This is a genomic window from Pseudohongiella acticola, from assembly GCF_001758195.1.
In the GTDB taxonomy this organism is placed as follows: Bacteria; Pseudomonadota; Gammaproteobacteria; order Pseudomonadales; family Pseudohongiellaceae; genus Pseudohongiella; species Pseudohongiella acticola.
In genome coordinates, this window is record NZ_MASR01000001.1 from 1 (window position 1) to 115,343 (window position 115,343).

General features: G+C 54.8%; 93 protein-coding genes and 1 pseudogene (1 of these 94 running past the window's edge). 68 read left to right on the forward strand and 26 right to left on the reverse strand.

Going from position 1 to position 115,343, the window contains the following annotated elements; all coding sequences use genetic code 11:
• On the reverse strand, nt 1-950 hold a 950-nt coding region (locus PHACT_RS00005), incomplete at its 3' end, for a hypothetical protein (protein WP_139141390.1).
• 247 nt (nt 951-1,197) lie between these two features.
• Complete coding sequence (locus PHACT_RS16285) at nt 1,198-2,334, reverse strand: hypothetical protein (RefSeq protein WP_070115361.1); 1,137 nt, start codon at nt 2,332-2,334, stop codon at nt 1,198-1,200.
• Between the two features lie 251 nt (nt 2,335-2,585).
• On the opposite strand from PHACT_RS16285, the gene smc reads away from it, so the two are divergent.
• From smc to ligA, 3 genes are all read left to right on the forward strand, one after another.
• On the forward strand, nt 2,586-6,149 hold the full coding sequence (gene smc / locus PHACT_RS00015) for a chromosome segregation protein SMC (protein ID WP_070115362.1): 3,564 nt from the start codon (nt 2,586-2,588) through the stop codon (nt 6,147-6,149).
• 237 nt (nt 6,150-6,386) lie between these two features.
• Nucleotides 6,387-8,813, forward strand: a complete 2,427-nt coding sequence (gene zipA / locus PHACT_RS00020) for a cell division protein ZipA (RefSeq protein ID WP_070115363.1) — start codon at nt 6,387-6,389, stop codon at nt 8,811-8,813.
• 12 nt (nt 8,814-8,825) lie between these two features.
• On the forward strand, nt 8,826-10,985 hold the full coding sequence (gene ligA, locus PHACT_RS00025; protein WP_317622230.1) for an NAD-dependent DNA ligase LigA: 2,160 nt from the start codon (nt 8,826-8,828) through the stop codon (nt 10,983-10,985).
• 7 nt (nt 10,986-10,992) lie between these two features.
• Here ligA and PHACT_RS00030 read toward each other — a convergent pair whose 3' ends face one another.
• Both PHACT_RS00030 and PHACT_RS00035 read right to left on the reverse strand, forming a co-directional pair.
• Nucleotides 10,993-11,703: a transposase gene (locus tag PHACT_RS00030; protein ID WP_070115365.1), complete on the reverse strand. Its 711-nt coding sequence runs from the start codon at nt 11,701-11,703 to the stop codon at nt 10,993-10,995.
• Nucleotides 11,704-11,843: 140 nt separating this feature from the next.
• The gene (locus PHACT_RS00035; RefSeq protein WP_070115366.1) at nt 11,844-12,452 is read right to left on the reverse strand and encodes a transglycosylase SLT domain-containing protein; all 609 of its coding nucleotides are present in this window, start codon (nt 12,450-12,452) and stop codon (nt 11,844-11,846) included.
• A 112-nt stretch (nt 12,453-12,564) separates the two neighbouring features.
• Here PHACT_RS00035 and PHACT_RS00040 point away from each other — a divergent pair, with 112 nt between their 5' ends.
• From PHACT_RS00040 to PHACT_RS00180, 29 genes are all read left to right on the forward strand, one after another.
• Nucleotides 12,565-14,562 carry an acyltransferase family protein gene (locus PHACT_RS00040; protein WP_070115367.1) on the forward strand — a complete coding sequence of 666 codons (1,998 nt, stop codon included), beginning with the start codon at nt 12,565-12,567 and terminating at the stop codon, nt 14,560-14,562.
• Between the two features lie 132 nt (nt 14,563-14,694).
• Nucleotides 14,695-15,021, forward strand: a complete 327-nt coding sequence (locus PHACT_RS00045; RefSeq protein ID WP_070115368.1) for a MarR family EPS-associated transcriptional regulator — start codon at nt 14,695-14,697, stop codon at nt 15,019-15,021.
• Entirely contained in the window at nt 15,018-15,548 is a 531-nt protein-coding gene (rfaH, locus tag PHACT_RS00050; RefSeq protein ID WP_070115369.1) for a transcription/translation regulatory transformer protein RfaH, read from the forward strand. The genes PHACT_RS00045 and rfaH overlap by 4 nt, the downstream gene beginning before the upstream one ends.
• 215 nt (nt 15,549-15,763) lie before the next feature.
• Nucleotides 15,764-18,865: an SLBB domain-containing protein gene (locus PHACT_RS00055; protein WP_070115370.1), complete on the forward strand. Its 3,102-nt coding sequence runs from the start codon at nt 15,764-15,766 to the stop codon at nt 18,863-18,865.
• Entirely contained in the window at nt 18,865-19,851 is a 987-nt protein-coding gene (locus PHACT_RS00060; protein WP_070115371.1) for a Wzz/FepE/Etk N-terminal domain-containing protein, read from the forward strand. Before PHACT_RS00055 ends, PHACT_RS00060 begins: the two co-directional genes overlap by 1 nt.
• Nucleotides 19,852-19,856: 5 nt before the next feature.
• Entirely contained in the window at nt 19,857-20,849 is a 993-nt protein-coding gene (gene fcl, locus PHACT_RS00065) for a GDP-L-fucose synthase (RefSeq protein ID WP_083264207.1), read from the forward strand.
• Nucleotides 20,846-21,931 carry a GDP-mannose 4,6-dehydratase gene (gene gmd, locus PHACT_RS00070; RefSeq protein WP_070115373.1) on the forward strand — a complete coding sequence of 362 codons (1,086 nt, stop codon included), beginning with the start codon at nt 20,846-20,848 and terminating at the stop codon, nt 21,929-21,931. Before fcl ends, gmd begins: the two co-directional genes overlap by 4 nt.
• A 63-nt stretch (nt 21,932-21,994) precedes the next feature.
• Nucleotides 21,995-22,768, forward strand: a complete 774-nt coding sequence (gene rfbF, locus PHACT_RS00075; protein ID WP_070115374.1) for a glucose-1-phosphate cytidylyltransferase — start codon at nt 21,995-21,997, stop codon at nt 22,766-22,768.
• Complete coding sequence (gene rfbG, locus PHACT_RS00080; RefSeq protein WP_070115375.1) at nt 22,750-23,823, forward strand: CDP-glucose 4,6-dehydratase; 1,074 nt, start codon at nt 22,750-22,752, stop codon at nt 23,821-23,823. Before rfbF ends, rfbG begins: the two co-directional genes overlap by 19 nt.
• Nucleotides 23,820-24,380, forward strand: a complete 561-nt coding sequence (gene rfbC, locus PHACT_RS00085; protein WP_070115376.1) for a dTDP-4-dehydrorhamnose 3,5-epimerase — start codon at nt 23,820-23,822, stop codon at nt 24,378-24,380. Before rfbG ends, rfbC begins: the two co-directional genes overlap by 4 nt.
• Nucleotides 24,377-25,600, forward strand: coding sequence for a class I SAM-dependent methyltransferase (locus PHACT_RS00090; RefSeq protein ID WP_070115377.1), 1,224 nt, complete (start codon nt 24,377-24,379; stop codon nt 25,598-25,600). Before rfbC ends, PHACT_RS00090 begins: the two co-directional genes overlap by 4 nt.
• Complete coding sequence (locus tag PHACT_RS00095) at nt 25,597-26,427, forward strand: NAD-dependent epimerase/dehydratase family protein (RefSeq protein ID WP_070115378.1); 831 nt, start codon at nt 25,597-25,599, stop codon at nt 26,425-26,427. Before PHACT_RS00090 ends, PHACT_RS00095 begins: the two co-directional genes overlap by 4 nt.
• A gap of 173 nt (nt 26,428-26,600) precedes the next feature.
• Nucleotides 26,601-27,371: a cephalosporin hydroxylase family protein gene (locus PHACT_RS00100; protein ID WP_070115379.1), complete on the forward strand. Its 771-nt coding sequence runs from the start codon at nt 26,601-26,603 to the stop codon at nt 27,369-27,371.
• A gap of 72 nt (nt 27,372-27,443) precedes the next feature.
• A complete protein-coding gene (locus tag PHACT_RS00105; RefSeq protein ID WP_070115380.1) occupies nt 27,444-28,964 on the forward strand; it encodes a lipopolysaccharide biosynthesis protein in 1,521 nt (506 codons plus the stop codon).
• A complete protein-coding gene (locus PHACT_RS00110; protein ID WP_083264208.1) occupies nt 28,961-29,884 on the forward strand; it encodes a glycosyltransferase family 2 protein in 924 nt (307 codons plus the stop codon). The genes PHACT_RS00105 and PHACT_RS00110 overlap by 4 nt, the downstream gene beginning before the upstream one ends.
• Nucleotides 29,885-30,049: 165 nt before the next feature.
• Nucleotides 30,050-30,745, forward strand: a complete 696-nt coding sequence (locus PHACT_RS00115) for a class I SAM-dependent methyltransferase (RefSeq protein ID WP_139141391.1) — start codon at nt 30,050-30,052, stop codon at nt 30,743-30,745.
• Nucleotides 30,746-30,838: 93 nt separating this feature from the next.
• On the forward strand, nt 30,839-32,344 hold the full coding sequence (locus PHACT_RS00120) for a hypothetical protein (protein ID WP_070115382.1): 1,506 nt from the start codon (nt 30,839-30,841) through the stop codon (nt 32,342-32,344).
• A gap of 76 nt (nt 32,345-32,420) precedes the next feature.
• Entirely contained in the window at nt 32,421-33,308 is an 888-nt protein-coding gene (locus PHACT_RS00125) for an alpha-1,2-fucosyltransferase (RefSeq protein WP_070115383.1), read from the forward strand.
• Between the two features lie 58 nt (nt 33,309-33,366).
• Entirely contained in the window at nt 33,367-34,383 is a 1,017-nt protein-coding gene (locus PHACT_RS00130) for a CgeB family protein (RefSeq protein ID WP_070115384.1), read from the forward strand.
• A 2-nt stretch (nt 34,384-34,385) separates the two neighbouring features.
• Nucleotides 34,386-35,246 carry a methyltransferase domain-containing protein gene (locus PHACT_RS00135; protein WP_070115385.1) on the forward strand — a complete coding sequence of 287 codons (861 nt, stop codon included), beginning with the start codon at nt 34,386-34,388 and terminating at the stop codon, nt 35,244-35,246.
• Nucleotides 35,243-36,268 carry a glycosyltransferase family 2 protein gene (locus PHACT_RS00140; RefSeq protein WP_070115386.1) on the forward strand — a complete coding sequence of 342 codons (1,026 nt, stop codon included), beginning with the start codon at nt 35,243-35,245 and terminating at the stop codon, nt 36,266-36,268. The genes PHACT_RS00135 and PHACT_RS00140 overlap by 4 nt, the downstream gene beginning before the upstream one ends.
• Nucleotides 36,269-36,284: 16 nt before the next feature.
• Complete coding sequence (gene asnB / locus PHACT_RS00145; RefSeq protein ID WP_083264210.1) at nt 36,285-38,147, forward strand: asparagine synthase (glutamine-hydrolyzing); 1,863 nt, start codon at nt 36,285-36,287, stop codon at nt 38,145-38,147.
• A 37-nt stretch (nt 38,148-38,184) separates the two neighbouring features.
• Nucleotides 38,185-39,195 carry a UDP-glucose 4-epimerase GalE gene (galE, locus tag PHACT_RS00150; RefSeq protein ID WP_070115387.1) on the forward strand — a complete coding sequence of 337 codons (1,011 nt, stop codon included), beginning with the start codon at nt 38,185-38,187 and terminating at the stop codon, nt 39,193-39,195.
• A gap of 13 nt (nt 39,196-39,208) precedes the next feature.
• A complete protein-coding gene (locus PHACT_RS00155; protein ID WP_070115388.1) occupies nt 39,209-40,348 on the forward strand; it encodes a glycosyltransferase family 4 protein in 1,140 nt (379 codons plus the stop codon).
• A 10-nt stretch (nt 40,349-40,358) separates the two neighbouring features.
• The gene (locus PHACT_RS00160; RefSeq protein ID WP_070115389.1) at nt 40,359-41,387 is read left to right on the forward strand and encodes a polysaccharide biosynthesis protein; all 1,029 of its coding nucleotides are present in this window, start codon (nt 40,359-40,361) and stop codon (nt 41,385-41,387) included.
• A gap of 1 nt (nt 41,388) precedes the next feature.
• Complete coding sequence (gene wbjC / locus PHACT_RS00165) at nt 41,389-42,510, forward strand: UDP-2-acetamido-2,6-beta-L-arabino-hexul-4-ose reductase (RefSeq protein WP_070115390.1); 1,122 nt, start codon at nt 41,389-41,391, stop codon at nt 42,508-42,510.
• Complete coding sequence (gene wecB, locus PHACT_RS00170) at nt 42,497-43,627, forward strand: non-hydrolyzing UDP-N-acetylglucosamine 2-epimerase (protein WP_070115391.1); 1,131 nt, start codon at nt 42,497-42,499, stop codon at nt 43,625-43,627. Before wbjC ends, wecB begins: the two co-directional genes overlap by 14 nt.
• Before the next feature lie 11 nt (nt 43,628-43,638).
• Entirely contained in the window at nt 43,639-44,829 is a 1,191-nt protein-coding gene (locus PHACT_RS00175; RefSeq protein WP_070115392.1) for a glycosyltransferase family 4 protein, read from the forward strand.
• Nucleotides 44,826-45,323: a WbuC family cupin fold metalloprotein gene (locus PHACT_RS00180; protein WP_070115393.1), complete on the forward strand. Its 498-nt coding sequence runs from the start codon at nt 44,826-44,828 to the stop codon at nt 45,321-45,323. Before PHACT_RS00175 ends, PHACT_RS00180 begins: the two co-directional genes overlap by 4 nt.
• A 36-nt stretch (nt 45,324-45,359) precedes the next feature.
• Here the strand turns inward: PHACT_RS00180 and PHACT_RS00185 are convergent, their stop codons facing one another.
• Both PHACT_RS00185 and PHACT_RS00190 read right to left on the reverse strand, forming a co-directional pair.
• A complete protein-coding gene (locus PHACT_RS00185; RefSeq protein ID WP_083264212.1) occupies nt 45,360-46,361 on the reverse strand; it encodes an META domain-containing protein in 1,002 nt (333 codons plus the stop codon).
• A gap of 93 nt (nt 46,362-46,454) precedes the next feature.
• Nucleotides 46,455-47,006: a type 1 glutamine amidotransferase domain-containing protein gene (locus PHACT_RS00190; protein WP_070115394.1), complete on the reverse strand. Its 552-nt coding sequence runs from the start codon at nt 47,004-47,006 to the stop codon at nt 46,455-46,457.
• A gap of 250 nt (nt 47,007-47,256) precedes the next feature.
• Here PHACT_RS00190 and PHACT_RS00195 point away from each other — a divergent pair, with 250 nt between their 5' ends.
• Together PHACT_RS00195 and PHACT_RS00200 are read left to right on the forward strand one after the other, a co-directional pair.
• A complete protein-coding gene (locus PHACT_RS00195) occupies nt 47,257-47,958 on the forward strand; it encodes a hypothetical protein (RefSeq protein WP_070115395.1) in 702 nt (233 codons plus the stop codon).
• Between the two features lie 178 nt (nt 47,959-48,136).
• Nucleotides 48,137-49,453: a PQQ-dependent sugar dehydrogenase gene (locus PHACT_RS00200; RefSeq protein ID WP_070115396.1), complete on the forward strand. Its 1,317-nt coding sequence runs from the start codon at nt 48,137-48,139 to the stop codon at nt 49,451-49,453.
• Nucleotides 49,454-49,556: 103 nt separating this feature from the next.
• On the opposite strand, the gene PHACT_RS00205 is transcribed toward PHACT_RS00200, so the two are convergent.
• Together PHACT_RS00205 and PHACT_RS00210 are read right to left on the reverse strand one after the other, a co-directional pair.
• Complete coding sequence (locus tag PHACT_RS00205) at nt 49,557-50,465, reverse strand: AEC family transporter (RefSeq protein ID WP_070115397.1); 909 nt, start codon at nt 50,463-50,465, stop codon at nt 49,557-49,559.
• Nucleotides 50,466-50,474: 9 nt separating this feature from the next.
• Nucleotides 50,475-51,656 (reverse strand): phospholipase D-like domain-containing protein, encoded by a 1,182-nt coding sequence (locus tag PHACT_RS00210; protein WP_070115398.1) that lies wholly within the window; start codon nt 51,654-51,656, stop codon nt 50,475-50,477.
• A 124-nt stretch (nt 51,657-51,780) separates the two neighbouring features.
• On the opposite strand from PHACT_RS00210, the gene cysQ reads away from it, so the two are divergent.
• The gene (gene cysQ / locus PHACT_RS00215) at nt 51,781-52,563 is read left to right on the forward strand and encodes a 3'(2'),5'-bisphosphate nucleotidase CysQ (protein WP_070115399.1); all 783 of its coding nucleotides are present in this window, start codon (nt 51,781-51,783) and stop codon (nt 52,561-52,563) included.
• Between the two features lie 67 nt (nt 52,564-52,630).
• Here cysQ and cysC read toward each other — a convergent pair whose 3' ends face one another.
• From cysC to ylqF, 12 genes are all read right to left on the reverse strand, one after another.
• Complete coding sequence (cysC, locus tag PHACT_RS00220; protein WP_070115400.1) at nt 52,631-53,173, reverse strand: adenylyl-sulfate kinase; 543 nt, start codon at nt 53,171-53,173, stop codon at nt 52,631-52,633.
• A gap of 166 nt (nt 53,174-53,339) precedes the next feature.
• A complete protein-coding gene (locus PHACT_RS00225; protein WP_083264213.1) occupies nt 53,340-55,061 on the reverse strand; it encodes a cytochrome c peroxidase in 1,722 nt (573 codons plus the stop codon).
• The gene (locus tag PHACT_RS00230) at nt 55,036-55,629 is read right to left on the reverse strand and encodes a methylamine dehydrogenase light chain (protein WP_317622266.1); all 594 of its coding nucleotides are present in this window, start codon (nt 55,627-55,629) and stop codon (nt 55,036-55,038) included. The genes PHACT_RS00225 and PHACT_RS00230 overlap by 26 nt, the downstream gene beginning before the upstream one ends.
• A gap of 29 nt (nt 55,630-55,658) precedes the next feature.
• Nucleotides 55,659-56,282, reverse strand: a complete 624-nt coding sequence (gene mauD / locus PHACT_RS00235; RefSeq protein ID WP_070115401.1) for a methylamine dehydrogenase accessory protein MauD — start codon at nt 56,280-56,282, stop codon at nt 55,659-55,661.
• A gap of 3 nt (nt 56,283-56,285) precedes the next feature.
• Nucleotides 56,286-56,813, reverse strand: coding sequence for a MauE/DoxX family redox-associated membrane protein (locus tag PHACT_RS00240; RefSeq protein WP_083264215.1), 528 nt, complete (start codon nt 56,811-56,813; stop codon nt 56,286-56,288).
• Nucleotides 56,810-57,955: an amine dehydrogenase large subunit gene (locus PHACT_RS00245; RefSeq protein WP_245730519.1), complete on the reverse strand. Its 1,146-nt coding sequence runs from the start codon at nt 57,953-57,955 to the stop codon at nt 56,810-56,812. The genes PHACT_RS00240 and PHACT_RS00245 overlap by 4 nt, the downstream gene beginning before the upstream one ends.
• 359 nt (nt 57,956-58,314) lie before the next feature.
• Entirely contained in the window at nt 58,315-60,117 is a 1,803-nt protein-coding gene (locus PHACT_RS00250) for a tetratricopeptide repeat-containing sulfotransferase family protein (RefSeq protein WP_070115403.1), read from the reverse strand.
• Between the two features lie 33 nt (nt 60,118-60,150).
• Nucleotides 60,151-63,174, reverse strand: a complete 3,024-nt coding sequence (locus tag PHACT_RS00255) for a TonB-dependent receptor plug domain-containing protein (protein WP_070115404.1) — start codon at nt 63,172-63,174, stop codon at nt 60,151-60,153.
• A 668-nt stretch (nt 63,175-63,842) separates the two neighbouring features.
• Nucleotides 63,843-63,989: a hypothetical protein gene (locus PHACT_RS16290; RefSeq protein WP_169819355.1), complete on the reverse strand. Its 147-nt coding sequence runs from the start codon at nt 63,987-63,989 to the stop codon at nt 63,843-63,845.
• Between the two features lie 340 nt (nt 63,990-64,329).
• A complete protein-coding gene (locus PHACT_RS00260; protein WP_070115405.1) occupies nt 64,330-67,263 on the reverse strand; it encodes an insulinase family protein in 2,934 nt (977 codons plus the stop codon).
• 2 nt (nt 67,264-67,265) lie between these two features.
• Nucleotides 67,266-70,031, reverse strand: coding sequence for an RNA polymerase-associated protein RapA (rapA, locus tag PHACT_RS00265; RefSeq protein ID WP_070115406.1), 2,766 nt, complete (start codon nt 70,029-70,031; stop codon nt 67,266-67,268).
• Entirely contained in the window at nt 70,028-70,936 is a 909-nt protein-coding gene (ylqF, locus tag PHACT_RS00270) for a ribosome biogenesis GTPase YlqF (RefSeq protein WP_070115407.1), read from the reverse strand. Before ylqF ends, rapA begins: the two co-directional genes overlap by 4 nt.
• Before the next feature lie 150 nt (nt 70,937-71,086).
• On the opposite strand from ylqF, the gene PHACT_RS00275 reads away from it, so the two are divergent.
• Both PHACT_RS00275 and PHACT_RS00280 read left to right on the forward strand, forming a co-directional pair.
• On the forward strand, nt 71,087-71,404 hold the full coding sequence (locus PHACT_RS00275; protein ID WP_070115408.1) for a BolA family protein: 318 nt from the start codon (nt 71,087-71,089) through the stop codon (nt 71,402-71,404).
• 280 nt (nt 71,405-71,684) lie between these two features.
• A complete protein-coding gene (locus PHACT_RS00280) occupies nt 71,685-72,524 on the forward strand; it encodes a glucosaminidase domain-containing protein (RefSeq protein ID WP_083264217.1) in 840 nt (279 codons plus the stop codon).
• A 77-nt stretch (nt 72,525-72,601) separates the two neighbouring features.
• On the opposite strand, the gene PHACT_RS00285 is transcribed toward PHACT_RS00280, so the two are convergent.
• Nucleotides 72,602-73,711: a polysaccharide deacetylase family protein gene (locus tag PHACT_RS00285; RefSeq protein ID WP_083264218.1), complete on the reverse strand. Its 1,110-nt coding sequence runs from the start codon at nt 73,709-73,711 to the stop codon at nt 72,602-72,604.
• Nucleotides 73,712-74,148: 437 nt separating this feature from the next.
• Here PHACT_RS00285 and rpsB point away from each other — a divergent pair.
• The 29 genes and pseudogenes from rpsB to PHACT_RS00430 form a co-directional block, all read left to right on the forward strand.
• Nucleotides 74,149-74,916: pseudogene (rpsB, locus tag PHACT_RS00290) on the forward strand (30S ribosomal protein S2); the annotation flags it as partial.
• Nucleotides 74,917-75,122: 206 nt separating this feature from the next.
• On the forward strand, nt 75,123-75,992 hold the full coding sequence (gene tsf, locus PHACT_RS00295) for a translation elongation factor Ts (RefSeq protein ID WP_070115411.1): 870 nt from the start codon (nt 75,123-75,125) through the stop codon (nt 75,990-75,992).
• 109 nt (nt 75,993-76,101) lie between these two features.
• Nucleotides 76,102-76,860 (forward strand): UMP kinase, encoded by a 759-nt coding sequence (gene pyrH, locus PHACT_RS00300; protein WP_070115412.1) that lies wholly within the window; start codon nt 76,102-76,104, stop codon nt 76,858-76,860.
• A gap of 11 nt (nt 76,861-76,871) precedes the next feature.
• Entirely contained in the window at nt 76,872-77,429 is a 558-nt protein-coding gene (frr, locus tag PHACT_RS00305) for a ribosome recycling factor (protein ID WP_070115413.1), read from the forward strand.
• A 51-nt stretch (nt 77,430-77,480) separates the two neighbouring features.
• On the forward strand, nt 77,481-78,245 hold the full coding sequence (gene uppS / locus PHACT_RS00310; RefSeq protein ID WP_070115414.1) for a polyprenyl diphosphate synthase: 765 nt from the start codon (nt 77,481-77,483) through the stop codon (nt 78,243-78,245).
• On the forward strand, nt 78,238-79,143 hold the full coding sequence (locus tag PHACT_RS00315) for a phosphatidate cytidylyltransferase (RefSeq protein WP_070115415.1): 906 nt from the start codon (nt 78,238-78,240) through the stop codon (nt 79,141-79,143). Before uppS ends, PHACT_RS00315 begins: the two co-directional genes overlap by 8 nt.
• On the forward strand, nt 79,140-80,336 hold the full coding sequence (gene ispC / locus PHACT_RS00320; RefSeq protein WP_070115416.1) for a 1-deoxy-D-xylulose-5-phosphate reductoisomerase: 1,197 nt from the start codon (nt 79,140-79,142) through the stop codon (nt 80,334-80,336). The genes PHACT_RS00315 and ispC overlap by 4 nt, the downstream gene beginning before the upstream one ends.
• Nucleotides 80,337-80,338: 2 nt before the next feature.
• Nucleotides 80,339-81,724, forward strand: coding sequence for an RIP metalloprotease RseP (gene rseP, locus PHACT_RS00325; protein WP_070115417.1), 1,386 nt, complete (start codon nt 80,339-80,341; stop codon nt 81,722-81,724).
• Nucleotides 81,725-81,815: 91 nt separating this feature from the next.
• Nucleotides 81,816-84,545 carry an outer membrane protein assembly factor BamA gene (bamA, locus tag PHACT_RS00330; RefSeq protein ID WP_169819356.1) on the forward strand — a complete coding sequence of 910 codons (2,730 nt, stop codon included), beginning with the start codon at nt 81,816-81,818 and terminating at the stop codon, nt 84,543-84,545.
• A gap of 142 nt (nt 84,546-84,687) precedes the next feature.
• Nucleotides 84,688-85,191: an OmpH family outer membrane protein gene (locus PHACT_RS00335; RefSeq protein WP_169819357.1), complete on the forward strand. Its 504-nt coding sequence runs from the start codon at nt 84,688-84,690 to the stop codon at nt 85,189-85,191.
• 33 nt (nt 85,192-85,224) lie between these two features.
• Nucleotides 85,225-86,286, forward strand: coding sequence for a UDP-3-O-(3-hydroxymyristoyl)glucosamine N-acyltransferase (lpxD, locus tag PHACT_RS00340; RefSeq protein WP_245730521.1), 1,062 nt, complete (start codon nt 85,225-85,227; stop codon nt 86,284-86,286).
• A gap of 50 nt (nt 86,287-86,336) precedes the next feature.
• Nucleotides 86,337-86,780 (forward strand): 3-hydroxyacyl-ACP dehydratase FabZ, encoded by a 444-nt coding sequence (fabZ, locus tag PHACT_RS00345; RefSeq protein WP_211284375.1) that lies wholly within the window; start codon nt 86,337-86,339, stop codon nt 86,778-86,780.
• Complete coding sequence (gene lpxA / locus PHACT_RS00350) at nt 86,753-87,547, forward strand: acyl-ACP--UDP-N-acetylglucosamine O-acyltransferase (protein WP_317622231.1); 795 nt, start codon at nt 86,753-86,755, stop codon at nt 87,545-87,547. Before fabZ ends, lpxA begins: the two co-directional genes overlap by 28 nt.
• Nucleotides 87,547-88,716 (forward strand): lipid-A-disaccharide synthase, encoded by a 1,170-nt coding sequence (gene lpxB, locus PHACT_RS00355; protein ID WP_070115421.1) that lies wholly within the window; start codon nt 87,547-87,549, stop codon nt 88,714-88,716. Before lpxA ends, lpxB begins: the two co-directional genes overlap by 1 nt.
• Nucleotides 88,716-89,336 (forward strand): ribonuclease HII, encoded by a 621-nt coding sequence (gene rnhB / locus PHACT_RS00360; RefSeq protein ID WP_083264221.1) that lies wholly within the window; start codon nt 88,716-88,718, stop codon nt 89,334-89,336. The genes lpxB and rnhB overlap by 1 nt, the downstream gene beginning before the upstream one ends.
• Nucleotides 89,337-89,432: 96 nt before the next feature.
• Nucleotides 89,433-93,041 (forward strand): DNA polymerase III subunit alpha, encoded by a 3,609-nt coding sequence (gene dnaE / locus PHACT_RS00365; protein ID WP_070115422.1) that lies wholly within the window; start codon nt 89,433-89,435, stop codon nt 93,039-93,041.
• 61 nt (nt 93,042-93,102) lie between these two features.
• Nucleotides 93,103-94,056, forward strand: coding sequence for an acetyl-CoA carboxylase carboxyltransferase subunit alpha (locus PHACT_RS00370; RefSeq protein WP_070115423.1), 954 nt, complete (start codon nt 93,103-93,105; stop codon nt 94,054-94,056).
• 8 nt (nt 94,057-94,064) lie between these two features.
• Nucleotides 94,065-95,546, forward strand: coding sequence for a tRNA lysidine(34) synthetase TilS (gene tilS, locus PHACT_RS00375; protein ID WP_070115424.1), 1,482 nt, complete (start codon nt 94,065-94,067; stop codon nt 95,544-95,546).
• Between the two features lie 63 nt (nt 95,547-95,609).
• Entirely contained in the window at nt 95,610-97,244 is a 1,635-nt protein-coding gene (locus PHACT_RS00380; RefSeq protein WP_070115425.1) for a CTP synthase, read from the forward strand.
• Nucleotides 97,241-98,089 (forward strand): 3-deoxy-8-phosphooctulonate synthase, encoded by an 849-nt coding sequence (gene kdsA, locus PHACT_RS00385; protein WP_070115426.1) that lies wholly within the window; start codon nt 97,241-97,243, stop codon nt 98,087-98,089. Before PHACT_RS00380 ends, kdsA begins: the two co-directional genes overlap by 4 nt.
• A 103-nt stretch (nt 98,090-98,192) precedes the next feature.
• Nucleotides 98,193-99,488, forward strand: coding sequence for a phosphopyruvate hydratase (eno, locus tag PHACT_RS00390; RefSeq protein ID WP_070115427.1), 1,296 nt, complete (start codon nt 98,193-98,195; stop codon nt 99,486-99,488).
• Between the two features lie 11 nt (nt 99,489-99,499).
• Nucleotides 99,500-99,769, forward strand: a complete 270-nt coding sequence (gene ftsB, locus PHACT_RS00395) for a cell division protein FtsB (protein WP_070115428.1) — start codon at nt 99,500-99,502, stop codon at nt 99,767-99,769.
• A 4-nt stretch (nt 99,770-99,773) separates the two neighbouring features.
• Nucleotides 99,774-100,643: a 2-C-methyl-D-erythritol 4-phosphate cytidylyltransferase gene (ispD, locus tag PHACT_RS00400; protein ID WP_070115429.1), complete on the forward strand. Its 870-nt coding sequence runs from the start codon at nt 99,774-99,776 to the stop codon at nt 100,641-100,643.
• A 5-nt stretch (nt 100,644-100,648) separates the two neighbouring features.
• Entirely contained in the window at nt 100,649-101,128 is a 480-nt protein-coding gene (ispF, locus tag PHACT_RS00405; protein WP_070118030.1) for a 2-C-methyl-D-erythritol 2,4-cyclodiphosphate synthase, read from the forward strand.
• On the forward strand, nt 101,129-102,178 hold the full coding sequence (truD, locus tag PHACT_RS00410; protein ID WP_070115430.1) for a tRNA pseudouridine(13) synthase TruD: 1,050 nt from the start codon (nt 101,129-101,131) through the stop codon (nt 102,176-102,178).
• Nucleotides 102,179-102,285: 107 nt separating this feature from the next.
• Nucleotides 102,286-102,942, forward strand: a complete 657-nt coding sequence (locus tag PHACT_RS00415; protein ID WP_317622267.1) for a protein-L-isoaspartate(D-aspartate) O-methyltransferase — start codon at nt 102,286-102,288, stop codon at nt 102,940-102,942.
• The gene (locus tag PHACT_RS00420) at nt 102,942-103,805 is read left to right on the forward strand and encodes a DUF368 domain-containing protein (protein ID WP_070115432.1); all 864 of its coding nucleotides are present in this window, start codon (nt 102,942-102,944) and stop codon (nt 103,803-103,805) included. The genes PHACT_RS00415 and PHACT_RS00420 overlap by 1 nt, the downstream gene beginning before the upstream one ends.
• A 65-nt stretch (nt 103,806-103,870) precedes the next feature.
• Nucleotides 103,871-105,004 (forward strand): peptidoglycan DD-metalloendopeptidase family protein, encoded by a 1,134-nt coding sequence (locus PHACT_RS00425; protein WP_083264222.1) that lies wholly within the window; start codon nt 103,871-103,873, stop codon nt 105,002-105,004.
• A gap of 149 nt (nt 105,005-105,153) precedes the next feature.
• Entirely contained in the window at nt 105,154-106,017 is an 864-nt protein-coding gene (locus PHACT_RS00430; protein ID WP_070115433.1) for a sigma-70 family RNA polymerase sigma factor, read from the forward strand.
• Between the two features lie 31 nt (nt 106,018-106,048).
• Here PHACT_RS00430 and fdxA read toward each other — a convergent pair whose 3' ends face one another.
• The 5 genes from fdxA to PHACT_RS00455 all read right to left on the reverse strand — a co-directional run bounded on the left by fdxA (nt 106,049) and on the right by PHACT_RS00455 (nt 113,667).
• Entirely contained in the window at nt 106,049-106,381 is a 333-nt protein-coding gene (fdxA, locus tag PHACT_RS00435) for a ferredoxin FdxA (protein ID WP_070115434.1), read from the reverse strand.
• Nucleotides 106,382-106,537: 156 nt separating this feature from the next.
• On the reverse strand, nt 106,538-109,108 hold the full coding sequence (mutS, locus tag PHACT_RS00440; RefSeq protein ID WP_070118032.1) for a DNA mismatch repair protein MutS: 2,571 nt from the start codon (nt 109,106-109,108) through the stop codon (nt 106,538-106,540).
• Between the two features lie 194 nt (nt 109,109-109,302).
• Nucleotides 109,303-110,535 (reverse strand): sensor histidine kinase, encoded by a 1,233-nt coding sequence (locus PHACT_RS00445; protein WP_070115435.1) that lies wholly within the window; start codon nt 110,533-110,535, stop codon nt 109,303-109,305.
• Nucleotide 110,536: 1 nt separating this feature from the next.
• Nucleotides 110,537-111,211: a response regulator transcription factor gene (locus PHACT_RS00450; protein WP_070118033.1), complete on the reverse strand. Its 675-nt coding sequence runs from the start codon at nt 111,209-111,211 to the stop codon at nt 110,537-110,539.
• A 53-nt stretch (nt 111,212-111,264) separates the two neighbouring features.
• A complete protein-coding gene (locus PHACT_RS00455) occupies nt 111,265-113,667 on the reverse strand; it encodes a TonB-dependent receptor (protein ID WP_245730523.1) in 2,403 nt (800 codons plus the stop codon).
• Between the two features lie 171 nt (nt 113,668-113,838).
• On the opposite strand from PHACT_RS00455, the gene PHACT_RS00460 reads away from it, so the two are divergent.
• A complete protein-coding gene (locus PHACT_RS00460) occupies nt 113,839-114,390 on the forward strand; it encodes a CinA family protein (protein ID WP_070115436.1) in 552 nt (183 codons plus the stop codon).
• Nucleotides 114,391-114,486: 96 nt separating this feature from the next.
• On the forward strand, nt 114,487-115,343 hold the 5' portion of the coding sequence (recA, locus tag PHACT_RS00465; RefSeq protein ID WP_070115437.1) for a recombinase RecA. Its footprint extends 208 nt past the window's final position; only the first 857 of its 1,065 coding nucleotides appear in the window; its start codon is at nt 114,487-114,489; its stop codon lies beyond the right edge, outside the window.

The window sequence follows — 115,343 nt, forward strand, 5'->3', positions numbered from 1 at the left end:
GTTTCCAGTGAGCTGGCCGCCGTGTTCAGTGCGCTTTGTGCTTCTTCGGCCGTACCATTGACGATGGCGTTATTGGCTGCAGCGGCAGTGGTGCCGGTGCTTTCAACCGTTTCTGTGGCCACCTGGCCCGGAGGCGCGTCACCGCCACCGGCGCCGCTGCCGGCTGCTGCGGTAGTGAAGCGGCCATTGACGCGGTAGGAGCCTGCGCCAAAGTTTGCTTCCAGCTGATTGCCGTTCAGGTCAAAGACCGTATTGGGTGGCGTCGCTGCGGTGAACGAAGTAAAGGCACCGGTATCAATACCAAAGCGTGCTTTGGGTGCGCCAGTGGTTTCTTCAATAACGATGCTGTAATCGTACGTGTTGCCGCCGGTATTGAACTCACCCAGAATGTTGGTGAACAGTGAATCAGGCAGCAGGCCGTTGACCAGGTTGGAACCACTGAAGCTGATGCCGCCGCCGCTGATGGCGTAGGGGCCATTGGCATTGGTGTTGTTAAGTGTGGTGGTTGCGTTCAGTGAGCCGGCCCGTGCCAGCACGGTCAGGTTCTGAACCGGAATATCGCCAGTAACCGTGGTGCCGTTGACCGTCAAATTCAGTGTCGCAATGTAGGCCTCCAGGCGACGGTTAGTGCCGACCTCGGAGATGGAAACACCGACTTTAAAGGTATGCGTTTTGTTGGTCGCGCCGACTGAATTGCCCAGGGTGAAGGCAAAGTTGGGAATACCAAAGTTATCAGTCAACGGGATGTTGTTAATCGTGCCGACTGTGCCCGTTGCGTCTACCTGCGCCGAGGTGGAATACCCCGAGCCGTTACTGAGCGTAAATTGCCCCTGCGTGCCACTCGAGACAATGGTGAAATCATTTGCGTTGGCATAAACGCCAAATCCGGATATAACGCCCGCAATGACCACTTGGCTCAGGCGCGTCTTGTAACGGCTGGTATTTTTCATTAAGGATCCCTCTAAGAGCAGCTTTGTGTATATAAAATAATTAGTGATCAGCGTGTTGCGTCAATATCTTAATCTGGTTTAATCAGATAGGGGGTGTACAGTAACTCAGCCTTCAATGGCCATAGTCAGTACAATCAGTGCGTTAGGTCAAGAGTCTAGCACCGAAAGCACACACAGTTACAGTTGTATAGTCAATTTTTTTGCCTGAAAAATCATTATTAATGACAATTTTTGCGAATATGGATTCCTAGCGACGGTTGATCATTTCCGCCAGGGAAAAACGAATACCCAGTTTCAGCTCGGCATACCCGTATAGGGTCTCGGAAAAACTGCCGCTGAGTGGGTTGTTGTAATGGGGCATGATGCCAACAAATTGATTGGCAAACAGCTTGCCGCCGAGGCCCAGGTGTACCTGCGGTGTCAGCCACCAGTTAACGTTGGCGTAAAAGGCATGATTGACGGTTGCGGTGTTGCCCAGATCGGTACCACGGAGGAAGGACGGGATCAGGCTACTGTCGCTGCTGTTGATATCCTGCCGGCGGGCGTTGATGCGAATGTATTCATAACCGGCCTGCATCGGCAGTCGCGGCAGCACTTGCCAGTTCACGCTGGCCCCCATCAGCAGGTAGTTCTCTTCCAGGTCAAAGGTCTGCAGAAACTGGTCGCGCAGAAACTGCAGGTCAATTTCGGTGCTTGTGCCGGATGATGAGTCCGACTTGCCATAACCGGCCCAGGCACTGACGGCGATATTGGGGGTGATCGGATGCGTCAGAATCAGCCTTGCCCGCCAGCCGTCGTCGCGCAGTCGGTCCATGGCAAAGCGTTGAGGTGGCTCAAAGCGTATGTTTGTATTGGCGCTGAACTGGAAACTTTCCAGGAAACCATCAAAATCATCGCTGACATTCTCCACCTTCATGACTTCAAGCGCAGCGCTGGTCCAGGGTCGGGTCTGGTCAATGGAGGTGCTTTCAAAGAATACCCACTTGGCGCCCCAGTCGGTGCTGCGGGTGTTCAGTCCCTGGCTAAGGTCAAGGATACTGGCACTGACCGGTTCGCGAACTTTCAGGGTCAACTCCTGATCCTGTTGTCGGTAGAACAGTTCCAGGCCGCGACCAACGCCCAGCCTCAGTTCGCCACGCCAGCCGTCAAGGTCGCCACTGTTGTCGATCAACCGACTGTTACCGGCCAGTATCTTGTCGCGGAAATTGAATACGTCAATGCTGTCATCCACCAGCAGCAGGTTGCCGCTGAGCTCCAGTTCGCCGGCCCCCAGACTGTAGGCACTGGTGTGGCCGTTACCAATCCAGCCAAACGGCTGCTGCGCCTGAGCGGGGATCGCTGAAACAGCGGCAGCAGCAAGCACGAACACAGACAACAAACGCATGACAATCTCCCTGTTGGTAAGCGGCAAAAGCCTACCACGGCTAAAGGGGACGGAGGCAATACTTTTTCCTGATGGGACGCGCTTATGGGGACGGAGGATATACTTTTTGAAAAAAGTATATCCTCCGTCCCCATAAGCGTATCGTTCCGTCTCCATAAGCGGCATAAGCGGGTGTACGCTACCGGCAAAAATCAGCTACACTTCCGTCCTTTGGCAGAACATCAAACAATGGATCGTTGGCAGACCCCTAAATGCGTTTAAAAAGTATCAAACTGGCTGGCTTTAAATCCTTTGTGGATCCCACAACGGTCAATTTCCCCAGCAATCTGGCAGCGGTCGTCGGCCCCAATGGTTGCGGTAAATCCAACATCATCGATGCCGTGCGCTGGGTCATGGGCGAAAGCTCTGCCAAAAACCTGCGCGGCGAGAACATGACCGACGTTATTTTTAACGGCTCGGGCAATCGCAAACCGGTGGGTCAGGCCAGCATCGAACTGGTCTTCGATAACAGCGACAACCGCATCAAGGGCGAATACGCCAGCTTCGCGGAAATCTCCATCAAGCGTAAGGTCTCCCGCGACGGCACCAACATGTACATGTTAAACGGCACCAAGTGTCGTCGTCGTGACATTACCGATATTTTTCTGGGCACCGGTCTGGGCCCGCGCAGCTACTCAATCATCGAGCAGGGCATGGTTTCGCGCCTGATCGAGTCCAAGCCCGAAGAGCTGCGCATCTTCATTGAAGAAGCCGCCGGCATCTCCAAATACAAGGAGCGTCGCCGCGACACCGAGAATCGTATCAAGCGCACGCGCGAAAACATGGAGCGTCTCACCGACATCCGCGACGAGCTCACGCGTCAGTTGGCACATCTACATCGTCAGGCGCAGGCGGCGGAAAAATACAAAGAATACAAGGCACAGGAGCGTGATCTTAAAGCACAGTATGACGCTTTGCGATGGCGCGCGCTGGACACCGAAGTGCAGTCCAAGCAGGGCGTGATCAAAGAGCTGGAGCTGCAGATTGAATCCGTGGTCGCCGACCAGCGCGGCCTGGACGCCAGGCACGAAGAATTGCTGCTCAAGCACACGGATCTGAATGATGACCTCAGCGAAGTGCAGGGTCGCTACTACAGCCTGGGTGGCGATATCGCCCGTATTGAGCAGTCGATTGAGCACCACATCGAGCGCATGAAACAGCTGCGCCAGGATCTGGACGAGAACCAGCGCAGCTTTCAGCAGTCACAAAGTGAGGCTCAAGCCGACGTGCAAAAAATGGCGTCGCTGGAAGAAGAACTCACCGTTCTTGAGCCCGAACTGGAACTGGCCGAACACGCGCAGGAAGAGTCCGCCATCAAGCTGGAAGAATCTGAAGAACAGATGCAGCAATGGCAGCAGACCTGGGATGAGTTCAGCCAGCGTTCGGAAGAACCCCGGCAACTGGCCGAGGTTGAGCAGTCACGCATTCAGCAGCTGGAAAAAATTGTCGAGCGTGGGGTAGAGCGGCGCACCCGACTGCGAGAAGAGCGACAGGGCCTGGGCGAAAACCCGGAGCAGGATGCCATCGACGAGTTGTCCGTGCAGATCACCGCCATGGAAGATCAGCTCGACAGCAAGCAAACGCGCAATTCTGAGCTGGCCTCACAGATTGAACAGGAACGCGGCAAAGGCCAGCAACTGGGCAATGAGCTGGATCAGGCACGCAGCGAACTGCAGCGCCAGAAGGGCCAGTTTGCCTCGCTGGATGCGCTGCAGAAGTCAGCGCTGGGGCAGACCGACGACAAACTCAATCGCTGGCTGGCGGACAAGTCCCTGGATCAGGGCACACGCCTGGGCGAACGTATAAAGGTCGCAGCTGGCTGGGAGCCGGCCGTGGAAGCGGTGCTGGGCGATACCCTGCAAGCCGTGTGTGTGGATGCTCTGGATTCAGTGGCCGCAGCTCTGGCGGAATTGCCATCGGGCATGCTGTCGCTGCTGGAAACGGAAAAGAATGGGGACGCGACAAGTATGGGGACGGAGGAGATACTTTCTGAGAAAGTATCTCCTCCGTCCCCATACTTGTCGTCCCGATTAACTCCGCTCAGCGACAAAATTACCGCCGACTTTGATGTCAGCCCATTGCTGCAGGGCATCTATGTCGCCGAATCACTGGAGCAGGCACTGTCTGCGCGCAAAGCACTGACCGGTTCAGACTCTGTGGTCACGGCGCAGGGCCTGTGGCTGGGCCGCAACTGGATACGGGTGCGTAAATCCGTTGATGCCAGCGAAGGGTTGCTGGCCCGTAAAGGCGAAATGAGCCGTCTTGGCGAGCAGATGGAGATTTTGCAGGAACAGGCTGACGAGCTGCTGGAGAACCAGCAGGCCAGCCGCGATGCATTGCGCGATCTGGAAGCCGAACGTGAAAACGTGCAGCGCGAGATTGCCCAGGTCAGCCGTGAATACAGCGAGCTGAAATCCCGCCTCAGCGCCAAGATCATGAAGGAAGAACAGACCACCCAGCGCCGCCAGCGCCTGCAGCATGAGCTGGAAGAGCTGGAGAAGCAGCTGGAAGTGGAGCAGGAGAACATTGCCCGCTCGCGGGAAAATCTGCAGAACGCGCTGGACGCTATGGAGCAGGACATTGAGCGTCGCGAAACCCTGATGCAACAGCGCGACTCGCTGCGTGGCAGTCTCGATCAGATTCGTCAGCAGGCCCGTCACGACAAGGATCACAGCCACCAATTGAGTGTGCGTGAACAGTTGTTGCGCTCGCAGATCAACTCGCTGCGCGAAACCATGTCGCGCATGAACACTCAGGTACAGCGCGCCAAAGAACGTATCGAGTCCATCGAGAATCAGCTCAACGAGTCTGACATGCCTCTGGAAGGCAAGCGCACTGAACTGGAGACCCTGCTGCAGAACCGGCTGGAAGTGGAAGACAAAATGAATGCAGCGAAAAAGGCTGCCGACGAAAATGAACACCAGTTGCGCGCGCTGGAGCAGGAGCGGGCCGGTTTCGAACGCAAGGCAGGCGGGCTGCGTGAGCAGCTAATGGAAAATCGCCTGAAAACCGAAGGTGATCTGGTCAAGCGTGAAGCCCTGTCCGAGCAGCTGAAAGAGGCGCGCTACGATCTGGACACGGTGCTGGGCAATCTGCCTGACGACCTGACTCAGCAGAGCTGCGAAGATGAGCTGGAAGCCATCGGTAATCGTGTGCAGCGTCTTGGCGCCATCAACCTGGCGGCGATTGAAGAATACGAGCAGCAGTCCGAGCGCAAAGTGTATCTGGATGCCCAGAACGATGATCTGGACCGGGCGCTGGCCACTCTGGAAAACGCCATCCGCAAGATCGACCGGGAAACCCGTACCCGTTTCAAAGAGACCTTCGACAAGATCAATGCCGGCCTGCAGGAGCTGTTCCCCAAAGTCTTTGGCGGTGGTCATGCCTACCTGGACATGACTGGCGAAGACCTGCTCGACACCGGTGTTGCCATCATGGCGCGGCCTCCGGGCAAGCGCAACAGCACCATCCACTTGCTGTCAGGCGGCGAGAAGGCAATGACCGCGATCGCGCTGGTGTTCTCCATCTTCCGGCTCAACCCGTCACCGTTCTGTATGCTGGACGAGGTTGACGCGCCGCTTGATGATGCCAACGTAGGGCGTTATGGTCGACTGGTAAAAGAAATGTCCGACACCGTGCAGTTTGTGTTCATCACGCACAACAAACTCACCATGGAGATCGCCAATCAATTGCTGGGTGTCACCATGCATGAGCCGGGCGTCTCCCGTATTGTGGCAGTAGATATAGAAGAGGCCGCCGAACTGGCGGCGATGTGACCGCCAGGGATGGCGGAAATGCCGGTTTTGCAGGAGCAAAAACCGGCGAGACCGCCAGGGCCAGGAATTGCTCCTGCATTCCTGGCATTACCGCCTTCCATGGCGGGCAGATGGCGGAAATGCCGGTTTTGCAGGGAAGTATGGGGACGGAGGGAATACTTTTTGATCAGTGCTCAAAAAGTATTCCCTCCGTCCCCATACTTCGCCAACTATTAACTTGTTAGGAAACAGTAAACAATGGGTTTACGGGAACTGCTGATTCTTATACTGATTCTGGCTATCGTGGTCGTGGTACTGCGAGGCCTGTATGTGGCATTGCGTTCCCGTCGCGGGCAGATAAAGATCGCGCTGGAAAAGAATATTCCCGAATACGACCTGGACGAGCTGGAAATGCGCGAATTGCCCAACGGCGGCGCGCGTATGGTCGGCCGCTCCTTCGCCGAAGTGCAGCGTCAGAATTCCGCGCATGCGGCCAAAGCCAATGCAACCGCCAGCGGCAAACCGTCTACGCTGCGCCCCGGCGCCCGGGGCCTGAAAACCAATCTGTCCCGATCCGCCAGTCGCACAGCCCCGACAGCCGCGGCGGTGCAAAGCATCCCGGAGGCTGAAGAGACCGAGCATCACGACGATCCTCTGTTGATAGATGAAGGTCTCAATGCACAACAGGGCGTAACGCCTCAGCCCCGGCATGAAGATAACGACGATCCGGCCAGCTACGAACGTGAGCTGGTCGAAGATGAAACCCTCTTGTTTGACGAAGAACCCCTGGTCAACGTCGGCGACGGAAATTTTGACGAAGAAATGTTGTCAGAACCCGAAGAGATGGAAAAGACTTTAGCGACGGAAGAGCCCTCCGCGTATAAGGAGCCCTCAGCAGAGGAAGAGCCCTCAGCGAAGGAAGAGCCTTTAGCGAAGGAAGAGCCTTTAGCGGATAAAGAGCCCTCAGCGGATGAAGAGCCTTCAGCGGAAGAAGAGCCAGCCGACGCTGAAGAGACCTCTGAAGCGGTATTCAGTTTTGTCGCCGTCAAGGACATCGATGACACCGACGCTTTCGAAGAGCAGGATGAACTCGACACCCAAGACGAGCGCAATGACGGCTATCAACCCGATGCCATGGACGACGACGTCTATAACACCGATGTGGACGATGACAGCACAGATGGTGATGACGACAGCGCTTATGACAGTCCGAATGAAGGCCTGTATGACAGCCCGCACGATTCATTAGCCGATGTCAGTGTCGTCGACCGCCGTCCACGCAATGACGACGAACTGGACGACGTGCTGGACGAACTGCTGCAAAAATCCGTGGCACCGGAAACGCCAGCGCCGACCGTGCGGCAGGCCGGCGAATTGCCTGAGCCAGTGCTGACCTGGGACATGATGGCACAGGAGCCAGAATCCGAGCTCAAACCTGAACCAGAACCAGAACCAGAGCCAGTCCATTATGGCAATGATGATCCGCTGTTCGACTACACCGCCGGCGAAGACGAAACTGATGAACAAGACCGCACTCGGGATGAGGACCTGGATGAAAGCCCTGATGCTGATTCGGATGACAGCCCAGGCAACATAGAAACAACCCAAAACCCGAACACTGATTCGCAGTCCGACCCGCATTCGGTCGAGGATGATATGCCAGATTTTGATGATGAAACTATAGCCGATCCGAATCCACAGCCGGATGAACAGGATTCCTTTGCCGCACGCGGCAATGATGAGATAGACGTGCTGTTTGATGACGACGATCGCGAGCGCCGCATCGCCGCCCTGGAAGAGCAACAGGAGACCGCTTCCAAACGATTCATGTCCTGGGCCGGTGGTGCCTTCAGCCGGCTGGGAAGCAGCAAAACCCAGGCCGGTAGTAAAGAGGCCGTTGCTAAAACAGAAGTAGAGCCGGTCGCCGATGATGAGGCCGAACGAAACCGAAAAGCAGACAAGAAAGCCCGCAAGAAGCTGGCCAAGGCCGAAAAACGGCAGGCACGCGAACAGGCCGAGCAAAATGCGGCAGCACCCGTTGATGATGTCGAGGACTACTTTGACGACGATGATGGTGTGTCTGCGGTGCGTGAGCAGGAGAGACCTGGCGCTGCCGAAGGCAATACCAGCGCGCCACTCACTCAGAGTCAGCTTGATCTGGGCGACGCCAACAGCGATGAAGACGCCTACTATAACGAAGAAGAGCAGGGCGAAGGCCACGAACAGGAACCGCCGGGTTACAGTGAGGTGTTGGTGATCAATGTGATGGCGCGCCCGGGCACTGAAATGCACGGCGACGACCTGTTGCCAGTGTTGATGAGCAGTGGCCTGAAGTTTGGCGAGATGTCGATTTTTCATTACCATACAGACAAGGTCGGCGGCCGTAGAAACGGGCCAGTCATGTTCAGCGTTGCCAATGCGCTGAACCCGGGCACTTTTGATCTTAACCGGATCAGTGAATTTGCTACGCTGGGTGTCTGTTTCTTCATGACCCTGCCCAATGTGGTCAATAACATGGTGGCCTTTGAGCAGATGCTGGCAACCGCTCGCAAAGTACAAGGGGCGCTGGACGCAGAGCTGAAAGATGACAATCGCTCTGTGATGACGGCGCAGACGGTGGAACATTATCGCCAGCGTATCCGTGACTTCGAGTTACAGGAATTAAAAAACGCCCGCTCACGCTAAGCGCCCACCATCATGGCTGACATCCCTCAACAACCGGTGACGCAGGACCCCGCGATGAAAAAGAAGGTCATCGACGAAATGGCCAGCCTGCGTCGTCAGATCAACCACCACAATTCCCTCTACCACCAGTTCAGCGCGCCGGCGATACCGGACGTCGACTACGACAAACTGTTTGATCGTCTGGTCGAACTGGAAACCGCCTATCCGGATTTACTGACACCTGACTCCCCAACGCAGCGAGTTGGCGACAAACCTTTGTCCGGTTTCGCTCAGGTGAAGCATGACGTGCCGATGATGTCCCTGGCCAAGGTGTTTAATGACACCGATCTGGCAGATTTTGAGGCTCGCATTCTAAAGCGCCTGGAGATTGAGGACGAAGACGCCGCCCCGCCGGTTTACAGTTGTGAACCCAAGATCGACGGTGTGGCGGTCAGTCTGCTGTATGAACAGGGTCTTCTTGTGCGTGCGGCCACTCGCGGTGATGGCGTCACTGGTGAAGACATTACCCACAACGTTCGCACCATCGGCAGCATTCCGCTCCGGCTGGCGACAGATGAGACTCCAGATCGCCTGGAAGTGCGCGGCGAAATCTACATGACCCGGTCCGGCTTCGCCGCCATGAACACCGCCGCCGAAAACAGCGAAGATGGCCGAACCTTTGTTAATCCCCGCAACGCCGCTTCCGGTGCCCTGCGTCAACTGGATCCGCGCATCGCCGCCACCCGTCCACTGCGCTTTTTCACTTACTCTGCAGTTATCGGCGCAGTTATGGAGACGGAAAAGAATGGGGACGGAGGAGATACTTCCGCGGGCGAAAGTATCTCCTCCGTCCCCATTCTTTCCATTCCTGTCAGCCACAGCGGCATCCTGGAATTGCTCGGCCGTTGGGGCCTGCCCTTGAACCCCGAGCGCGCGGTAGTGTCCGGTTATCAGGCCTGCCTGGAATACGCCAGTCAGTTGCTGGGCAAACGCGACAAACTGGATTATGAAATTGACGGGGCAGTTATCAAGGTCGACGACCTACGCCTGCAAAACGAACTGGGCAGCAATGCGCGCACCCCGCGCTGGGCAATGGCTTACAAGTTTCCGGCGGAAGAGGCGTCGACTGTCGTGCGCGATGTCGAGTTCCAGGTCGGCCGCACCGGCACAATAACACCCGTGGCGCGGCTGGAGCCGGTGTTTGTCGGCGGGGTCACCGTCAGCAATGCCACTCTGCACAACATGGACGAGATTGAGCGGCTCGGGCTGCACATTGGTGATCGCGTCATTCTGCGCCGCGCCGGCGACGTCATTCCCAAGATCGTGTCAGTCATAGCAGGGGACGAAAACCAGCAGTCCGACTCTGTTGCTATAACCATGCTGCAAAACTGCCCGGCCTGTGACTCACCCGTGGAGAAAGACGGAGAGGTACTGTATCGCTGCACCGGTGGTCTTATCTGCCCGGCGCAGCGCAAAGAGTCATTGCGGCATTTCTGCTCACGCACCGCGCTGGATATTGAAGGCCTGGGTGAAAAACTGGTGGAGCAACTGGTAGATGCCGACATGGTCAGCACCGTGGCGGATGTGTTCACGTTAACCAAAGATGAATTGCTTAGCCTGGAGCGGATGGGTGACAAGTCAGCTGATAACCTGCTGACGGCGATTGAGAAAGCCAAAACCACCAGTTTGCCACGCCTGTTATATGGGCTTGGCATTCGCGAAGTTGGTGAGGCGACGGCGCTATCGCTGGCCACGCATTTCGGCAGTCTGGAGCAACTGATGGCGGCCGATACTGAGGCGCTGGTGCAGGTGTCTGATGTTGGTCCAATAATGGCAGAACACATCGCACACTTTTTTGCCAATCAGGAGAATGACAAGGTTATTGCCCAACTGCGCGAGCGCGGCGTGCAGTGGCCAGAGCATGAGGCGCAGACGGTCTCCGACGAGCTGGCCGGCGAAACCTGGGTGCTTACCGGCACGCTGGAAACCATGACCCGTGATGAAGCGCGCACCGCGCTGCAGGCACTGGGCGCCAAAGTGTCAGGCAGTGTATCGAAAAAAACCAGCGTAGTCGTAGCCGGACCCGGCGCCGGCTCCAAGCTCGACAAAGCCAATGAGCTGGGCGTCAAAGTCATCGATGAGCAGGGCCTCATCGACCTGCTAAAGAATGGGGACGGAGTGAATACTTTTTGATCATTGACTAAAAAATATTCACTCCGTCCCCATACTTTGTCTTGCGTGGTTGGCCGGGTCGCAGTCGACCAATTATTAGGCCATATTTTTTCTTTAGTACTTTCTTGTACCGGTTGTCGGCCACGGGCTGACAACAATGTGCAGCGCTGCGAATCAATGTCAATTGATGCTTACTGACAGGTTTATTAAATAGGCGGAGGTAAGCTTCACGCCGTGCCACAGCAGATTCACCCAGCGCGAGAAACTCTGTATGGGGTTGCATCCATCCGTCAGCACCGAGCGCATTTTCCTTGAAGCTCGACCACCTGTAGTGCTCGGGGTCTGTCACGATTGAGGCGCGCACTGGATTGAGTTCTATGTAGCGCTGGCAGGTCAGGAAATACCGCTGGGTCTGCACCAGACTGGCGCGATGACGTCCCTCCCACAGCGTGCCGGTGCGGTTATATTTTTGATTGATGTAGCGGGCATAATTGCTGCCAACAATACGGGTAACCCAGGAGACACCGTCATCGCGATACGGTGTCAGAAGAAAATGCACATGATTGCTCATCAAACAATACGCATGGACATGCACATCATAGATGCTGGCATTAATCCGCCACTGTTTGAGGTAAAAGGAATAGTCAGCATCTTGCAGAAAACAGCGCTGACGATTATTGCCGCGTTGAACAATGTGATATGGCATTCCCGCCACGTAGTGACGCGCACGTCTGGGCATAGCAAACTCCTTTTGCTAAGTGCATTTCTTCAAAGAGTATAGACAATGCGGCGCCGGTTTTTATGGGGACGGAGTGAATATTTTTTGATCATTGGCTAAAAAGTATTCACTCCGTCCCCATAAAACCGTCCCCATAAAAGCTACCAGCCCAGCACCCGGCGGATCCAGCTTTTGCTCAACTCGTTGCGGCACACAGCGTACTGTTGCTGGTAACGATTGGCGTGCTGCTGCACGCGCTCGGCGACCGGCATCAGCCAGGCTTTGTCGCGGTAGCTACCACGATTAAAGCCGGTATGGCCTTCGTGATAGGCAAGATATAGATTGCGGGCATCATCGCGCTGGATCTGGTTGCGGCGGTAACTGTGTTGGTTGTACCAACCGACAAAGTCCACTGCGTCACCAAAATTGCTGCGCCGAGCCAGCATATTGCCGGTTTCGCGCCGGTACTCATCCCAGGTCGTGTTTAGCGCCTGCGCATAACCACGCGCCGTTGAGGGGCGGGTCCACGGAATAAAACCCAGCAGGCGAGTGCGCTGCGGCCGGGCCCGCGCGTGAAAGCCCGACTCCTGATTGATGAAGGCCATGGTGACCGGCACCGGCACCCCCCAGCGTTCCTCAGTGCGCTCGGCGGCCCGATACCAGGACCGACGCTCCTCAAACATGTCGCAGACATTGCCAGGATTGGCCGGCCGCGTGCTCAGGCAGGCGGTGAGGGAAATCAACAATGCGGATGTCAGAAACAGTCTCATGCAGGTAGTATAACAACCCTTAAACATATGTTTATGGGGACGGAGGGAATACTTTTTGATCAGTGGTCAAAAAGTATTCCCTCCGTCCCCATTCTTGGCATCAGGGGCAGGGATGGCACCTTCAGCAGACACAGGTTTCAGATACGACATAAATGCGCTGCGCGCGCTGGCAGTGCTGCTGGTGCTGCTGTTTCACTTCCGGGTGCCCGGATTCAGCGGCGGCTTTATTGGCGTTGATGTGTTTTTTGTCATTTCTGGCTACCTGATGGCGGCGGTCATCGTCACCCGCCTGCAGGCGCAAACATTCGGGCTGGGGCGCTTTTATCTGGCCCGTGCCAAACGGATTGTGCCAGCAATGGCCGCGCTCATCTGCACATTGCTGGTGATTGGCTGGTGGTCGCTGCCGCAAAGCGATTACCGCGAACTGGCCTCCAACAGTGTCTACGCCCTGAGTTTTATCGCCAATATCCGCTTCCAGCGCGACGCCGGTTATTTTGCTCCGGCGTCCCACGACAACTGGCTGCTGCATACCTGGTCGCTGGCTGTGGAAGCACAGTTTTATCTGCTATTGCCGCTACTCATCCTGCTGGTCTGGCGATTCAGGCCCGGCCAACGCCCTCTGCTTTTGGTTATTGCCACCGCGCTGCTGATTTCCCTGGCGCGTTCAGCCTGGCTGGCATACAACAGCCCCGACAGCGCCTTCTTTCTGTTACAGAGCCGTGCCTGGCAACTTCTATCCGGCGCCGCCGTGTTTCTTTGCAGTCAGTACCGGTTTGTCAGCATCGCGCAACGATATCCGCGTCGAGTCAGCGCTCTGGGTCTGGTACTGATTCTGGGAACAGCCGTGACGGTGGATGCCGCCACAGTCTGGCCAGGACTCTTTGCCATCGCCCCAGTCGTCGGCACTGCGCTGATCCTGATGATTGCCCGACAATCGGCCTGGATGCAGCTTGCCCCACTGCATTATCTGGGGCTCAGCTCGTACTCCATTTATTTGTGGCACTGGCCCGTATTTGTCGCGCTGGCCTTCATCGGCATGGCCAATAATGTATTCGCCATCATCGTTGGTATGGCCGTTGCGATCGGACTCGGACTGTTCTCCTGGCGCCTGATTGAAAACCCCACGCGCAGCAGCACTAGACCAGGTCTGGTGCTTGCATTGATCATGCTGGGTACACTGACACCGGCGATATTGATCTATCAGCAACAGGGAATTCCCGGCCGACTGGCACCTGATGTGGAGATCGCCGCGGCCGAGGCGCAGAACTATGACAGCAGGCGAGGGCAGTGCCTGGCTCGCAACGGTTTCGATTTCCCCTGGTGTCAGTATGGCGGCGACGACATTCGGGCCATTGTGATCGGTGACAGCCACGCCGGCGCCATCTTCACTGCCGTTGCTCGCGCGGCGCAACTTGCAACCTCAGCAACTGATGTTGCGAACCCAAATGCCGGCGTCCGGGCCAGCGGATACAACAGCTGCGCAACCTTGCAGGACGGCAACAGCGTCAACAATACCGATGGCTGCCGCGCCTTTAATCAATTCCTGCGCGATCAAATGCAGACGTTGCCTGCTAGCATTCCCGTGATCATCGTCAACCGCAGCAGCGTCTACCCGCTGGGCAGCGCAGTAGCAGAGAACAGCGATTTCCGGCGACCACTGGTTTATTACCAACGGCCCCAGTCCCGACCCAGTGCACAGCTGACGGAACAATACAGCCAGGATCTAATTGCCACCGCCTGCCACTTTGCCGAGCAGAGGCCGGTCTATCTGCTGCGACCGATCCCGGAAATGCAGGTGGATGTACCACGCACCATGGCCCGCCGTCAGTTGCTCAATCGCCCCAGTGAGGTCAGTATCAGCCGTGCCGATTACCAGGAACGCCACGCCGCCGTCTGGCGAGCGCAGGATGTTGCCGTGCAGCAATGCGGCGTGCAGGTGTTGGACCCCACGCCCGCTCTGTGTGACAGCGAGCGCTGCTATGGCAGTGAAAACGGCCGGCCGCTGTATTACGACGAAGACCATCTGTCAGAATTCGGCAACAAGAAGCTGGTGCCTGTGTTTATGGGGATTTTGGGGGACGGTTATGGGGACGGAGGGAATACTTTTTGATCAATAGCGCAGAGACTGATCAAAAAGTATTCCCTCCGTCCCCATTCTCTATTGCCACCGGGGACCATGCGTTTTAGACTGTTCAGCAAATGAACGCTCTGTAATTGCAACTCAGCCGGCAGAATAAAAACAATGCTGACAGACGACGCCAGGTACCGGATCCTCAAAGCACTGCAGGCAAAGCCTGATATCAGTCAGCGCGAGCTGGCCCGTGAACTCGGCGTCAGTCTGGGCAAAGTCAACTATTGCCTGCAGGCGCTGATCGAAAAAGGCATGATCAAGGCGAAAAACTTCGGTAAAAGCAGCCAGAAGCAGCGCTACCTGTATGTGCTGACTCCCTCGGGCATGGAAGACAAAGCACGCACCACCTCCCAGTTCCTGAAGCGGAAAATCGCCGAGTACGACGCGTTGAAACTGGAAATAGAAGAAATACAAAAAGAGCTGGAGTCAACGGAATGAACCACAGCAATGCCGAGCAACACCTGCAAAAACAGAACAGCAAAGCCTGGTACCTGCTGCAATGCAAAGCCCGGCAGCAAAACCGCGCGCAAATGCACCTGGCCAACCAGGGTTTTGAGTTCTACGCCCCCGTGCACCGCGTCAAACGTGTACGCCGCGGCCAATATCAGACCAGCATTGAAGCCCTGTTCCCCGGTTATCTCTTTATCCAGCTGGACGACGACAGCGACTGGCGCGCACTGCATGCCACACGGGGTATCAGCCGGCTGGTCAGCTTCAACGGCCGTCCCCATCAGGTAACTCAGGATCTGATCGACGCGCTCCAAAACCGCTTTGTGCAGCAAATCGAGCCCGAAGCCCTGTACAAACCCGGACAACGCGTGGTCGTCACCGACGGCTGCTTCAAACACATTGAAGCCATCGTCAAGGCAGTGACATCCGACGACCGCATCATTGTGTTAATGAACATCCTGCACAGCCAGCAATCCGTGGCGATACCCGCCACCGCGCTGGCCCGGACAGGCTAGAGCGCGATTTATGGGGACGGAGGAGATACTTTTTGATCAAAAAGTATCTCCTCCGTCCCCATAAATCGCCATATATAGTCCACCAAGATGCCGCAGAAATGCACGGGTAGGGCGGTAGCGTGTCCGACCCCACATTTTCGGGCCAAATGGCGGGACAAATGGCTGAAAACTATGCAAAATAGACCCCTTTATAAAACACCAGAAAAAGCCACACTATGACTGATTACAAACATGGCCGTCTGGCCCGGTGGATACTACTGGCCCTGCTGACAGGTCTCGCGACACTAAGCGCCTCCACAGCCCTGGCACAGGGCGTCACGCTGACCCCGCAGCAAATCCAGCAGCTGCAAAACCTGTCCGAAGAAGAGCGCCGGCAGTTGATCGAACAACAGATGGGCAGTGGCAGCGTCAATCAGCAGCCCATCGACAATCCTCAGGTGGTGATGCCCAGAGATGCCAATGAAGGGCGCCCTCAGGTTAACCAGGGCCAGAATGCCCAGCGCTCCATGCAGTACCAACGTCAGCAACAAACGAGCCCGCAGCAAAATCAGCAGCCAGACCAGACTCAGCAATACCAGGGCCAGCAAAACCAGTATCAACAGAACCAGCAAGGCCAGTACCAACAAAATCAGTACCAACAAAATCAGGACCAGCAAAACCAGCAGCAAAACCAGATCTGGCAGAATCAGCGCCCCAATCAAGCGCAGCAAAATCCCAGCCAACAGGAATCCGAACTGCTGCTGGTCAACCCCTGGCCCCAGTTCCAGCAGCAGCCACGCGACCCATTACGAATCGAACAGCAGCGTCAGCGCTTTGAACAGCCACTGGAACCTTTTGGTTACGATCTGTTCGCCGGTACCCCGACCACCTTCGCACCAGCCACCAATATCCCCGTGCCCAGCACCTATATCGTCGGCCCCGGTGACACCGTCATCATGCAGCTGTACGGCCAGCGCAACGTCACCCACGAACTGGTGGTCAGCCGCGAAGGCCAGCTCATGTTCCCCGAAGTCGGCCCCGTTAATGTCAGCGGGCTCAGTTTCGAAGACATGCGCGCGCAACTGCAGAACATCGTCGCCAACCAGCTGATCGGACAAAATGCTTCCATCACTATGGGTCCACTGCGCTCCATCAACGTGTTTGTGCTTGGCGAAGCCTGGCGCCCCGGCTCCTACACCGTCAGCTCACTGAGCACCATGACCAATGCCCTGTTCGTCAGTGGCGGCGTCACCACCGTTGGCTCGCTGAGAAACATCCGCCTGATGCGCAGCGGCAACCTGGTCACCGAACTCGATCTGTACGACCTGCTGCTGCGCGGTGACACCAGTGGCGATGCCCGCCTGCAACCAGGTGATGTCATCTTTATTCCTCCGGTCGGCCGTACTGTCGGCATTGCCGGCGAAGTGCGCCGTCCGGCCATCTACGAACTCAAGGATGAAACCAGCGCCGCTGATATTCTGGCGCTGTCCGGTGGCCTCACGCCGACCGCATTCCCCGCCGCCTCCCGTATCGAACGCATCAATGAGCGCGGCGAACGCACGCTGATCGACGTCAATCTCAGCAATACCAACAATACGCCGCCACTGGCCGACGGTGACGTCATCCAGATCCACTCGGTCATGGATCAACTGGAAAGTGTGGTGCTGCTGGAAGGCCACGTGCAACGCCCCGGTGGTTTCCAGTGGCGTCAAGGTCTCCGGGTCAGTGATGTACTGCCCAGCGTTGGTGCCATGTTGCCCAATCCGGATCTGGAGTACGCGCTGATCGCGCGCGAAGTGCAGCCCACCCGTCGTATCGAACTGATCTACGTCAACCTGGGCGCCGCCATCAATAACCCCGGCTCTGCCGATGATCTGGTGCTGCAACCTCGCGACCAGCTGCATACTTTTGGTGCCAGCCAGAACCGCCAGGTGCAATTGCGCACGTTGCTGGACCGGCTGTACGAGCAGGCCAGTTTCGAGAATCCGCCACTGGTGGTCGAGGTCAGCGGTAACGTCCGTTTCCCCGGTGAATATCCGCTGGTACGGAACATGACCCTGGGCGCCGCCATCCGCTTTGCCGGCGGCCTGCAGGCCAACAGTGAACTGGAACACGTGCTGCTGGAGCGCCGCATTGACCAGCGTGGCAACATCACTGTTGAGCGCCATGGCCTGAACCCGCAAACCCTGAGCACCGAACAGTCAGTGACGCTACGCGAACTGGACGAGATCATCGTGTTGAACGCCAATGAGCCACGTGAAGAGCTGCTGGAAGACACGCTGGAACAACTGCGCACCCAGGCCACTACCGGACAACCGACACAGGTTGTCAGCGTCAATGGCCAGGTGCGCTTCCCCGGTGACTATCCGCTGACTCAAAACCTGACCGTGGATGCCCTGATTGACATGGCCGGCGGCCTGAATGAAAGCGCTGATGCGTCCACTGCCGAGATCACCCGCTTTGATGCCGACCCGGCCATTGGACGTGAAATCGCCCACGTGGAACTCGATCTGCAAACACCCGGACTGATAGGGCGCGGGTTTCAGTTATCACCCTTTGATCAGCTGGTCATTCGCCAGATGCCCAATTGGACAGAATACGAAACTGTGTATATCGGCGGCGAAGTGAACTCGCCCGGTACCTATTCCATCACCAAAAACGACACCATCAGTACGTTGCTGCAACGCGCCGGTGGCCTGACCAGCTACGCCGATCCGCGAGCCGCCATCTTCCTGCGCGAAGAGCTGCGTGAGAATGAGCAGCGCCTGCTGGAAGAGTTCCGTGACCAGTTGGAGCGTGACGTGGTCACCCGTCGCCTGCAGGCCGACGGCGAGAACGGCGCCACCGGCAACCTCGAAGTACTGGATTTGCTGGAACGTGTCAGCAACGTTACCGCCACCGGCCGATTGGTCATCAGTCTGCCGGACATACTGGCCGGGCAGGCGGGGTCCGCAGAAGACCCCATCCTGCGCAATGGCGACGAACTGTTGATCCCCCGCACCCAACAGGAAGTTACCGTTATCGGCGAAGTTCACCGACCCACTTCGCACCTGTTCGATCGCAGCATGTCGGTGGCTGACTATATCGGCAGCAGTGGTGGTTACACACAGGAGGCCGACCGAGGTAGTGTGTACATCATAAAAGCCAGTGGTGAAGTGGTTTCCTACGGCGGCGCCCGCTGGTTCTTCCAGGAGCGTTCGCAGATCAATCCTGGTGACAGCATTATTGTGCCATTTGACACCTATCGGCCGAATTACTTACAAACCTGGACCAGCATTTCCCAGATTCTGTTTAATATCTCTACGACGTTGTTGGCGGTTGAAAGGGTGGGTAACTGATGGACAATCAGGACAACACAACCGGCACACACCAGCAAGCAACAAGCGCTTCCCCGCAATCCTATTCGTCCCAAACCTATCCGCAGTTTGAAGAAGATGAAATAGACCTGCGCGAGCTGTTCGGCATCGTGTGGGCAGAGAAGTGGCTGATCATCGGCGTGACTGCAATTTTTGCCATTGGCTCGGTCATTTATGCGCTGATGCAGACGGATATCTATCGGGCTGAAGCGGTGCTGGCGCCAGCGGATAGCGAACAGAATATGAGCGGGCTGGCGTCGCAATTGGGTGGGGCGGCCGCATTGCTGGGTGTCAACGTTGGCGGTACTGCCGGTGACGATATCAGCACCGCTATCGCCACGTTGCGATCGCGGCAGTTCATCGGACGCTTTATCGAAGAAAATGATCTGCTGGTGCCGCTGTTTGCCGGCCGTTGGGATAAAACGACCGGTGAAAGCGTGATTGATGAAGAAGTTTATAATCCAACAACTCAGACCTGGACGGCTGGAGGACCACCGTCCGATCAGGAAGCGTATCGGGCGTTTACCGGTATGCTGTCTATCGGTGGACCTGACCGTACTACCGGCATCGTGACCATTGCCATGAACTGGCATAACCCGGTTGAAGCGGCGGAATGGGTCAATGAACTGGTCGCTGCCATCAATACGCATGTTAGAACCCAGGATGTCAGCGAAGCCAACCGTGCTATCGCGTACCTGCGTGCGCAACTGGAGCAAACGCAACTGGTTGATATGCAGCGCGTGTTTTATCAGCTGATTGAGTCACAAACACGCGTAACGATGTTGGCGGATGTGCGTGATGAATATGTGTTTCAGGTCATCGATCCGGCGATGGTTCCCGATCAAAAGGCTGCACCGAGTCGCTCAAATATTGTCATGGTCGGAATCATGATTGGCGGTTTACTGGCCCTTACTTTGGTTTACCTCCGGCGAAAATTCATGACTTTACAAAACAAACCTGCAAGTTAACATCTGTGGCTCAACATAGCTCAAATCAAAAAATCTATGTGGCAGGCCATCGCGGTATGGTGGGGTCGGCAATTGTTCGTGCGCTGCAATCGCAAAGCCAGAACGCTGTGGTTAAACGCACCCACGCAGAGCTTGATCTCACGAACCAGCAGCAAGTCATGGAGTTTTTCCAGACTGAACGGCCCGATCAAGTGTACCTGGCCGCGGCAAAGGTCGGCGGCATACACGCCAATAATACCTACCCAGCCGACTTTATTTATCAGAACCTGATGATTGAAGCCAATGTCATTCATGCCGCTTTCGTTCATGGTGTGAAAAAATTACTGTTTCTGGGCTCAAGTTGCATCTATCCCAGACTTGCAGAGCAGCCCATGCATGAGGAATCGCTATTGACGGGGCGTTTGGAACCGACGAACGAGCCGTACGCAATTGCCAAGATCGCCGGCATCAAATTATGCGAAAGCTACAATAGACAATATGGCGACAGCCATGGTGTTGACTACCGCAGTGTTATGCCAACCAATCTGTATGGTCCCGGAGACAACTACCATCCGGAGAATTCCCATGTCATTCCCGCATTGATTCGCCGGTTTCACGAAGCAAAGGTGAACGATGCGGCATCGGTAACTATCTGGGGCAGCGGTACACCCAAACGCGAATTTTTATACGTCGATGATATGGCGGCGGCCAGTGTGCATGTTATGCAACTGCCCAAAACCACCTATGATCAGTTTACGCAGCCAATGCTTAGCCATATCAATGTTGGCTGCGGCGACGATGTGTCTATCGCTGCGCTGGCAAGATCGATAGGTGAAGTGGTGGGCTACAGAGGACGTATCGAATTTGATACCAGTAAGCCCAACGGCGCGCCGCGAAAGCTGATGGACAGTACTCGTCTGAATACACTGGGTTGGCAAGCCAGCGTAGGCCTGGCTGAGGGTCTGGCTGAGGCATATCACGACTTTTTATCTTCCAATAAAGCTAGCAACAGTTTATGACTCAGAAAACCGCTCTTATTACCGGCATTACTGGCCAGGACGGAAGTTACCTTGCAGAGTTTCTGCTTGAGAAAAACTATATTGTACATGGCATTAAACGCCGGGCCAGCTCATTTAATACACAACGTGTTGATCATGTTTATCAGGATCCGCATGTGGACAATGCCCGTTTCAAACTCCACTACGGGGACCTGTCCGACACCAGCAATCTGATCCGCATTATCCAGGAAACCCAGCCTGACGAAATTTATAATCTGGCTGCGCAAAGCCATGTAGCCGTAAGTTTTGAAAGCCCGGAATACACCGCTGACGTCGATGGCTTGGGTACATTGCGACTTCTGGAAGCCATTCGTATTCTAGGCATGGAGAAAAAGACACGGTTCTACCAGGCGTCAACCTCGGAACTATATGGCCTGGTTCAGGAAACACCGCAGCGTGAGACCACACCTTTTTATCCACGTAGCCCTTACGCGGTCGCCAAGCTCTATGCCTACTGGATTACCGTGAACTATCGTGAAGCGTATGGTATGTATGCCTGCAACGGTATTCTTTTTAATCACGAAAGTCCGCGCCGTGGTGAAACCTTTGTAACCCGAAAAATTACCCGAGGCCTGGCCAATATCAGTCAGGGGTTGGAGCAAAGCCTTTATATGGGCAACCTGGATGCCTTAAGAGATTGGGGGCATGCCAAGGATTATGTGCGCATGCAATGGATGATGCTTCAGCAAGAGCAAGCAGAAGACTTCGTCATCGCGACCGGCGTGCAATACAGCGTAAGGCAGTTCATAGAAAAGACCGCCGTTGCGCTTGGTATGGACATTAGCTGGCAAGGTTCAGGCCTGGATGAAGTTGGATACTGGAATGGTAACGCTATCATACGTATAGATCCGCGCTACTTCAGGCCTACGGAAGTGGAGTCTTTAGTGGGGGATGCCAGCAGGGCCGAGGGCAAACTTGGTTGGGTGCCAGAAATTTCACTAGATGAAATGATTGCCGAAATGGCAGCTCATGACCTGGCAGAAGCCAAGAAGCAAGCTCTGTTGCGGACCAATGGTTATTCAGTGTCAGTGACACAGGAGTGAACTCATGAACGAGTGCGTGATAAACCCTTGCTGCGGATACAGGATTCTGTTCGGGGCCCGTCTATGAAAGCTGTCATACTTGCGGGTGGGCTAGGTACGCGTATTTCCGAAGAAACGCATCTGAAGCCAAAACCCATGATTGAGATCGGCGGGAAGCCGATTTTATGGCATATCATGAAGATGTATTCTGCGCATGGCGTGAATGAGTTCGTAATCTGCTGCGGGTACAAAGGTTATGTCATCAAGGAATACTTCGCCAATTACTTTCTTCATATGTCAGATGTCACCATCGATATGGTTGACAATAAAATGGAAGTCCACAACCAGAAAGCAGAACCGTGGAAGGTGACACTGGTTGATACCGGGGATTCGACGTTGACCGGCGGTCGCTTGAAGCGCGTAGCCCCCTATATTGAACACGAAGATGCTTTTTGTTTTACCTACGGTGATGGAGTCAGCGACGTCAATATCAGCGCTGCAATTGAATTTCACAAGCAACACGGAAAACTTGCCACAGTGACTGCAGTGCAGCCTCCGGGTCGCTATGGCGCCCTGGAACGCGATGGCTCTCAGGTAACAGATTTTGTTGAAAAACCACGGGGAGATGGTGGACTCATCAATGGTGGGTTCTTCGTTTTGTCTCCAGGTTGTTTGTCCCTGATCGAGAATGACCAAACCAGCTGGGAAGGGGCGCCGCTAACTCAGCTGGCCAGGATGCAGCAAATGATGGCTTTTGAGCACAAAGGGTTCTGGCAGCCAATGGATACTCTCCGCGATAAAAACCATCTTGAGGAGCTATGGGCAAGTGGTGCAGCACCATGGAAAACCTGGTCGTGACTGAGAAATCTGACTTCTGGTTTGGTAAGCGCGTTCTGCTTACCGGACACACCGGTTTTAAAGGAAGCTGGTTAGCCTTATGGTTACAGCGAATGGGAGCTGAGATCTCCGGAATAGCATTAGCTCCGAATACGTCTCCAAATTTATTTGAGTTAGCAAAGCTATCTGAAGGCATGGATAGCCAGTTCTGTGACGTTCGTGACCGTGAAGCGATCGATAAAATCGTTCGTAGGGTAGATCCGGAAATTGTATTTCATCTGGCTGCCCAGCCTCTGGTGCGTGCCAGCTATGACGATCCCGTGACGACTTTTGACACCAATGTGATGGGAACCACACATGTCCTTGATGCCTTGCGCGGACTGAGCACTGCGAGGGTCGCCGTGATGGTGACCACCGACAAAGTTTATGCCAATAACGAATGGTGCTATCCGTACCGGGAGACCGATACGCTAGGCGGTCATGACCCATACAGCGCCAGCAAAGCAGCCAGTGAAATAGTAATCGCCAGTTACCGCGATGCATTCCTGAAGCAACAAGGTCTGGCTGTTGCCAGCGCTCGTGCAGGTAATGTCATTGGCGGTGGTGACTGGTCAGAGGATCGACTGATTCCGGACGCAGTGCGAGCCTGGCAATCCGACGAGGCTCTTGATATTCGCAGGCCTGATGCTATCAGGCCATGGCAACATGTGCTGGAGCCACTGTTTGGCTATTTGACTCTGGCTGAAAAGCTCTGGCATCAACCTGAACTGGCCGGTGCGTTTAACTTCGGCCCACCCTCACATGAAGCTGCTACTGTGCGCCACGTTATCGAGGTCGCCCGAGATGCCTTCGGCCAAGGAGCGGTTAGGTTCGGAGAAGGCAACGCTGGCCCTCATGAAGCGGGCTGGTTATCACTTGAAACAGGGAAGGCGCGTGCAACATTGGGCCTGAACCCACAATGGAACTTGACGGATGCAGTCTCGCGCACGATGGACTGGTATCGTGATCAGTTTAAGGGTGCTGAGGCACTCAGTCTGTGTGAGGCCGATATCGATGCTTATGAGTCTGGCTTATGAGTCGGTTTGATATAAAGAACCTTCCCCTTGACGGGTTGAAGCTGATTGAGCGTCAGCAGATGGGTGACAGCCGTGGTTTTTTATCAAGAATTTTTTGTACAAACGAATTGTCTGCCGCCGGATGGAGCGCACCCGTCGTCCAAATTAATCACACCCATACTGCGCGGCGCGGCACTGTGCGTGGCATGCACTACCAGATACCGCCGCACGCTGAGATCAAACTGGTCTCCTGCCTTCAAGGCGAAATATGGGATGTTGCCGTTGATCTCCGTACTGACTCGCCAACCTATCTGCAATGGCATGCAGAGATACTCTCTGCTGAAAACCGACGTGCGTTACTGATACCCGAGGGCTTTGCGCATGGCTTTCAGACGCTGAGCGATAATGTCTCGCTGTTGTACTGCCACAGTGCAGCCTACCACCCTGATGCCGAAGCAGGATTGAGTGCTCAGGATCCGAGACTGGCTATTCATTGGCCGCAAGATATAACCGAACTCTCTGCTAGAGACGCTGGCCACAATTTGATTGACCCAACTTTTGATGGAGTAAAGGTTTGAACTGTCGACACTGCTCAGAACCGCTGCAGCATACGTTTGTAGATCTCGGGTTTGCGCCTCCTTCTAATGCCTATTTGACTCAGGCTGACTTGAGCAAACCAGAAAAACACTATCCGTTGCGAGTAAAAATCTGCACGAATTGCTGGCTCGCACAGACAGAAGATTATGCAGACGCGGATGAACTGTTCAGCCCTGACTATGCCTATTTTTCAAGTACGTCCAGCGGATGGCTCGCGCATGCAGCCACTTTTGTGACAACGATTATTCCTAAGCTGGGACTGGGACCTGACAGCACGGTGCTAGAGGTTGCTTCGAATGATGGCTACCTGCTTAAAAACTTTGTGAGTGCTGGGATCCCCTGTATAGGCATCGAACCAACTGCGAGTACTGCAGCTGCAGCAGAGGAACTGGGCATCCCGGTGTTACGAGAATTTTTTGGGGAGGCACTCGGCAAAAGGCTGGCCGCATCTCAACAACAAGCTGATCTGATCATCGGCAATAATGTCTACGCCCATGTGCCCGATATTAACGATTTTACAGGTGGCCTGAAGGCAGCGCTTAAACCGGGTGGCACAATCACGCTGGAGTTTCCGCACTTGATGCGCCTGATTGAGCAAAATCAGTTTGATACAATCTATCATGAGCATTTTTCGTATTTGTCGCTCTACACTGTCGAACGAATTTTCAACGCTTCGGGTTTACGCATTTTTGACGTTGAAGAACTCACCACCCATGGCGGAAGTCTTCGAGTGTATGGCTGTCATACTGATGATATGCGCGATACATCGAGCAATATAGCAACGATCCTGACTGCAGAAGAACAAGCTGGATTGCAGAAAATCGAAACGTATGAGTGCTTTCAGGCCAGGGCGAACAAAGTAAAAAACGATCTTCTAAGTTTTCTACTTGATCAGAAGCGAGCTGGAAAAAAAGTCGCGGCATATGGTGCTGCGGCAAAAGGTAATACTCTTCTCAATTATGCCGGTGTGACTCCTGATCTGGTTCCTTTTGTTTGTGATGCTGCTGCATCGAAACAGGGGAAATTCATGCCAGGGAGTCATATTCCTATTCTTCCTCCCAGCGAGTTAAAAGAATATTCGCCAGACTATGTCCTCGTGCTGCCTTGGAATATTGCGGTTGAGGTTAAGGAGCAAAATTCTGACTTGCGAGCTCAAGGAACAAAGTTCGTTACGTCCGTGCCAGGTTTGAGGTTCGAATGAGCAATAGGGTTTTGGTAACTGGCGCCACAGGGTTTGTAGGGCGCCAAGTTATGAAATACTTGTCACTGCGTGATACGCGTCTGACTGTTGTAGTGCGCAAAGGAAAACAGGATTTGCTCTTTTGTCAGAAAAACATTGAGAAAATCATTCAAACCGATGATCTATTCGCTGAAACTGAAGATTGGTGGGCGGACGAATTGACTGGAATTGATACCGTTATTCATTTGGCATGGTATGCCGAGCCAGGGTCCTACTTGCAGTCTATTAAAAATATTGATTGTTTAAAAGGAACATTGGCAATGAGTAGCGCTGCGAAAAACGCCGGTGTACGTAGATTCATCGGTGCAGGCACCTGTTTTGAGTACGACCTGAGTGCTGGATATCTTTCTGTAGATACGCTACTAAAGCCTTTGACGCCGTATGCGGCCTCTAAAGCCGCTGCTTATTATATGCTGTCTCAGTTTTTTTCTACTCAAGCGATTGAATTCGCATGGTGTCGATTGTTCTATTTGTATGGGGAAGGCGAGGATAGTAGACGATTAGTGCCCTATCTGCGTCGCAAACTAGGCGCAGGGGAGGTTGCTGAGCTAACCAGCGGTAATCAGATTCGAGACTTTATCGATGTCTCGGAAGCTGGAAAAGAAATCGCTGAAGTTGCCCTAGGGAATGTGTGTGGGCCAATAAATGTCTGTTCAGGAATTCCGGTTACAGTCAGGGATTTAGCGGAGAGCATTGCGGATGAGTATCAGCGTAGAGATTTGCTCAAATTTGGTACAAGGCCTGATAACTTGTTTGACCCTCCCTGTGTCGTTGGGATCAGAAACTGATGAGTATCTCTAAGTTCAAAACTAGAGGTATGGAAAAACAAATTGGCTAGCGGACTACCAAGGCGTTTCGGCACAGATGGGCATAAATTTGTACTATTTACTATTCAATTCGATCTACGTGGCTTAATAAAAAGCCACGGCGAACTACTGCTTAAACAAAATAGGTATTGATAATGGACGACTTTTCCAAAGAAGTTGCTGAACGTGTAAATGCAATTGAGGATAACAATGAGCTTTGGCAAATAGCTGATTCCTTTATGCGTGAGACCACCGTACCCAAATATTCTTATAACTTTTCCTGGTTGGATCGCCCCATAATTCAATACCCACAAGACATTGTGGCTATGCAAGAACTTATCTGGCGAGTAAAGCCAGACTTGATCATTGAGACTGGAATTGCGCACGGCGGATCTTTGATCTTTAGTGCCTCAATGTTGGCGCTTTTGGATATGTGTGATGCCATTAAAAGTGGAGCGACAATTTCTCCCGGGAAATCGGAGCGAAAGGTGCTTGGTATTGATATAGATATCCGCGCGCACAATCGAGCCGCAATCGAAGCCCATCCCATGCAATCGCGTATTCAGATGATTCAAGGTTCCAGTATCGCTCCCGAAGTAGTTGAAGAGGTTAAAGGAATAGCTAAGAATTATGATCGCGTTCTTGTCTGTTTAGACTCCAATCACACTCATGCACATGTGCTTTCTGAGTTGGAGGCCTACGCGCAGCTAACGAGCCTGGACAGTTATTGTGTTGTCTTTGATACGCTCGTTGAAGACATGCCAGCCAATATGTATCCGAACCGCCCCTGGGGGCCAGGGGACAACCCCAAAACCGCTGTGTGGGAGTACCTCAAGTCTCACCCCGAATTCGAAATCGATAAAAGTATCCAGAATAAGCTACTTATTACCGTAGCACCTGATGGTTATCTAAAGAGAATTTCATAAACAGTTGTTGTCTAGTCTAGCTGAGATAGTTCAATTGAGGATACGCAAGTTGATGCTCTGTCAGGTTTCTGTGTGATACAGCGTAATCTGATTGCAAATTACCTGGGACAAGGTTGGGTCGCCTTGATGGGGTTGGCGTTCATTCCGCTATACATTCGGTATCTGGGAATCGAAGCGTATGGGTTGATCGGGTTGTTCGCAGTGTTGCAAGCTTGGCTAAGTTTGCTCGACATGGGAATGACGCCAACGCTAAACCGCGAAATGGCAAGATTTACAGGCGGGGCGCATAGCTCAGAGTCTATTCTAGACCTGCTTCGAAGCATTGAAGTTGTTGCAATCACTGTTGCTTTGTTATTGGCATTGGGAATATGGGCAGGATCAGATTGGCTGGCTAGCGATTGGTTGCGCGCTGAAACACTGTCCGCTGATGTCGTCGCCCAGGCATTTGTGATTATGGGTGTTGTGACCTCATTACGCTTCGTAGAAGGCATATACCGTAGTTGTATAATAGGGTTGCAACACCAGGTTCATTATAATGTCATCAATAGTTGCTTTGCTACATTGCGTGGATTTGGCGCCTTGGTGGTCGTTGGCTGGATCTCGCCGACTATCGAAGCTTTCTTTATCTGGCAGGGTGTGGTGTCGTTGCTAACCTTATGTGTTCTGGGTGCCTTCACGTATCGTCTTATACCCAAATCTGTGAGGTCTGGGCGATTTTCTATTCAGGCATTGCAAGGTATCAGCCGATTTGCGGGTGGAATGTTAGGCATTACATTTCTAACACTGCTATTGACGCAAATCGACAAAATACTTCTGTCGAAAATACTCACTCTCAGTGAATATGGTTACTATTCACTGGCTGCTGTGGTTGCTTCAGCGCTATATATGCTGACCGGGCCGATCACCCAAGCGTGGTTTCCTCGTTTGAGTGAATTACACGCTACCGATAATCAAGCAGAGTTGATAAGAAAATATCATCAGGGTGCACAGTTGGTTTCGGTGTTGATGGGTAGTGCAGCTATCGTACTCATAATCTTCTCGGAAGATGTATTGCAACTTTGGACCCAAGATCATCTCCTCGCAGAACGGGGCTCTATTCTTCTCAGTATTCTGGCATTAGGGAATTTGCTCAACGGACTTATGTGGATGCCGTATCAAACCCAACTTGCGCACGGATGGACTGATTTGGCCACGCGTATCAATCTTGTTTCGGTGATATTCATTGTGCCAGCTATCCTTTGGGTAACGCCCCTCTATGGTGCAGAGGGAGCAGCTTGGATTTGGGTCTGCTTGAATGCCGGTTATCTACTAATAGGTATTCATCTTATGTACCGCCGAATACTCACTGAGGAAAAATGGCGCTGGTATAGATTCGACATTCTTCAGCCACTGCTTGCTGCCACTGGGGTCGCTAGCATTTCAGCCTGGGTAATGCCGGATTCTCTAACCTGGCAGGTTCAGCTACTTTGGTTGTCGGCGTCTAGTGTGACTACCTTGGTAGCTTCTGCAATGTCATCACAATATGTGCGGGCAGCGCTAATTACAAAAATCAAGTTACGCCGTAAAGTCACTAGGTCATCGAGCACAATATGAGCGCTAAGTCAGTACCCGAAGTTGCCTGTGTCAATATTCCTCAGGTAACGATAGGAATGCCTGTTTTTAATGGTGAAGAATTTATTGAGGAGGCGTTGGAATCATTATTGGCGCAGTCGTTTTCGAATTTTGAGCTAATAATTTCCGACAACGCATCAACTGACTCTACCGAGGCAATATGTCGAAATTATGCCAGGAAAGATGCGCGTGTAAGATATTTTCGCCAGACTGAGAATCTAGGTTCGGTTGCAAATTTCAAGTTTGTATTGGAAGAGGCAGTTGGTGAGTATTTCATGTGGGCAGCTGCGGATGATCTTTGGGCGCCAAATTTTATAGAAAAATGCCGCGATCTGCTTGTAAAAGATGAGGATGCAGGTATGGCCATGACGGCCTATGTTTGCTCATCAAGATTTAGTGAGCTATTGAAAATGAAATTCGAAAACCCCTTAGCGTGTATTTCTATTGAGGACAGAGCGGAACGTGTACGCGCCTATTCAAAATTGCCTTTCTCTACTCATAAAGACAATCTTGTATACGCGTTGTGGCGAAAAAGAGCTTTGGTGCACTTGTTGTCTGACTTGGTATCTATAGCTAATCTTAATATCATCGGTACCTCAATGAATGAATACGCTTTAGCTATGCATAAGGGAAGATATAGTTCAGACGTAGGATTCTACAAGCGGTATAGATACGTTCCGCCCGGGCACTTTTTAGATCCTTTGCTGTCCTTTATCTCTAGGTTAAAGAGAAGAGCCAAGAACAGAGGGTTTAGCGCTAATGCATCTTACGGCGTTCAATCGCATCTCGCCGATTTGAGAGCCGTGTTGATCAGCGCAAACTTTACTGACGATTTTGTATCTGAAATTGTGCAAACAAATATTAAGCATCTCAACGGCAATAGACATAATCCAGATGATTGAGCCTATCGCTTGTTTATGATTTAGTTTTCGTCTTTAACAAATTCCGCATTGGCTAACGGTGTCCATGTGATTTTTCTTTAACGAGTTGCTTCCTGTATGTAATTGAGATCGCTAAGTCTAAGTTTGCTCACTTTTTTTAATATTGTATCGAAGTAGGAAATTAGCTTGAAAATTGTTGATATAAACGAAAAAAATCGCCAAATTTGGCTGGAAGCAGCGTTGAAAGCATTGCCTAACGGCGCCAGTTTGCTTGATGCTGGTGCCGGTGAGCTCAAGAATCGTCAGTACTGTGAACACTTGCACTATGTGTCACAGGATTTCTGCCAGTACGAAGGCGCGGAGGGCAATGCACCAGAGGAAGGTTTGCAATCGGAAAGCTGGAACACAACACGCATTGACTTAGTAAGCGATATCACGGCTATACCTGCGCCTGACGCCAGCTTTGATGCCATCCTTTGCAGTGAAGTGCTTGAACATGTCCCTGATCCGACTCTTGCTTTAGATGAATTTGCAAGACTGCTTAAACATGGTGGTAGAGTGATCCTTACGGCTCCGTTCTCTTCCAACGTTCACATGGCTCCGTACCATTATTGTAGTGGATTCTCAAAGTATTGGTACGAACACCACCTTGCGAAACGCGGTTTTCGAATCGAGTCGCTTACACCCAACGGCGATTGGTATGCATTATTGCGCCAAGAAGTTACACGCCTAGGTGGTTTAGAGCGGCAGCGCGGAAATTGGAGCTGGCCATTTGCTTACTTTTATGCGCTCTTGGGTATGATGTATTTCAAGGTACGTGCAAATAAACGAGCTGAAGACTTGGCGTGCTTTGGCTGGCAGTGCGTTGCCGTAAAAGAATAGAGCTAAAGGGTATCTTGCAATGGCTAGGTAGACAGTAGTCTCGCCTTCAACCCTTTAAGCCGAAGAAGAATTATAAAACTGGAATGACGATGATTGATAGAAGACCAAATTGCTTATATGTACTTAAATAGGTCCATTCCTCTACTATTCGCGATACCGAGTACCGAAAAATCTAAAACGGCACTTTTGTTATCGTTATTTATAGCAGCTACAGCGATGGTGCTCTATCTTGCGGCTGTACTTTGGCAAGACTTCCCATATTTTCTGCTAATGACGATGCTTCTCGGCTTGCATGGAGTATTGAGTTTATATACTACCGGTGCAAACATCTTATTCCTATTTCGGTATTTCTTGGTTTGGGTTCTCATTTTTGGTACTTCACTGGTTTGGTTTGTTTTTCCAGGAGAGGTATATGTAGCACCATTCGGACTGGAGTTCCAAACTATAGAGAACACAAGGGTATTAGTTCTAGCTGGAGTGATGTCTCTTTGCGGATCGTTGGCTGGTTGGCATTGCGCGTTCTTAGGGATAAAGCTAGAAAGTATTCCCAAGTTGTTGATTACAAATCAGTACGTAAAGAATCTTAGATTTGCTGGGTTACTACTCTCAGTAGCTTTTGCTCTACTTTACGTTTGGAAAGCGGGTGGTATTCTTGGTGGTGGGCGCGTTTATGCGGGTGGCCAAGCAGGTTTCTCGCTTGAGTTTGGCGTATTTAACCTTTTTCATTTTACCGGTATATCATTAATTCTATTGGGCAGTGTCGCAATAAAGAACGGCATAGATTGGCGTTATATACTACTGGCAATACTAACTCTGATACCTGGAATGTTGGCTGGCAGCAGGGCAGACTTCCTTCCACAGGTTTTCTTGCTTTTTCTGTTGCTGTTCAACTCGCGGATTCTACGCCTACTAACAAACTGGAAATATGTGGTAGCCCTCACATATCTGGCCGTATTGGTAGCTACTGCCTCATTTGCATATTTTGTTGCAACGTTTATTGCAATTGCGCGTGCTGGCATAGATCCCTGGCTAGCTATGGAGCTGGTTTTTAATAGCGAGACCGGTCGCCTAATCAGCAACGTTTATGGTCATAAGATGCTTTACTTCGAAACAGGCAATATGATGTTAGGCGGTTTGTATAGTGCTATTGTTCAGGTTAGAGAAGGCTATACAGGATTGTTGTTTGGGGAAAGTTATTTCAATTACCTTCTAGTTTCACCACCGGCACTCCTTGGGCTGCCCAGACCCTTAGGGCTGGAATGGGCTACAGAGATCAATGGCGTTACGATGACTCAAGGCGGCATTTTTGAGGTAGCAGAAGCGTATTGGAATTTCGGTTTGGCAGGTTGCTTTTTTATTTCCTTCCTCTGGTCATTTTTATTCGGTTACTTGCTTCGTCATGGCTTGATGACAAACAACTATTTCTATCTTGCCTGGTATATCGTCTACGGCTTTCACGGGTTTAGAGCGATTTGGTATCAAAATTTTGGATACTTCAGGCTAATGACCGTAATGTTCGTCATATACATTGTTTGTGTGCCTTTCTATGGATGGTTTATAGCTAACAGAAGAATACCTTTGAGTGGTAATCTCAGTTGATTAGGCTAGTTGTATCACTTTGGTTTCTGATGTTGATTGGACAAAATTCTCACTTAACTACAGGCTAATTTACACAGTGCAAAAGATTATTCCTCGAATCGTTGGTGGGCTTGGCAACCAACTTTTTTGCTACGCGGCTGCACGGCGCCTTGCTTTGATTAATGATGCTGAACTTGTCTTAGATCACAAGAGCGGTTTTGAGTACGACACAGTTTATAGACGAAAGTATCAACTTGATCACTTTAATATTGATAGCCGAAAAGCAAATACCTCAGAACGTTTGGAGCCTCTGTCAAGAATCCGAAGATCGCTCAAAAGGAAGTACAACCAATTTCTTCCATTGGAGAAGAAGACATTTTTCACTCAAAAGAGCATAGACTTTGATCCTGATATTCTCTCTTTGAGTCCTCGGGCCAATCTGTATTTGGAAGGCTACTGGCAAAGTGAAAAGTATTTCAAGGATGTGGAAGACATTATCCGGGATGATTTGAAAATTGTACCTCCAGATGACACTGAAAATATGGCAGTTGCAGAATCGATTCTAGGCTGCAACGCAGTAGCTGTGCATGTGCGATTCTTTGACGAACCTCTAGATACTGAGTCTAACAATGCCCCTGGTGATTACTACGTTCGCGCAATCGAGAAAATGGAGGCGCTTGTACCAAATGCCCACTATTTTATATTCTCTGACAAGCCGGAAGCAGCGCGTGTTCGAATTCCATTGCCGGACTCACGTACCACGCTTGTTTCACATAATAAAGGCGACGCCAGTGCATATGCAGATCTCTGGTTAATGACATTGTGTAAGCATTTCGTTATTGCAAATAGTACGTTCAGTTGGTGGGGGGCGTGGTTGGCGACAAACCAGGTGAAAAATGTAATAGCACCTGGTTTTGAGGTGCGTCATGGGAAAATGTGCTGGGGGTTTGAAGGCTTGCTCCCTGCAGAATGGATTAAATTGTGAGTCAATTAGCGTCGTGAGAATACTGGTTGTTGGCGATGGGCATTCCAAGATTCACGAAGTGGCAGTAGTACGAGCTCTCGATGAGTTGGGTCATGATGTCGAAGCATTCTACTGGTGCAACTATTTTAATTCTCGTGAACCATTGTTGCATTTCTGGAAGCGTATTCAGAACAAGTTTCTACTTGGTCCCGCTATTTTTAAGATCAATGCTGATCTTGTTCAAGTAGTGGCCCGGTTCAGGCCAGATCTTGTATTCATTTATCGTGGTACTCATATTCTTGCATCTACTATTAATGCTATAAAGCAGAGTGCCCCTGGTTGTGTTGTTTTCGGATATAACAATGATGACCCTTTTGCAGAGGGTCACTCGCCTTTTCTCTGGCGCCATTTCCTAAAAAGTACACCATCGTATGATTTAATGTTTGCTTATCGCCATCATAACATTGGTGAGTATTTAAGCATCGGTGCGAAAAGGGCTGAATTGCTAAGATCATGGTATTTGCCATGGTCTAACTGCCCAGTTGTTCTTGACGATTCTGATAGAGCACGCTACGAGTGCGATGTGGTATTTGCTGGTCATTTCGAGGACGATGGGCGACTTCAGTTACTTGAGAAAATAGTGAGTTCTGGGTTTAGTCTGCGTCTATATGGTCCTCCAGGTGAATGGGATCGTTTGATTGAGAAGTCGCCGATATTGAATCACATCGCCCCTATTCGTCAGATTTGGGGCGATGAGTATAACAAGGCGATTAGTGGGGCCAAAATTGCTCTTTGCTTCCTTTCGAAACTCAATCGTGATACTTACACAAGACGTTGTTTTGAGTTGCCAGCTATGGGTACGCTCTTGCTATCGGAGTACTCTAATGACCTGGCATCTCTCTATTCGGAAGGCGAAGAAGCAGAATTTTTTAGAAGCAGCGATGAGTTATTATTCAAAATTTCAAAGTATATCAAGAACGAAAAAGATCGCTGTCGAATTGCCGGAAATGGAAAGAAAAGAGTCGTTGACGATGGGCATGATATATTTTCTCGGATGAGTTATGTACTTAGCTTTTCTAATGGTATACCGGATTAGATATGAAAAAAATTGTGAAGAAGGTTAAGTGGTCTCTGCGTCGACTAAGGCTGAAGATTCCGAAAGAAGCTTTGGTGCTGGAAGTTGGGTCTGGGGGTAATCCTTATCCGAGAGCAAATGTGCTACTAGATGCATATGAAGATACCCAAGAGCGACACTGGGAGGAACTTGTACATGATCGCCCCACGGTTCTTTCGTTTGGTGAAAATCTTCCTTTTAAAGATAAAGCTTTTGACTTTGTGGTCGCAGCCCATGTTCTTGAACACACGCCATTCCCTGAAAAATTTCTACACGAGCTGCAGCGAGTTGCTTGCGCTGGATATATTGAAACTCCTGATGCGTTTATGGAGCGAATAAATCCCTATATGGATCATCGGCTCGAAGTGACTTTGCGCGATGGAAGCTTAGTGATTTTCAAGAAAGCAAGTTGGCTTAATGAGCCAGAGTTAGTTGAGCTATACGAAGCTCGCGCAAAGAAAATAATTACACAAGAAACGATTCCGCAGCACGCAGAAGAGTTCCACATGCGTTATCATTGGAAGGATAAGATAGATTTTAAAGTCGTAGATCCAGAGATTGATGCAACGTGGGACCCTCCTTCTAAAAAAAATGTAATATCTGCTCTTTCAAATGGCCCTAGGTATAAACTCAGAAAATTGGCCTTGATCTTTATTAGTAGAATATTCTCTCAAAATAGGAGAAACGCCAAGCTCGACGTTATCTCACTTATGCGCTGTCCTGAATGTATTTCAGAAGACCTTGCGAGAAAGTCCTTGTCTGAAGTGGTTTGCAAGAATTGCAGTTCAAGTTATAAAGTTGATGATATGGTATACAAATTATATAATGGTAATTCTAGTATATGATGCTGCCATTTCTATCCATTTGTATCCCTAGCTACAATCGGCCTGGTCAGCTTGAAAAATTGCTTGGCTCTATCGATTGTGACCCTGAACTTGTTGAAGTGGTCGTCTGTGAAGACAATGCACCTAAAAGGCTTGCGGTACGCGAGACGATTAAACGCTTCTCCAAGACTTCTAGGTATTTAACGCATTATTATGAAAACGCTACAAATCTTGGGTTTGATGGCAATCTACGTAGACTTGTGGAGTGTGCCTCGGGCGATTTCATTGTGTTTATGGGTGACGATGATCTTTTCGTGCCAGGTGCCCTGAATCAATTATTAGAGTTTTTGGATAGTCATCGTGATAAGCCTTATGTGCTACGGACGTATTTGACCGAGCATCCGGATGGGCGAACCGAATACTACCGCTATCTACCGGAAACAACGGTTTTGCCGAAAGGTGAAGCCACTGTTGCCTGGCTGTTCAAACGGAGTGTGACTATCTGTGGGTTCACCGTGTCGCGAGCAGAGGCTTTGAAGTATGCGACAGCTGATCTTGATGGCACTCTTCTTTATCAAGTGTATCTGATGTCACAGGTTTGTTTGCAGAACGATTCCATCTATTGTGATATTCCAGTTGCACATGCTGTCCAGAGTTTTCGAGACGACAAACCGATGTTTGGTTCGTCAGAGTCAGAAAAGAGTCGATTCACACCGGGCAGCGTCTCTCATGACAACTCTATCAACTTCACCAAGGCGTATTTCGAAGTTACTTCATATCTCGACCAACAGCATGGCACCGAACTGACCAAGTTGGTCCGCGTCGATCTGTCCAAATACTCCTATCCATTTCTATCCATACAACGGAAACGTGGCATCCGCTCTTTCTTGAACTATGCCAAACGACTTGAGGTTGAAGTGGGATTTGGCTGCACCAGGTATTTCTACCTTTATAAGTGGGCGCTTTTGTTATTGGGCGAAAATATATGCGACCGGTTGATCGTTAGAATTAAACGAATAGTGGGTCATACCCCGAACTTCTAGAGAAGTAGCATCAAGAATGTGTGGAATTGTAGGAATTGCATCCAGTATCCCGTTGTCGCAACGCGAGTGGCTCAAGCACGGCAGCGATGCCATCACGCATCGTGGCCCGGATGATGAAGGGGAGTGGTGGTCAACGGACGGCCGGGTAGGCTTGGCTCATCGCCGCCTGGCAATCCTTGATCTTTCGCCAGCGGGGCATCAGCCGATGCTGGATCGCAGCAGCGATCTGTCTATCGTATTCAACGGCGAGATTTATAACTTTCGTGATGTCCGCAAAGAATTGATAGCAAAGGGTCACGATTTTCACTCTGGTTCTGACACTGAGGTGGTGTTAGCGGCTTACCGGGAATGGGGTACGAAGTGTCTCACTCATTTCAACGGTATGTTTGCGTTTGCGATATACGATGCCGTTCGCCAAACACTTTTTTTGGCTCGTGATCGTGCAGGTGAAAAACCACTATTCTACTACCACTACAATGGCGAATTGCGCTTTGCGTCAGAACTGAAAGCATTGCTGGCGGACCCTGATTTGCCTCGTCAGATCGATTCCGACGCGCTCGACTGTTACCTGTCAATGGGTTATATACCCGGCGCGCTCTGCATTCTAAAGGGGTATAACAAGCTACCCGCGGCGCATGCCTTGAGTTTTGATCTGGCCAGTGGGAAAGCGTCGGTGTGGCGCTACTGGCAGGTGCCCGAGCTCTCTGATGACAGTGCTTCAGCCGATGAAACGTCTCTTCTGGATGAACTGGAATCGCTGCTGGATGACGCAGTACGCCTGCAGATGGTGGCTGATGTGCCTGTCGGTATCTTGCTGAGCGGCGGGGTCGACTCGAGTCTGGTGACAGCGATGGCGGTTCGGCATTCCAGCAAGGTTCGCACCTTCAGTATCGGTTTTTCAGGACATGGCGAGCTTGATGAAACACCCCATGCGCGCCTGATTGCCAGGCACTTTGGGACTGATCATACAGAGCTGACTGCGGAGCCTGCGACTGCTGAACTAATGATGGCATTGGCGCAGCAATTCGATGAGCCAATGGCTGATTCATCCATGTTTCCGACCTGGCTCGTGAGTCACCTGGTACGTCAACATTGCACTGTTGCCTTGGGCGGAGACGGTGGCGACGAACTCTTTGGTGGTTATGGGCATTATAGCCGCCTGCTTGTGCAGCAACGCACGTTAAGCCGTGTGCCCAAGGTTTTGCGTCATGGCTTCGCTCAGCTTGCAGAGTCAGTGCTGCCTGTTGGCGTTAAGGGGCGCAATTTTTTACAAAATCTTGACGTGGATCTCAAATGTGGTTTGTCTAACAATTCCAGTCTATTCGACAGAACAACACGCAAGAAGCTACTTCGTGCATTTTCCTCGCACAGCTTAGCTGCTGAGTCTACTAGGCGCGCACGCGTGACTGCGCATGAAGACCTGTTACAGCGTGCCACTCGTTTCGATTTTCAAGACTATCTCGCGGAAGATATCCTGGTTAAAGTTGATCGGGCCAGTATGCTGAACTCACTGGAAGTTCGCGCTCCATTGCTGGACTATCGCTTGATCGAATTCGCATTTGGTAAGGTGCCGTCTCGATTGAAGGCGACTGAGACCGAAAAAAAGATACTGCTGAAGCGCCTAACGTCGAAACTGTTGCCGCCTGAGTTCGACCGAAAACGCAAGCAGGGCTTCTCCATTCCAATGGCCTCATGGCTAAAGGCTGGCCCATTCAGAGAGCTTTTCTGGGACACACTTACCAGCGCAGACTGCATGTTTGATGCGGTGACTGTGAGGGGGCTGCTGGACGGTCAGGACAAAGGTCGCAGCAATGGTGAGCGACTGTTTGCGTTGACCCAGTTCGAACTGTGGCGCAAGACCTATGGTGCGAGCCTTTGATATTCTCGTTCAACCTCATCAGTGAAAGGCAGGCAGCATGATTGTGTTGGTAACAGGCGGTCTCGGATATATTGGCAGCCATGCCTGTGTGGCGCTGCTGGAAGCTGGATACGACGTGGTCGTTCTGGATAACCTGGCTACCGGCAAAGAAGAGGTAGTTACGCGTATTGAGAAAATCACCGGTCGCAGATTGGTGTTGGTGATTGGCGATATTCGTGATCGAAGTATTCTAAACAAGGTATTTGATAATCATGATATCGGCGCTGTGCTGCATTTTGCCGGCCTGAAATCTCCATCGGAATCGCTGTTGATGCCACTGGCCTATTTCGACTGCAATGTCACTGGCAGCATTACTTTGCTGGAAGAAATGCAAAAAAGGGATATCAAGACCCTGGTGTTCAGCTCGTCTGCCACGGTCTATGGCTTGCCGGAAGAGATGCCGGTGACTGAATCATGCCGTGCCGAATCACCAACCAATCCGTATGGCAAATCCAAATTGATGGTTGAGCAGGTCCTCAGGGATCTGACAGCGACCGAGTCTGAATGGCGCGTCGCTTGCCTGCGCTACTTTAATCCGGTTAGTGCGCACAGAAGCGGGTTGTTGGGCGAAGATCCAGTGACAGCCCCTAACAACCTCATGCCCTATGTAACCCGCGTGGCTGCCGGCAGACTTTCCGAGCTGACGGTTTTTGGTGATGACTACCCGACATCAGATGGTACCGGCGTGCGTGATTACATTCATGTCCAGGACCTGGCCGAGGGACACGTTGCGACTCTACGGTACTTGACGTCTGCCGAAGGTTTTTCCGTTTTTAATCTTGGCACCGGCCGCGGCATTTCGGTGCTGGAACTGATCCGTAAATTCGAGGAAGTAAGCGGCAAGCCTATCCCCTATACGGTCGGCCCCCGGCGCCAGGGCGACGTTGCCGAGTGTTGGGCAGATCCTGCAAAGGCTCAGCGGCTCATGGGATGGCAGGCTCTGCTGACCATCGATGATATGTGCCGGGATGCCTGGCAGTGGGAGCAAAATTGTCAGTCGCACGTCTGAAAGAGCCAGCATCATGCACCTTGCGATAGACGCCAGTAATCTCCGGTTAGGCGGTGGCGTTACCCACCTGTCGAAATTGCTGTCTGCGGCTGATCCGCAAAAGGCAGGCATCAGGAAGATCAGTGTATGGGCCTGTCAGTCCACGGCGGCAACCTTGCCCAGTCGTCCCTGGCTGGACGTCTGTAGTCCAGACTGGATAGAGTCGGGGCTGTTCAGCAGAATGTTTGCCCAGCAGTTTCGACTGGCGAAGGAAGTCGAGTCACACGGCTGCGATATATTGTTCTCACCAGGCGGCACCTTGGCTCGCCGTGTCTCTATACCGACAGTAACCATGTCGCAGAATATGCTGCCATTTGAAGCCTCTGAAGCGGCACGCTTTGGCATACCCAGTGTCATGTGGCTGAAAATGAAGCTACTGCGTATGTCTCAGGGACGATCTTTCCGGGAAGCTGATGGTTTAATATTCCTTACCCAGTACGCCAAGGATGCGATTACTCAAGCCCTCGGCCATCTTGATAACCAGACCATCTGTATTCCGCACGGCATTGAAACCAGATTTGTGTGCGCGCCAAGGAAACAAAGGCTGTTGGCTGATTGTACTTTTGCTAATCCATTCCGCCTGTTGTACGTTTCTATCGCGATGCCTTACAAACACCAGATACCTGTCGCTTTTGCTGTGAAGCGATTGAGGGATAAGGGTTTACCGGTGGAGGTTCAGTTTGTCGGGGCATCCTGGGGGCGTTATGGCAGTTTGCTGCGCAGCACCCTTGATCAACTGGACCCGGATGGCGAGTTCCTGCAGTGGTCTGGAAGCTTGCCGTTTGAGCAGCTTCACGATGTCTATATGAATGCAGATGCGTTCGTATTTGCGTCCAGCTGTGAAAACCTGCCTAATATCATGATAGAAGCGATGGCAGCGGGGCTGCCAATCGCGTCGTCGCGGAAAGGGCCAATGCCCGAAGTCCTGGGGGAGGCCGGTGTCTATTTTGACCCGGACGATCCCGATTCTGTCACGCAGGCGCTGGAAACGTTAGCCATTGATGCAACTAAACGGACCGAAATAGCGCAATTAGCATGGCAGAAAGCGACGGTTTATTCTTGGGAGCGCTGCGCGGATGAGACACTTGCTTTTATTGCGAAAGTAGCTGAGTAGAGATACCTATATGTTTTCCGACAAAACCTTATTGATAACTGGCGGCACCGGCTCATTCGGCCACGCTGTGCTGCGCAGATTCCTTGACTCGGACTTGCGCGAGATTCGTATCCTCAGCCGCGATGAGAAGAAGCAGGATGATATGCGTAAAGAATATCAGTCCCCGCGGCTCAAGTTCTATATCGGTGATGTACGCGACTATAATTCTGTGCTCAGTGCCATGCGTGGCGTTGACTATGTTTTTCATGCGGCGGCGCTTAAGCAGGTGCCTTCCTGCGAGTTTCATCCACTGGAGGCGGTCAAGACGAATGTGCTGGGCACTGAGAATGTGCTGGAGGCCGCGATAAACTGCGAGGTAGAGCGCGTTATCTGCCTGAGTACCGACAAGGCAGTCTACCCTATCAATGCCATGGGTATCTCCAAGGCGATGATGGAGAAAGTGGCTGTCGCCAAATCCAGAAGCAGCAGTTCAACCGTTATCTGTGCGACGCGTTACGGCAACGTGATGGCGTCCAGAGGCTCCGTCATTCCGTTGTTTGTTGAACAGATTCGCAGTGGTCGGCCGATTTCCATTACCGATCCGACCATGACCCGGTTCATGATGACGCTGGATGATGCGGTGAACCTGGTACTGTTTGCCTTCGAGCATGGCAATCCTGGCGACATATTTGTGCAGAAAGCACCGGCGTCCACCATCGAAACGCTGGCCCGGGCACTGACCTCGTTGTTGCAGGTGCCTGATCACGATATCCGCACCATCGGTACGCGCCATGGCGAAAAACGCTTTGAAGCGCTGCTGACGCGCGAAGAGATGGCTGGTGCGGCTGATCTGGGTGACTATTATCGGATACCGCCGGATCAACGTGATCTGAATTACGAGAAATATGTTGAGCTGGGTGAAACCAGTATTTCCAGCGCGGAAGACTACAACTCTGACAATACCACGCGCCTTGATGTTGAGGGCATGAAACAGCTATTGATGAAACTGGATTTCATCAAGGCTATTGTGGCAGGCGCACACGTGGAGCCTGAGGTTTAAGATGAACGTATTAGTAACCGGCGCAGATGGTTTTATCGGTAAGAATCTATGTCTGCGCCTGAGCGAAGAGGCATCGGTATCGGTTATCCCCTTTACCCGAAGTAATACCATAGATGATCTCGCCGGCCTGGTAGCCGATGCTGACGCTGTAGTGCATCTGGCGGGTGAAAACCGGCCACAGGATCCGGCCGCATTCGAGCAGATCAACGTGGGCCTGACCCGCGCGTTGTGTGATGCCATCAGCGCCGCCGGCAAGCGCATACCCTTGATATTGGCATCGTCTGCGCAGGCTGAGTTGGACAACCCCTATGGCAAGAGCAAGCTGGCTGCTGAGCAGGCAGTGCAGGCGTTGGCGGGGGACGGCGGCAATCCGGTAGCGGTTTATCGCTTGCCCGGTGTCTTCGGTAAATGGTGCAAACCCAACTACAACTCGGTGGTTGCCACCTTCTGCCATAACCTGGCAAATGATCTGCCGATTCAGATCAATGATCCAGCCCATGAAATCAAGCTGGTGTATATCGATGATGTGGTTAATGCTTTCATTGACTGGCTGCGCGCGCCGGGCACCGGTTTCCAGTCGCAGGCAGTTGCCCCAGTTTACGAGGTCTCGCTTGGCGCGCTGGCTGAGCAGATCAAAGCCTTTGGCAATTGCCGGACGTCGTTAGTGTCCGAGCGTGTCGGCACCGGTTTTGTGCGGGCCCTGTATGCCACCTATGTCAGCTACCTGCCCACAGACCGGTTTGTGTACGATTTGCCGGTACATGGCGATGAGCGCGGGGTGTTTGTGGAAATGCTGAAGACGCCTGATGCGGGTCAGTTCTCGTTTTTCACGGCGCACCCTGGCATCACGCGTGGCGGACATTACCATCACAGCAAAACAGAAAAATTCCTGGTGATCAAAGGCCAGGCGCGCTTTGGTTTTCGTCATATGCACACCGATGAAACATTTTATCTGGACACCGATGGCGACAAACCGCAGATCGTGGAGACGGTTCCCGGGTGGACCCACGATATTACCAACATTGGTTCAACCGAGATGATTGTCATGTTGTGGGCCAATGAGATATTCGACCGGGATCGCCCGGACACCATCACAAGCAAGGTTGCGCATGAAAGAACTTAAAGTTGTCTCCGTTGTTGGTACCCGGCCGGAAATTATCAGGCTGTCGCGTGTACTGGCCAGACTCGATGAGTGTTGCGAGCATGTACTGGTGCATACCGGGCAGAATTATGACTATGAGTTGAACCAGATATTTTTTGATGACCTGGGTATTCGTAAACCGGACTTTTTTCTGGAAGCGGCCGGTGCCAATGGCGCAGAAACCATTGGTAATGTCATTATTGCTGTCGATGCTGTACTGGCTAAAGTAGCACCGGACTGTATGCTGGTGTTGGGAGATACCAATAGCTGCATGTCAGTGATCCCGGCCAAGCGTCGCAAGATTCCGACATTTCACATGGAGGCGGGCAATCGTTGTTTTGATATGCGGGTGCCCGAAGAGATCAATCGCCGTATTGTTGATCACACGGCCGATATCAATATGCCTTACAGCACCATTGCCCGCGATTATCTGCTGCGCGAAGGTCTGTCACCGGATATGGTTGTCAAAACCGGCAGCCCGATGTTCGAAGTGCTGCATCACTATCTGCCAAAAATACAATTGTCCGATGTGTTGGCCCGGCTGGAACTTGAAGCCGGCAAGTATTTTGTTGTCAGCGCACACCGCGAAGAGAATATAGATTCGGATGGAAATTTCAGTAACCTGGTTGCCACACTGAATACCATCGCTGAGACCTATCAATTGCCCGTTATCGTGACGACGCATCCTCGTACACAAAAGCGTATTGATACACAAAAAATTGCGTTTGATTCACGTATTCGTCTTCTCAAGCCGCTAGGGTTTACCGACTACAACAGGCTGCAGCTTTCTGCCAAAGCCGTGTTGTCGGACAGCGGTACCATCAACGAAGAGTCGTCCATCCTCAATTTCCCCGCGCTCAATATACGCGAAGCCCACGAGCGACCAGAAGGCATGGAAGAAGCTGCCGTGATGATGGTGGGCCTGGGTGCAGAGCGGGTGATGCAGGCTCTTGCCGTACTGGAGACGCAGGGCAGGGGTGAGGACAGGGCGTTGAGGCTGGTTGCCGATTACAGCATGCCCAATGTGTCCGACAAAGTTGTACGCATCCTGCATAGTTATACCGACTATGTGAATCGGGTTGTCTGGAAGCAGTACTGAGGTTTGCTGGTATGCGAATCGCGCTGATCGCCGATACCTTCCCCCCGCTAAGATCCTCGGGTGCCGTACAGCTGCGTGATCTGTCCCGCGAGTTCGTCCGTCAGGGACACGAGATCACGGTGATGGTGGCCAGCCCGCAACAGACAGAACCCTGGTTGCTTGAAGACTATCACGGTGTGCAGGTGCTCAGATTACACACCCCTCGCATCAAAGATGTGTCTTACGTTCGCCGAACAATGGCCGAGCTGTTGATGCCGTTTTATATGAAGCGCAATCTTCAGCGTTCGCCTCTGGCGGCTGCTACCTGGGATGCGGTGGTTTGGTACTCCCCCTCAATTTTTCTGGCGCCGCTGGTCAATTTTCTGAAAAAGCGGCATCAAATTCCCGGCTATCTGATCATTCGCGATATCTTTCCGGAATGGGCCGTGGACATGGGCCTGATGGGACGTGGTCTGCCGTATCGATTTTTCCGGACGGTGGCCGATTATCAGTATTCTGCTGCTGACATTATTGGTGTGCAGACACCGGGCAATCGCGTTTATTTTGAACAGTGGCTCGCTGGCGATGAGGGCCGGGTAGAGGTGTTGCAAAATTGGTTGTCCGATACCGGTGTCAGCAACTGTTCCATCCGCATAGCGGACACTGCTCTGGCTGGCAAAAGAATCTTTGTGTATGCAGGCAACATGGGCGTGGCGCAGGGCATGAACACGATTCTGGCGTTTGCACAGGCCATGTCGGAAAAACCTGAGGTTGGATTTGTGTTTGTTGGCCGCGGCAGTGACAGCGAGCGTTTGCGAGCCGAGGCGCTCAGGCGCAAACTGGATAATGTGTTGTTCTTCGACGAAATAGACCCCGATGAAATCCCGGGTTTGTATCAGCAATGTGATGTGGGCATCGTGGCACTTGATGTGCGCCATAAGACACATAATATCCCCGGCAAATTTATTTCTTACATGCAGGCGGGTTTACCGGTGCTGGCGATGATCAATCCGGGCAATGATCTGCAGCAGCTTATTGTGTCCAATAATGTTGGTGTTGTATCCACGCAGGCAGATGCGGATGTGCTGACCGGCAAGGCCAGTGAGCTGTTATCGCGACTGGAATCCGACCAGGAGATTTCTGGCCGCTGCCGGTCATTGTACGAACAGCTTTTTGCCCCGGAAATTGCCGTTTCCCAGATCGTGAGAGCATTGCAGTCATGAGCATTGTGCAGTTCACACCCGACTATCTGGATTCCCTGGTCGAAGAAGCGTCCAGATCACCGCGCCTGCGCCAACACCGTAATATTCATACCAGCTACGAAGATCCTTGCCAGCGCTTTTTGAATGCCATTGGCATGGACAGTTACATACGTCCCCATCGACATAAACTGGACCCGAAGGCAGAGACACTGGTGGCTGTTCGTGGATTGTTCGCGCTGGTGAGCTTTGATGACAGTGGCAAGGTTGCGGAGGTAATCCGTTTTGGTACGGAGCGCCATGATCAGGGCGGTGCGCTGGCCGTGGGCGTGGATACGGCACCGGGTGTCTGGCACACCATTATTGCGCTGGAGCCGGGGGCAGTGTTGCTGGAAATAAAGGCGGGACCGTTCCGGCCTGATGCCGCCAAGGAGCCGGCAACCTGGGCGCCGGAGGAGCAGACGCCTGAAGGCCAACAGTATTTGAACGACTTGAGATTACTGATCAGCAAGCGGTAGTGGACCGAAGCCTGTAAACTTTCCTCACTGATGTCACTAATATTCCAGCCGCGCCGTCAGCGTCCCGTTCGCCGAATGCAACACCAGCGCACCCAACTCCGTCACATCAAACCGCTGTAAGTCTCTCAGGTTCTCCATCACTGTCTGCTCCTGCGCCATCAGTGCCGGTGCGCAGGCTATGCGGGTGGTGGCAATCTGGTTGATGGAAAAGCCTTCGCCGCTTAGCTGGTATTGTCCCATCAGGTTGTTGCAGGTGGCGCGACCGGTCACACGGCCGTCAGGCCAGAAGTTCAGGGTCACCCGTGAGCTGTCGATGATGCCACGTCCATTGATGTCTTCCAGCACCCATTCTGCACCCTGTATCAGTCGCGCCGGATTGCCGCCACAGCCGGTGAGTGTGCTGCCATCGACCTGCAGGGTGACCTGTTTGGGGTGAGGCATGCCGGTCATGCTGTCGCGGCAAACCTGATCACTTATCTGGCCGGTGATGGCCTGGCTACGAAGCGCACCGTTGTCGCGCTCGAAGGTGTAAGGCTGCGCCGATTGCGCCACTTCACCAGCTTGGTTGGCAGGTTGGTTGACAATCTTGTTGGAAAGCTGATTGAGCTGCAACAGGCCGCGCTCCAGCGTCAGCAGCCAGAACGGTTCATTGCCGGAAGCACGAAACGGCTCCACAATCGCGCCAGGTGGTATACATTCCGGGTAGCTCATGCCCTCGAGCGTCAGCGACGCTTGCTCGCCTTTAAACCACAGACTGTTCTCAGCCTCGGTGTCGGCAACATAGCGTGCCCCGGACGCACTGATGCGCTGCTGCATGTCAATCTGCTCACCCCGCACCGTTAGCTGCACAACCTCACCTTGCCCGCGCACGCTGATTGGCAGCACTCCGCACTGCAGGTCGGCACTGAAGCGCTGGGCGCCAACTGTGTTGTCAGTTGGGTTGTTGGCGTTGTCCAGGGCGCAGCCTGCAAGCATGATGCAACACAGCCAAGGCAGGGAACGAGCCAGGGGCCGGGTGACGATTTGTGTAAGCTTCAATGTGTTTTCCTGTGGTAAAGCCAAAGGAAGGTAAAGGGGACAGAGGGATTAGCGCACAAATTCCTCCGTCCCTGTTAGCGGCCTTTAGCGTTTTTAGTGTCGACCTTCAGCCAGTTCTTCCAGCATTTTGGCGTTGAAGTCAGGAATATCATCGGGGCTGCGACTGGTGACCAGGCCTTCGTCGACCACCACGGATTTGTCGACCCAGTTGGCGCCGGCGTTTTCCAGGTCCACCTTGACGGTTTTGAACGATGTCATGGTTCTGCCTTTGACTACTCCTGCGGTGATCAGCACCTGGGGGCCGTGGCAGATGGCAAACGTGGGTTTGCCGGCCTCGACAAAGTCACGTGCAAAGGCGACCGCGGCGTCGTTACCTCGCAGCGCATCCGGGTTGGCGACGCCGCCGGGGATCAGTATTGCATCAAAATCGCTGCTACTGACCTGGTCAATGGTTTTGTCCACGCTGAAGTGATCTCCCAGCGTGCCTTTATGCATGCCATGAATGGGTCCCTCGCTCAGAGAGACCACTGTGGTTTCCACACCGGCATCATTTAATGCCTGGCGTGGCTCTGAAAATTCGCTCTGTTCGAAGCCGTTAGTGACCAGTATCGCCACTTTCCTGCCTTTTATTGCATTATTGTCCATAATGTACTCCTCCAGTTCTCAGGAACATAGCTGTCTGGGCGTTGACTAAATAGTTACAACCCAACTATTCAGACAACTGATCAGGCTGCGTGTTCACTTAAATTTCCAGTCGAGATGGCTGACATGTATGGCTGATATGTTTGACTGACATGTAAAGAGAACATGCATATGCAACCAGTTGCCCTTGGTGGCAGTAAACTACGCAGTTGACACAGGAACGTGTAATCATAGTAACTTTCAGGAGCAGCAAATGAACATCAATAAGGCACTCACCAGCCTGGTCTTCACCATACTCGCCACCTTCACCATCCCCGCTTTCGCCGGCGGCACCGCCGTCCTTGAAGCCGGCAGCGGCGCCAACCGCATCAATACCACCATCGAATTTAATGACGGCAATATGCGTATGGGCACTGCCGTACCTGGCTTTGATGGTTATATGGTGATGACCGAGACCGGCATCTACATGGTGACCGGCATGGGTGGCCGACCCATGGTGCTGGATCTGGGCGCGATGATGAGCTTGATGGGTGGTATGGCGGGGGAGATGATGCAGTCGCAGGGCATCAGCCTGAACAATGGCATCGGGCAGTTCATTGAGATGCGTGATGCCGGCCGCAACGAGGCAGTTGCGGGTGTGCCGGGCCTGGTCTATGACCTGACCTATGCCAATGAACAGGGCACCCGGCAGACCGAGGAGATTGTGCTGGGCCGTGATGCGACCTTGCGCGAACTGACCGAAACACTGGCCACCTGGGGCCGGATGATGGCGGCATACCTGAGCGTTGACCTGAGTGAATACCAGGGCGCGATGGATGATCTGCTGCAATATGGCGATGGCATTTTGCGGCTGGGCTCGGGCTACCGGCTGGTGTCGCTAGACGAGACGGCGCCAGACCCGGCGCGCTTCACACTACCGGCGGCTCCGCAGCAGATGCCGAGCTGGATGCCCTGATTCAGGACGATGAGAATGGGGACGGAGGGAATACTTTTTGACCATTGGTGGTCAAAAAGTATTCCCTCCGTCCCCATTCTTTCTTGGGTTACGGTCACCATGATTCGATGGAACGAATTGCCCCAGATGTTGACTAAATCTGTAGGAGCACTATGGATTTGAAAAGGAGGACACGTCTATGCTTACGCGAGCTAGTGTATTTGCGCTTACCGGAAGTATCTTGCTTTTGGGTGCCTGTGGGCAGGAAGCAGATCTGCCCGTTTCGGCAAACGTGGGGGAAGACCCGCAGTTGCCTGAACCTTCCACGTCAGTAGTACCCACCATGCAGGTTGCAGAGGCTGTAGGCTGGTCAGAAGGGCGCATGCCTGATGCAGCGGCAGGGACTGAGGTATCTGTGTTTGCCGATGATCTACTGAACCCGCGCTGGTTATATGAACTTCCCAATGGGGACATCCTGGTCGCCGAGAGCAAGGCACCGGAGGGCTCCAGCCCTGAGGGGCTAAAAAGCTGGGCCGCCGGGCTGGTCAAGGGTCAGGCTACGTCAGATGCGCCAAATGCCAACCGGATCACGCTTCTGCGCGACAGTGACAGTGATGGTCAGGTGGATGAGCGCCATATCTTTCTGGAAAATCTCAATTCACCTTTTGGCATGGCACTGGTAGGTGACCATTTTTATGTCGCCAATGCTGATTCGCTTGTCAGGTTCCCTTATCAGGCCGGTCAGGACACCATTAACGCAGAGCCGGAAATGGTTGAGGACCTGACCCTGGGGTCGCTTAATCACCATTGGACAAAAAGTCTGATCGCCAGCCCTGATGGTGGCCACTTGTACATCGGTATCGGTTCCAACAGCAATGTCGGCGAGAACGGCATGGATGAGGAAGAGGGCCGCGCCGCCATCTGGCAGGTTAATGTGGCCACGGGTGAATCACGCATTTATGCAGAAGGGCTGCGCAACCCGGTGGGCATGGCTTGGCATCCACAGACCGGCGCTTTATGGGTCTCTGTGAATGAGCGCGATGAGCTGGGTAGTGATCTGGTCCCTGACTATATGACCAGCGTGCAAGAGGGCGGTTTTTATGGCTGGCCGTGGCGTTATTACGGAGATCGCGTAGATGAGCGTGTAGAGGCGCCCATGCCATATCAGGATGATGAGGTATTGACCCCTGATTACGCGCTGGGGCCGCACACAGCGTCTCTGGGGCTCACCTGGATCGGCAATGAGACAGCGATGCCGGCGCCATTCGCGCAAGGCATGATCGTTGGTCAGCATGGTTCATGGAACCGTGAACCGGCCAGTGGTTATAAGGTGATTTTTGTGCCTTTCCAGAACGGTGAGCCCGCCGGAGATCCGGTTGACCTGCTAACCGGCTTCCTCAGCGATGACGAGGAATCGGCTTATGGCCGGCCGGTCGGAGTCTTGGTGAACAGCGCTGGCAGCGTGCTGGTCGCCGATGATGTGGGCGGCCGCGTCTGGCGTGTCAGCGGCATGTGACGCGTTCTTAAAGAATGGGGACGGAGGGAATACTTTTTGACCAGCAGTGGTCAATAAGTATTCCCTCCGTCCCCATTCTCAGCCATTCTCACCGTCCCCATTCTCAGACCAGCAGCAACCACAGGGGAATTACGGCGAAGGCCAGCAGGGTCTGAGCACTGATGATATTGGCCATCAGCGGCGCATTGCCGCCTAGCTGTCGGGACAGGATATAGCCTGATGTGGCGGTTGGCAGGCAGGCCAGCAACAGCAATACCTGCTGGCTGAGCAAATCCAGCTCCAGCCACATGGCAAGACCCAGCATCAGGGCCGGAAATACAGCAAACTTGAGCACGCTGGCGAGCACAATACCAAGCCAGTCCTGTTTCACTGTGCCCAGGCTGAGCGCAACACCCACCGCCAGCAGCCCCAGCGGCAAGGCGGCGGCTCCGAGCCGCGCCAGTAACCCTTCGATCCATGCATGGCCCAGTCCCACACCGCTGATATTAAGCGCAACGCCCAGCAGGCAGGCGACAATAAGCGGGTTGCTCAATAATCCTTTTAAGACGCCGCTCAGCGTTTTGCTGTTGCCGTCAATGACCAGGGAAAAACAGAGGACGCTGAGTATGTTGGCCAGCGGGATCATGATGCTGACAGCAATGGCGGCAATCACCAGCCCGGGGTCACCAAACAGCGCGCTGGCCACGGCCAGGCCAATATAGGTGTTGAAGCGAATGGCGCCCTGGAACATTGAGGTGAAATCCGCGGCATTGCGACTCGCCAGAGGTTTGAGCAGCCAGGCGAGTGCGCTGGTGAGCAGGAGCGCGGCACAGATGACCAGAGAAAAACGCACAAAATCGGCATTGCTGAAATCAGCCAGCGCCAGCCGGTGTACCAGCAGCGCCGGGAAGGCAACGTAGTAGGTGAGGCGCTCAATGCCCGGCCAGAATTCGGCGCCCGGGAAATTGATCCGGCGCAGCAGCGCGCCAAACAGTATCAGCAGAAATACGGGCCCTAAAGCATCAGCAATCATCTATGCTCACTAATATATCCTCAGGAACAGGTCGGCCAGCTTCTTTACCCGACCCCAGAACCAGATTTTAAACCGGTAGTGCAGTGGCAGATTCTTCCATTGCTGGCGAGTCAGTTCCTTACATTGGTCAAAGTCGCGCTCGAAGCACTGTTGCACCTGGTTTGCCAGATCCGGGTCTAACGCATTCTGGTTGGCTTCCAGGTTCCAGTGCAGGGTCCAGTGATCAAAATTGCAGGAACCCAGCGAGACCCATTGGTCTATCAAGGCCGATTTCAGGTGCGAGAAACGGGCCTGGTACTCAAAAATTCTGACGCCACTGCGCAACAGCCTGCCGTAGTAAATCTGCCCGGCATATCGTACCGGTGGCAGGTCGGTGAAATTGCCGCAGACGTGCAGGCGAACATCCACCCCGCGTTTGGCTGCACCCGTCAGAGCGCGGCGCAGCGAGCGTGGCGGTACAAAGTAGGGCGTGGCCAGCCACACGCGGGTTTTCGCCTGTCGAATGTGGCTGATAAGCGACCGCAATAGATCACGGTTGTTGCGCGATGCGCTGAACGCCACCCGTCCCAGACCGGGTTTTATCTCGGGCAGGGGGACGGAATCGTGTTTTTGCGCTGGGCTGTCGAGCATGTGTCGGTAAGGCCTGTCGGCCTGTTGCCAGGACTGCTCGAACAGGCTTTGCCAGTCTTTGACGATATCCCCACGCACAATCAGCATCTGTTCATGCCAGGGGTTCTGGTGCGTTTCCTGTGACTCATCAATCTCGCAAAATTCGTCGGTAAATCCCAGGCCACCGGTGCAGGCTGTGTGCTGATCGAACAGCAACAGTTTGCGGTGATCGCGATGCAGGTTGCGGGTGCCTCGGGACCAGTGCAGGGGGTTATAGAAACGCAGTGATACGCCGGCCCGCCGCAATGCCTCGCGCTCTGCATCGGAAAAGTACAGACTGCCACTGGCATCAAACAGGCAGCGTATTGTGACGCCTCGTTCCGCCGCTGATGTTAACGCTGCCACCAGTCGCCGGGTCGCATTGCCGGATGTCACCAGGTACATTTCGATGTCGATACTGTACTCGGCCTGTTCGATCAATTGCAGGATGCGAGGGAAAAACACCACGCCATCGATCAGCAATTCGAATTGACAGTCTTCGCGCCAGTTGAACGGTTCCGTCTGTTTTTTGCGTATGTCCATAGGGTGCGTATCATCGCGCAATAATGGGGACGGAGGGAATACTTTTTGCTCAAAAAGTATTCCCTCCGTCCCCATTATTGCAAGTCTGCTATAGTGAAATTTTTCTATACCCGGGGGAATCCCAATGCCAGATAATCCGTTGCTTGGCAATCGCGCTGAGCTGCTGAACATACTCACCCAGGTGGCCCGGGATGCGGGACGCGTCATCATGGCAATTTACGCCACTGACTTTGCGGTGCGGGACAAGGACGATGAATCGCCGGTGACCGAGGCCGATGAGAAAGCGGAGCAGGTGATTGTGACGGCGCTGCGCAAGTTGACGCCGACTGTGCCGGTCATCGCCGAAGAAGCCATGGCGGCGGGGCATGGTGAGTCGGTCGGGGCGATGTTCTGGCTGGTGGATCCGCTGGACGGTACGCGTGAGTTTGTTAATCGAAACGGTGAGTTCACCGTGAACATTGCCTTGATCGAAAACGGCGTTCCGGTGCTGGGTGTGGTGTATGCCCCGTTTCTCGATCGACTGTTTGCCGGTGCCACTGGGCAGGGTGCATTTGTGGTAGAAAGTGACGGGCAGCAACGTCGGATTTCCACACGGGAGGTGCCGGACGCCGGTCTCACTGTGGTCGCCAGTCGCCTGCATGGTGACCCGCAGGCGCTGCAGGATTTTCTCGGCGAACGAAAAGTTGCCGAGATGCGCAGCGCCGGTTCGTCCTTAAAGATCTGTCTGATTGCCGCTGGCGAGGCGGATCTGTATCCACGTTTTGGCCGCACCATGGAATGGGATATCGCCGCTGGCGATGCAGTGCTGCGTGCGGCCGGGGGGCGGCTGACCGATGTTGATGAAAAACTGATGGGTTACGGCAAGCCTGAATTTGAGAACCCGAATTTTGTCGTGTGGGGGCAGTAAGAATGGGGACGGAGGGGATACTTTTTGACCAGCATTGGTCAAAAAGTATCCCCTCCGTCCCCATTCTTCACGTCAGCAGCGCGAGAACCTTGGCAGCGCTTTGCTGAGGCGACTCATTAACTGTTGAGATAATCAGGGTGGGTGTCAGCGGGATTTCGTACGGTGATGCAATGCCGGTGAAATTTTCGATTTCACCGTTACGCGCTTTTTTGTACAAACCCTTGACGTCTCGCTGTTCGGCTACGGCTAACGGCGTGTCTATATAGACTTCAATGAAACGGTCGTTGCCAATGGTGTTACGCGCCGCATCACGCTCGGCCCGGAACGGTGATATCAGGGCCACTATGACGATCAGTCCGGCATCCATCATCAATCTTGCCACTTCAGCAACGCGGCGAATGTTTTCGACACGGTCGCTATCGCTGAATCCCAGATCCTGACACAGACCTTTGCGGACATTGTCACCGTCAAGTATGTAACAGGCCCGACCTGTATCACGCAGGCTTTGAGCAACCTGATTGGCGATGGTGGTTTTGCCGGCACCGGACAGGCCCGTTAGCCAAAGCACCTTGGGCGCGCGGGCCGTAACAGAATTCAGAGTTGTAGCCATAAGCCTCCGCTGAGTCCAGCATTCATGTTTCCGAATGGCTGGTTCACAAGGACGCTACAGCCTGAGTTCTCGAGTGTACCAAAAAGGTGCGCGATCGCCCAAGAATTACAGAATAAAGGATGCTTTTCAGGCGACTACCTATCGATGATGGCGGAACCGGTGCGTGTCAGTCTTCCAGCAGGTATTCGTAGCGCTGGTCAGTGAGCATACGCAGGAAGGCGGTCAGAGCTGCTAATTGACGTTCGCTCAGGGGGAAATTGCCGCGCAGTTTGTGAGTGGCGATACCGTCGGGGTTGTTGGACGCTGCCCAGGGCTGGTCGGTTTCAGGGTTTATCTGGCCGCTGTCGCCGGACTCGCTGTAGTGATTGTAAAAGCGCATGACAGTGTCGAGTTTGTTGAACGTGCCATTGTGCATATAGGGCGCGCTGACAGCAACGTTACGCAGACTGGGAACCTTAAAACGACCGTTGACATCGGTGTTGTCGAATTCGCTGCCCAGCGCTGGATTCATGGCCAGTCCGGCGTCCCGAAAATCACTGCCCAGCCCATTGTTGCTGAGCAACGCGGCATTGATTGGCGTGCCGATATTTTCGTAACGATGATTGCTGAAAACTTCGCGCGGCGCGTACGCCATGGTCGATGCCTGGTGGCAGGATGCACAGTTACTGAAACTGGGTGAGAAAAACAGCCCCATGCCGACAACTTCCTGTGTGGTGGCTGATATTTCGCCGCGCACAAATCGGTCGTAACGCGAATCGTAGCTGTTGAAAGTGTCGCTGCGCAGATAACTGGCCAGGCTGTCCGCGATAGCGGTCAGGACAGCGCTTTCCGGCCATTGACTGTCAGCAGTGCCAAGAAACGGATGATACCGCTGGCTCTGCATAACACGGCTGGTCAGGTCCGACAGATCCCGCAGGCCCATTTCCTTGCTGTTAACAAACGGCGACAGCACCTGTTCTTCAAGCGTGGTTTCGCGGCCGTCCCAGAAAAAACCGCCACGGATTTTATCTGCGCCGGAGGTGGCCATGGCGGCAGTTTGGTGTGCGCTCTGACGAGGAGCCTGCAGACTGCCAACTGGCGTCATATCCTGAAGTGTGAAGACAGGTGTGGTAGCGACATAGGTGAGAGAGGGTGCGTTGCGCTGGCCGATCGAGCTGCCATCCGAACCGATGGAGGCACCGTGCCCGGCAGTCAGCGACCGCGGGTCGGCAAATGCGCGCCCCGGATCGTGACAACTGGCGCAGGCCTGATTGCCCTGACTTGAGAGTGAGGTGTCAAAAAACAGGGCTTCACCAAACGCCAGTTTTTGCTCTGTTGTTAGCGGTGATGGCATCACCGTTGTTGATGTTGCTGCTGAAAGAGCCGCCAGTTGATCTGGCGCCTCCTGTTCAGCTGCTTGCGTTGGCCCGACAGGTGCCGGTGCTGCTGGTGAAGTCTGCGGCGCCGTTGTTAGCTGTGAGGTCGCATCGTCCTTTCGCTCCAGCAATTGTTTTCGCACCGCGTGCACATCGTTCATACGCACCCGTCGATTGGCCGTCACTTCGGCTTCGCTATAAGGCGTCGGGTCATCCGCTGCGGCAAAGGTACGCAGCATCCAGTTCATGACCTCGGCCAGATCTGCATCACTCAACGGCGAATGCGCCGCGCCGGGCACGCGCACCAGATACGAGCGGCCTTCCTTAAAGCTGGCGAAATAACCCAGGTCTTCATTCAGGTCGGGCACAATGTCGCCCATGCCCGAGCCGTCTTCGATGTGACATCCGCCACAATGCAGCAGGTAGTTGAACTGCGGTGTTGCTGAGCTGGCTATCGCGGGTGCGAAGACCAGGCCCAGAAACAACGACAGTGTCGCCAGTGGGCGATCAAGGCAGCGCGTTGCTGTCGCCATGACCAATCACCAGTGCCAGTGTGCAGTGATATGCGTGGCTGGTTGAGCCAAAGCACCACAGTACGTTGTTGGATTTAGACGGGAAGTAGACCGGGCGATCGCCTTCCGAGCGAGAGCAGCCACAACCACCGCAACTGCCTTTGCCACAACAGTCGTTGTAGGAGATCAGGTAGTTGCGACCGTCAGTGGGGTTATGGCAGGAACCGACCCAGGCAACCGTTGCTGTCTGTGAACCGGGCGGGCAGGTAGTCAGCGAGCCACCACAACAGCTGCACAATGAGCCACTGAACGCACAGTAGCGCCAGTAGTCACAACTCAGGGTGTCGCCCATTTCTTCGATGTCTGCGACGCCATTGACCGGCGCGGCATTACCGGGCGGCGGGAATGGTGTCGGGGACGATGCCGGTGGTGAAGACGCTGGTTGCGCTGATGCACGCGACATCGGCAGCACAGGCAGTGCCCCCATGCCGGCGATCAACACACCAAAGCGACCCAGGAATGAGCGACGTGAAGTGCGCGCCGCCAGCATACGAATGGCACCGGTGGTCACCGAGTCCAGATCTTTGATCATTTGTGCAATCAGTTCTTGACGGGTACTCATGAGGCGCCTCCTTCCAGGTGACCTTCTTTAACCAGATAATCCTGAATTGACTCGTAGCCGCTTTGCATCGCTGTTACCAGTGATTCCAGGTGTTCGCGGCTGTTCACCAGACCTTTGGAGCGCAGCGCACCGCTTTCATCAATCAGCACGGCGTAGGGCAGCTTGCCAACTTCAAAGCGCATGCCCAGTTCCAGAGAGACAATGTACGGGTAGTTCTGCAGTTTCATTTTTTCAATGTACTGCAGGTGGGTTTCAGCCTGGCCGCCATCGCTGCCGAAAATCAGGTCGACGTTGTCGCTCAGTGCCATGCTTTTTGCGGTCGGCACCAGCTCCTTACAGATGGGGCAGGTTGGGGAGACAAACAGCAGCAACTGTGCTTTACCGGCACTGGCACCGTTGGCGGTGGCGCCAATTGCCACCGGTTTGCCATGAATGTCCGGAATGGACATGTTGGTGATTTTTTCGCCCAGTTTCGGACCTGAGGTTGTCATCAGTGCGCCGGCGGGTGCCAGTCGGGTATGCAGGATACCAATCTGTCGGGCCAGGGCGATAACGGCAAATATCAGAGCCAGTACCACGAGCGTCAGTAAAATCAGTGTAGCTGCCAAAGCGTTGCTCATGGCTTACTCCTTATCTATCAGTAGGGTGTGATTACGGGATAACTGTTCGAACATTGAGTAGCTGAAAGAGCAGGCTGCAACAAACAGCACCGCAAACAGCATGTCCAGTGAGTTCAATGGTCGGGTGGCAACTGGCGCAAGCAGCATCAGTGCACCTAAGGTCAGCACGGCGTTGCGCAACAACAGTAAGCCGGATAACGATTGTGGTGTATCACCACAGCCGCAATCTATCTGGGAGCGACCGCGACTCATGTTGATACCCATCGCCAGGGCGTACATCGCCAGCAGCGTGGCTGCCAGCAGTGCACCGACCGGACGGGAAAAGGCAAACAGCAGGCTCGCCGCAACGGCAATCTCCAGCCATGGCAATACTCGGGCCGCCGGCGATACCAGCGACTCAGGCAGAATGCGATACGCAGCCAGTTGTGCCTCAAAGCGGCGGTGAGCACTGATCTTGTGCCGTGCCGCCAGCAGAAACAGCAATGCCAGCGAGGTGGCAATGACAATGGTAACCAGTGGATCAATCATCATTGCATTCCTTCATACAGTGCCTGCATGGTGCCGGAGACATTTTCCACGGTGCGCAGCAAACGGCCGGATCGAGGATCGCGAACCTGCAGTCCGTCACTGGTTGCCAGTAACAGCAGGGGGTCATCGCCCGGTGTGATCAGTACGCCGCGCGCGGTGACATCTTCACCCAGTTCAATACGAACACCGCGGTTGCCGGTGATCATGTTGTAGATCCACAGTTCGGTGCCGGGTTTTTCGAAAGTTTCCTGGCCGCCGCCATCATGCATCAGTGTCGCCAGCAGGGCTTCGCCATCATGGTAGGCAAAAGGCTGATAGCTGCCGATACGCCAGTTGTCATCAGGTTTGGGCATGACGCCATTGACGTCCGCTGTGCCGTCGCTTTCCGGGTTGATGTCAAAGGCCTCGGAAACAACCAGGTTATCGCCGTCCAGTGATACTTTTCGCAGCAGGCCCTCAAAGGACATGAACATCCAGCCATCAGCTGCGGGCACCGAGTAGTCATACACCGGGTCAGTAAAGACGTCGAAGAATGAGGCGCTCTGAATGCGACGTGTTTCCTGCCCGGCTGTATTCAGCTGGATGTATTGGGCTGTGCCATCGCCGCAGACAGAAATCCAGCCCTCTGCTTCCGGGTAGATGCCGGAACAGCTTGGCAATGACACTTCGCCGACAAAGGTTTCAGATTCGATGTCGACCAGGCTGACAGAGGTGGCGGGTGTAATATTCCAGACCCCGGCAAAACGATCGTTGATCAGCCCCATCATGCCTGGATGACCGATGCCTGCTGCGCGTGCCGGAATCTCGACTTCGCTGATGGCCGTGGCGGTGGCGGCATCATAGATCTGTACCACGTCGGTGCGATCACCCAGGCTGCCGCGCGAGTAGTAGCTGCCGTATGCGTAGATCAGGCCCGCACTCATGCGCGGTGCCAGCGCCGGAGAGAATGAAGACACCAGCAGCGTACCGCCAATGACGCCCTCGTCGGCGTCCACCAGGAACACGGTGTCGCCGCGTCGCACTGTGACCCAGTGTTGGTCGAATCCTTCAATGACACCGGTGTCACCGACAACGGTATCCCATTGTGCGTTGACGACACCAGTGGCCGCCAATGATGCGGCCAGTGCAAGCATACGTATCTTCATTTTTTACCCCTGTTTGCCAAGTTCTGTTGCCGGTTTTTTGTAGCCGTGTTGTGTCGAAATTCCGGGTTTAGGTCTGCATTGATCAGCTTCATTCTTTTCTCGCTCTGTTGAGATACCAATGACTGCTTTAGCACTGTTCCGTGCACTACAATATGTCGCTTCTTTAAGGCCCGGCACCAGTTTGATGCGATTGTTTGGGCCAAACACGGTATTTCCCTGAATTGCCTGTCATACGTCAGTGATATTGCAACATCAATGCCGCTTCTGTGGCTGTCCCGTGCATAACGTATCAACCTCAGTCGATTGACGTATGAATGGGGACGGAGTGAATACTTTTTGACCAGTAGCCTCGCAACTGGTCAAAAAGTATTCACTCCGTCCCCATTCTCATTCTTAAGTGCTTGCTGCAGAGGGCTGAGCCAGTCTGTGTAGTGTGCAAAGCGGTCGCTGTAGGCGGTGGTGACCGGGTTCTGTACCTGTACCGCGCTGAAGGTGGCCACGGGCCGCCGGGTCTTGTGCGGTGACAGACAGGCGTTCTCAAAATCCAGCTTTGAAAAGCTCAGTAATTCACGAATGCGTGGGCCCGGATCGCGCACCAGTTCAGCGTAGTCGACCACATGGACAGACGCCTGCTGGTGATGCAGCCAGTGACTGACAATGTGCTCATGGATTCGGTAATAGTGGCCAATATCATTGAGCCGATGCGCACATGGCCAGCTTTTTGAGAATTTGTGGCGATAGATCGAGAAGCCAACGTCCATGGCCTGGCGCTGCAGGTAAATTATGGGGGACTCCGGGAACATCAAACGAATAAGACCTATCGATCTGAAATTAAGTGGCTGTTTATCTACCACATGTGTTTTGTTATCTACCATTGGCAGTGCGTCGAGATAGCGTCGTCGCCAGAGCTTCGCATGTGAGCGTATCAGTGTCCGGGCGGCATCAACGCCCTGGTGTCTGGCAACCGCCATCAGCTCTTCATGAATATCGTAAAGTGTTGGCAATTCCCCGGCGCCGTGAACCTGAGAGTGCGACGCGAGAATGGATTCGATCAGGGTTGTGCCTGAGCGTGGCATGCCCACAACAAATATCGGTCGAAGCGGCGCTGCTTCAAGTTTGTTCGGTTCCAGATCCTGTTCCTGTTCTTGTTTTTCTTCCAAAGCCAGGTCCTTAAATATCTCCGGAAGGAGTGCCAGCTCGCTTTCAATAAGCTGTGGCTGATAGACAAAACCCTCCTGTTCAGAGATGCCCTGGTTAATGCTGTTGCCTTCTTCCCAGGCAGAAAATGCGCGCTCGAAATCGTTGCGCTGATCCAGCGCGGTGCCCAGGGTAAAACCCAGCATCACCCGGTATTCCGGATGCACGCGGGTATCACGGAAGAGGGTGTCGATGGCGCTTATTTCAGCATCACTAAGTCTGCCTTCGCACAGGGCGCCCAGTTCGACGTAGGCTGTGGCAAATCCTGGTCGTGCCGCGATGGCGCGGCGACAAAACTGCTCAGCGAGCTCAAGCTCGCCGGTCAGGTGATGCAGACGGCACAACGTATACAGCAGCTCGGCATCATTGGGTGCGATCTGCTGGGCACGAGTCAGGCGATCCCGCGCCTGCGAATAGTCCTGTGCCGCGATGGCGAGGCGAGCGGCGCCAGTCAGGCAGGACGGATCATCGGGTTTTAGTGTCAGTACCGGTTGATAGGCGGCGATGGCATCGCTGAAGCGCGATTCCTCAAAGTGAGCACGTGATAGTGCCTGCCAGGCTTCGTGCGCGTCGGGATGCGCCTGCGTCCAGCCCTGGGCTATGCGTAGCAGCTCCAGCCAGCGTCGGCCACCAGACGCCAATGCCGCAGCCACCTGCCATACCAGCACGTTTGCTGGATCCACGTGCTGTGCGCGCGCCAGAATCGGCAGTGCGTCCATTGGCCGCTCCGAACGCGCAACGGTTCTGGCAAGCAGCAGCAACGCCTGTGGATGGTCGGGGTGATGACGCAGAAGAGATTCAAAGACCGAGGCAGATTCCGCATAGTCACCAGCCTGGTAGAGCACGGAACCCAGCATCAGACTGGCATCAAGGTCGCCCGGGTTGCGGGCGACCTCAATACGCAGTCGAACGATGCTCTCAGGTGCGGTGAGAGCCTCGCTTGCCTTAGTAACGTGTTGTTGCATAAACGATTTTCGTCCTGGTACCAGAGCTGGGCACTATTGAAACGGATTAAGACTGCGTAGGCTCTGGAAATCTGCCGAAACACCCAGATAGGCAACACGTCCCCTGGGGCCAACCGGCAGGTTCAGGTAGCTTGGATCGGGTTCCTGTTTGGTCAGGTTATTGATGCCACCGTAGACCTCGAACCCGTTACTGAAGTTGTAGCTGCCCTGTATGTCATGCACCATGACCGGATCGGTTTTCAGGAAGTCGGAACGGTCTGGCTGTCGTTGAAGTTCCTCGTCCTGGTAGATGTTCAGTGCACTTTGATAGCGGAAGCGGTAGGTCAGCGCCAACGGTCCGCGAAGCCAGTTCGCACTCAGATTGGCGACCCACTCAGGTGCATGCTGGCCCAGCAGCGTTTCCACCATGCCGGCTTCCTCGACCTGTCTTGGCTCCACCGTCGGCTGGGTTTTCAGCGACTCGAGATAGGTGCCGTTGAACGACAGCGACAGCATGCCAAGGTTGTCAAGATCGATAGGGTAGTTCATGCTGAAATCAACACCGGATGTGTAGAGGTTACTGACGTTGACCGGTCGCTGCTCCAGATCCACGATCACACCCACCAGTGCGCCCTGCGTGGCGCGTGAAAACAGGTCGCAAAACGCGTTGTCAGTGGACGGCTGGTCGTAACATCGTTCCACGATCTCGTCATCGCTGGGATAGAGAACACCCTGCGACATGTCGATTTCCCACCAGTCTACCGCGGCTACCAGCCCCGGCATCCAGGAAGGTGTATACACAACACCCAGCGTCTGCGTGTTACTGGTTTCTTCTTCCAGTCTCGGGTTGCCACCGCGGACACCGGGCCGGCCTACCGGAGAGGCTGACACAAAGGCGTCAGGGTCCAGTCCCAGCGCAGCGATTTCAGCCCGACAATTTGCGACCGTGTTGGCTGTCTGCGCGTTCAGGTTGGCTGCTTCACAGGGGTCATCCGGCCTGAACGAGGACTGATTTTCCGGTTCAAACAGTTCCGCAAGATTGGGCGCGCGTACCGACTCACCCAGCGAACCTCTGATGATGACACTGTCGTTCAGGGTCCAGTTCACACCAATACTGTAGGCCGTGGTTTCACCAATAGTGGACCAGTCAGAATAACGAAATGCGCCGTCCACCCGCAGTGCCTGCAACAGGGGAGCCAGATCCTGAAAAACCGGTATGGAGACTTCGGCAAAGGCCTCGGCTACATCATAGGAGGAGCTACTTGGCCGGGTGAAATCCAGCGGTGTCAGACCATTGGGGTTGCTGCGCAGGGCATCGGGTGTGTTGGCGATTTTTTCCTCGCGATATTCGCCGCCCAGCACAAAGTCCACGGGGCCGGCGGGCATGGCGAGTCCGAGGCCGGAGCTGTCGCCGGACAGGAAGGCGTTAAAGACGGTCTGCTCGGACTCACCTTTGCTCACGATTGGCGTGCCCGCGTTGGTGATGAAGGCCTGGGCTGCCCCATTGGGGTCGTCCGGGTTGATCTGGCCAGGGCTGAAGTAATACTGCGTGCCATCAAGGAAAGGGTTGAAGGGCACGCAACCGCTGTTGGCACCGGGCGTAAACGTCATGTTGGCGGCATCGCCCCAGACGCCAGGGTTCCAGGGGGATACCACGGGGTCGGTGGGCGGAACTGCAGCCGGATTCAGATTGGAGCGGCAGGTAGCCTGACCGGTAGCGGGATCGGTGACGGCGTCCAGCGCGGCAAAATAGCGATCTTCAAGGCGTTGATTGCTGAGCCGGGCGGTAACTTCTGTGATGCCGTAATTGGCTGAAGCCTCGTAACGCAGCCAGTCGGTGATGTCGCCGCGGAAACCGGCAACGAGCCGGGTGGTGTCGCGGGTGTTGTCGTTCAGAGATCGCATCTCAAGGTCGTCGCGTGCCAGGTTGATACTCGGGTCCTGGATGCTTGCCAGCACGTCATTGAACGCATCTGGAATGAACGGGTTATCAAGGCTGAGCTCCAGTACGGTGGTATAGGAAGAGCTGCGCGGGTTGACGGCGTTAGTGCGTACGAATTTGAATTCGGTGAAGGCGGTGTGGTTTTCATTCAGATCGTAGCGTCCATTCAGATTGAAGGAATGCGTCTCTAGCTCGGGAATAAGCGACGATGAAAAATAGGCGGTGGGGGTTCCATCTCCCCCCAGATGAGCAAAGCCGGAGGTTGGCTGCCCGACCTGAAATGGGCTGCCGTCCGCTGACAGGGCGATGGGAGACGGGTAGGTGTACTGTTCGCCGGTGACAGGGTCGGTGCCAAGAATGTCGTAACGCCCATCCGGAGCAGTGTAAGTAAAGTTACGTGACCCGGGTGGTGTCAGTGTCCGGTCCGGCACATTGGGGTCATCGACGCCGCCGTACTCTGCCGGGTTATTGTTGATGTACTGTCTGCCACTGATGCCATAGGAACGATCTTTGGTTTCCAGCCTTTCCTGTTTCCGGTATTCGTAGCTTGAAGTGACATTGCCGCGGCCATCATCAAAGTTGGTGCCAAAAACAAATGATGCAAAAAAGTCTTCCGCGTCGCCTTCGTCTGACATGCCACCCTGGGTTCTTATCGCCACCCCTTCGAAATCGTCTTTGAGAATAAAGTTGACCGCACCGGACACAGCGTCAGCCCCGTAAACGGCCGAGGCGCCGCCAGTCAGTACGTCGACCCGTTCGATCAACGCAATGGGAATGGTGTTGGTGTCAACCAGCGGTTCACCGGTTGCCAGCGCGCTGACATGTCGACGACCATTGACCAGCGTCAAGGTGCGGTTATTGCCCAGGTTGCGAAGATTCAGTGCATTGACACCCACGCGTGAGCCGCCGTCTTCGCCCTGGGTTTCAAAGGACCCGGAGGACCCTACCAGAGCGCCCACCTCGCTGATGAAATCTTCGATATTGGTGCTGCCTGACTGCTCTACCTGCTCGGCGCCGAGTGAAAGCACGGGTGCCGAGTAGTCGCCTTCAAAACGTGTTATACGTGACCCTGTAACAACAACTTCTTCCAATCTTGGTTGATCTGCGCCGTCCTGGGCATACAGTAGGGAGGTCATCGGAAAAAGCGTTATGGAGATGGCGGCTGAGAGTAAATTGACTTTGTGTGGAATTTTTTTAGTGCTGTCGTGGGCTGGCATTTTATGTCCTCACAGTGCGGGTCGGTTACAGAAAAACAACTCTGGAATGGAGAATTTGTTAATGGTCGCAATGTGATTCGCATTATTCGTGCCAGAATATCCTGGTCCGATCGATGCGCAAAATGAGGGCACAAAAAACGAATGTGAGGTACAGAATCTGAACTTGTCACTTGCCTGTCACTCAATTGACAAAATGTTGTTAGAGTGGGGCGAAATCCAATTTTGGTGACTAAACGGTGATGAGGCGGAAAGCAGGCGGAGAGCAGGCAAGCACCCTAATGTGGCGGCTGCATTATTTTGGCCATGGCGTTCGCACATTTTCGGTGCTGGCCTATTCTGTGCCTGCGCCGCCCCCGGCTGGTGCGAGCGGGCCACAACAGTGCTGTTTATGGTTTTTCTTAGTGGCGCCTATGGGGACCGCTTAAGGGCGGACTTATGGGGACGGAGGGAATACTTTTTGACCAGTGTTCTTGCTAATGGCGCGTTGCAATTGTCACAGTAGTTAACCATGGCCGGAGGAGAAGCCGGCCTGGTCTGGGAAGAGGAAGGGGCAGGGCTTACTTACGTTGAAGCGTAGCCCTGAGATATCAATGTTTTACCTGTTCCTGTTTTTCTTCAGTCTTTGGTTCGCGGTTGATCTGAAAATCAGGTGCTGGCTTGCCTTTGTCCCGCTCGCGCTGCTTCTTGGTTTCGGCCATCTTTTCTTTGATTAGGTCTACAAATTTATCTGACATCCGGGCTCTCCTGATTTTTCCTGTCTGATTTTGGTTTGGCCTGAGATCTCAGGCAGTCGTTTCATTCTAGCAAAATCCCGATCTCCAGTAACAGCCAAATACCCCGGGCGAAATCTCAATCTAAAAATAGCCCCAAAAAAGCATGGCCAAAAAATCATGGCCAAAAAAAAAGCCCGGCTGTTTAGGCCGGGCTCAGAGTCATACTACTATCAAGGGAGAGATAAATGAAACAAAACCCACAATTTTGTCTGCAATCTACCTACACTTAATCAGACTCACTGTTTTGCACGAAGTTCCCAAATCTTTCAAAAAAACTTAAAATATTTGTTAGCTTCTGATTTCAAAGAGCTTTTACCTTCAGTCCGAGCTGCTCGGCGATGGCCTGCTGCTGACTGTTGGAGACCACGCCGATACTGGCATTCTCGGGCTTCAGGTATTGCGCGCAGACGCGCTGCAGGTCGGCCACGGTAACGGCCAGCACGCGCTTGCGGAAGGCCATGCGTGCCTCACGGGTGCGACCGAACAGGGCGCTGTAGTAGTCCTGCTTGGCAGCGCCTGCCGGTGACACGGAGCGATCCATGCTGCTGATGACGCCCAGGATGGCTTCCTCGACCAGGCGCTCGTGGTGCTCTTCGTTGATAACCCAGTCAATGGCGGCGTCGAAGTCCTTCAGCGTTTCCAGCAGGCGCGGGTCGCGGTAAGAGAAGAAACGGAACGAGGCCGAACCACCGTCCTGGTCAGCACCGGCACCGTAGGCGCCACCCTGTTCGCGAATGGCGCGGTGCAGGAAGGCGTTGCGCATGAACCCGCCCAGCACGGAGAGCACCGCGTGGTCGGGATGACCGCCCGGCACGGTGGGATAGGCCTTGGCGCAGAAGTGCACTTGGGTATTGGTGCTCCACAGTTCTCTGGTGGTTTCACGAATTGGTGTCAGTTGCAGGGATTCGGCGCTGGCAGACACTGCAGGCGCATTGCTCCAGCTCGCTTCCAGTGTGCCAAGCAATGTATCGCGATGCTGTTCTTCACCCACCAGCAGGAAGCGGCGTGGGGAGGCAATGACCTGTTGATGAATACGTGACAGTTTTGCCAGTAGCGCGTCCAGTTTTTCCGGCTGTTTCAGCTCCCGCGTCAGCGTTTTCAGGTTCTTGATGCCCTGCAGTCCCGAGAACTGGTGGCTGAGGCGGGCGGTCGGACTCATGCCACTGGAGGCCAGATTGATTGCCAGCGCGTGTCCGCGACCGGTAACACTGCTCTGTTGCCGGGCTGCTATCTGTTCCAGCAGCTCGCGGATGCGCTTGCCTTCATCAAAACGCACATTAAAGAAGGTGTCGTGCAGCAGTTCGGTCATCTGTGCCTGTTTGGCAACGAGCGCCTTGCTCGACATCACAATGATGGCCTTGCTTTGCTGTTCATCATCGGGTGTTGCGCGGACGCTGGCGTAACAGTTGATGCCGCCGCATACGGCAGCCTGCCAGGCCTGCACCTCGGCATAACCCTTGTCACCGACGCCCAATTCGGCAAGACAACTGGTATACCAGGGCAGCACCGCCAGCAGTTCGTCGTCCAGGTTGGGCAGATCCACCACCACCTGCTGGTAACACAGGCCGTTGGTGCCTTGCGCGTACCAGCTCAACGGCGCGCCGGCGCACTGTAATTGCTCGGAGTGAATAAGCGGCAATTCGGCCGGCACATCTTCAAGGCCGATTTTGGGCAGCACATCGGGGTCATCTTCCTGTACCTGACGCTTGGCCAGGCGCTGGTTCTGATCCAGGATGGCTGCTTTGTCGGCGTCACTGAGGCTGGCTTTGATGGCCTGCAGGCGGGCGATTTCCGCGTCTGCTTCACGGCGTGAGATTTCGGTGTCAGGGGTCAGTGTCAGCACCACCTGGTGCGGGTTGTTCAGAATCAGGTTGCGGATCAGGTCCGGTATAAAATTCGGATCCTTGATGTCTTCGCGCAGTTGCACCAGCACCGGTTCAATGTCGAGCAGCTTGATCGGATCACCGCGGTGCACGGCAGTCGACAGGCCGGCCATCATCAGTTGCAACCCGTACGGGTAGCTGTCACCGGCGATTTCACGCTGATGCAGTTCCAGCTGATGCAGTGCCGATTCCACCTGGTCGGCGTCAACGCCTTCGTCAGCGACCCGTTTCAGGGTGTCGAGCACCATCTGTTCAACATCGTTGGCAGCATCCGGGGCACAGCCTTCCAGGCCACACAGAAAGCTCATCTCACGGTTGCTGTCTTCCAGGCCGCACAGCGGGGAGGGGGATTTACCCAGCTCACTGGTTTCCAGCGCGTCCAGCAACGGACTGGCACTGTTATCCAGTAATACCGCGCTGAGCAGCTGGGCCTTGAACAGGGCTTCCAGGTCGGTGCTCTTGCCCAGCAGCCAGGCCAGCACGACATGGGTTTTGTCGTCGGTGCCGTCGTCGGCGTCGACGGAATAACTTTCCTGCACTCTGACCGGGGCAAGATAGCGCTTTTCGTCTTTGGCGCTCAGATGTATGTCCAGTTTGTCGAAGCGCTTGAGGGCCAGTTCTTCGAACTTGGCCTGATGCTCATGGGCCGGGATGTCGCCATAGGTCATGAAGATGGCGTTACTGGGATGATAGTGAGTCTTGTAAAAATCTTTCAGATCCGCGTAGCTCAGATCGGGAATGTGTGAGGGTTCGCCGCCACTGTTGTAGTGGTAGGTTGAGGTCGGGAACAGATAGCTGCTCATGCTTTGCCACAGGCGGGCAGTGGCTGAGCTCATGGCGCCTTTCATTTCGTTGTAGACCACGCCTTTATAGGTCAGATCACTGTTAATGTTGTCTTCTTCGACAAAGGCCAGACGGTGACCTTCCTGGGCAAAATCCAGTTCATCCAGATTGGAGAAAAATACTGCATCAAGATAGACTTGCAGAAGATTGTCAAAGTCTTTTCTATTTTTACTGGCGAAAGGATAAGCCGTGCAGTCGCTGCTGGTGAAGGCGTTCATGAAGGTGTTGAGCGAGCGCCGTATCATCATGAAAAACGGGTCGCGCACCGGGTAACGCTCGCTGCCGCACAGGGCGGTGTGTTCCAGTATATGGGCAACGCCACAGGAGTCCATGGGCAGGGTGCGCAGGGCGACCAGAAACACGTTCTCCGGGTTGTCGGCGGCCAGGTGGAAATGGCGGGCGCCGGTTCGCTCATGTTCGAATTCGTGCATGTCCAGTTGCAATGACGGGATGCTCTGGCTGCGCAGCCATTTGAACGCGGCGTGACTCCGGGTTGGCGTTTGACTCATATTCATTCCTGTTTCGGGTTGAGGATCAGGTGGATCGCGACCAGTTCGGCCTCTGCTTTGCCCAGGCATTGATGCAGGGCCAGTGTCTGTTCTTTCAGATAGTCTATCTCTTCCTGCCTGATATTGGGATTGTTCTGCTTTAATGCAAGCAGGCGCTTGATCTCGGCCGTCTGGCTCGCCAGCATGCGCTGACTGGCCTTGTCGATGGCGGCCTGACACTGTTTGGCAGCCTGCAGGTTGGCGTGTGTGAGCATGGCCTGCAGTGTCTTCTGATGCTCCTGCATGAATTCGCGAGTCGCTGCCTTGTTGGGGTAGCGCAGGGCGTCGGCAAAATCAGCGGGCAGTGTCACCTGAGCGGCGTCATCGCGGTGATTGAGCGCCACTGTCAGAGTGGTGCTGGTGGCGGGCAGGTATTTGGCCAGCTGCAGATGTGCCGGCGCGCTGACCTTGACGCGGTACAGGCACTGGGCGATCAGCGGGGAGCGGGGCGCGGGCCAGCCATGCTCCTCGATATAGACGCTGACCGATGCCTTGCCCTGATGGCTGTCGATGACCAGGTCCATGGCGCCGGTGATCATCGGGTGTTGCCAGCTCAGGAAGACACGGTCTTCGCGACTCAGGGCCTGGCTGCGCTGGAAGCAGGCTTCAAAACCTTCGTCGGGCAGACCGGGAAAGACCGGCAACAGCATGTCTTCGCCGGGAACGATGCTGACGCTGTTGTCGCTGTTCTGCTCGTAGAACACGCTGTAGCTGTCCAGCACGCTGAGCAGCCAGGGCTCGGGCGAGCAGTCTTTTTCGAACACACGGATGCTGTGCACCAGTTCGGCTGCGCGCTCGGCGTTAAACGAGTTCAATTCCAGCAGCTGATCGCGGCCCTGTTCCAGCTCCTGTTGCAGGGCAGTGTTCTGTTGCGCTGCATCGGCCAGGAAGCGATTGAAGTCGTCGCTGCTGGCGTCCGGAACGTCCAGATACGCCTCCAGTTGCGGTCGCAGGTCGTTATACAAACGGAAGGCGGCGCGGGAAACCTGTTCAAAGGCGCTCAATGCCTCGTGGTACCAGCGAAACAGTACTTCCTGACGGCTGTCACGCATGTAAGGTACGTGGATCTCAATGTCGTGCTGTTGGCCAATGCGATCGAGGCGGCCGATACGTTGTTCCAGCAGATCGGGATTGGTGGGCAGGTCGAACAGCACCAGATGGCGGCAGAACTGGAAATTGCGCCCCTCGCTGCCGATTTCCGAGCACACCAGTATGCGGGCAGCATCGTCGCTGTCACCGGCAAAATAGGCTGCCGCACGGTCCCGCTCGAGCAGGCTCATGTGGCGGTGGAAAACACTGCTACGCATGCCAACGCGAAGGCGCAGGTGTTTTTCCAGGGCAATGGCGAGGGCATCATGGGCGCAGATCAACAGCACCTTGCCGTCGTGATTTTCGTTCAGCCATTGCACCAGCCACTGCACGCGTGGGTCGGATTCCAGGCCTCCGGACTCATTGTCGTCAGCGCCAGCAGCGGTTTGGCTGGAAGCGCCAGCGGCGGCCTGGTTGGAAAGCGGCCAGGCATTGAGCTTGCGCTGCGGGAAACCACTGAGACCACGGCGGGTGTTGCGGAACAGAATACGACCGGTGCCGTGCTGATCCAGAAGTTCACTTACTTTAGCGCTATTCTTGTCCAGGTTGCTGATTTTGCTTGCAGTGTCTTGGTACTTTTTCTGCTCGCTGACAAATGTTTCATAATCACTGAAGCGCGCCGGATCGAGCAGGCGCAGCAAGGCAAAATGGTTTTTATGCCCCAGCTGTTCCGGTGTTGCGGTCAGCAATAACAGGCCTTTACTGGCCGCTGCCAGACGGCTCAGGGCCAGATAGGCGGGGTCGGCATCCTGCTCAGCGCCGAGTTCAACGTGATGCGCTTCGTCGACAATGGTCAGGTCCCAACCGGCATTTTCGGCCTGGGCGATAAGATCGGGTTTGCTGGTGAACAGGGAGATCGGGCACAGCGCCAGTTGCGTGCTGCTGAACGGATCACTCTCACCGCTTTCGGTGAGCGCCTCACAGCGCTCGGCGTCCAGCACTGTGAAATGCAGATTGAAGCGGCGCAGCATTTCCACCAGCCACTGATGCAACAATGGCTCGGGTACAATGATCAGCACGCGTTGGCACAGGCCGCTGACCAGTTGCTGTTGCAGAATCAGACCGGCTTCGATGGTTTTACCCAAACCCACCTCATCAGCCAGCATCACCCTTGGTGCATAGCGGCGGGCGACTTCATCCGCGATATACAGCTGGTGTGGAATCAACTCCGCGCGGGCGCTACAGAGCCCCATGAGGCCGCTGGCTTCGGCTTGGCCCAGCAGGTTGAGGCTTTGCTGTTTCAGTCGGAACCAGTGAGCCGGATCAAACTGGCCCGACATCAGCCGATCCAGAGGCCGGTTCATGCTCAGGGTGTCGGGCAGCAATGCCTCGGGCAGCGGTTTGATGTCGCCTTCGGGCATACGCACCCGGTAATTGAGGGTGCCGGCCGCGGTAACATCTATGCCGGTGATGTCGACTTTGACCTCGCCCAGCTGCAGGGGGTCGCCCACGTTCAGCACCAGTCGTGTGAGCGGGGCGCTGTCACGGGCGTAGCGGCGGGACTCGTCGACGGCACTGAAGTCCAGAGTCACTGTGCGGTGGTCGGTTTCGGTGACCATGCCCAGGCCCAGGTCGGGCTCGGTGTCGCTTATCCAGCGTTGGCCGGCAGAGAATTCTTTGAGTTTGTCCGTTTGTTTCATGTATTCGTCGGTGTTTCCGTTTGGGGTTCGTTTGAGCTGTCCTCGGCCGGCGTTTCCGTCTTGGCGGGATGCACGATGGGCGGTGGTGCCTGTTCCAGGGTCAGGCGGCCCAGACGGCCTTCGCGGTAGTCATGCAGCAGAATCTCGGCCACCTTGTGCCAGTCGACACCGCCGTAGCGGCCCCGGCAGCCACGCTTACCCGCCAGTTCGGTCATGAACTGCTCGGCGTCGTCGGGCAGGGTGTCCATGCCGTAACGGTTTTTCAGGGAACCGGGGAAGTCGCGCAGGAGGAATTCAGCGGCGTAAAAGGCAACATCTTCAAACACGATGGCAGTGTTGCGGATGGCGCCGGCGCAGGCCAGACGATGTGCGGCGTCCTGATCTTCCAGCTTGGGCCAAAGCACACCGGGTGTGTCGAACAGGTACCAGTGGTCGTTCAGTTTGATGCGTTGCTGGGCTTTGGTGACAGCGGGTTCATTGCCGGTTTTGGCCAGTTTACGGCCGGCAATCTGGTTCATCAGGGTGGATTTGCCGACGTTGGGTATGCCGCAGATGACCGCGTTATATTTGCGCTGCTCCTGGCCGACCAGACGCTGGCACTGCCACAACAGGTTCTCATTGCTCAGTAGCTGGTCTTTGCCATTGATCAGTGCGGCACTGCCAGGCTTGCTGTTGAAGTAATTGATCCACGCCGCCGTTGCCTTGGGGTCAGCCAGGTCGGCTTTGTTTAGCACGTGCACGCAGGGCTTGTGATGCTTGCTGCGCAGGCTTTCCAGCATGGGGTTTGCGCTGGCGGCAGGCATGCGCGCGTCCAGCACTTCGATGACGACATCGATCTGCTGCATGAGTTTGGCCAACTCTTTGTTGGCCTTGAACATGTGTCCGGGGTACCAGTTTATCTTCATGGGCTTGCGTCCTTCATGGGCGCGCATCATAGCACGAGACCCGACGCGCAGCATGTTATGCTTTATGGGGACGGAGGGAATACTTTTTAACCATAGGTGGTTAAAAAGTATTCCCTCCGTCCCCATAAAATACGTAGGAGCCGTCACGCCATGAAAACCATGCACGAACGAATCGAGGGTAAACTGCAGGCGCAGATCCAGCCCACGCATTACGACATCATCAACGAGAGCCATATGCACAGTGGTCCGGCGACCGAGTCGCATTTCAAGTTGATTGTGGTGGCTGAGCATTTCACCGGGCTTAATGCGGTCAAACGGCACCAGGCGCTTTACGGTCTGTTGGCCGAAGAGCTCCGTGAAGGGGTACACGCGCTGGCGTTGCATACGTACACGCCAGAAGAGTGGGCGCAGAACCAGCAGGGAGCGCCGGATTCTCCCAACTGCCGGGGCGGCAGCCAGGTTGGATAGCAAAAGAGGGTAATCTGGAACTTGCCAATATGTCGTGGCACAAAGGCTCGTTGACCACTATATATAGGAGTGTGGCGGGCAAAATGGGGTGAGTTAGGCGTGAATTTCTTGCGCGCCTGTTCATTTTCAGTTAAGGTGCCGCCCATCATAATCCGGATTCACCTGTCGACCGACAGAATTTGTACGGATTTTAATACGCTAGTGACACGTCTGGATAAGAGTAAAACAATAATCATCAACCCTTAGCTTTATTTGACGTCAACACCAGAGGCCAGGACCGATGCTTGATTTACTCCGACACCCGAGATTGCCGGTGCTTGCGCGTACCGGAACCATCGCTGCCGTTGCCGTATTCACGCTGACCGCATTCGCACAATATCGTCACGCTTCCGTCATTACTCACGAACTGGTCCTGCAACCGCAACCAATGCCGGTAGCGACCGATGCCGTTGTGGTGATGCCTGATTTCGAAGCCGTGACCGATACCAACACCCGCAAGGAAGCATTTTTTGCCTTCCTGCACTCCCATATCGAGGAAGAAAACGAGCGTGTGCGTGAGACCCGCTTGCGTCTGTTGCCACTGGCGGCGGTTCTGCGTGCCGGTGAGCCTCTGAGTAAGGTGGAGCGTGCCGATTTTGAGCAGATAGCGTCTGAGTATCGCCTGGAAGAATCCGGCCTGAGCGACCGCGAGCTGGCCAGAGAGCTGCTGCGTCGTGTCGATATTGTGCCGATGTCACTGGTGATGGCGCAGGCGGCCAACGAGTCGGCCTGGGGAACGTCACGATTTGCCCGTGAAGGGAACAACATCTTTGGTCAGTGGTGCTTCAATGAAGGCTGTGGCCTGGTGCCGGAACGTCGCCGCAGTGATGCCAGTCACGAAGTACGAAGCTTTGGCTCGGTCCAGGGCTCGGTACGCGCCTATCTGCGGAATCTGAACACCCATGACAGCTACGCCGAGATGCGCGAGATGCGTGCCCAGATGCGGGCACAGGCGCGTCCGCTGGATTCCATGGTGTTGGCCCGAGGCCTGACCCGCTATTCAGCGCGCGGCATGGCGTATGTCAGCGAGTTGCAGGACATCATCCGCGTCAATCGCCTGCACGCCTTCGATCGTAGCTAAAGAACAAAGAATGGGGACGGAGGGAATACTTTTTGACCACGAGTGGTTAAAAAGTATTCCCTCCGTCCCCATTCTTCTTAGTCCGCGTTGGTCGGGGTTGGTCGGGTCCAGAACTTGTTGTACCAGTAGTAGCGATTGGTGCCGCGCTTTGGGGCGGTGCAGATGTAGCCGAAGCGGCGAGCATCGAAGGTCCGGCCGGCGGCTGGCTGAATGCTAAAGTGCACGGCGTCGCGATCAATCCACTCCAGTTCCAGCGGTTCACCACCGGCGTAGCAACCAAGTTGGGAGACATTAAAATCTCCGGCCAGTTGCAGGGTGACGGCCGGGCGTCGGCTGTCGGTGATGGGAGAGCGCGGCTCCTGCACTTTGATTTCGAAGGCTAGCGCCTGCAGCTTGGTTGATGCGGTTTCAATGTCGGCATAAAAACCGGCCAGCGGGAAACGCGGCAGCGCTGTGAAATCCGAGTGATAACCGACGGCGCCCGAGTTTTGCGCCAAAGCGATAAATCCCTCATCTGCAACCATCTCGCTAATGTCATTGTCGAACTCACCATAAGGATAGGCCAGGATCTTATGGTCCTGACCGGTTTCGTCCTGAATGCGTTGCTGCGCGTGCAGCAGTTCGTCGCGCAAACGTTGCAGGCGCTCGGCGTTGCTTTCGTCCGGCAGCGCATCGATCATGTGTGGGTGGTTTACCATGTGGTTGGCGATGATGACGCCGGCATCGGCCATGTCGCGGATCTGGTCCCAGTTCATGTAGCCGTTCTGGTTGTCGTCAATGGGCTGGGTGCTGACAAACAGCGTCATTGGGAAGCCGAATTCCTGCAGCATCGGCAGGCCGGTGGTGTAAATTGATTCGTAGGCATCATCAAAGGTCAGCGCTGCCACGCGTTCGGGCATGTCTTCCTGGTTTTGCAGGGCTGCCAGCACGCGATCCAGTGGCCACACCGCAAAGTCGTTGTCACGCAGATACTCAAGCTGGGTGCGCAGTTCGTCCGGAGTCAGGCTGGTGGAGCGGGGGGTTGACTCGGAAACATGATGATACGTGGCAATGACCGCATGCTGCGCATGGGCGTCTGTGCTACAACCCGCTGTCACTGTCGTTATCAGGGCCAATGCCAGGGCGGTGCCTGCTGCTCGCGCAGGATGTCGGCCCGAACGGGACCGCTGCTTCAGTTCAGTGCGCATATCAACTCCTTTGCACGATGGTGTTGCCCCTGATCTTAACCGAGATCAGCGTCCTGATTCTATCCATGTGGCCGGTGTTGCGAGGCCGATTCAGGCGTTTGTGTCAGGATGGTCGTATCTGCCCGTAAATATCTCTTTTGCGCGCAGTTTTACTTTAATCGGAGGGCTAGTTGTGGTATAAATGCGCCCGCTGCAAAACCGGGTGTCCAATGCTGAATTCCGCAAGGGGTCTGAATTGGTCTGTTGACCGGACTGCAGTGCAACTTTTAACTTAACGTCACACATGCACCGACACATGTTCTTGGGTGCTCAATTTCAGCGCTCTGACCCTGATATATCACGGGCAGAGGATGGGCTGGCAAGCTGCCAGCACTAACACTGAAAGCGGGTTAGATCATGGGGTGTATGGAGGCCTAACCCGAAATAAGGTAGATATCATGACTGAAGTATCAATGAAAGACATGCTCAAGGCTGGCGTCCATTTTGGCCACCAGACCCGTTACTGGAACCCAAAGATGAAGCCTTTCATCTTCGGCGCCCGTAACAAGATCCACATCGTTAACCTGGAGCACACCGTGCCCGCGTTCAACGAAGCCCTGGCCGCTATCCAGAACCTGGCCGGTGGTAACAAGAAAATTCTGTTTGTTGGCACCAAGCGTGCAGCTGGCAAGATCATCAAAGAGCAGGCCGAACGTGCTGGCATGCCGTATGTTGATCACCGCTGGCTCGGCGGCATGCTGACCAACTATAAAACCATTCGTGGTTCCATCAAGCGTCTGCGTGACCTGGAAGCTCAGGAAACCGACGGTACGCTTGAGCGTCTGACCAAGAAAGAAGCCCTGATGCGTCGCCGCGCCAAAGACAAACTGGATCGCAGCATCGGTGGTATCAAAGATATGGCGGGTCTGCCGGATGCGCTGTTTGTGATTGACGTTGATCACGAACGCATTGCCATTACCGAAGCCAACAGCCTGCGCATCCCCGTGATTGGCGTGGTTGATACCAACAGCAACCCTGATGGCATTGATTACCCGATTCCCGGCAACGATGACGCGCAGCGCGCCATTCTGTTGTATGCGACAGCCGTGGCGGATGCCTGCCTGGCAGGTCGTACCAAGGGCAACCTGGTCAGCGACAGCGACTTTGTAGAAGTTGACGAGAAAGCTGAAGCGGCTGCAGCCGAGAAAAAAGCGCCTGCAGCGGAAAAAGCACCTGCAGCAGAAGAAGCGCCGGCGGCTGAAGCAGCACCGGCAGCAGACGCGGAGAAGTCGGCCTGAGGTGGCTGATGGTGCCGACCCCCGGCACCGTGATGATTCGACATACTCCGTTTTAGAAAAAAAGGGGCCTTGCCCCTTTTTTTTAACAATTTTTCAGCACTATTTATTTAAGAATTCAAGTGAGGCTATCGCAAATGGCGAATATTACAGCAGGCATGGTTAAAGAGTTACGTGAGCGCACCGGACTGGGCATGATGGATTGCAAAAAAGCCCTGGTGGAAGCCGATGGTGACATGGACAAGGCGATTGAAGACCTGCGCAAAGCCAGCGGCCTGAAAGCGGCCAAGAAAGCCGGTCGTACTGCCGCTGAAGGCATCGTCAAAACCCGTATCGCCGATGACAACAGCTATGGTGTTATCGTTGAAGTGAACAGCGAAACCGATTTTGTTGCCCGTGATGACAGCTTTCTTGCCTTTGCTGAGGAATGTCTGACTCAGGCATTTGTCAGTAAAGAAGCAGATGCAGCGACACTGGCTGCAGGCGTGGAAAACGATCGCTCTGCACTGGTTCAGAAAATTGGTGAAAACATCAACCTGCGCCGTGTAGCTGTGGTTGAGGCCGATGTGGTTGACACCTATGTACACAGCAACGACCGCATCGCGGTGCTGGTTGCCCTGAAAGGCGGTGATGCTGCACTGGCACGTGATGTTGCCATGCACGTGGCTGCGGCCAACCCACTGGTTGTGCGCGCTGATGATGTGCCGTCTGACGTCCTGGACAAAGAACGCGAAATCTATGCTGCCCAGGCCGCTGAAAGTGGCAAGCCTGCCGAGATCGTGGAAAAGATGATCGAAGGCCGTATCCGCAAGTACGTTGCTGAAATCACGCTGCTGGAACAGGCCTTTGTTAAAGACCCTGACCTGACAGTAGGCGCGTTGCTGAAGAAAGCTGGCGCGGATGTGGTGAGCTTTGTACGTTACGAAGTGGGTGAAGGCATCGAGAAAGAAGTTGTCGACTTTGCCGAAGAAGTTGCTGCACAGGCCGCGGCGTCGAAAAAGCAGTAAACAGCACTGGTCGCCCCAGGCTGGGGACGGAGCGTTAGCTCCGTCCCCGGAAATAACCACGAGGGGACGGAACCTTCGTCCCCGAGCAAAACTGAACCGGACAACTGACATGGCAAAAACTGAGAAAAAGTATAAACGCATACTCTTGAAACTCAGTGGCGAGGCGTTGACGGGCGAGGCTGATTTTGGCATCGACCCCAAAGTGCTTGACCGCATGGCCGTGGAAGTCGGTCAGTTGGTCGGTCTGGGTATCGAGATCGGTGTGGTGATTGGCGGTGGCAACCTGTTCCGTGGCGCAGCACTGCACGCTGCCGGCATGGAGCGGGTGACCGGCGATCACATGGGCATGCTGGCCACCGTGATGAATGCGCTGGCCATGCGCGATGCACTGGAGAGGGCCGGGATTTCCACCCGTGTGATGTCGGCCATCCCCATGAGCGGTGTGGTTGAACATTACGACCGACGAGCGGCGATCCGCCATCTGCGCTCTGGTGATGTGGTGATTTTTGCTGCCGGCACCGGTAACCCGTTTTTTACCACCGATTCAGCAGCCTGCCTGCGCGGCATCGAAATTGATGCCGGCCTGATTCTGAAAGCAACCAAAGTCGACGGTGTTTACTCTGCCGACCCCATGCGCGTTCCTGATGCGATCAAGTATGATTACCTGACGTATGATGAAGTGCTGGACAAAAAACTGGGAGTGATGGACCTGACAGCAATCTGTCTGGTGCGTGACCACGACATTCCGGTGTGTGTGTTCAACATGCAGAAACCGGGATCATTATTGAACAACGTGATGGGTCAGACCGATGGTACCTTGATAGGTGTGGTACGCCCAAGCGAGCCGAGTGGCGACGACGCCAACTGAAGGGGATCAGCATGATTGACGAAATAATCACTGACGCCAGCGAGCGCATGGACAAATCCCTGCATTCTCTGGAAATTGCGTTCAACAAAATCCGTACCGGCCGTGCCCACCCGGGTATTCTGGACACTGTCATGGTGTCTTATTATGGCAGCGATACGCCGCTGAACCAGTTGGCCAATATCACCGTGGAAGAAGGCCGTCTGCTGGTCATTGTGCCGTGGGAGCGGGCGTTGATCACGGAAGTGGAAAAAGCCATTCTGAAATCGGACCTGGGCCTGAATCCGTCCAATAACGGCGAATCCATCCGTTTGCCAATGCCTGCGCTGACGGAAGAAACCCGTCGCGATTACACAAAACAGGCCAAGACCGAGGCGGAAAATGCCCGCGTTGCCATCCGCAATATCCGCCGTGATGCCAACAGCACCATCAAAGACCTTCTCAAGGACAAGGAAATCAGTGAAGATGACCAGCGTCGGGCAGAAGATCGCATTCAAAAGCTGACCGACAAGTATATCGCATCGGTTGAGTCGACCTACGGCGAGAAAGAAAAAGACCTGCTGTCCATCTGACCGGTGGCTGATATTGCAGCTCAAGCCATGGATGCGAGAGGAGACGTCTTAATGGAACAGACCCCGACAGGCGGTCAGCCCAGGCATATTGCGGTTATCATGGATGGCAATAACCGTTGGGCCAAAGCGCGTGGCCTGCGCGGCAGTGCTGGCCACCGTGCCGGCGCGGAAGCGGCACGTGAAGTGGTTTATACCTGTGCCGATCTGAGCATAGAGCATCTGACCCTGTTTGCTTTCAGCAGTGAGAACTGGCTACGTCCCAATAAAGAGGTGCGCGGCCTGATGGCGCTGTTTTTGAGCGTTCTTCAGCGTCATGAAATCCGGCAGCTGCATGAGCGTAACGTGCGGCTGCGCTTTATTGGCAACCGTGGCAGCTTCTCTCCCCGCCTGCAGAAAAACATGAACGATGTGGAAAAACTGACCCGGAACAATACCGGGATGGTGGTGACCGTTGCCGCTGATTATGGTGGTCAATGGGATATTGCCCAGGCTTGCCAGCGCATCGCCGAGAAGGTTCAACTGGGTGCATTGCAGGCGGCTGACATTACTGCCGACACCGTGCAACAACACGCCAGTCTGGCAGATGCACCGGCGCCCGACCTGTGTATCAGGACCGGCGGTGAAAAACGCATCAGCAACTTTCTGCTGTGGCAGTTTGCCTATACCGAACTGTATTTTGATGATGTCTACTGGCCCGACTTTGGTGCAGACTCCCTGCGCAAGGCGCTGGATGATTTCAGCCGACGCAAGCGCCGCTATGGTGGGCATTCAGACAGCGATGAAATAACTGAAACTGAGGACACCAAGATTGCTTAAACAGCGTGTTGTGACCGCCATTGTCATGTTGCTGGTGCTGTACGCCGGCACGGCATGGTTGTCACCGGTCATGTTTGCCGGCTTCCTGAGCCTGGTACTGTTGCCGGCCCTGTTGGAATGGGGCCGACTGATGGGCCTGGTGCGTGATCGCGAACGCCTGGCCTGGGTAGGCAGTTTTACTGTCATCCTGTCGCTGATTATCTGGTTTCTGTTGCTGCCTGGCACCGGCGCGCAGGAACAGACCGGGCTGTTTCTGACTTCAAGTCTGACGCTCAATATCACCGGCGTGGCACTGGTCAGTGTGCTGGCGGTGACGTTCTGGGCCAGCATTTTTTATTTTCTGCGCCGTTACCCCAGACGTCAGGAGCACTGGCAGGCGCGCTGGCGCATCGGTCTGATGGGCCTGGCCTGCCTGATCCCGACCTGGGTTGGTTTCCTTTATCTGAAAGTCCTGGCGCCTTCCGGTCTGCTGGTGCTGGTTCTGGTGGCATTGGTCAGTGTCGTTGATATCGGGGCCTACTTTTCCGGCCGGGCCTGGGGCAACGCCAAGCTGGCGCCGGCGCTGAGCCCGAAAAAATCCTGGGCCGGTTTCTGGGGCGGGCTGGCCAGTTGTGCGGCGCTGACCCTGGGTCTGCTGACCTGGGTGCATACCGAATATCAGACCCTGTCGCCGCTAACGTGGGTGGTGTTGTTGCTGGCAGCGCTGCTGCTGGCGGTGTTCTCGGTGATCGGTGACCTGTTCGAAAGCATGCTCAAGCGTCATCGCGGCATCAAGGACAGCGGTCGCAGCCTGCCCGGGCATGGCGGTGTGCTTGACCGAATTGACAGTCTGGTGGCGGCCACGCCCGTGTTTGTATTGGCGATGGTGTTGCTGAGCACCCGGCTCGAGGTGTTATGAGCCGTCCCGAAATACAGTCGATCACCGTGCTCGGCGCTACCGGATCGGTTGGTACCAGCACGCTGGATGTCATTTCACGTCATGATCATTTTCGTGTTTATGCGCTGAGTGCCCATAGCAATACCGCCTTGCTGCTGAGTCAGTGTCTTCAGTTTGAACCCCAATATGCCGTGCTCACTGATGAAGATGCAGCTGAATCGCTGCGTCTGCAATTGCGCAAGGCAGGTTCTCAGACGGAAGTGCAGTGGGGCGCGGAGGCGTTGAGCAGAATCGCATCCGATGCTGACGTCGATGTGGTCATGGCCGCCATCGTCGGTGCTGCCGGCCTGCTGCCGGCGCTGGCGGCTGCGCAAAGCGGCAAGAAGGTGCTGCTGGCCAACAAGGAATCCCTGGTGATGGCGGGCGAGCTGTTCATGCAGGCGGCCGTGGCCAGTGGCGCGGTAATTCTGCCCATCGACAGTGAACACAATGCCATTTTTCAGTGCCTGCCGGCGCCTGCGCAGTCAGCGCGCGGCAATCTGGCCGGGCAGGGTGTGCGCAAGGTGTTGCTGACTGCGTCGGGCGGCCCGTTTCTGCATACGCCGGTGGAGCAGTTGCATGAGGTGACGCCGGCTCAGGCCTGCAAACACCCTAACTGGGATATGGGGCGTAAAATTTCCGTCGACTCTGCCTCCATGATGAACAAAGGACTGGAGTTTATTGAGGCGTGTTATCTTTTTGATCTGGCGCCTGAGGCCGTTGAGGTGGTGATTCACCCGCAGAGCATTGTGCACTCCATGGTTGAATACGCCGATGGGTCAGTGCTGGCGCAACTGGGCAGTCCGGATATGCGGGTGCCGATTGCACATGCCCTGGCCTGGCCCGAACGTATTGCATCTGGTGCTGACTTTCTGAGTCTGGTGACAAGCCCTGATCTGCAGTTTCTGGCGCCTGACCTGTCCCGTTTCCCGTGCCTGCAGTTGGGCATGGACGCGGCCCGGCAGGGTGGTTATGCGCCCGCCTGCCTGAACGCGGCCAATGAAATTGCGGTGGCCGCCTTCCTGGCCGGTCAGATCCGGTTTACCGATATTCCCCGGGTAATTTCTGGCACCCTGGCGCAAATTACTTGTCGCCAGCCGGTCTCTATCGCTATGATTCAACAGCTGGATGCCGAGGCGCGGGCAGTTGCCTGTGACATCGCAGCGGGGTTCTGATTATGTTTGAGACACTGTTTACCAATATCCTGGCGCTTATCGTGACGCTGGGCATACTTGTCACCATCCACGAATTTGGCCATTTCTGGGTCGCGCGTCGATGCGGGGTGAAAGTGCTGCGCTTTTCCATCGGCTTTGGCCGGGCGGTCAAGACCTGGCACGGCAAAGATGGCACCGAATATGTCATTGCCCCCATCCCGCTGGGTGGTTATGTGAAGATGCTGGGCCAGGATGATACCCAGGCCGGCGGCGGTGATATCCCCGAATCCGAGCGTCACATGGCGTTCAACTTCAAGCCATTATGGCAGCGCTTTGCCATTGTGGCGGCCGGTCCCATGGCCAACTTCCTGCTTGCCATTGCCGTGTTCTGGCTGATCAACGTCGCCTATGGCCTGAAAGGCGTGGCACCGGTCATGTCCAATGTGGTGGATGGTTCGCCGGCGTACAGCGCGGGTCTGCGTGCGGGCGATGAGATTGTTGGCATCGACGGTGTCGACACCAATATCTGGCAACAGGTGAACATGCAGTTGCTAAATCGTCTGGGTGAAACCGGTAATCTGGTGGTCAGTGCGATACCGGCGACCGCTGCCGATGCCCGCGACTTTGTGATTCCGGTGCAGAACTGGGAGTCCCGCAGCTCCGAACCCAATCCGCTGGCCTCGCTGGGCATTGTCCAGTATGAGATTCCTCCGGTTATTGACGGTGTTGTGGCCGGTGGTCGCGCCGAACAGGCCGGGTTTCAGTCAGGGGACCGTGTGCTGAGCGCCGGTGGGCAGCTCATCAGTAGCTGGACGCAATGGGTGGAAATGGTTCGCGCGCATCCGGAACTGCCGCTGGATGTTGTTGTCCAACGCGGAGCAGTTGAGCAGCCTGTTACCGTAACGCCTCAGGCCAGTGATGTTGATGGCGTGGCAATTGGCACCATTGGCGCCTATGTCGAGCCTTATGATCTGTACGGCAGTTTGCCGCCGGAGATGCGCCGGGAGATTTCCTACAATCCGTTGACCGCGATTGGGCCAGCCTTGCAGGAAACCTGGGACAAGTCAGTTTTTGTACTGGATTCGATCAAGAAGATGGTGATTGGCCTGATTTCTGTCAAGAATATCAATGGTCCCATCACCATCGCACAGGTTGCCGGGGAAACTGCCAGTTACGGCCTTGAGGTCTACCTGGGGTTTCTTGCCATACTGAGTATCAGTCTGGGTGTGCTCAACCTGCTGCCGATTCCGGTACTGGATGGTGGGCATTTGTTGTATTACACCATAGAGGCTATCATACGCCGTCCTGTGCCAGAGCGGATTCAGGCCATGGGATTGCAAATGGGCCTGTTGATGATTGGCGGTATCATGATGCTGGCAATCTATAATGACGTGGCAAGGTTGCTCTAAGTTTAAAAGGCGCATAAAAACAGTTATATACAATTATTGCGACATCATTCATCCACATATCCATCCAGATATCCGGGCTTTAAAGAAATTCATGATTAGATATTGTCTCAGCGCTTTCCTGACCATCGGTATTTGTACTGCTGCCCAGGGGCAGCCTCTCCTGCCTCCCGCCTCTGGCTCACAGCCCGGATCGCTTCAACCGGGGGCACAACAACAGACCTTTGTCATCAGCGATATCCGTATCGATGGCCTGCAGCGTATCTCCCCCGGCGTCATGTTCAGCCTGTTGCCGGTGAGCATCGGCGACACCATGCAGCCGGGCATGACCGGGCCCATTATTCGGGCGGTCACTGAATCGGGTTATTTTGAAGAAGTGGAAGTGGCACGCGAAGGTGATGTGTTGCTGCTGACCGTGCTGGAACGCCCCTCAGTCAGCGAAATCAATATTGAAGGCAACCGCGTTCTGCAGACGGAAGATATTCTGGAGAACATGGCCTCAGCCGAGATTGTGGAAGGTGGTATTTTTACCCGTGCCACGCTGGAGGCCATCCGCCAGGGCATTCAGGAAGTGTATTCGTCGCGTGGCCGTTACGGCACCACCGTCGATATTGAAGTCATTGAACAGCCGCGGAACCGTGTTGCCATTGACATGACTGTCAACGAAGGCGAAGAAAGCCGCATTAAGGACGTCAATCTGGTGGGCAATACCACCTATGGCGAAGAAGAGTTGACGGAATTGATGGACCTGGGCACACGCCCCTGGTATCTGCCGTTCAGCCGCCGTGATCGTTACTCGCGCGAACAGTTGTCAGGCGACATCGAACGCGTGACGTCGTATTACCTGGATAACGGCTTTGCCCGTTTCAACGTCGACTCAACGCCGGTGACCATTACCCCGGACAATGAACAGATCTACATCACCATCAATGTCAGCGAAGGTCAGCAGTACGAGATTAGCCGCGTTGATCTGGTCGGTGACCTGGTCAATGCCGAAGCCCTGCTGCGTGCCTACACGCTGGTGGGCCCGGGGCAGACCTATTCGCAGGCGCTGATTACCGCCAGTGAAGAGTACATGACCCAGATCCTGGGTAACCTGGGTTATGCCTTTGCCACGGTGGAAGGCGTGCCCACGATCAATGACGACGAGCAGACGGTGGAAGTGATTTTCTACGTCGAGCCTGGTGCCCGTACGTATGTCAATCGCATCAACTATCGTGGCAACGTGGCCACTGCTGATGAAGTGTTGCGTCGGGAAATGCGGCAGCTGGAAAGCGCACCGGCATCCAGTCAGCAGATTGAGTTGTCCAAGATTCGACTGGAGCGTCTGGGTTATTTTTCCACAGTGGAAGTCGACACAGTGGAAGTGCCAGGCACGTCTGACCAGATAGATGTGGAGTTTGACGTTGAGGAACAGAGCTTTGGCAGCATTTCCTTCAGCGTGGGTTCCGGCGGCGGCGGTGACTGGTTTGTGTCGACCGACCTGCAGGCAGAGAACTTTCTGGGTACTGGCCGCACGGTCGCGGTTGGCCTTAACCGCAGTTACTTCCAGAGCAGCGCGCGCTTTGCCTATGTTGATCCGTATTTCACGCCAGATGGCGTCAGTCGCGGTTTTAACGTGTTCCTGCAGAAACAGGATTCACCGTTTAACATTGCCAGCTTTTCGACAACCTCGTATGGCGCGTCCCTGAACTTCAGTTATCCAATCAGCGAAGTTCAGAGTATCGGCTATAACATTGGTTATACCCACACCGAGCTGTCATCGGGTGGTCTGTCGGTGCAGGAAATTGAATCCACACCGCGACTGGGTCCGAATGACCGCTATCTGATTCGTCCGGCCAATAACAATCCCTGGGAAGGCCCGGTGATGGATGCCGTCACGGCGCCAATTTCAAGCCTGCCGGAACAGTATCGCGGTCTGCCCAGCGAACCGGGGTTTATCGACAAGTACGGTACTACCTTTGATAACTTTACCTTCACCACCAATTATGTGTACAGCACACTGAACCGTGGTCAGTTGGCGACGCGTGGTACCCAGCATCAGCTCGCCTTCGAGATCACGGTGCCGGGCAGTGATCTGCAGTACTACCGTGCCACCTATACGGGTGAATATTTCAAACCGATTTATGGCGATGACTGGGTTTTCCACGTGAAAACCAATCTGGGTTTCGGTAATGGTTACGGCAATACCGATGACATGCCGTTCTTCCAGAATTTCTTTGCCGGTGGTCTGGCCTACAATGGTGTTGTGCGCGGTTATGATGAAAACAGTCTGGGGCCACGCAGCACCGACCCGCGTACGATTTCGCCGCAACAGGCGGGCCTGCTCAAGGATGACAATGGTAATATCATTCTGACCCCCGGCGGCTCTGCCAGTTATGACGGGACGGTCGCGTATCCGACGGTGCCGGTTTTCGACAGCAACGGCCAGCCGGTGCTGGATGCTGATGGCAACCAGCAAGTACAATTGGCGGTGGAAACCTTTAACCTGAATCGCCGTGATCGCGATTCGTTTGGTGGTAACGTGCTGACCACGCTGACGGCGGAAGTACTGTTCCCCTTGCCCTTTGTGCAGGATCGCGGCGGTGTGCGTTCGAGCGTGTTCCTTGATGTGGGTAACGTATTCTCGAGCAGTTGCAGCGCGTCACAACAAAGGCTTGGTTGCAGTAATTTTGATGCCGGCGAGTTACGATATTCGGCTGGTGTCGGGGTGACTTACCTGTCGCCGTTCGGGCCACTGACGTTCTACCTGGCGGCGCCGCTGAAGAAGGGTGAGAATGACAGGACCAAGACATTCGATTTCACAATCGGTGCCGGGTTCTGAGCCGACCTCCGGCTGCAGGCGAACCTGACAAAAAGCAGCTAAAAATTGAAATATAGCGATCCGAGTCCGGATCACAATGGTATACTGCGCGGCTATTGCGGTAGTCGGCTTTTTACAACGCGGAGAACACATGGTGAATACGATGAACAAGATTTTGGTACTGGTTACAATGCTTTTTGCCAGCAGCATGGCATCTGCCCAATCGCCGACAATTGGCATCATTGATCTGGAGCAGGCGCTGTTTGGCTCTGAAGCTGCCCAGGAGCTGGAAGCGTCTACTCGCTCGGAATTTGGCAATGACGAAGCTCGCCTGGAGACACTGAACACGGAGCTGCGTGAAATTATTGAGCGCGCCCAGCGTGATGAGTCGATTCTCAGCGAAGCGGAAATGCGTGAAATGAATTCCGATGCTGAGGAAAAGCAGGCGCAGATGCAGGTGATTGCCGAGCGTCTGCAGAACGCATGGCAGCAACGTCAACAGGCATTTGTTGAACGCATGCGCCAGAGCCTGGGCCAGGCCATCGAAGCGGTCGTTGAAGAAGGCGACTACGATATCGTGCTGAACGCAGAGTCAGTAGCGTATTTTGACAATGCCTACAATATTACCACTCTGGTGACAGCCAAACTCAACGAAATGGCGCAATAATACCGGCGCGCCAGACTGACAGGATCCCGTGCGGTGAAGCCTTCTTTTACCTTGAAAGAACTGTCCCGACACCTGGATGTGCCTGTCCAAGGCGATGAATCGACCCGGATTGGCGGCCTGGCGACCCTGAAGGGCGCCGGTCCGGGAGATTTAAGTTTTCTGGCCAACCCGCGCTATGCCCAGCAGCTTTCGGCTTGCCGGGCCAGTGCACTCATACTTCATCCTGATCTGGCAGCTACCGTTTCCGTCCCCTGTCTGTTGTCTCGCTCACCTTATGTGACCTATGCCAAAGCCTCGCAGCTATTTGCCGCCGCCGAGGATTCGCCATTGCAGAACGGCGAGGACAACGCTGTTCATGCAAGCGCGGTGGTGAGCCAGCAGGCGAGCCTGGGTGCCAACGTCAGTATTGGTCCCCATGTTGTTATAGAAAACGGCGCGGTGATCGGCGATGGTAGTCGAATCGGTGCGGGCAGTGTGATTGGTCGCAATTGCCGTATTGGCGCCAATTCCCTGCTATATCCGAATGTAACGCTGTACCACGGTGTCAGTCTGGGGGAGCGTTGTATTATTCACTCAGGCGCGGTCATTGGCGCTGACGGGTTTGGTTTCGCCTTTGATGGTCAGCGTTCGGTCAAGATTGCACAACTGGGCGCAGTGACGCTGGGTGATGATGTTGAAGTGGGTGCCGGCAGTTGTATCGACCGCGGCGCGCTGGATGACACCATCGTTGAAGAGGGCGTCAAGATTGATAATCAGGTGCAGATTGGTCACAACTGTGTGGTCGGTGCCCATACAGTCATTTGTGGTTGCAGCGCGCTGGCTGGCAGCACACGGGTGGGACGTTACTGTGTCATCGGTGGCGGCGTGGGCATTACCGGACATCTGAGTCTATGCGACAAGGTGACCGTGAGTGCGATGTCCATGGTCACCCAGTCAATCAGTAAGCCGGGGCTGTATTCTTCAGGCACACTGCTGCAGGAAAGTGGTTTGTGGAAGCGCAATGCGGTGACGCTCAGCAAGTTGACTGACCTGTCCCGTCGAGTCAGAACACTGGAACAGGGTCGGTCAGATGAGGACCCGCAAAATTCGAAATAGCAGAAGCAATAGCATAAATAGCCGAGAGAGCTGAATCAGGAAAACGCATTATGATGAACGTCGAAGAAATCAAGGAGTACCTGCCACAACGATATCCGTTTTTGCTGGTTGACCGTGTGGTCAGCATGGAAATGGGTAAATCTATTGTGGCGTACAAGAATGTCAGTGTGAATGAGCCGTTTTTTAACGGTCACTTTCCTGATTACCCGATCATGCCGGGCGTGCTGATTATCGAAGCGCTGGCCCAGGCGGCCGGCGTTCTGGGTTTCAAAAGCCAGGAGAAAAAACCCAAAGATGGTTATCTGTATTATTTTGTGGGTGCCGACGATGTGCGCCTGAAACGCCCAGTGGTGCCGGGTGATTGTTTAACGCTTGAAGCCACCATCATCACCAGCAAACGAGGCATATACAAATTCGCCTGCCGGGCTTCGGTCGGTGACGAATTGGTCGGCGAGGCCACCATTATGTGCGCGGAGAGGAAGCGAGAACAGTGATTGATTCACACGCGATTATCCATCCCACCGCCCGGCTGGCGAGCAATGTCACGGTAGGACCGTGGAGCATTATTGGCGCCAATGTCGAGATAGGTGAGGGCACCGAGATCGGTTCCCATGTGATTATCAAGGCCAATACCCGGATGGGTAAACACAACACGGTTTACCAGTTCGCCTCAGTCGGCGAAGATCCGGCAGACAAAAAATTCGCCGGTGAAGATACCTGGCTGGAAATTGGTGATGGCAATATCATTCGTGAAGGCTGTACCTTGCATCGGGGTACGGCCTCCGGCGGCGGTGTCACCCGCATCGGTGACAACAACCTGATGATGGCGTATGTGCATGTGGCGCATGACTGCATTGTTGGTAGCAACACGGTATTTGCCAACAACGCTGGCCTGTCCGGGCATGCCATTGTCGATGACTGGGTGATTCTGGGTGGTTATGCCGGCGTCAATCAGTTCCTGCGCATTGGTGCGCATGCCATGGTTGGGGGCATGACTCACATTTCCCATGACGTGCCGGCCTACGTCATTGTCAGTGGCAGTCCCGCTGCAGTACGCAGTGTCAACACGGTGGGCCTGGAGCGTCGTGGTTTTGATGCCGACACGGTCAAAGAGATTCGACGTGCCTTTAAAATCATCTACAAAAAAGGCCTGAGCCTTCAGGATGCGCAAGCGCAACTGGCAGACATGGTGGCGGCAACGCCAGCACTGGATGTCATGCTGCAATCCATCAAAGGTTCGGCCAAGGGCATACATCGCTGATGCTGATAGGCATGGTGGCTGGAGAAACTTCGGGTGACATGCTCGGCGCCGGTCTGATGCATGCCATTCGTCAGCGACACCCGCAGGCACGCTTTGTCGGTGTCGGCGGACCTTTGATGCTGGCCCAGGGTTTCGAATCGATTACGCCGATGGAACGATTGTCGGTGATGGGATTTGTTGAACCGCTGGGTCGTCTGCCGGAACTGCTTCGTCTTAAACGTGACCTGGTTACACGGCTGAGCAGCGAACAGGCGGCGGTTTTTATTGGTATCGATTCCCCCGGATTTAATCTTCGTCTGGAGCAGAGCCTGCACGATGTCGGTATCAAAACCGTGCATTATGTCAGTCCCAGTGTCTGGGCCTGGGGCAAAGGCCGCATCAAGAAGATTGCACGCGCGGTTGATCTGATGCTGGCCCTGTTTCCGTTTGAATCAGACATTTATCAGCAGCAGGGTATTCCCGTACACTGCGTGGGTCACTCGCTGGCCGACCGTATCGAGCCGGGGCAGGATCAGGCATGGGTCCGTCAACAGGCACGGGCAGCGTTGCAGGTGCCTGAAACAGCACCCGTGGTCTGTCTGATGCCGGGCAGCCGCAAAGATGAAGTGCAGCGTCTGGCGCCGGTGTTTATCGCAGCCGCTCTTCAGTGTCTGGTGCAGAAACCGGATTTGCAGTTTGTGATTCCCTGCGCCAATGAGCGTCGCCGCGAACAGATCGATACGCTGCTGGCACAGGCGCTGGTTGATGCACCGACGGCCCGACAGGCGTTTCTGGTGACAGACGGCGGTTCGCATCAGGCCATGCAGGCTGCCGACCTGGTGCTGCTGGCATCGGGTACGGCGACGCTGGAAGCATTGCTGCTCAAGCGCCCGATGGTGGTGTGTTATCGACTGTCAGCGCTGACCTGGGCGTTGGCCAGACGTCTGGTCAAGGTGCCGTTTATTTCATTGCCCAACCTGTTGGCCGGGCGCGAACTGGTGCCGGAGTTGTTGCAGGATCAGGTGACGGCGTCGGTTGTCAGTGCCGAAGTTCTGTCATGGCTGGATGATAAAGCCCGACAGGAAAGCCTTTACGACGCCTTTGAGGCCATTCACCAGTCCATTCGTCTGGATGCCGATCAGCAGGCAGCCGCCGCGGTGTGTCAGTTGCTGGACGAGGCGGCACACTGATGCAACGAGCCTCGGAACTGATGGTGTCGCCAGACAGGCAATTGATTGCCGGCGTCGATGAAGCCGGTCGGGGTCCTCTTGCCGGTGCGGTAGTGGCGGCGGCCGTGATACTGCCGGCGCACTATGAACTGCCGGGCCTGAATGATTCCAAAAAGCTCAGTGAAGCCCGCCGTGAACGCCTGTTTGAGTTGATTCAGGCACAGGCTGTGAGTTTCGCGATTGTGGCGGTGGCGGCAACAGAAATTGATCGCATCAATATACTGCAGGCGTCTCTGCAGGCCATGAAAGAGGCGGTGACAGCACTGGCAACACAGCCTGACTTTGTTTATGTTGATGGCAACCGCTGCCCGCGCTGGGACTATCGCTCGGAAGCACTGGTGCAGGGCGACAGCCGGCTGGACTGTATTGCTGCGGCGTCGATCCTGGCAAAGGTGTCGCGCGACCGAGCCATGGTGGACATGGAGCTGCAGTACCCGGGTTACGGCTTTGCCCGACACAAAGGTTACCCGACCAGCGCACACATGAGTGCACTGCAGTCACTGGGCCCGTGTCCGGAACACCGGCGCTCCTTCGCCCCGGTCGCCCGCAGCCTGGCGGCGCAAAGCCAGGAAGCGCAATAAAAAGCCAGAAAGCGCAATAAAGCACCAGAAAGTGCACTAAAGCGAGAAAGCGCAAGCAAGAGCAAGCGCAAACCAATAACAATCTCTGGAGAAAGTATGCCCCGTCCGGTCCCGACGAACTTTGTGCATTTGCGCGTTCACACCGAATATTCTGTCGTCGATGGGCTGGTGCGGGTGAAACCGCTGATTGAGGCGACTGCCCGCATGGGAATGCCTGCGGTGGCCGTCACCGACCACGCCAACCTGTTTGCCATGATCAAGTTCTATACAGCCGCCATGGCACAGGGTGTCAAACCGGTGTGCGGCTGCGACGTGTTGCTGGAGAATGCCGAACGCCCCGACAAACCTTTCCCGTTGGTGCTGCTGGTGCTTAATTTGCAGGGTTACCGGAATCTGACCCGTCTGATCTCTTTGTCCTACACCGAAAAGCAGGGCCACGGTGAACCTCTGTTGCGGCGTGACTGGCTGAATGCCAACGCGGAAGGCCTGATTGCCCTGTCCGGCGGCATGACCGGTGAGGTCGGCCGCAGCCTGATGGAAAGCGATCGAGCCACCAGTCGAGCCATGTTGGACGATTACATGCAGCTGTTCCCGGGGCGCTTCTATCTGGAGCTGCAGCGCTGTGGCCGTGCCGGTGAAGAAGCCTACCTGCAGGCCGCGGTGGAATTGGCGGCGGAGTCCGGTTGTCCGGTAGTGGCGACCAACGACGTGCGTTTTATCAGCAGTGATGATTTTGAGGCGCATGAAGTGCGGGTCTGCATCCACGAGCGCCGCACGCTGGATGATCCGCGTCGGCCGCGCCACTATTCCGAGCAGCAGTACCTGCGCAGCCCGGAAGAGATGATCAGCCTGTTTGAAGACCTGCCCGAGGCAATCGAAAACACGGTGCAGATTGCGCGCCGCTGTACGCTGGAACTGGAGCTGGGCAAACCCTATCTGCCCAATTACCCGGTGCCCGAAGGCCTGACCATGGATGCGTATTTCCGTCAGCTCAGTCTTGAGGGGCTGGATCATCACCTGCCCAGACTGTTCCGGGAGATCCGGGGCAAACAGGCACCTGAGGACGAGTTTGAAGCGTTCTGCCAGCCGTACTACAAGCGGCTGGATTTTGAGCTCGACGTCATCATCCAGATGGGATTCCCGGGCTACTTCCTGATCGTGATGGAATTCATCCAATGGGCCAAAAACAATGATATCCCGGTTGGCCCTGGTCGTGGTTCGGGTGCCGGTTCCATTGTCGCCTTTGCACTGGGCATTACCGACCTGGATCCGCTGCGTTACGACCTGCTGTTCGAACGCTTCCTGAATCCGGAGCGGGTATCGATGCCTGACTTCGATGTCGACTTCTGCATGGAAGGGCGCGACCGGGTCATTGCTCACGTGGCCGAGCTGTATGGCAAGGAAGCGGTCTCGCAGATCATCACCTTCGGCACCATGGCAGCAAAAGCCGTTGTGCGTGACGTGGCACGGGTGCAGGGGAAGTCCTATGGCCTGGCTGATAAACTTTCCAAACTGATACCGTTCGAACCCGGCATGACCCTGACCAAAGCCATGGAGATGGAACCACAGTTGCCGGAGTTTATTGACGGCGACGAGGACGCGCAGGAAATCATGGAAATGGCCTTCAAACTCGAAGGCATTACCCGTAACGTGGGTAAACATGCGGGTGGCGTGGTGATTGCGCCCACGCGCCTGACCGATTTCTCGCCGCTATACTGTGATGAAAACGGCGACAGTCTGGTAACGCAGTTTGACAAGAACGATGTTGAAACCGCGGGCCTGGTCAAGTTCGACTTCCTGGGTCTGCGGACACTGACCATTATTGACTGGGCTGTCAAAATGATCAATGCGCAGGAAGCTGCACACGAGGAGAATAAACTCGATATTCGCGATATACCGCTGGATGATGTGCGGGTTTATGAGTTGTTGCAGCGCGCCGAAACCACCGCCGTTTTCCAGCTTGAATCACGCGGCATGAAAGAATTGATTCGCAAGCTGTTGCCCAGTTGTTTTGAAGACATCGTGGCACTGGTGGCGTTGTTCCGGCCCGGTCCGCTGCAGTCGGGCATGGTGGACGACTTTATCAACCGTAAACATGGCCGAGCCGACAGCAGTTATCCGCATCCGGATCTCGAGCCCGTGCTAAAGAACACCTACGGCATCATCCTGTATCAGGAGCAGGTGATGCAGATTGCCCAGGTGCTGGCAAACTTTACGCTGGGTAACGCCGACATGCTGCGCCGCGCCATGGGGAAAAAGAAACAGGAAGAAATGGACAAGCAGCGCAGCTTCTTCCTGGCCGGTGCCGACGAGCGCGGCATTGACGCCGACCTGGCGGGTTCGATTTTTGACCTGATGGAAAAATTCGCCGGTTATGGTTTCAATAAATCTCACTCGGCAGCTTACGCCCTGGTGTCATATCAGACCGCGTGGCTGAAGAAGCATTATCCCGCATATTTTATGGCGGCGGTGTTGTCGGCGGATATGCAGAATACGGACAAAGTGGTGACACTGATCGAAGAGTGTCGTGAAATGAAGCTGCCGCTGGTGGTGCCGGATGTGAATGTGGGCGCCTACAATTTCACGGTCAATAAGCAGGGCGAGATTGTTTACGGTCTGGGCGCGATCAAGGGACTGGGCGAAGGACCGATCAATGCCATCATTGCTGCGCGCAAAGAGGGCGGCACATTTAAATCGCTGCTGGATTTCTGTTTACGGGTGGATCTGCGCACGGTCAACAAACGTGCGTTGGAAGCGATGATTCGGGCCGGCGCGCTGGACCATCTGGTCGATGCCGACACCGATCATACCCGTGCCCAGTTGATGGCTGCATTGCCGGATACCGTGCAGGCGGCCGAACAGAGCAGCCGCAATCAGGCGGCCGGGGTGCTGGACATGTTCGGTGATATTGCACCGGTGCCGGAACCGGAAGTGAGTACCGGGGTTGCCAATGTCAGGCCGTGGACGCAGCAAAAACGTCTGCAGGCTGAACGTGACACCCTGGGCCTGTACCTCAGTGGGCATCCGGTCGATGAATACCTGCCGGAGTTAAAACAGTTGACGCGTGACCGGCTGGCCAATCTACGGCCCGAACGCGAAAGTCAGTGGGTGGCCGGGCTACTGGTCAGCACCCGGACCATGCGCAGCAAACGCGGCGACAATATTGCGTTTATTACGCTGGATGATCGCAGCGGCCGTCTGGAAATATCCCTGTTTGCCAAAGAGTATGAGCAGTTCCGGGAGCTGTTGCAGAAAGACGCCATTCTGGTGATTGACTGTCAGGTGTCGATGGACGATTTCAAGGGGGCGATGCGCGGGCGCGCGCGCGAAGTGCTGAACCTGACCCAGGCCCGGCAGCGCTTTGCCAAGGCCATTGAGCTGGCGGTGCACGCTGAATCCCTGACGCCCGATTTTACGTCTCGTCTGGCGGGCGTATTACAGCCGTACCGACAGGCACCGGCTGCCAATGCAGGTGCTGAAAACACGAATGGCAATGCTGCCGACGAGTATCCGGCACCGCCCAATGCCGAGTTTATCCCGGACCAGACACCGGTCAGCTGCCCGGTACGCATCCACTATCGACGCCCGGAAATTACCGGTTGTCTGCTACTGGGGGAGAACTGGCAGGTATTGCCGGATCAGAACCTGATTCAGGAGCTGCATCTGCTGTGTGGCGCAAACGCTGTCAGCATTGCTTACCGCTGATGCTTATCTTTGTTATCATTACAGTCCTAATTGACCGACTCAGGCCGGAACAGAAGCGATTATGAACCCGAATTATCTGGATTTTGAACAACCCATTGCTGATCTTGAAGTCAAGATCAATGAACTGCGTCTTGTCAGTGATGACAACGATCTCAATATTAGTGATGAAATTCAAAAGCTTAAGGAAAAGAACACCAAGCTGACGGAAAAAATTTACGGAAACCTGAGCTCATGGCAGATTTCCCAGGTTGCGCGCCATCCGCTGCGACCTTATACCCTTGATTATATTCAGCATATTTTTGAAGATTTTGATGAATTGCACGGCGATCGTCTGTTTGCTGATGATCTGGCATTGATTGGCGGCATTGCGCGTCTGGACGGCAAACCGGTGATGGTGATCGGGCATCAGAAAGGCCGCGGCACCAAGGAAAAGGTGCGCCACAATTTTGGTATGCCACGACCGGAAGGCTACCGCAAGGCGCGTCGCCTGATTCAGATGGCGGAGCGTTTCAAACTGCCGGTATTGTCATTTATTGATACTCCCGGCGCCTATCCGGGCATTGATGCCGAAGAACGCGGTATCAATGAAGCCATTGCCGAAAACATGGCAATGATGTCACGGGTAAAAACGCCGTTAATCGCTACCGTCACCGGCGAAGCCAACTCCGGGGGTGCGATTGCCATTGGCATCGCCGACCACCTGAACATGTTGCAGTATTCCACCTACACGGTCATTACCCCGGAAGGTTGCGCCACAATTCTGTGGAAATCATCCGAGCATGCGCCCGATGCAGCTGAAGCCATGGGGGTGACTTCAACCCGACTGGAAGAGTTGGGCATCGTCGACACCACCATTGCTGAGCCACTGGGTGGCGCGCACCGCGACGTCAAGGCGATGGCAGCAAACATGAAAACGGCGTTGATTGATCAGGTCGAGCGACTGCAGAATATGGACGTTGACGACCTGGTGGAGCGACGCTACAAACGTCTGATGAGTTATGGCATCAGTAGCTGATCGTCAGCATGGGCAGCCAACCGACTGAACCCGACTATTCCCGCACGCAAATGAACTTGCTGGCAACTGATCGCCAGGACCTTGAACAGGTCCTGGCGAGTTCGCTATTGCGTTTGCGGCAGCAGTATCCAGCCTGTCAGCGGCTGGTTCTGGGTGTCAGCGGGGGCCTGGATTCCATGGTGCTGCTGCATGCATGTCATCGTTTACTGGCGCAGGCGGATCAAGGACAGAGTCAAAAGCAGGGCCAGCCAACATGGCCCTTTGCCGGGCTGCGGGTGGTACATGTCAATCACGGCATCAGTACTCATGCCGCGGACTGGCAGGCGCATTGCCTGGCCGTATGCGGCGAGCTTGATATTGCCTTTGTCGCGCATCAGGTCAGGGTCACGCGGGTGGCGGGGCAGGGCCTGGAGGCAGACGCCAGGGCGGCACGTTATGCGGTGTTTGAGCAGGAGCTGGCGGCTGACGAAGCGCTGCTGCTGGCCCATCACCAGGATGATCAGCTGGAAACCGTGATGCTGCGCCTGTTGCGCGCGGCCGGTCCGCGTGGTCTGGCAGGCATGCCGGAGAGCCGCCCACTGGGCGTCGGCATGCTGTGGCGACCGCTGCTGGCGTTGCCCCGCGAGCAACTGGAAAGCTGGGCGGCCCGTCATACGGTACGCTGGGTGGAAGATGACAGTAACAACGATGACCGTCTGAGCCGGAATTATTTGCGACAGCACATCATGCCGTCGCTGGCGTCGCACTGGCCAGGTTGGCGGCAAAGCGTAACACGCACGGCAGAGCTGGGTGCCGATGCCGACGAGATACTGACAGAAGTGGCGGAAAGGTGGTTGGCGATCCTGTCGCCGGACAGCGACCGGCTCAATTGTGCCAGTCTGCTGAATCTGTCGGCGGCCCTGCAACGGCTGGTGATTCGTCACTGGCTGCTGCGCGAGACCGGGCAGACTCCGGGTTGGCGTCTGGTACAGCGCGTACAGGTTGAATTACTGGGTGCTGGCGAAAACGCGCAGCCAGAGGTCAACTGGCAGCACTGGCAATTGCGGCGATTTGCCGATCAGTTGCATGTGCTGGAGGCGCTGGAGCCAGTGCCTCCCACGCCCCCCGAGGGGTATGCCTGGCGGCCGCAGGGTGATGGCCGCTTAGTTGCCCGGGTGTTGCCCGGCAACGGCATACTGCGCCTGTATCAGGCGTCGGCTGGCAGTGCCGGTGATCAGGCCATGCGCTTTCCCGACGGCGAGTGTGTGATCCGTTATCGTCAGGGTGGCGAGCAGTGCGCCTTGCCGGGTCGGCCCCGGCGAGCGCTGAAAAAGATTTTGCAGGAGTCGGCTATTCCTCCCTGGGTGAGAGAGCGGACGCCATTGGTGTATATCGATAATAAGCTGGCCTGGATAGTCGGGGTCGGTGTGTGTGAAGGTTTTCAGGCTGTTGATGAAGGTGCGGGCTGGGCAGTACGCTGGCAAATGCCTTCACGACAGGATCATATTTAGTTTGTCGATGTTGGGCGCTTCTGGTAACCTGTAGCCCCATCAGTGACATAGGATGGGGCGTTAATGACGCGATATATTTTCATTACCGGTGGGGTGGTATCCTCACTCGGCAAAGGCATCACTTCAGCATCTCTGGCGGCGATTCTCGAAGCCCGCGGACTCAAAGTAACCATGCTCAAACTGGACCCGTATATCAACGTGGATCCCGGTACCATGAGCCCGTTTCAGCACGGCGAAGTGTTTGTCACGGAAGATGGCGCAGAAACCGATCTGGATCTGGGTCACTATGAGCGATTTATTCGCACCACCATGAGTGCGCGCAACAATTTCACCACCGGCCGTGTTTACGAAGAAGTCATTCGACGTGAGCGCCGTGGTGACTATCTTGGCGCCACCATTCAGGTGATTCCGCATATTACCGATGAAATCAAACGCCGCGTGGTTGATGGCGCCGCCGGCGCCGATGTAGCGCTGGTCGAGATTGGCGGTACCGTGGGTGACATTGAGTCGCAGCCCTTCCTGGAAGCCGTGCGTCAGATGCGGGTGGAACTGGGGTCATCGCAGGCGCTGTTCATGCACCTGACGCTGGTGCCCTATATTGCTACTGCTGGCGAAACCAAAACCAAACCGACACAGCACTCGGTGAAAGAATTGCGCTCTATTGGTATTCAGCCGGATGTGCTGATCTGCCGATCGGAGCAGGAAATTGCCGAGTCGGCACGCCGCAAGATTGCCCTGTTCACCAACGTGGACCTGCCGGCGGTGGTGTCTCTGCCTGACACCAATACTATTTATCGTGTGCCTTCCATGTTGCGTGCAGCGCATCTGGACGAAATCATCGTCAGCAAATTTGGCCTGGAATGCCCGGCCGCGGATCTCACCGAGTGGGACCGTGTGGTGGATGCCAAGCTCAACCCTGAACGAGAAGTCAATATCGCCATTGTTGGCAAATACATGGAGTTGCTGGAAGCCTACAAGTCGCTGATTGAAGCGATCAGTCATGCCGGCATACAGACCCGTACCCGGGTCAACATCAAGTACATCGATTCCAGTGATATCAAAGTGCATGGCACCGAGTTGCTGGAAGGTATTCATGCCATTCTGGTACCTGGCGGTTTTGGTCTACGCGGCGTTGAAGGCAAGATCAGCACGGTGCAGTATGCACGTGAAAACAAGATTCCTTACCTGGGCATCTGTCTGGGTATGCAGGTGGCGGTGATTGAATACGCGCGCAATAAAGCAGGGCTGCCCGATGCACACAGCACCGAATTCAAAGCCGACAGCAAGGACCCTGTGGTTGCCCTGATCAGCGAGTGGGTAACAGCAGAGGGCGGCGTTGAGCTGCGCGACGAAAACTCTGACCTTGGCGGCACCATGCGCCTGGGCGGCCAGCAATGTCGACTGGAGCCAACATCACTGACCCATCAATGTTATGGCAAGGATGTTATTGTGGAGCGTCACCGGCACCGTTTCGAGGTCAACAACAACTACGTTGAGGCGCTGAAGGCGGCGGGTCTGATCATTGCCGGACGCTCCATGGATGGCGAACTGGTTGAAGTGATTGAGGCGCCCGACCACCCCTGGTTTGTGGCCTGCCAGTTCCATCCTGAATTTACCTCCACACCGCGCGATGGACATCCGCTGTTTACCGGCTTTGTTAACGCGGCATTGGCGCATCAGGCAGCGGCGGCTAAATGAGTGCTATCCAGTTACAGCTCAATGAGCATGTGCGCTTTGGCAACGATCTGCCGTTTGTCCTGATTGGCGGCATGAACGTGCTGGAGTCGGCCGAGCTGGCCATGCAGATTGCCGAACACTATGTTGATGTCTGTGGTCGGCTGGGTATTCCCTACGTGTTCAAGGCGTCTTTTGACAAAGCTAACCGCTCCTCGATCAACTCCTATCGCGGACCCGGGCTGGAAAACGGCCTGATGATTCTGCAGGCCATCAAATCACGGTTTAACGTGCCGGTGCTCACAGATGTGCATGAACCGGCCCAGGCGGAAGCGGTTGCGCAGGTGGCAGACATTCTGCAATTGCCGGCGTTTCTGTCACGGCAGACAGACCTGGTAACGGCGATGGCGCGCACCGGTGCCTTCATCAACATCAAAAAAGCACAGTTTCTGGCCCCTGAGGAAATGCGACATATTCTGCGCAAATTCGAAGAGGCCGGTAATGACAAACTGATGCTGTGCGAACGTGGCTCCAGTTTTGGTTACAACAACCTGGTGGTGGATATGCTGGGGTTCTCGGTCATGAAAAAATTCCGGTATCCGGTGATGTTTGATGTCACCCATTCTCTGCAGAAGCCTGGTGGCCTGGCCGCCAGCGCCGATGGGCGACGTGCCGATGTCACCACGCTGGCGCGGGCGGGCATGAGTCAGGGGCTGGCAGCGCTGTTTCTGGAGGCACATCCGACACCCGACAAGGCGTTGTGTGATGGCCCCTGCGCTTTGCCGCTGGACAAGCTTGAGCCGTTTTTGGCCCAGATGAAACAGGTCGATGACCTGGTAAAACAGTTTCCGCCTATTGATACCGACTGATTTTCAGACGCTATCGGCAATTCTACACACGCTATCGGCAACTCTACAGACAACCATTTAACTTGCTAAGACAGATATCTAGCTGAACACAACAGGGAACACTATGGCTATCATCAAAGACATTTGCGCGCGCGAAGTACTGGATTCACGCGGTAACCCCACCGTTGAGGCAGACGTGACGCTGGACAATGGCATCATGGGCAGCGCCTGCGCTCCGTCAGGAGCCTCCACCGGTTCACGTGAAGCGCTGGAACTGCGTGACAAAGATCCTTCGCGCTACCTGGGTAAAGGTGTGCTGACTGCGGTGTCGCATATCAATCAGGATATCCGTGACCTGCTGATCGGCCATGATGCGGCAGACCAGGCTACGATCGACAAAATGATGATCGACCTGGATGGCACGCCCAACAAGGCCAAACTCGGCGCCAATGCCATTCTGGCGGTATCACTGGCAGCCGCCAAGGCGGCAGCGCAGGCCAACAAACAGCCTCTGTATGCCTGGATTGCCGGGCTCAATGGCACGCAGGACAGCATGACATTGCCAGTGCCCATGATGAACATCATCAATGGCGGCGAGCATGCTGACAACAACGTTGATATTCAGGAATTCATGGTGCAGCCAGTGGGTGCGCCCACGTTTGCTGAGGCCTTGCGTTACGGTGCCGAGATTTTCCACAGCCTCAAGTCTGTGCTCAGAAAGCAGGGGCTGAACACGGCGGTGGGTGATGAGGGCGGTTTTGCGCCCAACCTGCCGTCCAATGCGGCAGCACTGGATGCAATCATGACCGCTGTAGAGAGCACCGGCTTGAAGATGGGCGCTGATATCCGCCTGGCGCTGGACTGTGCATCTTCCGAGTTCTACAAAGATGGCAAGTACAACCTGAAAGGTGAAAATGCGGTTTATGATGCGGCACAGTTCACCGATTACCTGGCCAAACTGTCGGTTGATTACAACATTCTGTCCATTGAAGACGGCATGGATGAAAGTGACTGGGATGGCTGGGCGCGCCTGACACGAAAAATTGGCAACAAAGTGCAACTGGTGGGTGATGATCTGTTTGTCACCAACACCGAAATTCTGGCGCGTGGTATCGAAGAAAGCATTGCCAATTCAATTTTGATCAAGTTCAATCAGATCGGTACACTGAGCGAAACGCTGGCTGCCATTCGCATGGCGCGCAAAGCAGGTTACACGGCTGTTATTTCGCATCGTTCAGGTGAAACAGAAGACACCACGATTGCTGACCTGGCGGTGGCAACCGGCGCCGGGCAGATCAAGACCGGTTCCCTGTGTCGCTCTGACCGGGTTGCCAAGTACAACCGACTGCTGCGTATTGAGCAGGAGCTGGGCAGCAAAGCGGTTTATCGTGGCATCGAAGAGTTCACTCACGTCAACTGAGTCCCTGGCTTATGAAAGCATTGGTGGCAGCGCTGGTTCTGGTTCTACTGGTCTTGCAATGGCGATTGTGGGTCGGTGACGGCGGCGTTGCCGAACTGCATCAGCTGGAGAATCAGCTGACAGTTCAGCAGCAGGAGAACGAAGCGCTGCGCTTGCGTAACCAGATGCTGGAAAATGAAGTGCTTGACCTGAAAAATGGTCTTGAGGCTGTGGAAGAGCGCGCGCGTTCCGATCTGGGTATGACGCGCAAAGATGAAACTTTTTATATGATAATCGAATAGGCCTATGACAGTCTGGGCTGTTGTCCCCGCTGCCGGTATCGGCAGCCGCATGCAAGTTTCCATCCCCAAACAATATCTGTGTATCAACGGGCAGACGGTGTTGTCGCTGACACTTGCGCGGCTGTCAGCACTGGCGGACATCAAGCGCATCATGGTTGTGCTGAACCCCGAGGACAGCCACTGGGCGCGCCACCATCCTGGTCAGGACATGGCTGACGATAACGCTGGAACCTCCGTGGACGGGGTTCAAGGCGAGACTGGAGGCGGGATTGGATGCAGGGTTGGAGGAAAGCTACTGACCTGTCACGGTGGTGATGATCGCTGGCAATCGGTACTGAATGGCCTGGATGCCCTGGCCGACATGGCGGCTCCCGATGACTGGGTGCTGGTGCATGACGCTGTGCGTCCCTGTGTCCGGATTGACGACATTCTGCAATTGCTGGCGTTGGCAGTGCCGCCTGCTGATTCAGGTGCAACAACCCGCACTGTTACTGCCAATGATACTGCCGGAGGGCTGCTTGCTCTGCCGGTGACGGACACGCTCAAGCGCGCCGGTGCTGAGGGGTGCGTGGCACAGACAGTCGATCGTACTGCGTTATGGGCAGCGTGCACGCCACAACTGTTTCCGTTTGAACGCCTGCGGCAGACGCTGCGCGATGCCGCCGCAGCAGGTGTCACACTCACTGATGAAGCGTCGGCCATGGAATGGGCAGGGCTGCACCCAGCCCTGATCCCGTGTCACAAGGACAATATCAAGATCACTTATGCTGAAGACCTTAACCTGGCGGAACTGATTCTGCAGGCTCAACTGCAGGAAAGCCGTGCGGCAAGCGCAGACAGGGAACAATTCGCATACACAGGCATACTGGAATGAAAGATATCAGAACCGGGCACGGTTATGATGCACACCGATTTGCGGAACCTGCTGACCAGCGCGCACTGGTACTGGGTGGCGTAACCATCCCCTATGAACGCGGCTTGCTGGCACACTCGGATGGCGACGCAGTCATCCATGCCCTGTGCGATGCCATTCTGGGGGCGCTTGGGCGCGGTGATATTGGTCGCCATTTTCCGGATAACGACGCCGCCTACAAGAATGTGGACAGCGCATTGCTGTTACAGCAGGTGGTATCAATGATGACGGACAGTGGCTGGACGCTGGCCAATGCCGACATGACCATTCTGGCGCAGGCGCCGAAGATGGCCCCGCATATTCCTGCCATGTGTAAACGCCTGGCCGAACTGCTGGGCATTGCTGACGATCGGGTTAACGTGAAGGCGTCGACGACTGAAGGCATGGGTTTTGTCGGGCGCCGTGAAGGTGTGGAAACCCACGCTGTTGTTGTGATGTACCGTTAGATGAGCAGCACGCCATTGCCTCGCAGTCTGGGGGCGCCGATGCTGCAGGCACAATTTAAAACCTTGCCGGAAGACTTTGCGGTTAACGAAGTGCTGGGCTTTGCCTGTAGCGGGGAGGGCGAACATCTCTGGCTGCAGATTCGCAAGACGGGTATATCGACCAGCGACGTGGCTGCACAGTTGGCCCGTGCCACGGGCCTGCGCGCGTCGGACATCAGCTGGTCAGGACTCAAGGATAAACAGGGTGTGTGCACACAGTGGTTCAGTCTGCACAGCCCCGGCAAAGACGTTGACGGTCTTGCCGGACTGCCGGCAGATGTTATCTGTATTGAGCAGCAGGTGCGCAACCACAAGAAGCTGCGTCGCGGCAGCCATGGCGCCAATCTGTTCCGCATCCGCCTGCGCGAGGTGACTGCGGTTGACGGCATCACGCCGGAGGCGGCCTGGCAAGATCTGACGCGGCGACTGCAGGTAATAGCAAATGACGGCGTGCCCAACTATTTTGGTGAGCAGCGCTTTGGTCACGCGAATCTGAGCCATGCCGAAGCCTGGTTCAACGGCCAGCGTAAGCCGCGCGGGCGTCTTGAGCGAGGCATGTGGTTGTCGGCGGCCCGGTCCGCATTGTTTAACGCGGTGCTGGCCCGGCGCGTCGAAAACGGCAGCTGGAATGCGTATGTGGACGGCGATGTGATGAATCTGGCAGGCAGCGGCAGTGTTTTTAAGTCGGAAGCTGACGATACATCACTGACCCAGCGCTTACAGGAGATGGATATCCATCCCACCGGCCCGTTGTGGGGGCAGGGCATGTTGACCAGTACGGGGGCGACCGCGGCACTGGAACAGGCCGTTGCTGATGAAATGACTGTGTTCAGCGCCGCGTTGCCACGCTTTGGACTGAAACAGGAGCGCCGGAGTTTGCGTTTGCCAGTGAAGGCTTTAGACTATCGGCGGCCCGAGGCAGGCACGCTGGAGCTCGAATTCACACTGCCAACGGGCACCTATGCCACGGCAGTACTACATGAACTTTGTTTTTATGCAGGTTCGCTTTAGGGCATAACGGTAACGCGAGTTACCGCAGTGTCCGCAGCAGGTCTGCAAAAAAACACGACAAGCACGGGAATGACTGGTTGAACACTCCAAATCTGGCAGGCATTGGCATGACCTCGCAACGCACACGCGAGCGCATGATTGCCTCATTGCTTGAGAAAGGCATTAAAAACTGGGCTGTGCTCGATGTGATGCGAACAACGCCGCGCCATATTTTCCTCGACGAAGCGTTGTCGCACCGGGCCTATGAAGATACCTCCTTGCCCATCGGTTACAGCCAGACCATTTCCCAGCCTTTTGTCGTGGCCCGTATGACCGAGGCGGTGCTGGGTAATCGCTCGCCAGAGCAGGGTAAACTGCCACGGGTACTGGAGATTGGCACCGGCTGCGGTTATCAGACTGCTGTGATTGCTCAACTGGCGGAGCGGGTATGGACGGTAGAGCGCATCCAGCCGCTGCTGGAAAAAGCGCGCCGCAACCTGTCCCTGCTCAGTGTGCGCAATGTACGTTCGAAACACGACGATGGCAGTCTGGGCTGGCCGGAGCACGGTCCTTTTGACGCTATTATTGCCGCTGCGGCGCCGCAACAGGTGCCGCCGGATCTGCTGTCACAACTGGCGGATGGCGGGCGTCTGGTGATTCCGGTGGGATCCGAACGCGGTGGCCAGGAACTATTGTTGATTGTCCGCGAAGGTGAGAATTTTCATCGTCAGGTGCTGGAAGCGGTCAATTTTGTGCCGCTGTACCTGGGTCAGGTGCAATACTGATGACGGCGCAGCCTTCTTCAATGCGGTCGCGGGTCGTACTGTTTCTGAAAGGCATGGCAATGGGGATCGCGGATTCTGTGCCCGGCGTTTCCGGTGGCACCATTGCTGTTATCAGCGGCATCTATGAAGACCTGCTCAATGCCCTGAAACAATGTCACCCGCTGGCTCTGAAAGTGCTCTGGAAGCAGGGGCCGCGCGCGTTCTGGCAACAGATTCACGGTCCGTTCCTGTTGACTCTGCTGGCGGGTATTCTGTTGAGTCTGGTGCTGATGGCGAATACTGTGCTGTATCTGCTGGACACTTATTTTGAGCTGGTGATGGCATTTTTTATGGGCCTGGTGCTGGCATCCTGCTGGCTACTGCGGGCCGACGCTGGTTCCTGGTCACTGTTTAAAACCCTGCTGTTTGTTGTTGGTTTTGCCCTGACGGCGGCAACAGCGCTGCTGAATCCGATGGCAGGCAGCACGGCGCTGGTCTATATCTTCTTCAGCGGCATGATCGCCATTTGCGCCATGATTCTGCCCGGCATATCCGGTGCCTTCCTGCTGCTGTTGCTGGGCGTGTATGAATATGTGCTGGGGGCGCTGCGTAGCTTTGAGCTGGATGTGATCATTGTTTTTGCTCTGGGTTGTGCCATCGGGCTGTTGTCATTTGCACATCTGCTGTCCTGGACCTTTCGTTACTACCGGGAGCAGAGTTATGCCTTTATTATCGGCATGCTGGCGGCGTCGCTGATTGTGCTGTGGCCGTGGCGTGAGGCCGCCGTGCCGCCGCCTGACGCAGGCATGCTGCTGGCAGCAACGCTGTGCGCGCTGCTGGGTGGCGGCGTGATACTGGGCTTTTCACGTCTGGCTCGCCGTTGACATGGCATAAGAGGGCGCTGCAGTTTATGATGGGGCGTCTCGCTGTTTTTTGAGGTGTGTTGTTCATGAGTCTGTTACGTCGCGTCAAGCCAAATACAAAATCTGCGCCTGCTACCGGTGCGCCGCGCTATCGATTTCCGCTGGCGGCCATTGCCTGCCTGCTGCTGGCTGCCTGTGCCAGTGATTATGAAGCGCCCATGGATGATCGTAGCAGCAGCCTGGACCGGCAACCGCCACTCATTGTCAGCAATGGTCAGGAAGTTCCCGCCACACCACGTCGACGGCCGGAGATTGCCAATAGTGGTAGCGCCAATGGCTCTGGCACAGCAGGAAATGCCAACAACAATTCTGTTGGCGCCAGCAGCACCGTGGTTCGTCCCGTCACGGTTGCCGGTGGCATTGGTCGTGCAAGCATCAGTCGTGACAGTCTGCCCGCTGATGACCAGCCCGCAGTAAGCAACAATCAGCCGGCTGCGGCATCCAGCTCCGCGCCAGTGGCCGCAAACACATCTTCTGTGCCCGCCTCAGCGGCCACTGCATCCGCACGCACTCATACGGTTGCCCGCGGTGACACGCTGTACTCCATTGCCTGGACACACAATATCGATTACCGGCGCCTGGCACTGGCCAACAACCTGTCGGCGCCGTATACCATCTATCCGGGCCAGCAATTAAACCTGAGCGAGTCAGGTGTCTCTGAGTCCGCCATCAGCGCTTTGCCCGATATTCCAGCATCACCGGCCGGTGAGCTTGCCACCACCACCGGGCAGCGACCGCAGGCGGCCATTGATGCCAGGCGCACGGGCAGTGTCAGTACCCGTCAGACCGAAGGCGTGAGCTGGCAGTGGCCAGCTGAAGGGCGCATGCTGAGCATGTTTTCCGAAGCCGGGGCCAATCGCGGTATCGATATTGCCGGTATGCAGGGCCAGTCGGTCTACGCCGCAGCCGACGGTGACGTCGTCTATGCCGGCAGTGGCATTCAGGGCGCCGGCAACCTGGTGATTCTGCGCCACAGTGCCCGTCACCTGAGCGCGTATATGTATAACCGCGCCATGGTGGTCGGTGAGGGCGACCGGGTTCGTGCCGGCGACAAGATTGCGGAAATGGGTTCAGGACCCAATGGTCGTGATTTGTTGCATTTTGAAGTGCGTGTTGATGGAAAACCCACTGACCCGGTCCGATTTTTGCCCAGTCGTTAATTTATTTGACGACTGTTTTTTCTCAACTGTGATATCGCGCACAGTTTCCCGGTTCCGGGTGTTTTTTCTCTTCTTGGGTCTTTTTTGCCGTCTTTTTCCTTGATATTGTCTGATCGTTCCCCTAACAATAAAAAGGAAGAATGTTTGCTATGGATAGTGCTGGACTGAAAGCTACGGATGGTTTTTCTGCTGATGCTGAACAACGTTATATCAAGGACATTAACCCGATCGGAGTGCTGGCCTACGCACAGGAACTGGCGCTTGCCAGGGCCGCGCGTGATGGTGATGAGGACAGTCGGCAGCAGATGATTCGTCATAATCTGCGTCTGGTGATCAGCATTGCCCGACGCTATCGTCATCGTGGTCTGACCCTGCTGGATATGGTGGAAGAAGGCAATATTGGCCTGATGCGGGCCGTTGATAAATATGATCCCGAGCGTGGATTTCGCTTTTCCACGTACGCCACCTGGTGGGTGCGTCAGAGCATCGAACGCGCCATCATGAATCATGCCCGTAATGTGCGTTTGCCAGTGCACGTGATCAAGGACATCAGCCACTGTCTGCGTCATGAAACCGAACTGTCACATCGTCTCGGGCGCCGGCCCCGGCGTCGGGAACTGGCGGATTACCTGTCCCGACCTCTGGCCGAGCTGGATGAGCTGCTGAGTTGCCATGAGTCCAGTTATGATGCCGGTGAATCGTTACCGGATGTTGATGCTCTGGACGCCGATATCCGGGTCGATGAGCTACGCGGCGCTGACCCGGCCCAGCGGCAGCATAATCAAAGCAGTTGTCGAACCCTGCGCCGTTGGCTGGCGGAACTGAGCCTGCGTCAACGTGATGTGCTGGTGCGTCGCTTTGGACTGGACGGGTTTCTGGCAGCGACACTGGAACAGGTGGGGGCTGATGTTGGGTTGACGCGGGAGCGCGTCAGGCAGATACAGATTGATGCCATGCGCCGATTGCGCCGACTGGCGGCGCGCGACGGTTATGATCTGGATGCGTTTTTCTGACGAACGGTTTTCTTGATGGACCAGGAAGGCCTCAGCCGGCATCCTTGACCAGGTGCTCGATCTTGCCGGCAACACCGTTCCATTTTTCGGCGTCTTCCAGTGGCGGCTTCATCTGCGTGATGTTTGGCCATTTTTCAGCCAGGTCAGCATTGAGCTCCAGGAAGTCCTTCTGATCATCGGGCAGTTCGTCTTCGGCAAAAATCGCATCCACCGGGCACTCGGGCTCACACAACGCGCAGTCGATGCACTCATCCGGGTGGATAACCAGGAAGTTGGGGCCTTCGTAGAAGCAGTCCACGGGGCAGACTTCCACGCAGTCCGTATGTTTACAGTTAATGCAATTTTCACCCACTACGAATGTCATGATGCTTTCCAGTCAAGAATAAAACGATGCGGCATTATAGAGCACCTTGGCGGTCGGGGCCAAGGGGGCTCTTGGTATTGCTGATATTGATGCTGCGCTCGGTGTTATGAACGGTGCTGCGTTCTCGACCGCTGACGCTGCAATTATTGACGATTGTTATAACATTTTTTGTATTTCATACAGCCAATCCAGCGCCTGGCGTGGGTTCAGTGAATCCGGATCCAGTTGCGCCAGCCGTTCCAGCGCGGGGTGTGGCGTGCTCGCGAACAGGTCGTTCTGAGCAGGTTTTGTCCGAGTTGCTGTTGGCTCGACGGCCGCCGGGGTCAGACTCGAGGCCGCCGGGATCACCTGCTGCTCCAGTTCCTGCAGTTTGGCGCGGGCGCTGTTAATCACCGCGGCCGGAATACCGGCCAGTTGCGCCACCTGCAGGCCATAACTCTGGTTGGCGGGGCCGGGTTTGACGGTGTGCATAAAAACAATGCCCTGCTGATGCTCAGTGGCATCCAGGTGCACATTGCCAATATTGTCCAGTTGCTCGGGCAATGTGGTGAGCTCGAAATAGTGGGTAGCAAACAGTGTCAGCGCGTTCAACTGCCGGGCGATGTAGACCGCACTGGCCCAGGCCAGTGACAGCCCGTCAAAGGTGCTGGTACCACGGCCGACCTCATCCATCAGCACCAGGCTCTGGCCGGTGGCGTTGTGCAGGATGTTGGCAGTTTCGGTCATTTCCACCATAAAGGTGGAACGGCCGCCGGCCAGATCATCAGACGAGCCGATACGGGTGAAAATGCGGTCAATCGGGCCGATGCGTGCGGCGCTGGCCGGTACATGACTGCCGCAGAAAGCCAGCAGCACGATCAGTGCGGTCTGGCGCATGTAAGTGGACTTACCGCCCATGTTGGGGCCGGTGATGATCAGCATCTGTTGCTGTGCATCAAGGCGGGTGTCGTTGGCAACAAACTGTTTTTCCAGCACCTGCTCGACCACCGGGTGACGGCCCTGTTCAATGCAGACCCCGGGTTCATCGCTGAGTTCAGGCTGCGCCCAGTTCAGGTTGAGGGCACGTTCGGCAAAGTTGCACAAGACATCCAGCTCGGCGAGGGCGGCGGCACTGTCCTGCAAGGCGCCCAGCTGTTCGGCGGTGGTTTCGATGAGGGCGTCATACAGCGCTTTTTCGCGCGCCAGCGCCTTGCTGTTGGCACTGAGGACCTTGTCTTCAAAGGTTTTTAATTCCGGGGTGATGTAGCGTTCGGCGTTTTTTAAGGTCTGCCGGCGCTGGTAGTCGGCGGGCATGTCACCAGCCTGGGCCTTGCTGACTTCGATGAAATAACCATGCACCCGGTTGTAACCCACCTTGAGCGTGCTCAGGCCGGTGCGCTGTTTTTCCCGGATCTCCAGATCAATCAGGTACTGCCCGGCATTGGTGCTCAGCCCGCGCAACTCATCCAGTTCGCTGTCGTAGCCGTCCGCCAATACGCCGCCTTCGCGGATCACCACTGGCGGGTTCTCGATCAGCGCCCGGCTGAGCAAGTCGGCCAGTGTGGGATAATCAGCAATGGTTTCCTGCAGGGTTTGCAGGCGTGCTGATGCAGAAGTCGACACCACCGGCGTCAATGTGCTCTGTAGTGTCGGTAACACGCACAGGGCATCGCGCAGGCGGGCCAGGTCGCGGGGACGGGCAGAGCGCAGTGCCACGCGGGACAGAATACGTTCAATGTCGCCCACGTTTTTGAGCAACGGTTGCAGTTGTTCAAAGGCATAGTCAGTGCCCAGTGCGGTGACGGCAAGCTGGCGTTGCTGTAGGGTCTCGCGGGTACGCAGCGGACGGTGCAGCCAGCGATTGAGAAGGCGGCTGGCCATTGCGGTGCAGGTGGCATCAAGCACCGACATCACGGTGTTGGTGCTGCCACCGGCAAGGTTGCGGTCCAGCTCCAGGTTGCGGCGACTGGCTGCATCCAGAATCAGCGCATCGCCGGGCAATTCCACCTGCAGCCGCTGAATATGCGGCAGGCCTGAGCGTTGGGTGTCGCTGGCGTAGGTCAGCAGGCAGCCGGCGGCCTGTATGCCCAAGGCCAGGTCTTCACAACCAAAGCTGCGCAGATCGCGCGTCTTGAAATGTGAGGTCAAGGCGCGGTAACTGCTGTCGGTATCAAATTCCCACACCGGACGGCGGCGCAGGCCGGCGCGGGAGGCGAGTTCATTGGGCAGCTCAAGAGCGTCATTAACCAGCAGTTCGGCGGGGCGGATTCGTTCAATTTCCGCCAGTGCGGCCTGTTCACTGTCAACTTCGCACAGCTGGAAACGACCGGCGCTGATATCCATCCAGGCCAGGCCATAACGCTGTTGGTGGCTGGTCAGTGCCAGCAGAATACAGTCGCTGCGCTCTTTCAGCAGTGCCTCATCACTGACCGTGCCGGGGGTGACAATACGCACCACTGCGCGCTCCACCGGGCCCTTGCTGGTGGCTGGATCACCGATCTGTTCACAGATGGCGACCGAGCGCCCAAGCTCAACCAGCCGGGCCAGATAACGTTCCGCCGAATGATAGGGCACGCCGCACATGGGGATGGGTTTGCCATTGGAATTGCCACGGGCGGTCAATGTGATGTCGAGCATGCCGGCGGCATCCACCGCATCCTGGTAAAACAGCTCGTAAAAGTCACCCATGCGATAGAACAGCAGGTTGTCCGGCTGGTCGGCTTTCAGGCGCAGGTACTGCTGCATCATGGGTGTGTGCTGTTCGGTATCGGTCTTGTTCTTCACGTGCTTTTTGATCCTGCCCGAGCTTTGTTAGTGACAACGCGACAGAGTATCAAACCTGGCTAATCCAGAACAGTTGAAACAGTGATATTCAAAGATAAGTCGCTATCTAGCACTGTGTACCATTATCGGGAATTCCTACCGGGAGCTGCCACGAATCATCACCAGGAAAGGCGAGCGATGACATGCCTACGATCAACGTGTATTGAAAATGACCAGCCATTGCGTTCACACAATCGTTGCACGATGCCCAGGCCCAGGCCGTAGCCTTGAGGCGACGACATTTCGGCCGGCGTTTGATTGTCATCAGCATCACTGTTCAGCTGATTGGTAACAAATAGCTCGTGCTCTTTGACACGGATAGTAATTGGTCCCTGTCCATCGAGTGTGTGCTCGAATGCATTTCGCACCAGATTGTTGGTGGCGATAACAAAGGCCTGTAAATGTCCACACACTTTAGGGCTTGCCTGCTCTTCGAAATCAACATCGACGGATTTGCCGCTCAGCAGGTAACGCTGCTGATCTATCGCCTGACTCACCAGAGGCACCACCAGAAACTGTTCTTCATACAAACCTTCATCGGTTTCGCGGGCGAGGCATAAGAACATTTCAAGCGTCTTTTTCATGTCGAAGGTGGCGCGCCTGGCACGATCGACAGTCTTCACATCTGTCGCTGACAGATCGCTTTGCTCCAGCAATTCAAGCGCGCCGGTTATCACTGTGATTGGCGTGCGTAACTCATGGCTGGCTGAGCCGGTAAAGTATCGCTCCCTCTCAATAAACGCGTTCACACGTTCAAGTGTTTTCTCAATGGTTCCGGCGAGTGCGCCAACCTCATCATTACCGAAGCGGCTGGACTCTATGCGTTTATGATCCCCGGCAGACAGATGCTCCAGGTCAATGTCCGCGACCATGTTGGCGAGATGCACGACCGGGGCAACAGCTCTGCGCATCACAACCACGCCCAACCCGAAACCAAGCATACCGAGCGTACCCACGGCACCGGTGATAACCAACAGCCAAAACCAATCCTCTGATGATGCAGCCTCAATCCCGGCAACATCAAATACAACAAAGGCATGTTGCAGTTCACCGCCTGAGGGTATTACCGCGACATGCAACTCCTCGTCAGTGAATTCGTACACGCCCTGCTCAGGATCGGTTTTCGCCCAATCCCTGAGTGACACGGGTAAATTGGCAGCTTCATCGTAACCGCGAATATTCATCGGCATGGTGGGATAACTTTCGGCTGCACGCTGAAGCTGATGCATCAGCACACGATCTTCGCTCAGCCTGATCGCCGTGAAGAAAGCGAATCCCCAAGCCACGCTTAAAGCAGCAACACATGTGGCAAATGCAATGGCCACTCGTTTGCGTAAACTGTGCCGGTACATTCTAGGCATCCTCTGCAATGCGGTAACCAATGCGGTGCACCGTATGAATCAGCTGATTCTCAAATGGCCGATCGATTGCCTGCCGCAACTTGTACATGTGTGAACGAAGCGCATCACCATCAGGTCGCTCGTCTGCCCACAATAAGGTTTCGAGATCATCGCGAGCCACAACAGACGGGGCCTCTTCCATCAGTCGTTGCAATATTTTTATGCCGGCAGGGTTGAGGTCGACACGTTGCCCCGCGCGATGCACCTGCAGTGTGGACATATTCATGGTCAGATCGCCAACCGTTAGCAGGTTGTCGGTATTTCGGTGACTACGATTGTATAGTGCCTGAAGTCGCGCATGTAGCTCTTGTAATGCGAATGGCTTAACCAGATAGTCATCGGCTCCTGCCTCGAACCCCTTGAGTTTATCGGCGAGCGTGTCTCTCGCCGTTAACATAAGCACGGGCGTTCTTATTTTGGCATCAGCGCGCAGCTTTTGGCAGAAATGCAGGCCATCCATCCCTGGAAGCATAAGGTCCAGAACAATCACATCGAATGGATGCGTCAGCGCCAAATGCATCGCCCTGATACCGTCATAGGCAAAATCCATGACATAACAATGCTTCTCAAAATACGCAGCTATGTTTCCACAGATGTCGCGGTTGTCTTCAATAATCAACACTCTAATCGGTGTCGCACCAAGCGCGAGTACCATCTTCTACTTCCCCTTGCCAGGCCGCACTACCATGCATAGTCCAGTCTCAGACCAATGAGCGGCTCGGCTTCGCTGTCATCTTTCACTTCAATGCCCCGACGGTAGTCAAACTCAGTGTCGTCGCTCGAAGACGCTGCCGTCACGTTAATCACATCAAGAAAGGCGGTAAAATCGATAGGGCCAAATGCACGCCGGTAGTCAACCCGAGCGTTAAACAATCCGGAGCCGCTTTTGCGACCGACATTGCGCTCTGTGATTTCTTTAGAATAGCGCAGCGGCTGTCCTGCGCCCAGCACGTCTGAATGAATTATGAAAATATCATCCGGCCTGCCGGAAAGATATTTGTAGCGCCCGGCGACTTTCCAGCGGTCGTTGATTTCCCAGGTCAAACCGAGAGTAGCGACATGTTCACGGCTGAACTCATCGACAACGTCGCCACGACCGTCTTTTCGGTCAACTTCAGCATCGTTGTAAGAGTAAGTTGCGGTGGTGTATATGCCTTCGCGAATAGTACCGGTGGCGACGACATCGACACCAATTGATGTGCCATCGCCCAGGTTTGCAAAGGTACCGCTTGCTCGATCCAGATCTACCACCAGGTTGTCGAGTTTCTGATAATAGGCTTCGGTCAATACCGACCAGTTGTTGTTCAGGTAATATTCGAAACCCAGACTACCGTGGGTAATTTCTTCGGTCTCAAGTGTGTTGCTTTCGTTGGCGGCAAGTTCCAGAAACCGCGGTGACTGATGGTAGAGCCCAGCGGTGGAAAAGTATCTAACTTTTTTATTTGGTCGCCAGTTGACGCTGAATCTGGGTGAGGCAAAGCTTTGATCTGCAAAACCGTCCCGTTCCAAGCGCACACCTGTGCGAACATCCCAATCACCAAGTTCAAACACTTGGTCGACGTAACTTGCATAGCTTGTTTCTTTCTGATTGAGTGAAGAGTTGATATTTTCAGGAGTTAACACAATGTATTTCTGGTCAGGGTCAGGCCTGAAATCATCGTCGTCGTAGATAAATCGGTTCCAGTCTCCGTCCAGGACCGTGTTGTAGTTCAGTTCAACTTGCGTTACCCGAATACCGGCGCTGAACACACCCCACTGATTCATGGTCTCGAAATCGCTTCGCCAGCCGATCTCTGTTTCATCTTCGCCGATGGTAATGATGTTTTCCCGAACGGGGAAACTGGAGGCGGGCGAACCTTCAGGTACCTGATCAGGAAACGATTCACCCTGAGAGCTGGTCTTGTCGCTTGTGCGGTAGTAGACCTTGTTGGTCCAGACCGCCTGTTCACCGATCAATGACCGCAAGGTAAACCCGTACAAATCACTGTCTTGCTCTGAATCCTGAAGCGAGGCATCTTCGAAATTGGGTGATGCAAAAACGTGCGTCACGTCTCGCGTATAGTCTTCGTGCGTATCCATCAGCAGAATTTCGAGCGTGTTGTCCTGGTCTAATGGTATGACCGACTTTACGATAACGTCCCTTAGCACAGGGTTTCCAATATCCAGCTCTTCGATGGTTTCAAAGAACTCGCCGAAATCCAGTCGTCGGGCAGAAATCAGCAGGGTAGCGTCCTCAGTGATACCAGTTGGGCCGTCATAACCAACTTCAAAGCCGGCAAGGTCAAAACGCAGGCTTGCTGACGGGCTGGGATTGCCATCGGCGACATCCAGTTTCAGCAGCGATGCAGCCCGGCCGCCGTAAGCCGCACCCCAACCACCGGGAGAGAACTCTGCGCCATCGATTACGTTTGGGGCAAAAACTGAGAAGCGCCCACCGCCACCGACGTCTTCGTCTTCACCTATGGTTGCATCAAAGTGCACGGCTTTATCAAAAGGAAAATCATCAACCAATAACAAATTATCCCGTGGGCCACGGCCGCGCACGCTGAAGCTGGCGAATTCACTGTCGGATGCCAGGCCAGGTAAGCCGTCCAGCGACAGCAGCGGATCCGCGCCACCGCCAACAGCGCCGCGTAACGCTTCCCTGTCGAGGTAGGTGTTGGAGGCTGATGAATAGGCATCAGCTTCCCGTGCTCGCACCACGACCTCCTCAATTGTCTGCTGTCTGAGTTCGAATTCTATCTGTATGTTTTTGCGCGTAACCACTCGTACGCTTGGTTCGTACGATGAGGCGAAACCGCCTTTGGCGACGCTTACCGAGTAGAGGCCGGGGTCAAGCTGCTCAACGACGATGCGGCCTTGCACGTCGGTTTCTGCCGTTCTGGTGGAATTGGTTTCGCGTTCCGTGATCGTGACCTGTGTGGTTTGCAGCGGCCGGGCAGTCTGATCATTAACAATAATAGTCAGCGCACCAGGGGCCTCTGCGGCGTGGGTTAACAATGGAAAGCCAATCAGTAGCGCCGACAGAGTCCACCACAATAGCTGCCTCATATGCCTACCCATATTGCTCAGTTGCCTGCTCATATCGCTATTCCTCTAAGAATCTACCGTAATGACTTCACTAAAGCTTGGCAGTCTAACAATGAGCATGTGACTAAAAAGTCGCCAAAATGTGAAAGCTACATCTTCGTTGGATGCTTTTACCTCGCTTAATTCAACCTGTGCGCCTTGAAAGCGCAATGTTACACTCGCAACATGGACAAGGAGATTTATGAATTGGCACAACAGACCGGCGAACGTGTGCTTTCACTGGGCCTGCGTATGGCCACGGCGGAGTCGTGCACCGGCGGCTGGATAGCGCAGGCGGCGACATCGGTGCCCGGCAGTTCACACTGGTTTGATACCGGTCTGGTAACCTACTCCAATCATGCCAAACAGCATTTTCTGGAGGTGCCGGGCAGCTACTTTGCCGGGCCCGAGGCGCCGGGTGCGGTCAGCCGTGAAACTGTATTGGCAATGTCGCGGGGCATTCTGGCAGCCACCGGGGTGTCCTGTGCGGTTGCCACCAGTGGCATCGCCGGGCCCGATGGCGGCTCTGCCGACAAACCGGTGGGCACCGTCTGGATTGCCTGGGTGCTGAAACTGCAGGGGCAGTCTGTCCTGCGTCAGCAGGCACAGTGTTTTGCCTTTTCCGGTGATCGCGAAGCGGTGCGCAGACAGAGTGTCATCGAGGCATTCCGCGGCCTGCAGCGCCTGCTGGATGGTGCCAGTGCCGAATTTTCCGACACAGACAATAATACTGGTTGAATATACAGTAAAGCTCTGCTTTAATACTGTTAACTGAAACCTGGCACATATAATTACTGATATCCATTTTCCAAAGCGACCTACAGGAATTGACTCATGGCTGATTCGCAAACCCGCGACCCGAATAAAGAAAAAGCACTGACGGCAGCGCTGTCCCAGATTGAACGTCAGTTTGGCAAAGGCTCGATGATGCGCCTGGGTGACAAAGGGCGTGAGGCGATTCCGGCGATTTCAACGGGCTCCCTGGGGCTGGATATCGCGCTCGGAATAGGCGGTCTGCCACGCGGGCGTGTGGTTGAAATTTACGGGCCGGAATCCTCCGGTAAAACCACATTGACGCTGCAGGTGATTGCCGAGTGTCAGAAAATGGGCGGCACCTGCGCGTTCATTGATGCCGAGCATGCGCTGGATCCGATTTATGCCGGCAACCTGGGTGTGGATGTAGAAAACTTGCTGGTCAGCCAGCCTGATACCGGTGAACAGGCCCTGGAAATCTGCGACATGGTTGTCCGATCTGGTGCTGTTGATGTGGTTGTGGTGGATTCGGTTGCGGCACTGACCCCGAAAGCCGAAATCGAAGGCGAAATGGGCGACAGTCATATGGGCCTGCAGGCTCGACTGATGTCGCAGGCACTGCGAAAAATGACCGGCAACATCAAGAATTCCAATACCCTGGTGATATTCATTAACCAGATCCGGATGAAAATTGGTGTCATGTTTGGTTCACCGGAGACCACCACGGGTGGTAATGCATTGAAGTTTTATGCCTCAGTGCGTCTGGATATCCGTCGCATTGGTTCCATCAAGGAAGGCGATGAAGTGGTTGGTAATGAGACCCGGGTCAAGGTGGTGAAAAACAAGGTGGCGCCGCCATTCCGTCAGACCGAATTCCAGATTTTTTACGGCAAGGGTATTTACCGCATGGGCGAAGTCATTGACCTGGGCGTGAAGCT

Bases quoted from the DNA above. Each gene is read 5' to 3' on its own strand.
- PHACT_RS00255 (WP_070115404.1), bottom strand. From the start codon at position 63,174: ATGACCTCCCTACTGTATGCCCAGGACGGCGCAGATCAACCAAGATTG.
- PHACT_RS00135 (WP_070115385.1), top strand. From the start codon at position 34,386: ATGAAAAAAATTGTGAAGAAGGTTAAGTGGTCTCTGCGTCGACTAAGG.
- PHACT_RS00430 (WP_070115433.1), top strand. From the start codon at position 105,154: ATGGATAGTGCTGGACTGAAAGCTACGGATGGTTTTTCTGCTGATGCT.
- PHACT_RS00175 (WP_070115392.1), top strand. From the start codon at position 43,639: ATGCGAATCGCGCTGATCGCCGATACCTTCCCCCCGCTAAGATCCTCG.
- PHACT_RS00250 (WP_070115403.1), bottom strand. From the start codon at position 60,117: ATGCAACAACACGTTACTAAGGCAAGCGAGGCTCTCACCGCACCTGAG.
- PHACT_RS00380 (WP_070115425.1), top strand. From the start codon at position 95,610: ATGACGCGATATATTTTCATTACCGGTGGGGTGGTATCCTCACTCGGC.
- PHACT_RS00245 (WP_245730519.1), bottom strand. From the start codon at position 57,955: ATGAAGATACGTATGCTTGCACTGGCCGCATCATTGGCGGCCACTGGT.
- wecB (WP_070115391.1), top strand. From the start codon at position 42,497: ATGAAAGAACTTAAAGTTGTCTCCGTTGTTGGTACCCGGCCGGAAATT.
- PHACT_RS00045 (WP_070115368.1), top strand. From the start codon at position 14,695: ATGCTGACAGACGACGCCAGGTACCGGATCCTCAAAGCACTGCAGGCA.
- rapA (WP_070115406.1), bottom strand. From the start codon at position 70,031: ATGAAACAAACGGACAAACTCAAAGAATTCTCTGCCGGCCAACGCTGG.
- kdsA (WP_070115426.1), top strand. From the start codon at position 97,241: ATGAGTGCTATCCAGTTACAGCTCAATGAGCATGTGCGCTTTGGCAAC.
- PHACT_RS00260 (WP_070115405.1), bottom strand. From the start codon at position 67,263: ATGAGTCAAACGCCAACCCGGAGTCACGCCGCGTTCAAATGGCTGCGC.
- lpxB (WP_070115421.1), top strand. From the start codon at position 87,547: ATGCTGATAGGCATGGTGGCTGGAGAAACTTCGGGTGACATGCTCGGC.
- PHACT_RS00455 (WP_245730523.1), bottom strand. From the start codon at position 113,667: ATGAGCAGGCAACTGAGCAATATGGGTAGGCATATGAGGCAGCTATTG.
- cysQ (WP_070115399.1), top strand. From the start codon at position 51,781: ATGCCAGATAATCCGTTGCTTGGCAATCGCGCTGAGCTGCTGAACATA.
- PHACT_RS00425 (WP_083264222.1), top strand. From the start codon at position 103,871: ATGAGTCTGTTACGTCGCGTCAAGCCAAATACAAAATCTGCGCCTGCT.
- rnhB (WP_083264221.1), top strand. From the start codon at position 88,716: ATGCAACGAGCCTCGGAACTGATGGTGTCGCCAGACAGGCAATTGATT.
- rfaH (WP_070115369.1), top strand. From the start codon at position 15,018: ATGAACCACAGCAATGCCGAGCAACACCTGCAAAAACAGAACAGCAAA.
- mutS (WP_070118032.1), bottom strand. From the start codon at position 109,108: ATGATGCAGCAGTACCTGCGCCTGAAAGCCGACCAGCCGGACAACCTG.
- PHACT_RS00460 (WP_070115436.1), top strand. From the start codon at position 113,839: ATGGACAAGGAGATTTATGAATTGGCACAACAGACCGGCGAACGTGTG.
- rfbC (WP_070115376.1), top strand. From the start codon at position 23,820: ATGAGTCGGTTTGATATAAAGAACCTTCCCCTTGACGGGTTGAAGCTG.
- dnaE (WP_070115422.1), top strand. From the start codon at position 89,433: ATGCCCCGTCCGGTCCCGACGAACTTTGTGCATTTGCGCGTTCACACC.
- galE (WP_070115387.1), top strand. From the start codon at position 38,185: ATGATTGTGTTGGTAACAGGCGGTCTCGGATATATTGGCAGCCATGCC.
- PHACT_RS16285 (WP_070115361.1), bottom strand. From the start codon at position 2,334: ATGCGTTTGTTGTCTGTGTTCGTGCTTGCTGCTGCCGCTGTTTCAGCG.
- PHACT_RS00280 (WP_083264217.1), top strand. From the start codon at position 71,685: ATGCTTGATTTACTCCGACACCCGAGATTGCCGGTGCTTGCGCGTACC.
- PHACT_RS00110 (WP_083264208.1), top strand. From the start codon at position 28,961: ATGAGCGCTAAGTCAGTACCCGAAGTTGCCTGTGTCAATATTCCTCAG.
- PHACT_RS00140 (WP_070115386.1), top strand. From the start codon at position 35,243: ATGATGCTGCCATTTCTATCCATTTGTATCCCTAGCTACAATCGGCCT.
- gmd (WP_070115373.1), top strand. From the start codon at position 20,846: ATGACTCAGAAAACCGCTCTTATTACCGGCATTACTGGCCAGGACGGA.
- ispD (WP_070115429.1), top strand. From the start codon at position 99,774: ATGACAGTCTGGGCTGTTGTCCCCGCTGCCGGTATCGGCAGCCGCATG.
- smc (WP_070115362.1), top strand. From the start codon at position 2,586: ATGCGTTTAAAAAGTATCAAACTGGCTGGCTTTAAATCCTTTGTGGAT.
- PHACT_RS00100 (WP_070115379.1), top strand. From the start codon at position 26,601: ATGGACGACTTTTCCAAAGAAGTTGCTGAACGTGTAAATGCAATTGAG.
- PHACT_RS00030 (WP_070115365.1), bottom strand. From the start codon at position 11,703: ATGCCCAGACGTGCGCGTCACTACGTGGCGGGAATGCCATATCACATT.
- PHACT_RS00225 (WP_083264213.1), bottom strand. From the start codon at position 55,061: ATGGCGACAGCAACGCGCTGCCTTGATCGCCCACTGGCGACACTGTCG.
- tsf (WP_070115411.1), top strand. From the start codon at position 75,123: ATGGCGAATATTACAGCAGGCATGGTTAAAGAGTTACGTGAGCGCACC.
- mauD (WP_070115401.1), bottom strand. From the start codon at position 56,282: ATGAGCAACGCTTTGGCAGCTACACTGATTTTACTGACGCTCGTGGTA.
- PHACT_RS00160 (WP_070115389.1), top strand. From the start codon at position 40,359: ATGTTTTCCGACAAAACCTTATTGATAACTGGCGGCACCGGCTCATTC.
- asnB (WP_083264210.1), top strand. From the start codon at position 36,285: ATGTGTGGAATTGTAGGAATTGCATCCAGTATCCCGTTGTCGCAACGC.
- ispC (WP_070115416.1), top strand. From the start codon at position 79,140: ATGAGCCGTCCCGAAATACAGTCGATCACCGTGCTCGGCGCTACCGGA.
- bamA (WP_169819356.1), top strand. From the start codon at position 81,816: ATGATTAGATATTGTCTCAGCGCTTTCCTGACCATCGGTATTTGTACT.
- cysC (WP_070115400.1), bottom strand. From the start codon at position 53,173: ATGGCTACAACTCTGAATTCTGTTACGGCCCGCGCGCCCAAGGTGCTT.
- PHACT_RS00180 (WP_070115393.1), top strand. From the start codon at position 44,826: ATGAGCATTGTGCAGTTCACACCCGACTATCTGGATTCCCTGGTCGAA.
- frr (WP_070115413.1), top strand. From the start codon at position 76,872: ATGATTGACGAAATAATCACTGACGCCAGCGAGCGCATGGACAAATCC.
- PHACT_RS00055 (WP_070115370.1), top strand. From the start codon at position 15,764: ATGACTGATTACAAACATGGCCGTCTGGCCCGGTGGATACTACTGGCC.
- PHACT_RS00035 (WP_070115366.1), bottom strand. From the start codon at position 12,452: ATGAGACTGTTTCTGACATCCGCATTGTTGATTTCCCTCACCGCCTGC.
- fabZ (WP_211284375.1), top strand. From the start codon at position 86,337: ATGATGAACGTCGAAGAAATCAAGGAGTACCTGCCACAACGATATCCG.
- fdxA (WP_070115434.1), bottom strand. From the start codon at position 106,381: ATGACATTCGTAGTGGGTGAAAATTGCATTAACTGTAAACATACGGAC.
- rfbF (WP_070115374.1), top strand. From the start codon at position 21,995: ATGAAAGCTGTCATACTTGCGGGTGGGCTAGGTACGCGTATTTCCGAA.
- wbjC (WP_070115390.1), top strand. From the start codon at position 41,389: ATGAACGTATTAGTAACCGGCGCAGATGGTTTTATCGGTAAGAATCTA.
- PHACT_RS00420 (WP_070115432.1), top strand. From the start codon at position 102,942: ATGACGGCGCAGCCTTCTTCAATGCGGTCGCGGGTCGTACTGTTTCTG.
- PHACT_RS00285 (WP_083264218.1), bottom strand. From the start codon at position 73,711: ATGCGCACTGAACTGAAGCAGCGGTCCCGTTCGGGCCGACATCCTGCG.
- PHACT_RS00040 (WP_070115367.1), top strand. From the start codon at position 12,565: ATGGCACCTTCAGCAGACACAGGTTTCAGATACGACATAAATGCGCTG.
- PHACT_RS00155 (WP_070115388.1), top strand. From the start codon at position 39,209: ATGCACCTTGCGATAGACGCCAGTAATCTCCGGTTAGGCGGTGGCGTT.
- PHACT_RS00445 (WP_070115435.1), bottom strand. From the start codon at position 110,535: ATGTACCGGCACAGTTTACGCAAACGAGTGGCCATTGCATTTGCCACA.
- PHACT_RS00205 (WP_070115397.1), bottom strand. From the start codon at position 50,465: ATGATTGCTGATGCTTTAGGGCCCGTATTTCTGCTGATACTGTTTGGC.
- eno (WP_070115427.1), top strand. From the start codon at position 98,193: ATGGCTATCATCAAAGACATTTGCGCGCGCGAAGTACTGGATTCACGC.
- PHACT_RS00335 (WP_169819357.1), top strand. From the start codon at position 84,688: ATGAACAAGATTTTGGTACTGGTTACAATGCTTTTTGCCAGCAGCATG.
- PHACT_RS00195 (WP_070115395.1), top strand. From the start codon at position 47,257: ATGAACATCAATAAGGCACTCACCAGCCTGGTCTTCACCATACTCGCC.
- truD (WP_070115430.1), top strand. From the start codon at position 101,129: ATGAGCAGCACGCCATTGCCTCGCAGTCTGGGGGCGCCGATGCTGCAG.
- tilS (WP_070115424.1), top strand. From the start codon at position 94,065: ATGGGCAGCCAACCGACTGAACCCGACTATTCCCGCACGCAAATGAAC.
- rseP (WP_070115417.1), top strand. From the start codon at position 80,339: ATGTTTGAGACACTGTTTACCAATATCCTGGCGCTTATCGTGACGCTG.
- PHACT_RS00095 (WP_070115378.1), top strand. From the start codon at position 25,597: ATGAGCAATAGGGTTTTGGTAACTGGCGCCACAGGGTTTGTAGGGCGC.
- PHACT_RS00275 (WP_070115408.1), top strand. From the start codon at position 71,087: ATGAAAACCATGCACGAACGAATCGAGGGTAAACTGCAGGCGCAGATC.
- PHACT_RS00415 (WP_317622267.1), top strand. From the start codon at position 102,286: ATGACCTCGCAACGCACACGCGAGCGCATGATTGCCTCATTGCTTGAG.
- PHACT_RS16290 (WP_169819355.1), bottom strand. From the start codon at position 63,989: ATGTCAGATAAATTTGTAGACCTAATCAAAGAAAAGATGGCCGAAACC.
- PHACT_RS00240 (WP_083264215.1), bottom strand. From the start codon at position 56,813: ATGATGATTGATCCACTGGTTACCATTGTCATTGCCACCTCGCTGGCA.
- ftsB (WP_070115428.1), top strand. From the start codon at position 99,500: ATGAAAGCATTGGTGGCAGCGCTGGTTCTGGTTCTACTGGTCTTGCAA.
- zipA (WP_070115363.1), top strand. From the start codon at position 6,387: ATGGGTTTACGGGAACTGCTGATTCTTATACTGATTCTGGCTATCGTG.
- pyrH (WP_070115412.1), top strand. From the start codon at position 76,102: ATGGCAAAAACTGAGAAAAAGTATAAACGCATACTCTTGAAACTCAGT.
- PHACT_RS00060 (WP_070115371.1), top strand. From the start codon at position 18,865: ATGGACAATCAGGACAACACAACCGGCACACACCAGCAAGCAACAAGC.
- uppS (WP_070115414.1), top strand. From the start codon at position 77,481: ATGGAACAGACCCCGACAGGCGGTCAGCCCAGGCATATTGCGGTTATC.
- rfbG (WP_070115375.1), top strand. From the start codon at position 22,750: ATGGAAAACCTGGTCGTGACTGAGAAATCTGACTTCTGGTTTGGTAAG.
- ylqF (WP_070115407.1), bottom strand. From the start codon at position 70,936: ATGAAGATAAACTGGTACCCCGGACACATGTTCAAGGCCAACAAAGAG.
- PHACT_RS00210 (WP_070115398.1), bottom strand. From the start codon at position 51,656: ATGGACATACGCAAAAAACAGACGGAACCGTTCAACTGGCGCGAAGAC.
- PHACT_RS00370 (WP_070115423.1), top strand. From the start codon at position 93,103: ATGAACCCGAATTATCTGGATTTTGAACAACCCATTGCTGATCTTGAA.
- ligA (WP_317622230.1), top strand. From the start codon at position 8,826: ATGGCTGACATCCCTCAACAACCGGTGACGCAGGACCCCGCGATGAAA.
- PHACT_RS00200 (WP_070115396.1), top strand. From the start codon at position 48,137: ATGCTTACGCGAGCTAGTGTATTTGCGCTTACCGGAAGTATCTTGCTT.
- PHACT_RS00190 (WP_070115394.1), bottom strand. From the start codon at position 47,006: ATGGACAATAATGCAATAAAAGGCAGGAAAGTGGCGATACTGGTCACT.